The 112445-nt window shown below is 31.4% G+C and carries 104 protein-coding genes and 1 other RNA gene; 62 read left to right on the top strand and 43 right to left on the bottom strand.

What is annotated here, in order from left to right:
- Positions 1-294: 294 nt before the first annotated feature.
- Positions 295-579, top strand: a complete 285-nt coding sequence (locus Q0998_RS12360; RefSeq protein WP_299670281.1) for a hypothetical protein — start codon at positions 295-297, stop codon at positions 577-579.
- A 14-nt stretch (positions 580-593) separates the two neighbouring features.
- On the opposite strand, the gene Q0998_RS12355 is transcribed toward Q0998_RS12360, so the two are convergent.
- Both Q0998_RS12355 and Q0998_RS12345 read right to left on the bottom strand, forming a co-directional pair.
- Positions 594-791 carry a hypothetical protein gene (locus Q0998_RS12355; RefSeq protein ID WP_299670280.1) on the bottom strand — a complete coding sequence of 66 codons (198 nt, stop codon included), beginning with the start codon at positions 789-791 and terminating at the stop codon, positions 594-596.
- Between the two features lie 581 nt (positions 792-1372).
- Positions 1373-1636: a hypothetical protein gene (locus Q0998_RS12345; protein ID WP_299670279.1), complete on the bottom strand. Its 264-nt coding sequence runs from the start codon at positions 1634-1636 to the stop codon at positions 1373-1375.
- Positions 1637-1729: 93 nt separating this feature from the next.
- Between Q0998_RS12345 and Q0998_RS12340 the strand changes: the two genes are divergently transcribed.
- Complete coding sequence (locus Q0998_RS12340; RefSeq protein ID WP_299670278.1) at positions 1730-2122, top strand: hypothetical protein; 393 nt, start codon at positions 1730-1732, stop codon at positions 2120-2122.
- Between the two features lie 86 nt (positions 2123-2208).
- Positions 2209-2877, top strand: coding sequence for a methyltransferase (locus tag Q0998_RS12335; RefSeq protein ID WP_299670277.1), 669 nt, complete (start codon positions 2209-2211; stop codon positions 2875-2877).
- Between the two features lie 193 nt (positions 2878-3070).
- Here Q0998_RS12335 and Q0998_RS12330 read toward each other — a convergent pair whose 3' ends face one another.
- Positions 3071-4441, bottom strand: a complete 1371-nt coding sequence (locus Q0998_RS12330; RefSeq protein WP_299670276.1) for a saccharopine dehydrogenase family protein — start codon at positions 4439-4441, stop codon at positions 3071-3073.
- Positions 4442-4513: 72 nt separating this feature from the next.
- Here Q0998_RS12330 and Q0998_RS12325 point away from each other — a divergent pair, with 72 nt between their 5' ends.
- The 10 genes from Q0998_RS12325 (at position 4514) to Q0998_RS12280 (ending at position 12185) form a co-directional block, all read left to right on the top strand.
- Positions 4514-4894, top strand: coding sequence for a DUF423 domain-containing protein (locus Q0998_RS12325; protein WP_299670275.1), 381 nt, complete (start codon positions 4514-4516; stop codon positions 4892-4894).
- Between the two features lie 93 nt (positions 4895-4987).
- Complete coding sequence (gene pckA, locus Q0998_RS12320) at positions 4988-6598, top strand: phosphoenolpyruvate carboxykinase (ATP) (protein ID WP_299670274.1); 1611 nt, start codon at positions 4988-4990, stop codon at positions 6596-6598.
- A gap of 89 nt (positions 6599-6687) precedes the next feature.
- A complete protein-coding gene (locus tag Q0998_RS12315) occupies positions 6688-7914 on the top strand; it encodes an Nramp family divalent metal transporter (RefSeq protein WP_299670273.1) in 1227 nt (408 codons plus the stop codon).
- Between the two features lie 273 nt (positions 7915-8187).
- Positions 8188-8925: a 5-oxoprolinase subunit PxpA gene (pxpA, locus tag Q0998_RS12310; RefSeq protein ID WP_299670283.1), complete on the top strand. Its 738-nt coding sequence runs from the start codon at positions 8188-8190 to the stop codon at positions 8923-8925.
- Positions 8915-9646: a 5-oxoprolinase subunit PxpB gene (pxpB, locus tag Q0998_RS12305; protein ID WP_299670272.1), complete on the top strand. Its 732-nt coding sequence runs from the start codon at positions 8915-8917 to the stop codon at positions 9644-9646. Before pxpA ends, pxpB begins: the two co-directional genes overlap by 11 nt.
- Positions 9639-10493 carry a biotin-dependent carboxyltransferase family protein gene (locus Q0998_RS12300; protein WP_299670271.1) on the top strand — a complete coding sequence of 285 codons (855 nt, stop codon included), beginning with the start codon at positions 9639-9641 and terminating at the stop codon, positions 10491-10493. The genes pxpB and Q0998_RS12300 overlap by 8 nt, the downstream gene beginning before the upstream one ends.
- Positions 10494-10594: 101 nt before the next feature.
- Complete coding sequence (locus tag Q0998_RS12295; RefSeq protein WP_299670270.1) at positions 10595-10990, top strand: YtxH domain-containing protein; 396 nt, start codon at positions 10595-10597, stop codon at positions 10988-10990.
- A 10-nt stretch (positions 10991-11000) separates the two neighbouring features.
- A complete protein-coding gene (locus tag Q0998_RS12290) occupies positions 11001-11348 on the top strand; it encodes a hypothetical protein (RefSeq protein WP_299670269.1) in 348 nt (115 codons plus the stop codon).
- 8 nt (positions 11349-11356) lie between these two features.
- Positions 11357-11563: a DUF6327 family protein gene (locus tag Q0998_RS12285; protein ID WP_299670268.1), complete on the top strand. Its 207-nt coding sequence runs from the start codon at positions 11357-11359 to the stop codon at positions 11561-11563.
- 34 nt (positions 11564-11597) lie between these two features.
- Positions 11598-12185 (top strand): hypothetical protein, encoded by a 588-nt coding sequence (locus Q0998_RS12280; RefSeq protein WP_299670267.1) that lies wholly within the window; start codon positions 11598-11600, stop codon positions 12183-12185.
- 60 nt (positions 12186-12245) lie between these two features.
- On the opposite strand, the gene Q0998_RS12275 is transcribed toward Q0998_RS12280, so the two are convergent.
- Positions 12246-13277 (bottom strand): AraC family transcriptional regulator, encoded by a 1032-nt coding sequence (locus Q0998_RS12275; protein ID WP_299670266.1) that lies wholly within the window; start codon positions 13275-13277, stop codon positions 12246-12248.
- Between the two features lie 162 nt (positions 13278-13439).
- On the opposite strand from Q0998_RS12275, the gene Q0998_RS12270 reads away from it, so the two are divergent.
- The 3 genes from Q0998_RS12270 (at position 13440) to Q0998_RS12260 (ending at position 15202) form a co-directional block, all read left to right on the top strand.
- Entirely contained in the window at positions 13440-13874 is a 435-nt protein-coding gene (locus tag Q0998_RS12270; protein ID WP_299670265.1) for a hemerythrin domain-containing protein, read from the top strand.
- Between the two features lie 324 nt (positions 13875-14198).
- The gene (locus Q0998_RS12265; protein ID WP_299670264.1) at positions 14199-14648 is read left to right on the top strand and encodes a PA2169 family four-helix-bundle protein; all 450 of its coding nucleotides are present in this window, start codon (positions 14199-14201) and stop codon (positions 14646-14648) included.
- 392 nt (positions 14649-15040) lie between these two features.
- Entirely contained in the window at positions 15041-15202 is a 162-nt protein-coding gene (locus Q0998_RS12260; protein ID WP_299670263.1) for a DUF1328 family protein, read from the top strand.
- 58 nt (positions 15203-15260) lie between these two features.
- Here Q0998_RS12260 and Q0998_RS12255 read toward each other — a convergent pair whose 3' ends face one another.
- The 7 genes from Q0998_RS12255 to Q0998_RS12225 form a co-directional block, all read right to left on the bottom strand.
- A complete protein-coding gene (locus Q0998_RS12255) occupies positions 15261-16265 on the bottom strand; it encodes an App1 family protein (RefSeq protein ID WP_299670262.1) in 1005 nt (334 codons plus the stop codon).
- Between the two features lie 87 nt (positions 16266-16352).
- Positions 16353-18794, bottom strand: coding sequence for a sodium-translocating pyrophosphatase (locus Q0998_RS12250; RefSeq protein WP_299670261.1), 2442 nt, complete (start codon positions 18792-18794; stop codon positions 16353-16355).
- A gap of 119 nt (positions 18795-18913) precedes the next feature.
- Positions 18914-19441 (bottom strand): inorganic diphosphatase, encoded by a 528-nt coding sequence (locus Q0998_RS12245; RefSeq protein ID WP_299670260.1) that lies wholly within the window; start codon positions 19439-19441, stop codon positions 18914-18916.
- A 176-nt stretch (positions 19442-19617) separates the two neighbouring features.
- Positions 19618-20595 carry a pyruvate dehydrogenase complex E1 component subunit beta gene (locus Q0998_RS12240; protein WP_299670259.1) on the bottom strand — a complete coding sequence of 326 codons (978 nt, stop codon included), beginning with the start codon at positions 20593-20595 and terminating at the stop codon, positions 19618-19620.
- A 92-nt stretch (positions 20596-20687) separates the two neighbouring features.
- Complete coding sequence (locus tag Q0998_RS12235; protein ID WP_299670258.1) at positions 20688-22214, bottom strand: phosphoethanolamine transferase; 1527 nt, start codon at positions 22212-22214, stop codon at positions 20688-20690.
- Positions 22215-22277: 63 nt separating this feature from the next.
- Positions 22278-23801 (bottom strand): phosphoethanolamine transferase, encoded by a 1524-nt coding sequence (locus tag Q0998_RS12230; protein WP_299670257.1) that lies wholly within the window; start codon positions 23799-23801, stop codon positions 22278-22280.
- Complete coding sequence (locus Q0998_RS12225; RefSeq protein WP_299670256.1) at positions 23788-24789, bottom strand: acyltransferase family protein; 1002 nt, start codon at positions 24787-24789, stop codon at positions 23788-23790. Before Q0998_RS12225 ends, Q0998_RS12230 begins: the two co-directional genes overlap by 14 nt.
- A 193-nt stretch (positions 24790-24982) precedes the next feature.
- On the opposite strand from Q0998_RS12225, the gene Q0998_RS12220 reads away from it, so the two are divergent.
- The 5 genes from Q0998_RS12220 to Q0998_RS12200 all read left to right on the top strand — a co-directional run bounded on the left by Q0998_RS12220 (position 24983) and on the right by Q0998_RS12200 (position 30615).
- Positions 24983-25729, top strand: a complete 747-nt coding sequence (locus tag Q0998_RS12220; RefSeq protein ID WP_299670255.1) for an electron transfer flavoprotein subunit beta/FixA family protein — start codon at positions 24983-24985, stop codon at positions 25727-25729.
- 138 nt (positions 25730-25867) lie between these two features.
- Positions 25868-26824 (top strand): electron transfer flavoprotein subunit alpha/FixB family protein, encoded by a 957-nt coding sequence (locus Q0998_RS12215; RefSeq protein WP_299670254.1) that lies wholly within the window; start codon positions 25868-25870, stop codon positions 26822-26824.
- A 378-nt stretch (positions 26825-27202) separates the two neighbouring features.
- A complete protein-coding gene (locus Q0998_RS12210) occupies positions 27203-27817 on the top strand; it encodes a bifunctional nuclease family protein (protein WP_299670253.1) in 615 nt (204 codons plus the stop codon).
- 13 nt (positions 27818-27830) lie between these two features.
- Positions 27831-29588 (top strand): nucleoside transporter C-terminal domain-containing protein, encoded by a 1758-nt coding sequence (locus tag Q0998_RS12205; protein WP_299670252.1) that lies wholly within the window; start codon positions 27831-27833, stop codon positions 29586-29588.
- Positions 29589-29790: 202 nt separating this feature from the next.
- Positions 29791-30615: a thymidylate synthase gene (locus Q0998_RS12200; protein ID WP_299670251.1), complete on the top strand. Its 825-nt coding sequence runs from the start codon at positions 29791-29793 to the stop codon at positions 30613-30615.
- Positions 30616-30682: 67 nt separating this feature from the next.
- Here the strand turns inward: Q0998_RS12200 and Q0998_RS12195 are convergent, their stop codons facing one another.
- Positions 30683-30979, bottom strand: coding sequence for an isoamylase early set domain-containing protein (locus tag Q0998_RS12195; RefSeq protein WP_299670250.1), 297 nt, complete (start codon positions 30977-30979; stop codon positions 30683-30685).
- A gap of 299 nt (positions 30980-31278) precedes the next feature.
- On the opposite strand from Q0998_RS12195, the gene Q0998_RS12190 reads away from it, so the two are divergent.
- On the top strand, positions 31279-31767 hold the full coding sequence (locus tag Q0998_RS12190; protein ID WP_299670249.1) for a dihydrofolate reductase: 489 nt from the start codon (positions 31279-31281) through the stop codon (positions 31765-31767).
- A gap of 176 nt (positions 31768-31943) precedes the next feature.
- Here the strand turns inward: Q0998_RS12190 and Q0998_RS12185 are convergent, their stop codons facing one another.
- On the bottom strand, positions 31944-32378 hold the full coding sequence (locus Q0998_RS12185; RefSeq protein WP_299670248.1) for a DUF6146 family protein: 435 nt from the start codon (positions 32376-32378) through the stop codon (positions 31944-31946).
- A gap of 101 nt (positions 32379-32479) precedes the next feature.
- Here Q0998_RS12185 and Q0998_RS12180 point away from each other — a divergent pair, with 101 nt between their 5' ends.
- Genes Q0998_RS12180 through Q0998_RS12165 form a run of 4 tightly spaced genes read left to right on the top strand, consistent with a single transcriptional unit; the run spans position 32480 to position 36085 of the window.
- A complete protein-coding gene (locus Q0998_RS12180) occupies positions 32480-33826 on the top strand; it encodes a M24 family metallopeptidase (RefSeq protein ID WP_299670247.1) in 1347 nt (448 codons plus the stop codon).
- Positions 33827-34387 (top strand): DNA-3-methyladenine glycosylase I, encoded by a 561-nt coding sequence (locus tag Q0998_RS12175; protein ID WP_299670246.1) that lies wholly within the window; start codon positions 33827-33829, stop codon positions 34385-34387.
- Positions 34384-35145, top strand: a complete 762-nt coding sequence (locus Q0998_RS12170; protein ID WP_299670245.1) for a hypothetical protein — start codon at positions 34384-34386, stop codon at positions 35143-35145. The genes Q0998_RS12175 and Q0998_RS12170 overlap by 4 nt, the downstream gene beginning before the upstream one ends.
- A 19-nt stretch (positions 35146-35164) precedes the next feature.
- A complete protein-coding gene (locus Q0998_RS12165; protein WP_299670244.1) occupies positions 35165-36085 on the top strand; it encodes an ion channel in 921 nt (306 codons plus the stop codon).
- Here Q0998_RS12165 and Q0998_RS12160 read toward each other — a convergent pair.
- Positions 36082-36288 carry a hypothetical protein gene (locus Q0998_RS12160; RefSeq protein WP_299670243.1) on the bottom strand — a complete coding sequence of 69 codons (207 nt, stop codon included), beginning with the start codon at positions 36286-36288 and terminating at the stop codon, positions 36082-36084. The genes Q0998_RS12165 and Q0998_RS12160 overlap by 4 nt on opposite strands.
- Positions 36289-36436: 148 nt before the next feature.
- On the opposite strand from Q0998_RS12160, the gene Q0998_RS12155 reads away from it, so the two are divergent.
- The 3 genes from Q0998_RS12155 (at position 36437) to fabD (ending at position 39250) form a co-directional block, all read left to right on the top strand.
- Entirely contained in the window at positions 36437-36823 is a 387-nt protein-coding gene (locus Q0998_RS12155) for a nucleoside triphosphate pyrophosphohydrolase family protein (RefSeq protein ID WP_299670242.1), read from the top strand.
- 1027 nt (positions 36824-37850) lie between these two features.
- Complete coding sequence (locus Q0998_RS12150; protein ID WP_299670241.1) at positions 37851-38129, top strand: hypothetical protein; 279 nt, start codon at positions 37851-37853, stop codon at positions 38127-38129.
- Between the two features lie 233 nt (positions 38130-38362).
- Positions 38363-39250 carry an ACP S-malonyltransferase gene (gene fabD / locus Q0998_RS12145; protein ID WP_299670240.1) on the top strand — a complete coding sequence of 296 codons (888 nt, stop codon included), beginning with the start codon at positions 38363-38365 and terminating at the stop codon, positions 39248-39250.
- A 113-nt stretch (positions 39251-39363) separates the two neighbouring features.
- Here the strand turns inward: fabD and Q0998_RS12140 are convergent, their stop codons facing one another.
- The 3 genes from Q0998_RS12140 to Q0998_RS12130 form a co-directional block, all read right to left on the bottom strand.
- Positions 39364-42198 carry a pitrilysin family protein gene (locus Q0998_RS12140; protein ID WP_299670239.1) on the bottom strand — a complete coding sequence of 945 codons (2835 nt, stop codon included), beginning with the start codon at positions 42196-42198 and terminating at the stop codon, positions 39364-39366.
- Between the two features lie 128 nt (positions 42199-42326).
- Positions 42327-43337, bottom strand: coding sequence for a UDP-glucose 4-epimerase GalE (gene galE, locus Q0998_RS12135; protein ID WP_299670238.1), 1011 nt, complete (start codon positions 43335-43337; stop codon positions 42327-42329).
- Between the two features lie 127 nt (positions 43338-43464).
- Positions 43465-44628 carry a DegT/DnrJ/EryC1/StrS aminotransferase family protein gene (locus tag Q0998_RS12130; RefSeq protein WP_299670237.1) on the bottom strand — a complete coding sequence of 388 codons (1164 nt, stop codon included), beginning with the start codon at positions 44626-44628 and terminating at the stop codon, positions 43465-43467.
- Positions 44629-44703: 75 nt separating this feature from the next.
- Between Q0998_RS12130 and Q0998_RS12125 the strand changes: the two genes are divergently transcribed.
- Positions 44704-47088, top strand: a complete 2385-nt coding sequence (locus Q0998_RS12125) for a penicillin acylase family protein (RefSeq protein ID WP_299670236.1) — start codon at positions 44704-44706, stop codon at positions 47086-47088.
- 134 nt (positions 47089-47222) lie between these two features.
- The gene (locus Q0998_RS12120; protein ID WP_299670235.1) at positions 47223-47822 is read left to right on the top strand and encodes an alkylphosphonate utilization protein; all 600 of its coding nucleotides are present in this window, start codon (positions 47223-47225) and stop codon (positions 47820-47822) included.
- Positions 47823-48043: 221 nt separating this feature from the next.
- Here the strand turns inward: Q0998_RS12120 and Q0998_RS12115 are convergent, their stop codons facing one another.
- Positions 48044-49144 (bottom strand): DUF4407 domain-containing protein, encoded by a 1101-nt coding sequence (locus Q0998_RS12115; RefSeq protein ID WP_299670234.1) that lies wholly within the window; start codon positions 49142-49144, stop codon positions 48044-48046.
- Positions 49145-49312: 168 nt separating this feature from the next.
- Here Q0998_RS12115 and Q0998_RS12110 point away from each other — a divergent pair, with 168 nt between their 5' ends.
- A complete protein-coding gene (locus Q0998_RS12110) occupies positions 49313-49528 on the top strand; it encodes a hypothetical protein (protein WP_299670233.1) in 216 nt (71 codons plus the stop codon).
- Positions 49529-50039: 511 nt separating this feature from the next.
- Here the strand turns inward: Q0998_RS12110 and Q0998_RS12105 are convergent.
- Together Q0998_RS12105 and Q0998_RS12100 are read right to left on the bottom strand one after the other, a co-directional pair.
- Positions 50040-51227 carry a pyridoxal phosphate-dependent aminotransferase gene (locus Q0998_RS12105; protein ID WP_299670232.1) on the bottom strand — a complete coding sequence of 396 codons (1188 nt, stop codon included), beginning with the start codon at positions 51225-51227 and terminating at the stop codon, positions 50040-50042.
- 23 nt (positions 51228-51250) lie between these two features.
- Positions 51251-52342, bottom strand: coding sequence for an acyl-CoA desaturase (locus tag Q0998_RS12100; protein WP_299670231.1), 1092 nt, complete (start codon positions 52340-52342; stop codon positions 51251-51253).
- A 125-nt stretch (positions 52343-52467) separates the two neighbouring features.
- Between Q0998_RS12100 and rsmG the strand changes: the two genes are divergently transcribed.
- Positions 52468-53097 carry a 16S rRNA (guanine(527)-N(7))-methyltransferase RsmG gene (gene rsmG / locus Q0998_RS12095; protein WP_299670230.1) on the top strand — a complete coding sequence of 210 codons (630 nt, stop codon included), beginning with the start codon at positions 52468-52470 and terminating at the stop codon, positions 53095-53097.
- A 113-nt stretch (positions 53098-53210) separates the two neighbouring features.
- On the opposite strand, the gene Q0998_RS12090 is transcribed toward rsmG, so the two are convergent.
- The 4 genes from Q0998_RS12090 to lysS all read right to left on the bottom strand — a co-directional run bounded on the left by Q0998_RS12090 (position 53211) and on the right by lysS (position 58722).
- Entirely contained in the window at positions 53211-54194 is a 984-nt protein-coding gene (locus Q0998_RS12090; RefSeq protein ID WP_299670229.1) for a hypothetical protein, read from the bottom strand.
- Positions 54195-54359: 165 nt separating this feature from the next.
- Positions 54360-55814, bottom strand: coding sequence for a sialate O-acetylesterase (locus tag Q0998_RS12085; RefSeq protein WP_299670228.1), 1455 nt, complete (start codon positions 55812-55814; stop codon positions 54360-54362).
- Between the two features lie 144 nt (positions 55815-55958).
- A complete protein-coding gene (locus Q0998_RS12080; RefSeq protein WP_299670227.1) occupies positions 55959-56876 on the bottom strand; it encodes a glutaminase in 918 nt (305 codons plus the stop codon).
- 148 nt (positions 56877-57024) lie between these two features.
- Entirely contained in the window at positions 57025-58722 is a 1698-nt protein-coding gene (gene lysS / locus Q0998_RS12075) for a lysine--tRNA ligase (RefSeq protein ID WP_299670226.1), read from the bottom strand.
- Positions 58723-58754: 32 nt separating this feature from the next.
- On the opposite strand from lysS, the gene Q0998_RS12070 reads away from it, so the two are divergent.
- Together Q0998_RS12070 and Q0998_RS12065 are read left to right on the top strand one after the other, a co-directional pair.
- Positions 58755-59006 (top strand): hypothetical protein, encoded by a 252-nt coding sequence (locus Q0998_RS12070; protein ID WP_299670225.1) that lies wholly within the window; start codon positions 58755-58757, stop codon positions 59004-59006.
- Positions 59007-59213: 207 nt separating this feature from the next.
- A complete protein-coding gene (locus Q0998_RS12065; RefSeq protein WP_299670224.1) occupies positions 59214-59468 on the top strand; it encodes a hypothetical protein in 255 nt (84 codons plus the stop codon).
- A gap of 3 nt (positions 59469-59471) precedes the next feature.
- Here the strand turns inward: Q0998_RS12065 and Q0998_RS12060 are convergent, their stop codons facing one another.
- A complete protein-coding gene (locus tag Q0998_RS12060; RefSeq protein WP_299670223.1) occupies positions 59472-59975 on the bottom strand; it encodes a DUF456 domain-containing protein in 504 nt (167 codons plus the stop codon).
- Between the two features lie 158 nt (positions 59976-60133).
- Here Q0998_RS12060 and Q0998_RS12055 point away from each other — a divergent pair, with 158 nt between their 5' ends.
- From Q0998_RS12055 to Q0998_RS12040, 4 genes are all read left to right on the top strand, one after another.
- Positions 60134-60496 (top strand): BlaI/MecI/CopY family transcriptional regulator, encoded by a 363-nt coding sequence (locus Q0998_RS12055; RefSeq protein ID WP_299670222.1) that lies wholly within the window; start codon positions 60134-60136, stop codon positions 60494-60496.
- Between the two features lie 416 nt (positions 60497-60912).
- Positions 60913-62457 (top strand): M56 family metallopeptidase, encoded by a 1545-nt coding sequence (locus Q0998_RS12050; RefSeq protein ID WP_299670221.1) that lies wholly within the window; start codon positions 60913-60915, stop codon positions 62455-62457.
- A 9-nt stretch (positions 62458-62466) separates the two neighbouring features.
- Positions 62467-63720, top strand: coding sequence for a hypothetical protein (locus Q0998_RS12045; RefSeq protein ID WP_299670220.1), 1254 nt, complete (start codon positions 62467-62469; stop codon positions 63718-63720).
- A gap of 42 nt (positions 63721-63762) precedes the next feature.
- The gene (locus tag Q0998_RS12040; RefSeq protein ID WP_299670219.1) at positions 63763-64239 is read left to right on the top strand and encodes a hypothetical protein; all 477 of its coding nucleotides are present in this window, start codon (positions 63763-63765) and stop codon (positions 64237-64239) included.
- 68 nt (positions 64240-64307) lie between these two features.
- Here the strand turns inward: Q0998_RS12040 and obgE are convergent, their stop codons facing one another.
- The 4 genes from obgE to secDF form a co-directional block, all read right to left on the bottom strand.
- Positions 64308-65297 carry a GTPase ObgE gene (obgE, locus tag Q0998_RS12035; RefSeq protein WP_299670218.1) on the bottom strand — a complete coding sequence of 330 codons (990 nt, stop codon included), beginning with the start codon at positions 65295-65297 and terminating at the stop codon, positions 64308-64310.
- A gap of 66 nt (positions 65298-65363) precedes the next feature.
- Positions 65364-66482: an adenylate kinase gene (locus tag Q0998_RS12030; RefSeq protein ID WP_299670217.1), complete on the bottom strand. Its 1119-nt coding sequence runs from the start codon at positions 66480-66482 to the stop codon at positions 65364-65366.
- A complete protein-coding gene (locus tag Q0998_RS12025) occupies positions 66482-66937 on the bottom strand; it encodes an ORF6N domain-containing protein (RefSeq protein WP_299670282.1) in 456 nt (151 codons plus the stop codon). Before Q0998_RS12025 ends, Q0998_RS12030 begins: the two co-directional genes overlap by 1 nt.
- A gap of 152 nt (positions 66938-67089) precedes the next feature.
- On the bottom strand, positions 67090-70089 hold the full coding sequence (gene secDF, locus Q0998_RS12020; RefSeq protein WP_299670216.1) for a protein translocase subunit SecDF: 3000 nt from the start codon (positions 70087-70089) through the stop codon (positions 67090-67092).
- A 202-nt stretch (positions 70090-70291) separates the two neighbouring features.
- Between secDF and Q0998_RS12015 the strand changes: the two genes are divergently transcribed.
- Positions 70292-71968, top strand: a complete 1677-nt coding sequence (locus Q0998_RS12015; RefSeq protein WP_299670215.1) for a formate--tetrahydrofolate ligase — start codon at positions 70292-70294, stop codon at positions 71966-71968.
- A 51-nt stretch (positions 71969-72019) separates the two neighbouring features.
- Here Q0998_RS12015 and recQ read toward each other — a convergent pair whose 3' ends face one another.
- The 5 genes from recQ to Q0998_RS11990 all read right to left on the bottom strand — a co-directional run bounded on the left by recQ (position 72020) and on the right by Q0998_RS11990 (position 79582).
- Complete coding sequence (recQ, locus tag Q0998_RS12010) at positions 72020-74131, bottom strand: DNA helicase RecQ (RefSeq protein ID WP_299670214.1); 2112 nt, start codon at positions 74129-74131, stop codon at positions 72020-72022.
- 138 nt (positions 74132-74269) lie between these two features.
- Entirely contained in the window at positions 74270-75196 is a 927-nt protein-coding gene (mdh, locus tag Q0998_RS12005; protein WP_299670213.1) for a malate dehydrogenase, read from the bottom strand.
- A gap of 128 nt (positions 75197-75324) precedes the next feature.
- A complete protein-coding gene (locus tag Q0998_RS12000) occupies positions 75325-76362 on the bottom strand; it encodes a DUF6588 family protein (protein ID WP_299670212.1) in 1038 nt (345 codons plus the stop codon).
- A 192-nt stretch (positions 76363-76554) separates the two neighbouring features.
- Positions 76555-78492, bottom strand: a complete 1938-nt coding sequence (gene gyrB, locus Q0998_RS11995; RefSeq protein ID WP_299670211.1) for a DNA topoisomerase (ATP-hydrolyzing) subunit B — start codon at positions 78490-78492, stop codon at positions 76555-76557.
- A 328-nt stretch (positions 78493-78820) separates the two neighbouring features.
- Positions 78821-79582: a hypothetical protein gene (locus Q0998_RS11990; protein WP_299670210.1), complete on the bottom strand. Its 762-nt coding sequence runs from the start codon at positions 79580-79582 to the stop codon at positions 78821-78823.
- Positions 79583-79962: 380 nt separating this feature from the next.
- Between Q0998_RS11990 and Q0998_RS11985 the strand changes: the two genes are divergently transcribed.
- The 14 genes from Q0998_RS11985 to trpA all read left to right on the top strand — a co-directional run bounded on the left by Q0998_RS11985 (position 79963) and on the right by trpA (position 93857).
- A complete protein-coding gene (locus Q0998_RS11985) occupies positions 79963-80229 on the top strand; it encodes a hypothetical protein (RefSeq protein ID WP_299670209.1) in 267 nt (88 codons plus the stop codon).
- A gap of 1 nt (position 80230) precedes the next feature.
- Complete coding sequence (locus Q0998_RS11980) at positions 80231-81631, top strand: amidase family protein (protein WP_299670208.1); 1401 nt, start codon at positions 80231-80233, stop codon at positions 81629-81631.
- Positions 81631-84969 carry a bifunctional amidotransferase subunit GatB/aspartate--tRNA ligase AspS gene (gatB/aspS, locus tag Q0998_RS11975; RefSeq protein ID WP_299670207.1) on the top strand — a complete coding sequence of 1113 codons (3339 nt, stop codon included), beginning with the start codon at positions 81631-81633 and terminating at the stop codon, positions 84967-84969. Before Q0998_RS11980 ends, gatB/aspS begins: the two co-directional genes overlap by 1 nt.
- A 134-nt stretch (positions 84970-85103) precedes the next feature.
- On the top strand, positions 85104-85343 hold the full coding sequence (locus tag Q0998_RS11970) for a hypothetical protein (RefSeq protein WP_299670206.1): 240 nt from the start codon (positions 85104-85106) through the stop codon (positions 85341-85343).
- Positions 85343-85627, top strand: a complete 285-nt coding sequence (locus tag Q0998_RS11965; protein ID WP_299670205.1) for a type II toxin-antitoxin system YafQ family toxin — start codon at positions 85343-85345, stop codon at positions 85625-85627. The genes Q0998_RS11970 and Q0998_RS11965 overlap by 1 nt, the downstream gene beginning before the upstream one ends.
- 333 nt (positions 85628-85960) lie before the next feature.
- Positions 85961-87403, top strand: coding sequence for an anthranilate synthase component I family protein (locus Q0998_RS11960; RefSeq protein WP_299670204.1), 1443 nt, complete (start codon positions 85961-85963; stop codon positions 87401-87403).
- A 264-nt stretch (positions 87404-87667) separates the two neighbouring features.
- On the top strand, positions 87668-88279 hold the full coding sequence (locus tag Q0998_RS11955) for an aminodeoxychorismate/anthranilate synthase component II (protein WP_299670203.1): 612 nt from the start codon (positions 87668-87670) through the stop codon (positions 88277-88279).
- A gap of 77 nt (positions 88280-88356) precedes the next feature.
- Positions 88357-89346, top strand: coding sequence for an anthranilate phosphoribosyltransferase (trpD, locus tag Q0998_RS11950; RefSeq protein ID WP_299670202.1), 990 nt, complete (start codon positions 88357-88359; stop codon positions 89344-89346).
- Between the two features lie 56 nt (positions 89347-89402).
- On the top strand, positions 89403-89579 hold the full coding sequence (locus Q0998_RS11945; protein ID WP_299670201.1) for a hypothetical protein: 177 nt from the start codon (positions 89403-89405) through the stop codon (positions 89577-89579).
- 120 nt (positions 89580-89699) lie between these two features.
- Positions 89700-90488, top strand: a complete 789-nt coding sequence (gene trpC / locus Q0998_RS11940; protein ID WP_299670200.1) for an indole-3-glycerol phosphate synthase TrpC — start codon at positions 89700-89702, stop codon at positions 90486-90488.
- 55 nt (positions 90489-90543) lie between these two features.
- Positions 90544-91080 carry a DNA-deoxyinosine glycosylase gene (locus tag Q0998_RS11935; protein ID WP_299670199.1) on the top strand — a complete coding sequence of 179 codons (537 nt, stop codon included), beginning with the start codon at positions 90544-90546 and terminating at the stop codon, positions 91078-91080.
- Complete coding sequence (locus tag Q0998_RS11930) at positions 91077-91790, top strand: phosphoribosylanthranilate isomerase (RefSeq protein ID WP_299670198.1); 714 nt, start codon at positions 91077-91079, stop codon at positions 91788-91790. Before Q0998_RS11935 ends, Q0998_RS11930 begins: the two co-directional genes overlap by 4 nt.
- A gap of 20 nt (positions 91791-91810) precedes the next feature.
- Positions 91811-92995, top strand: coding sequence for a tryptophan synthase subunit beta (gene trpB, locus Q0998_RS11925; RefSeq protein WP_299670197.1), 1185 nt, complete (start codon positions 91811-91813; stop codon positions 92993-92995).
- Between the two features lie 94 nt (positions 92996-93089).
- Positions 93090-93857 carry a tryptophan synthase subunit alpha gene (trpA, locus tag Q0998_RS11920; protein ID WP_299670196.1) on the top strand — a complete coding sequence of 256 codons (768 nt, stop codon included), beginning with the start codon at positions 93090-93092 and terminating at the stop codon, positions 93855-93857.
- 50 nt (positions 93858-93907) lie between these two features.
- Here trpA and Q0998_RS11915 read toward each other — a convergent pair whose 3' ends face one another.
- From Q0998_RS11915 to Q0998_RS11890, 6 genes are all read right to left on the bottom strand, one after another.
- Positions 93908-94351 (bottom strand): FKBP-type peptidyl-prolyl cis-trans isomerase, encoded by a 444-nt coding sequence (locus Q0998_RS11915; protein ID WP_299670195.1) that lies wholly within the window; start codon positions 94349-94351, stop codon positions 93908-93910.
- Positions 94352-94394: 43 nt separating this feature from the next.
- Entirely contained in the window at positions 94395-96008 is a 1614-nt protein-coding gene (locus Q0998_RS11910; protein ID WP_299670194.1) for an amidohydrolase, read from the bottom strand.
- An 8-nt stretch (positions 96009-96016) separates the two neighbouring features.
- Positions 96017-96379: a MauE/DoxX family redox-associated membrane protein gene (locus tag Q0998_RS11905; RefSeq protein ID WP_299670193.1), complete on the bottom strand. Its 363-nt coding sequence runs from the start codon at positions 96377-96379 to the stop codon at positions 96017-96019.
- A gap of 5 nt (positions 96380-96384) precedes the next feature.
- Entirely contained in the window at positions 96385-97815 is a 1431-nt protein-coding gene (locus tag Q0998_RS11900) for a M20/M25/M40 family metallo-hydrolase (protein ID WP_299670192.1), read from the bottom strand.
- Between the two features lie 98 nt (positions 97816-97913).
- Complete coding sequence (locus Q0998_RS11895; protein WP_299670191.1) at positions 97914-99677, bottom strand: TonB-dependent receptor; 1764 nt, start codon at positions 99675-99677, stop codon at positions 97914-97916.
- Positions 99677-102715, bottom strand: coding sequence for a tetratricopeptide repeat protein (locus Q0998_RS11890; protein ID WP_299670190.1), 3039 nt, complete (start codon positions 102713-102715; stop codon positions 99677-99679). Before Q0998_RS11890 ends, Q0998_RS11895 begins: the two co-directional genes overlap by 1 nt.
- 160 nt (positions 102716-102875) lie before the next feature.
- Here Q0998_RS11890 and Q0998_RS11885 point away from each other — a divergent pair, with 160 nt between their 5' ends.
- The 3 genes from Q0998_RS11885 to Q0998_RS11875 are packed head-to-tail and all read left to right on the top strand — an operon-like array spanning position 102876 to position 105245.
- On the top strand, positions 102876-103562 hold the full coding sequence (locus Q0998_RS11885) for an ATP-binding cassette domain-containing protein (protein ID WP_299670189.1): 687 nt from the start codon (positions 102876-102878) through the stop codon (positions 103560-103562).
- On the top strand, positions 103562-104440 hold the full coding sequence (locus tag Q0998_RS11880) for a glycosyltransferase family A protein (RefSeq protein ID WP_299670188.1): 879 nt from the start codon (positions 103562-103564) through the stop codon (positions 104438-104440). Before Q0998_RS11885 ends, Q0998_RS11880 begins: the two co-directional genes overlap by 1 nt.
- Positions 104433-105245 (top strand): 2OG-Fe(II) oxygenase, encoded by an 813-nt coding sequence (locus tag Q0998_RS11875; protein ID WP_299670187.1) that lies wholly within the window; start codon positions 104433-104435, stop codon positions 105243-105245. The genes Q0998_RS11880 and Q0998_RS11875 overlap by 8 nt, the downstream gene beginning before the upstream one ends.
- Here Q0998_RS11875 and Q0998_RS11870 read toward each other — a convergent pair whose 3' ends face one another.
- Together Q0998_RS11870 and ssrA are read right to left on the bottom strand one after the other, a co-directional pair.
- Positions 105246-106331 (bottom strand): glycosyltransferase, encoded by a 1086-nt coding sequence (locus tag Q0998_RS11870; RefSeq protein ID WP_299670186.1) that lies wholly within the window; start codon positions 106329-106331, stop codon positions 105246-105248. It lies immediately after the preceding gene.
- A gap of 568 nt (positions 106332-106899) precedes the next feature.
- Positions 106900-107293, bottom strand: a transfer-messenger RNA (tmRNA) gene (ssrA, locus tag Q0998_RS11865).
- Positions 107294-107642: 349 nt separating this feature from the next.
- Between ssrA and Q0998_RS11860 the strand changes: the two genes are divergently transcribed.
- From Q0998_RS11860 to Q0998_RS11840, 5 genes are all read left to right on the top strand, one after another.
- Positions 107643-107855, top strand: coding sequence for a DUF2945 domain-containing protein (locus tag Q0998_RS11860; protein ID WP_299670185.1), 213 nt, complete (start codon positions 107643-107645; stop codon positions 107853-107855).
- A gap of 52 nt (positions 107856-107907) precedes the next feature.
- Entirely contained in the window at positions 107908-109113 is a 1206-nt protein-coding gene (locus tag Q0998_RS11855; protein ID WP_299670184.1) for an NAD(P)-dependent oxidoreductase, read from the top strand.
- A gap of 72 nt (positions 109114-109185) precedes the next feature.
- Positions 109186-109410: a DUF3820 family protein gene (locus Q0998_RS11850; RefSeq protein ID WP_299670183.1), complete on the top strand. Its 225-nt coding sequence runs from the start codon at positions 109186-109188 to the stop codon at positions 109408-109410.
- Between the two features lie 62 nt (positions 109411-109472).
- On the top strand, positions 109473-110684 hold the full coding sequence (locus Q0998_RS11845) for a mechanosensitive ion channel family protein (protein ID WP_299670182.1): 1212 nt from the start codon (positions 109473-109475) through the stop codon (positions 110682-110684).
- A gap of 125 nt (positions 110685-110809) precedes the next feature.
- Positions 110810-111181, top strand: a complete 372-nt coding sequence (locus tag Q0998_RS11840; RefSeq protein WP_299670181.1) for a DUF1801 domain-containing protein — start codon at positions 110810-110812, stop codon at positions 111179-111181.
- Between the two features lie 65 nt (positions 111182-111246).
- On the opposite strand, the gene Q0998_RS11835 is transcribed toward Q0998_RS11840, so the two are convergent.
- On the bottom strand, positions 111247-112200 hold the full coding sequence (locus Q0998_RS11835) for a transglutaminase domain-containing protein (RefSeq protein WP_299670180.1): 954 nt from the start codon (positions 112198-112200) through the stop codon (positions 111247-111249).
- Between the last annotated feature and the right edge of the window lie 245 nt (positions 112201-112445).

Below are 112445 nucleotides of genomic sequence, written 5' to 3'. Positions count from 1 at the left end.
AAAAATGCTATGAAAAAGTCTTAAAAAAAGACTTCTCGAAAAAGAAATTTAAAGATAATGAAAAGGAAAACAAAAAAAGAAGGCAAAAGAAGTTGAACTTTAATTGAATACCTATGAAAACTTTTGAAATTTAGCCCCACAAACCTGGGCGTAGCTATCACAAACCACATTTTTTTATTTTGAACAGGGCTGAACGTTAAGAAATAGTCCAGTGGACTATTTTAGTGAAAGAGCCAGCTAGCGCAAGGCAATAGTGGAAAACCATTTACAGCTCCAGTCAGAAATTCTTTTGTAGTGTCTACAGAGACTCACAAACAAAAAGAAGCGCTCTTCTATTTATCTTTTATGCTGTTAGAAACAAAATGCTATCGTTTCTATTTAAGCGGTATGGTAGAATCATTTATCTATATCGCAGATGTAAAATATGTATTAGAAAAGTACAGCAGATATTTTGGAGCAGATGATTTTAAAACCAAACGAACAGCACTTAAAAAAGTAGAGTTCTTGGAGGTTAATTTACAAAGTAGGCTCAACGCCATTCAAGAATTAAAAAGCATTTTAATGCGGGATCTCAGATAAAAAAAACAGCGCCATTATTTTTTGCGCTGTTTTTTAAAAGAGTTGAAAAGGAGTTTCATCAGTACTGAAACAAGAAAACTGACTACAGCGCCAAGCACCGCTGGTACAATCGTTGTGATCACATCTTCTGCACCAATGTGAACCACAGAAGAAAATACCGTGCCACCCACAACACCAGCAGTTAAATCCTGATTTTGGAAGTGCTGAGGCATCTTAGTTGCTTTTCACGTAACTTTATGGAGTATTTAAAAAAAGAGCGTACCAGTTGTAGTCATCTATTCCGAGATTACCTAAAATAGCATTTTATGAGGCATAAAAGTGTAAGATGATGGCACTTTTAAGTACGGATAAAGCATAGATAGAGTATCATGATCACCAAAAGAGCTTGTATTTACCCAAAAGATATTCAACTCATTACAGGGCGGAGTGAACGCTATGGTCGTAAGTTATTACAGGATATTCGTGAGTTCTTAGGGAAAGGAATCCTACCAGTTTGTTACTATTGATGAGTTTTCGGAGTATTCTGGAATTCAGATAGATATCGTAAATAAGTATATAATAGATTAAATAAAAAGGGGTGAATTAGGTGTCAGTATTATTTTTATGTCTGGAAACGTAAGTAAATAGAGGCTCTTTTGCGAACGTGTTAGTTCCTTCCTTTCTGCAAATTTTTAAATGAGAATAGCACGTACATAGAAAATTACTTATCTATTTTGTACGTACTATTCAAGCCCCAATCAGCTGTGTGTAAGCTCTTAGGTTCTCTTAAGTGAATCTTCCCCCAAAATTCATCTTAAGATTTTTCATTTAATATTTTTTGTTTATGTAATTTATGCAATGCTAATTTTTGTTTTCTATTTTTGGCAGCTTGCCAAATAGCTGCTTCTATATCTAAATTTTGTCTTATTCCTTGAAAAATCATTCGAACATATTGTGCGTTATGATGTTCTCCGTTTCTATTTAGAATAGATTTGTTCTTTAAAATTCTTAAAACATCTTCTGAGTAACGACCCTGAAAAATCATTTTCAACTCCTTTTGCTCTAATTCTGTAATCATAGTAATTGACTTTGCTAGTATGATAATTGTTGCTATCTTGTTACTGTTTTGTGAATTACAATTTATGTAAATAAATTTACAAATCAAAACAAAATGGAAAATAAATTTACAAACATAAAGGACCGAGTTGTGGAGATTGCAGAAAAGCAAGATATAAGCAAGGAGGACTTCTTTAAAAGTATAGGAATGACTTCTGCTAGTTTTAGAGGGAAAGCGAAAGAATCTCCTTTAAATTCAAATGCAATTGTAAATATAATTACGAAATACCCAACCGTTGATTTGTATTGGTTGCTAAATGGTTCTACTGATAATATGCCTACGGAAGCTAAAAATCTAGTAAGTGAGCCAAATTATGAATATGAAAGACAATCTATAGCATGTAAAGAAAAAGATAAGCTAATAATGGTTTTACAAGAACAAATTGTAGATTTGAAATCTGATAAAGAAGACTTAAAAAAGCTATTGGGCCTTCGCAATGATGTTTAAATAAAATACATACCTAAAGAATTAAAGTTATTAGTACGCTACCATTCCAATTTAAAGAATTTACAATCCATCAAGACAAAACCGCCATGAAGGTTGGTACAGACGGAGTTCTGTTAGGCGCTTGGTGCAATACAGCAAACTATCCCGATGCAATTTTAGATATTGGTGCTGGTACGGGTGTTATTTCTCTAATGTTGGCTCAACGTTCTGATGCTATGACCATAGACGCTGTTGAAGTTGATGAAAGTGCATACGAACAAACAGTAGAAAACTTTGAGCAATCAGATTGGGCAGACAGATTGTATGGTTACCATTCAACTTTTCAAGAATTTGCTGATGAAATGGCAGAAGAAGAAGAAACATATGATTTAATAATATCAAATCCGCCGTTTTATTCAGACAATTTTGAGACTGAAAATACCGCAAGAAATCAGGCACGGTTTACCTCTTCTTTATCATTTGATGAATTATTTATTGGTGTTTCTAAAGTCTTATCAGAAAACGGAGTATTTTCGGTAATTATTCCCTTTAAAGAGAAAGTCGATTTTATTGCTTTAGCGAAAAATAACAAGCTGTATTTAAATAGGTTTTGTAAAGTTCAGGGCAATCCTACATCAGAAATAAAGAGAATTTTACTAGAGTTCTCTTTCCACAAAACTAAAATTTTAGAAGAAGATTTAATCATAGAAACCACACGTCATCAATATACTAAAGACTATATCAATTTGACAAAAGATTTTTATTTGAAGATGTGAGGTGTATAAAATTTTACCACAAAGTTTGCAAAGAATTTTCGCCAATAGCGCAAAGGTATTTTATATTGCTTTGAGCAACTCTGTAAATAATGAACTACAAAGATTTGCAAAAAAAATTATGACAGTGGGCACAAATTTTTTGCAACTTTCTCTGCGAATTTCTGTGTAAAAGTGTTTCTCTGCGAAATAACAATTACCCAATCACATTATTAGGATTATACCCTAAATATGGTGTTTTCTTTTCTGTAAATTTAATTCCATAAGCTTCTAACTCTTTTAAAATGGGTTCGTAGACCTCTTTTGTAATTGGCAATTGAACTCCAGGAGTTTTAATTTCACCTTTTAGAATTTTTAGGGCTGCAATTGCAACGGGCAAACCAACTGTTTTCGCCATCGCCGTGTAGGTTTGGTTTTCACCAATAACAACTAAACTACTTTCAATTTGTTGTTTTTTGCCATTTATTTCATATCCGAAGAGGTGTTGCATGACAATCATATCTTTATCATCTTCTTTTAAAGTCCAAGAATCTTCTAAAATTTGTTGTAGCATTTGAGCAGGAGTTGCGTTTTTTAAATGAATTTTTTTCTTAGAACTAAAAAGATCTAGTTCTAATAATTTTTCCCACATTACATCATCTTGATCTATTTTTAAGTAAGAACGCAGCTTCAATTCTACAGAATCTGAAGGAGAATAGGCCAAAAAAAGATTGACAAAATTTCGATACGTCATGTTTTCTGAATCTTCTATCTTGTAAGAATCATCTGTCATTCCTAACTGAACAAAAATATTCCAAGCTCTAGAAAAACCTACTTTTCTAATGGTTCCTCTATACATGGTTGGTATGTTTTCTAAACCATAAACATTTCTATATTTTAGAGAATCTCTATTGGCATAGGCCTCAAAGTTTCCACTTCCATTTATTTTTAAAAACTCTGTTCTCCTAAATAATTTATGATAGGGAATGTATTTGTAAGTACCTTCTTGAATAAACTTTGCAGCACCACCTTGACCCGCTAAGACAACATTTCTAGGGTTCCAAGTAAATTTATAGTTCCATAAATTGGTATCACTCTCAGGAGCTACCAAACCACCAGTAAAAGATTCAAAAAGCAAAAGTTTCGCGCCGTCGTCCTTAATTCGGTCAATGACTTTCATGGCGCTCATATGGTCTAAACCTGGATCTACACCAATCTCATTCATAAAAACCAACCCTTTTTTTACAGCAGCTTTATTTAAATCTTTCATTTCTTTAGAAATATAAGAGGCAGTTACCATGTGCTTTCCAAAGGAAATACAATCTTTTGCAACTTCTATATGGAATCGTGCAGGCAACATAGAAATAACAATGTCGGCTTTTTTAATTGCTATTTCTCGTTGGTTTTTATCAAAAACATCGATAACAATTGCCAAAGCATTTTTATGATTCCCAATTATTTTATCAGCATTTTTTGTAGAAATATCACCAACAGTTATAAAGAGATTCTCTTTGTCTGACTGGTCTAATAAATATTTTATTAAAGCAGAACTTGATTTTCCAGCACCAATAATTAGTATGTTTTTCATAGGATAAATGATGTATTTTTGTAGAGAACTAAGATACTCTATTTGTTTAAAATTTAACAAAAACCATTAAAAATGTTTAAAAATTTAATAATAACCTGTTTTTTAGGAATGTTAGCCATTATTTTAGGGGCTTTTGGTGCTCATGCTTTGAAAGAAACCTTAACAACAACTCAGTTATTGAGTTTCGAAACTGCCATTCGTTATCAAATGTACCATGTTATTGTGTTGTTATTTGTGAATACGTATAGTGGTTTTAGTTCCAAACAGCAACATACAATTAGTTGGTTGTTTTTTACAGGAATCTTCTTCTTCTCTGGTTCTATTTATGCAATTCAATTAACCAAAATAACGGCAAAATCTATTTGGTTTATTACACCGCTCGGAGGTTTGTTATTTGTAGCAGGTTGGATTTTTATGATTGCATATTTACTAAAGAAAAAGGGAAATAAATAAGATAATCATAAAAAAATAGGATTTAACTTCTGTGTAAAAAAATATTGTTTAATTTTGTGGTGTAATAATAGAAACACAACTAAAATTATAGAAATGATACAACTAAATACGAAATCGATTTCGTTAAAAAATTTAGGAATCAAAAATGCTACAATTCGCTATCAATTATCTTCTAGTGAATTACATGCTGAAACTTTAGCGAAAAAGCAAGGCGTAGAGTCTTCTTTAGGAGCAATTGCTGTAAATACAGGAGAGTTTACAGGGCGTTCTCCCAAAGACAGGTTTATTGTAAAAGATGAAATCACTAAAGATGAAGTTTGGTGGAGTGATATCAACTTACCATTCGATTCAGATAAATTTGATTCCCTTTATAATAAGGTTATAGATTACCTTTCAGAAAAAGAGATTTTTGTGAGAGATTCTTATGCGTGTGCAGATGAAAATTACAAGTTAAATATTAGAGTGGTTAATGAATACTCTTGGAGTAATATGTTTGCCTATAACATGTTTTTACGTCCTACAGAAGAAGAATTAAAAGATTTTTCTCCTGAATGGACGGTTATTAATGCACCAGGTTTTATGGCAAATCCTGAAGTAGACGGAACACGTCAACACAACTTTGCCATTTTAAACTTTACAAGAAAAATTGCTTTAATTGGTGGAACTGGTTATACGGGTGAAATTAAAAAAGGAATTTTTTCTGCATTAAATTTTATACTTCCAGTTTATAAAAATACATTGCCAATGCATTGTTCTGCAAATGTTGGTAAAAGTGGCGATACCGCTATTTTCTTCGGGCTTTCTGGAACTGGGAAAACCACACTTTCTACAGATCCTGACCGAAGTCTTATTGGAGATGATGAACATGGTTGGACTGAAGAGAATACCATTTTTAATTTTGAAGGTGGTTGTTATGCAAAAGTAATTAATTTATCTCAAGAACAAGAACCAGAAATTTTTGCAGCCATAAAAAAAGGAGCAATTTTAGAAAATGTTGTACTAGATGATCACGGAGTGGTCAATTTTGCAGACACATCTATTACTCAAAATACAAGAGTTAGTTACCCAATTTATCACATAGATAATATTCAAGAACCCTCTATAGGTAAGCACCCAAAAAATATTTTCTTTTTAACAGCAGATGCTTTTGGTGTGTTGCCTCCAATTTCTAAGCTAACACCTAGTCAAGCTGCATATCACTTTATATCTGGCTATACTGCAAAAGTGGCAGGAACAGAAGCAGGGGTTACAGAGCCAACACCTAGTTTTTCAGCTTGTTTTGGTGCACCTTTTATGCCTTTGCATCCAACTAGATATGCAGAAATGCTAAGTAATAAAATGCAAGAAGCGGGTGTAAATGTGTGGTTGGTAAATACAGGTTGGTCTGGTGGCCAATATGGTGTTGGTAGAAGAATGCCTCTTAAATATACAAGAGCAATGATTTCTGCTGTACTAAACGGAGATTTAGCAGACTATACTTATGAAAACTATCATATTCATTCTGTTTTTGGAGTTGCGCAGCCTAGATCTTGTCCTGGAGTGCCAACAGAATTATTAAGTCCGAGAGCAACTTGGAACAATGACGAAGCTTACTATAAAACTGCATTTAAATTATCAAATGCATTTAGAATGAACTTCAAGCAATTCGAAGAATTTGCATCTGAAGAAATCCGTAGAGGAGGCCCTCAACGTTATACCTTTTAGAATTTATTTTCTATTTTATCTCAAGAAAGCACTCTATTTTAGAGTGTTTTTTTATTTTTAGAAGTATATTTAATTAACAATATCATTTTATGATTAAAAATTGGTTTAAAAATATTGGTCCAGGAACTTTGGTTGCAGCAGCTTTTATTGGCCCAGGTACTGTAACACTATGTACGTTGGCTGGAGTAAATTTTGGTTTTAACTTGCTGTGGGCAATGCTACTTTCTATTATTGCCACCATTGTTTTACAAGAAATGGCTGCAAGATTAGGAATAATTTCTCAAAAAGGACTTTCAGAAGTCATCAGAGAACAAATAAAAATTCCTTTCTTAAAACATTTTGTGACACTTTTAATTTTGTCAGCAATTGTTGTTGGAAACGCTTCTTACGAGGCAGGAAATATTACTGGAGGTATTTTAGGCTTAGAAAGTATTTTTGGAAAATCTACATTTTCAATTGGAACTATTTCAATAAATATGATGAGTTTTTTAGTTGGACTCATTGCATTTGCCTTATTATATATTGGTAATTACAAGTTTCTAGAAAAAGCGTTGGTGTCATTGGTTCTTTTAATGAGTACCTCTTTTATGGTAACAGCAATTGTAACAAAACCAGATATTTTAAAAATCTTAGAAGGTCTTTTTATTCCGAAAGTTCCAGAAAAAAGTATTTTAACAATCATTGGGTTAATAGGAACTACTGTGGTGCCTTACAACTTGTTTCTACATGCTTCTTTGGTAAGAGAACGTTGGAAAAAACCTTCAGATTTATCTTCGGCGAGAAAAGATACTATAATTTCAATAATTTTAGGAGGTTTGGTCTCTATGGCAATTATTATTTCTGCAGCAGCCATAGATGTAAAGGATATTAAAAATGCTGCTGATTTGGCAATTGGTTTGGCACCATTGTATGGCGATTTTGCAAAATATTTTAGGGCTTTGGGTTTGTTTGCTGCAGGAATAACATCTGCAATTACAGCACCTTTAGCGGCTGCTTATGTAGCAAAAGGTTGTTTAGGGTGGAGTGGAGGTTTAAAATCTCGAAAATTTAGAAGTGTTTGGATGATTATTTTAGTTTTAGGAGTTGTATTTTCTTCCATAGGAATAAAACCAATTGAAATTATAAAATTTGCACAAGTTGCAAACGGACTGTTATTGCCAATAATAGCAATACTATTGTTGTGGATAGTAAATAAAAAGGCTGTTTTAGGAAAGTTCGTAAACTCTAAAACTCAGAATATTTTAGGTTTTGTCATTTTAGCAATTGCCCTATTTTTAGGAATAAAAGGTATTTTAAAAGTCTTTAATTTTATATAGCCCTTATCAAGGTTTTTTTCAAAAATTAAGACAAGGTTCTTTAAATGATTAAATTGATAAATAATTAATTATAACTACCTGTTGTGCATTTTGATAAATTCTGTCAATTCGAGTGAATTTCACGATTGAAATAAGTGAAATTTGTATCGAGAATAAGAATTTTCATTTCTAAACTAGTTCTCGATACGATTTTTTTTATCAAAAATCACTCGAACTGACATTTTGGAATACATTTAACTCAAAATGCACAACGGGTTATAACTTTAAAAAGTGATGCATATCATTGATATTAATTGTGATGTTGGCGAAGGAATAAATAACGAGCATTTATTAATGCCCTATATTTCTTCTTGTAATATTGCTTGTGGAGGTCATTTTGGAAATGCTGAAACCATTACTAAAACCATTGAAATAGCCATTAAAAACAATGTTTTAATTGGCGCACACCCTTCTTTTCCAGACAAAGAAAACTTTGGAAGAAAAGTAATTGATATTTCTGATAAAGATTTGAAAGAAAGTATTAAAAACCAACTAGAGTTGTTTTTAGACCAGTTGGCAAACTTTAACCAAAAAATGCATCATATAAAACCACATGGCGCTTTGTATAACTTAATTGCTGTTGATAAAAGTACAGCAAACTTGTTTATTGAAATTACAAAGAAATATTTAAGAAATTGTTTTTTGTATGTTCCTTATAATTCAGCAGTTGAAAAAATTGCCATTCAAAATAATATTAAAATAAATTATGAAGCGTTTGCTGATAGAAATTATAATGAAAATTTAATGTTGGTTTCTAGAGCTAAAGAAATTGCCTTGATTACAAACTCAGAGGAAGTTTTTAAACATGTTTTTTTAATGATTAAAAACCAGAAAGTGAAAACTATTTCTGGTGCAGAGAAATTTATAAAAGCAGATACTTTTTGTTTACATGGAGATACTGAAAATGCAATTGAAATCGCAAAAGGTTTGTCAGAAAGATTAAAAAAAGAAGGCATTAGAATTGGAATTTAAACTTACATACAAACCCTTTGGAAATAAAGCTATTTTAATAGAATGGAAACCTATAATTAATGAAGAAATTCTTAACGACATTATTTTATTTAAAGAGAAAATAAAAATTGAAAAAACTCAGTTGTTTTCTGATATCATAATAGGGTACAATTCTTTAACGTTAACATATGTAGCAGTAATTACAAACTTTTCTCATAAAGTTGAAGAACTAAAATCAATTTATAACAAGGAGAGTTTTGTTATAAGTCAAGAAAATTTCATTTGGGAAATTCCTGTTTGTTATGATTTAGCATTTGGAATTGATTTAAAAGAAATTTCTAAAGTATTAAATTTATCTACTGATAAAATTATTAAACTACATTCAGAAAGAATATATACGGTTTTCTTTATCGGTTTTTTACCAGGCTTTTTATATTTAGGAGGTTTGCATTCTAATTTGTATTTCGACAGAAAACCAAACCCGAGATTAAAAGTGGTAAAGGGTGCTGTTGCAATTGGTGGAAAACAGACAGGTATTTATCCCTCAAACTCTGCTGGCGGTTGGAATATTATTGGAAAAACACCCATTCATTTTTTTGATGTAAAAAAAGCAAATCCGTGTTTTGCAAAAGCTGGAGACAAAATAACATTTAAACCCATTTCTTTGGATGAATTTTATCAGCTAGAAAAACAACTGGAAAAAGATAATTACATAATTCCTAAAACGCTTTTTAATGATTAAGGTTTTAAAAGCGGGTTTTTATTCCTCCATTCAAGATAGAGGTAGAGTTGGTTTTGCTTCAAATGGAGTTCCTGTTTCTGGGGTTATGGACGCATTTTCTGCAGATCTTGCCAACAGTATTTTAAACAATTCTCTAAAAGATGCTGTTTTAGAAATTACTTTTGGAGGTTGTGAATTACAATTCTTAACAGCAACAAATATCTGTATTTCTGGTGGTGATTTTTCTCCTACAATTAATAAAAAACCAATAAAATTGAATGCAAATATAAAAGTAGAAGAAGGGGCTATTTTGTCCTTTGGAAAAATTCATTTTGGAGTAAGATGTTATTTGGCTGTCCAGAAAGGCTTTCAAACTGAAAAAATACTGAATAGTAGAAGTTTTTATCAGAATATTACAAAAAATACACGTATACAGAAAGGAGATTTACTTCCTTTGGATAAAAATATTTCTACAAAGGAAAGCGCTACCTCTTCATTAAAACCTATAAAATCATATTTTGAAAACTCTGAATTAGAATGTTATAAAGGACCTGAGTTTGAACTGCTAAATCATCAGCAAAGAAATATCTTGTTGACAAAAAATTTCACTATTTCGAATAATAATAGAATGGGATATCGTTTGAATGAAATTATCAGTAATTCCCTTTCATCAATTTTAACATCCGCAGTTTTAGTAGGAACCGTTCAATTAACACCATCAGGAAAATTAATTGTATTAATGCGAGACTGCCAGGTTACTGGTGGCTATCCTCGTATTTTACAACTTTCAGAGAAATCAATTAATAGACTTTCTCAAAAAAAAATGAGTCAAAACATCTATTTTACTCTTAAAAACTGTTTGAGTTAATAATTAACTTTATAGAGTTAAGTGTTCATTCTATAATGTGCGTATCTTTGCAATGTATTCATCAATACAATAGAAAAGTATAATTTTAAAAAAAATATATAATGAAAAATTTATCAGGAGTATTATTAGGAACGTTAGTAGGTGCAGCAGTAGGCGTTTTGTTTGCACCAGACAAAGGAGAAGAAACTAGAAGAAAATTAAGAAATGAAGCATTATCAGCAAAAGATAAAATTGCTGAAACTGCATCTGAATTATCTGAAAAAGTAAGTGCAACAGCTACTGACTTAAAAAATAAAGTAAGCAATACATATAGCGACAAAAAAGAAACTTTTGACGCTCAATTAGAAAATGTAATGTCTAATGTTAGTTATAAAGCTGAAGATGTAATTTCAACTTTAGAGCAAAAACTAAGGGATTTAAAAGACAAAAATAAAAAGTTGCAAAAAGATATGACTGGAGCACCTAAAAATGTGAAACCAACAATAGAAACCATATAATATAAAATTTATGAGTGTTTTTGAATCGGTAGATAGTTCTTCAGAAGATGGTGTAGAAAAAGGGAAAGATTTTATTAATAAATCTTATGTTTACTATAAATTAAAAACGTTTCATACACTTACACTTTCATTAAGTATTTTAGTTAAATTAATACTTATAGGGGGCTTGCTAACTATTGGAGTGCTATTTTTCTCAATAGCTTTGGCAATAACATTAGGAGATTATTTAAATAGTGTACCATTAGGATACCTTTTAGTTGGTGTGGTTTTCTTTTTTATAGGATTTATTATCTTCCTTGTAAGAAAAAGCATTGATGAACAGATTATTTCTAAAGTAGGCTCAAAATTTTTAAAATAATTGAAATAATGAACGTAAAATCTTATAAATCATTTATAGAAATAGAAAATGACTTAAAAATGTTAAGTCTAGAAAAACAAATTGCTTTTGAAGAATTAAAAGTTGTAAAGAATAATTTTGAAAACCAACTCAAACCTTTAAGTCTACTCGCTAGTTTTGCAAAATTTGCAGGTAAGTATAGCTTATTAGTTCTTGTAAAAAGAATATTTAAATAACAATCACCAAAACTTTAAAATTTAAACTCAAATTATGAAAAAATTAGTTATTACAATGATGGCTGCAACTTTATTAATTAGTTGTGATATTGATCAAACAAAAAAAACCAAATTACCAGGTATAGATATTGATGTAGATGCATCTGCAGGACAGTTACCATCTTTTGATGTAGATTGGGCAGAAGTAAACGTTGGTACAACAACAAAGACTGTAAAAGTTCCAAAAGTAGTAATTGTAATGGAAGAAGTTGAGGTAGAAGTGCCTTATATTGATGTAGATATGCCAGATGATGATGGTACTATGGAAAAAGAAGAACAAACTTTAATGGTTGAAGCTGAAGTTTCTGGTAAAGAACATGGTTTAGAAATTAAAGAAATTAGAGCTATGAATAATAACTTAATTGTAATTTCTGAATTAGAAGAGAGAACATTGTCTTTAGGAGATAAAAAATTAAGAGTTTCAGACCAAATTACTTTAAATGCTCCAGATTTAAATGTGAAGCATTATATTGTAGGTGAAAGACCAGATAGAGTATTTAATACAAGATATAAGTATTTTAAAACTATTGGAGACTTAAACAACAAATTAGGAACAGATTATAAAGTGATTTATTCTAAATAATTTTTATAAGTGGTTGGTTGATGAATGAGCCTCAATGTGAAAGCATTGAGGCTTTTTTTGTTATTCATCTAAAACCACCAATAATTTTTTCTTAAAATGATTGGGTGTAATACCATACTTTTCTCTAAAAATTTTAGAAAAGTAGCTTCTACTGCTAAAACCGATGCTGTATACTATTTGAGAGATATTTAGATCTGTATTTCTAATCATATCTCTTGCAGATTCTAATCGAACATGTCTTATATATTCTGTAACGGTTCTGTTATACAAAAACTTAAAACCATCTTGTAGCTTTGCTTGAGTTAAGCCAGAATCTACAGAAAGTTCTTCTAAAGAATAATCTTTTTCTGGGTTTTTTAGAATAATATTACCGAACTTTCTAACAGTTTTTAGTTCTGTTTTTGCGAGAGAAGTTGGCAATGGTACACCCGCTAAAAGCCTGTTGTGCTGTTGTATGTGAAAAGAGAGAATTTCATAAACAGTAGCCTCAATTTTTAAGATTCGTAACATGCCATTTCCTTTTATTTTCTTTAATTTTGTGATTAAATCTGCCATTTTTAAATTTAAGGTACCAAAATTAGCAAATCTATTTTCATGATCTGTATCTACAAAAACTTCATATAATTTTTTATTTAAGCTAGAAACATTCGTAGTTCTTTTTTGTAAAAAAAGTTTTCTAATAATTTCAATCATATTAATGCTTACTTTTTTATTCTTTGGAAAATGGAAGTAATCATATCCACCTGTTTTATTGGTAAATATCAAAGATTGAAACTGTTCTATAGTTCTTTCATCATTATTAATGCCAAACCGATGTTTTAAAGAACCCTCTGAAGGATATATAAAACGAATAGGATTAAATTCTGGAACTGCTTTAATTTTAAAAATAAAATCTTTGTGCAATGTAATATCAAAGTCGAGTAAATTTACACCCCAATCAAAGGGAATAAAACGCAATTTTCCAGAACCGAATTCATTTTCAATATATAGGGTGCTTTCGTTCCAGTTATGAGAAATGTTGCCTCCAATCTTTTCCTGTACTTGTTCTAATAAATCTTTATGGCTATCAGCAATAATTTCAATTGTAATCATAGTTTTTTTTTAAAATTTAGGTACTCATAAAATTATGAAGTCTATAAAGATACTATAAAAATTAAGTAAACGACTTCTCATATAAATTAAAAATTACACTAAATGAGGTCAAATCTTATTTAATATGATTCTAGCTTTGCGGTAAATAAAAAATAGTATACCATGAATATCTACGAAGAAATTAGAAAAGACCACGATAAACAAAGAGATTTATTAAAGAAATTAATTAAAACTTCTGGCGACACAAAAAAAAGAGATTCTATCTTTAAAGCTTTAAAAGATGAATTAAAAATTCACGCAGATGCAGAAGAAAGACATTTTTACAAGCCTTTGATCTCTAACGATATGATGCAGGAAAAAGCAAGACACGGCATCGCAGAGCATCATGAGATAGATGAATTGATTGAAAGTTTAGAAGAAACAACTTATGATTCTTCTGCCTGGTTAAAAACAGCAAAAAAGCTGAAAGAAACGGTTGAACACCATTTAGAAGATGAAGAACATCAGTTTTTTCAGTTGTCTGGTAAAGTGTTTTCTGATGAAGAGAAAAAAAAATTAGCCAAAGATTATAGAAAACACATGAAAGAAAACTTGTAAAATTATCTCTCGCAAATATTACGTACATCCAAAAAAAAGAAATTCTTATGAAAGTAGATTTATAAAAAAAATAGTTTTTTAGAAACTGGAGTATTAGATAAAATAAAATTTATGAGTGCTTCTAAAACTGTAATGTTTTCGCTGATTAAAAACTATCATCTTAACATTTAACATTTGAATATTGATTTGAGTTAAAATGCAAATCTTTTGAATCAATTATAAAATACTGCCTAAGGTATATTTAGATTTTAATAAGATAAAGCTTAAGATGTATAACATTTGACATCTAAAAAGGAAACAAATGTTCATGAAAACTTAAAGAATATGAATACTGACAGAGAAGAAGTAGGAGAAAAGCTAAACGCTCTTTTAGAAAAAACCTACGATGCAGAAAAAGGATTCAAGAAAGCTGCAGAAAATATCGAAAATGAATCCTTAAAAAATTACTTCAGTAAAAAAGCGGAAGAACGACATGCTTTTGGAGAAGAATTGAAAAAAGAAATTAGAGCTTTTCATCAAGATGTGGATAAAGGTGGTAGTGTTTCAGGAACTGCACACAGAGCTTGGATGGATATTAAATCGTTGTTTTCTTTAGATGATGAAGAATCTATGTTAGAGGAAGCAGTTAGAGGAGAAAAAGCATCCGTAAAGGAATATAAAGCAGTAATTAATGAAACGAATCTACCTCCAAGCACAAAAAATATATTGGAATCTCAAAAGAATAGAATTGAAAACGGTCTTTATAACACAAAGTCTTTAGAAGAGTCGTTTTAATCTATAAGAATTCCTCGAGTGGCTAGCCTCGGGGTTTCCGATGTCTCGAATGTTCTGGAATCGTTCCCGTGAACCTGCTTGCGGCAATCAGGAACGGGAATCTAAATACAATCCCAAATGTTTTAGGGACGGTTTTTGACCTTATTTCAGGCCAAAGCTTGTGCCTGGATTGACTGGGTATAAAACCAGCGAAATACCTTTAATGACCTCATATTTGAAAAAAAGATGCTTGGAAAAAGCATCTTTTTTTCTGAATAATGATTTCTTATTGGATTATTTGAGTTAAGAATGAATTTATTAGCGTTAATTGATGCTATATTTTGAATGTAAATTTGTCATGAAAGAATAGGCATATCGATCTATTTAATTATTAACTATAAAACTTTGAAATTATGTTACGTTGGACAATCACATTTGTAATTATCGCATTAATAGCTGCCGTTTTAGGATTTGGTGGGATAGCTGGTGCAGCTGCAGGAATTGCTAAAATTATATTTTTTGTATTTTTAGTATTGTTTGTATTATCACTTATTAAAGGAGGATTTAAAAAGTAAATTGATATAGCTTTGAAAAAGAAAAAAACTGTTTGTAATTCATTGCAAACAGTTTTTTTTACGCGATAAATCCGTTTTCTTTCGCATGCGCGATTGCCTCTTTACTAGCGTTTACGATTAAAAATTTTGTATCAGAATAATCTTTTATCAACGTTTCAATTCTTTCCATCTTTTTAGAATGTAGCACACTTCTTAAATAGATTGCTTTGATTCTATTTGGATACTTTTTAGTAATTTCCATATAAATATCTGCATCATATTCTCCTGCATCTCCAATTAATATAAAAGATAGGTCTTGATAGGTTTTTAAGATATTAATAATTTCTTTTTGTTTTTGAGGTTTTTCATCAAGCGATTTTTTCTTCAAAATAGTATTAAAGCTTCTCAACAAAATAGCTCCTTTAGGAAACTTATTTTCTTTTAGGAATAATTCTAAGTATCTATATAAATTCCAAGGACTATGGCTAACATAATAAAGCGGATTTGCATTTTTTCCTGATTTTCCTAAATGCAATAAACTATAAAAATCTGAAGAACCTACTAAAGCTTTCCTTTTAAAAGGTGACACAAAAAATGTATTTAATAAAACTCTCCATTTTAATTTAGAAATAACTCCCGTATGAAGAATGGTGTCATCAATATCACTTATAATTCCAAAATCTGAATTTTCTGAAGGAATTAAGAGCTCTCCTGGGAATCTATTCCCATTGTTAATTTTTCTAGATACATTCGCATTGGAGAAAGAGATTTCAAAATTTAGCCAACCTTCACTATTTGTTAAGGTATGTAAGTTTTCAATCTTTTCATCAACAATAAAATATCCATCATTGTCAGTAACAGTTTCTATTTTGAAGTTGTTTGGAAGGGTAATTGTTAATGCCGTATTTTTAATTTCATCACTCTCAAAACGTTTCCAAGAATTTATAAGTAAGCCTAAAATATTTTTACGTTCTAAATTGATATTTTCATCTTCTAAAGCTCTTCCTCTGGTGTAAAAATGATTGTTTGTTCCATAGCTTTGGAATACAATAATTTGTAAAGAATCTTTCTTGAAAAAAGGCATATTTTTTTATTTTCAAGATACAAAAAAACAAAAAAAAAGCTACAAAATATTGCAGCTTTTTTAATAAGATATAAAAGTTAAAAATAATTATTGTTTACTTTCAGCAATCACTTTTACTTTATTAGTAGTTTTATCTTTACCAACATTTACAGAAACTACCTTTCCAGATTTATTTGCTTGTTTTTCAATTTCAGCAATGGTTCCTTCAAATTTTTCAACATTTGTTGAAATTACTTCTCCGTTTAGCATTGTAGAAGTCACAATAGTAGCCATTGCTACATCTCCAGTAGTTTGTTTGATGTCAATTCTTACTTCCGTTTCTGTATTTTCAGCCTGATTCGTTTCAGCAGAATGACCTCCTAAAATAGGTGCAATTACCAATCCAATTAAACATGTTAACTTAATTAAGATGTTCATGGAAGGTCCAGAAGTATCTTTAAAAGGATCACCAACTGTATCTCCTGTGATTGCAGCTTCATGCGCATCAGAACCTTTGTGCGTCATTTCACCATTAATCATAACACCTGCTTCAAAAGATTTTTTAGCGTTGTCCCAAGCTCCACCTGCATTATTTTGGAAAATTGCCCATAAAACACCACTTACTGTTACACCAGCCATATAACCACCTAACATTTCAGCAATCATTAAATTGTCCATTCCAAATAACATAGGAACAAAAGCAATTATTAATGGGAAACCGATAGTTAATACCCCTGGCAACATCATTTCTTTTAAGGATGCTTCCGTAGAAATTGCTACACATTTATCGTATTCTGGTTTTCCTGTTCCTTCCATAATTCCAGGAATTTCTTTAAACTGGCGTCTCACCTCGTACACCATTTCCATAGCAGCTTTACCAACAGCATTCATCGCCAAAGCAGAGAATACAACGGGTACCATTCCACCCACAAATAACATGGCTAAAACGGGAGCTTTAAAAATATTAATTCCGTCAATTCCTGTAAAGGTTACATACGCAGCAAAAAGTGCTAATGAAGTTAATGCTGCAGAAGCAATTGCAAATCCTTTACCTGTTGCCGCAGTTGTATTACCAACAGAATCTAATATATCTGTACGTTCTCTTACGATTGGTTCTTGTTCACTCATTTCTGCAATTCCACCTGCATTATCTGCAATTGGTCCAAAAGCGTCAATTGCTAATTGCATTGCTGTTGTTGCCATCATTGCTGATGCTGCCATTGCAACACCATAAAATCCTGCGAACGCATAAGAAGACCAGATCGCAGCAGCAAATAAAATTACCGTTGGAAAAGTAGAAATCATCCCGGTAGCTAAACCAGCAATAATATTAGTTCCTGCTCCTGTAGCTGATTTTTGTACAATGTTTAAAATTGGTTTTTTACCTAAACCTGTATAATATTCTGTTACCGAAGAAATGACTGCACCTACTACTAAACCAACTAAAGCTGCACAAAACACTCTTAATGAAGAGATCTCTTTTAACACATTACCATCAGATTCAAAGAAATTCATTTGCATAGTTTCTGGCAACATCCAAGTACATAAAAAGTAACAAGTAATTGCAACTAAAGCAATAGAAAACCAGTTTCCTTTGTTCAAAGCTCCCATTACTTGAGATTCTTTAGCATCGTTAGATTTAATACTAACTAGCATTGTTCCTAACATAGAAATAATAATTCCAACCCCAGCAATAGACATTGGTAATAAGATTGGACCTATTTTACCAAAACCTTTAAATATATCAATATTGTTTACGTCTATAATATAGTTTCCTAAAACCATTGCTGCTAAAACTGTTGCCACATACGAACCAAATAAATCGGCGCCCATTCCAGCAACATCTCCAACATTATCTCCAACATTATCTGCAATTGTAGCAGGATTACGTGGATCATCTTCTGGGATACCCGCTTCTACTTTACCAACTAAATCTGCTCCTACATCTGCCGCTTTGGTATAAATACCACCACCAACACGTGCAAATAAAGCAATGGACTCTGCTCCTAAAGAAAAACCTGCAAGCGTTTCTAATATTTTAGTCATATCCGTTGTGTTTGTCCAACCGTCTGGCATAAAAATCGAAAAGAAAATAATAAAAAAGATGGTTAAACCTAGCACAGCTAAACCAGCAACACCTAATCCCATTACAGTTCCACCTCCAAAAGATACTTTTAAGGCTTGTGGTAAACTAGTTTTAGCAGCTTGTGTTGTTCTTACATTGGTTTTAGTTGCAATTTTCATTCCCATATTTCCTGCTAAAGCAGAAAAAATAGCTCCAAAAATAAAAGCAACCACAATTAAGATACTTGTAGATGCTACAACTTGAGAAACAATTGCCAATAAAATACTAGATACAACAACAAATATGGCTAGTAATTTATATTCGGCTTTTAAAAATGCTAGAGCTCCTTCATAAATGTGGCTAGAAATTTCTGCCATTTTACCATCGCCTGCGTCTTGTTTTAACACCCAAGACCTTTTTATCCACATATAAGCTAAACCTATTAAGGCTGCTACAATTGGCATATAAATCATCATTGACTCCATATATTATTTTTAATTTGATTAGTTTAAAACGGGCGTAAAAGTAAGAAAATCAATGTGAAATAAAAAACCTCTTAAAAATTTAATTTTAAGAGGTTTGTAATTTATAGGTAGTTTAATTTTTATATTTTGAAATTATCAGTCTTTTTGTAGTCGCTTTTTTCGTATCTCTCAACACAATCAACATAAATATTTAATGCTTCTTTTGCGTCTCCCCAGCCACCAACATCTACTTTTTTCTTTTCTAGATCTTTATACACTTGAAAAAAATGTTCAATTTCTTTTAGTCTATGCGGATTTAAATCAGAAATATCATTTTTATTGTTCCATATGGGATCTGAAATAGGGACACAAATAATTTTTTCATCGGGTCCTTTTTCGTCTGTCATATGAAAAACACCAATGGGTTTTACTTCAATAACACACATAGGAAAAGTGGGTTCGTGTCCTAAAACTAAAACATCTAATGGATCATCATCTAAAGCAAGTGTTTCTGGAACAAAACCGTAATCTGCAGGATACATCATAGAAGAGAATAACATTCTATCGAAACGAATTTTATGCAAATCAAAATCATATTCATACTTATTTCTACTCCCTTTTGGGATCTCTATTAAAACGTCGAAAGTTTTCTTTTCTTTAGGACTCATAAGTCTTCTTTATTTTTCTATTTATTTTAGTGCAAAAATAGGAATTTTATGAAGGTTTTCAATAAAAAAGGAAGGGTATTTACGCAATGCTTTTCGAAAAAATTTGAAACTATAAGATACTAAAAATCCCCTTTTCAATAAATGAAGAGGGGATTTTTTTAAGTTGATAAAATTTTTTATAAATACATTACTTCTTTTACTGCTTTTACAACATCCTTAGAATTAGGAATCCATTTTTCAAATAAAACTGGCGAGTAAGGTGCAGGAGTGTCTGCCGTTGTAATTCTCTTAATTGGCGCATCTAAATAATCAAATGCTTCCTCTTGTATTCTGTAAGTAATTTCTGAAGCAACACTTGCAAAAGGCCAAGCTTCTTCTAAAACTACCAATCTGTTGGTTTTCTTTACGGAAGTTAAAATCGCAGCGTGATCCATAGGACGTACTGTTCTTAAATCTATAATTTCAATTGAAATTCCTTCTTTAGCCAACTCATCTGCAGCTTTATAAGCTTCTTTTATTATTTTTCCGAAAGAAACAACGGTTACATCTGTTCCTTCTCTTTTGATGTCTGCAACGCCAATAGGAATGATATATTCTCCTTCAGGAATTTCCATCTTATCACCATACATTTGTTCAGATTCCATAAAAATAACAGGATCATCATCTCTAATTGCTGCCTTTAATAGCCCTTTTGCGTCATAAGGATTCGAAGGTACAATTACTTTTAAACCAGGTGTATTTGCAAACCAATTCTCAAAAGCTTGCGAGTGTGTTGCACCTAATTGACCAGCAGAAGCTGTGGGGCCTCTAAAAACAATTGGACAGTTAAATTGGCCACCAGACATTTGTCTAATTTTTGCTGCGTTATTAATAATTTGATCAATTCCTACCAAAGAGAAGTTAAAGGTCATGTACTCTACAATAGGTCTGTTCCCATTCATGGCAGAACCAATTGCTATACCAGCAAAACCAAGTTCAGCAATAGGAGTGTCAATCACTCTTCTTTCACCAAACTCATCTAACATTCCCTTACTGGCTTTGTAAGCACCATTATACTCGGCAACTTCTTCTCCCATTAAATAAATGCTTTCATCTCTGCGCATTTCTTCACTCATTGCTTCGCAAATTGCCTCTCTGAATTGAACTGTTTTCATCTACTATTGATTGTTATTAATTTCGATTAGCAAAAGTAAGGAAATTATGAATAAAAAAAATGCTAAAAATAGAAATAAATAGGGGTTGTTTTTTATTCAATTTCTGCACTTCTACTAAAAATACTTTCTTTGGTTTGGTATTTAAAACCTTCAATTTTTGCAATATCTAAAATAGAATGAAACAAGAAATTACTTGAGATAGAATCATTCTCTATTGCTTGTAAACGCTTTATCTTTAACTCATTTTTTATACCAAAATGATCTGAATACCAGATGAGCATTGCAGGGTTTTGTGATGTTTTATGAGCTATACCATGAAACCATTTACCTTCTTCACCTAAAGTTTCTCCGTGGTCTGAAACATAAATTAAAAGCGTATTTTTATTTTCTTTCTTTATGTTATTGATAAGACTATTTAAAAAGAAGTCAAAATAAACAATGGTATTATCGTAAGAGTTTATAAGTTGTGCTGTTGAAGAAGAACCAAGATGTTTACTTGCTACTATTGGAGTATATTTTTTAAATGCATCACCATATCTACTGTTGTAATACCAATGACTCCCAATCATATGAAAGGTTGTTATTGAATTTTTTATAAATGGTTTGTTAGGCTGGTAATGCTTTAATAATGAGATGTCTTTTTCTTTTTTAAAGCTGAAGGCAGAATGAAATTTATCAATAATAATAACAGAATCGTTTGTGTTCACAATGCTCTTATAGCTTTTTTCTAAAGATTGATTTCCTACCCATTTTGTATGAAAATTAGCTTTTTTTAAGATACTATATAAGCTTGTTAATGCCTTTTCATTTGTATCTGAAATAGATTTGTCTGTTAATAATTGTGGAACACTAGTTGACGTATAAGTCAAAGGTGTATAGAGGTTTTTAAAACTGATTAAATTTTTCTGCTGAGATAGTAATGGAGTTGTATTTCTATGGTAACCATTTAAATATAAGTGATCTGCTCTAAGAGATTCTCCCAATACTAAAATTATTTCTAAACCATTTTCATTAGAAATAACATTTTCCTTTACCTCTTTTAACCGTAGATTTGGTTTTTGTAAATATTTTTGAAAACCAAAAACCACACTGTATGGAATTCTTCTTTTTAAAGTATCAGAACGTTTGTTTTCAATGACAAAAAAACATCCTATTGCTATAACTGCTAAAATACTTAAAGGAGATTTTAAAGTATTGTTTTCTAAAGTATGAAATTTTTTAATACAGAAAATAGCAGTGAGCAATGATGCTAATAAGTAGGTTATAAAAGGAACATTCATAATATCTACAGCAATGTCTGGTTTGGTTTCTAAAATAGCTTGAATTAAGCCTGTGTTTACAGAAATATTTTGCGAATATTCCCAAAAAGAAAAACCAGAAAATAGCACAAAGAAGATTGGAAATAAAATCGAAAAAGCTCTTTTGAAAAGACTCAAAAAATAAATAAAGCCAAAAAAAGTGAATTGTAATATAAAAAAATGACCAACGTAAATAAAGTAAGCCTTTGCAGTGCCAAGCGGAATGTGAATATAAGAAGCAATACTTATAAAAACAGCGATACACAAATTAATAAGTAAGTGAAATCGAATTTCGTGTTTGTATGTTTTAAAGATTTTCATTTGTGTTTTTTCTTGTTTTTTCAAAAATAATTCAGCTTAAATATTTTTTAAATGTTAGACGGTTTAATTATTCTTTTTTTGAGAAAAAATACTTTTTTCAATTTTATAGTTAAAATCTTTAATTTTTGAAACATCCAAAATACTGTGAAACAAAAAATCTGTCGAAAGAGTATCATGTTGTCTAGAAAGTAAGTTTTTTATACTAATGGGGTTTTTCTTTTTGAACTTTTCTGAATACCATACAAGCATTGCTGGATTTTCTGACGCTTTATTTCTTTGGGCATGAAACCATTGCCCTTCCTCTCCTAAAGTTTCGCCATGATCAGATAAATATATGAGTATTGTTTCTTGTTGTGATTTTTTTAATTTATTAATTAATTTGTTAAGAAAGAAGTCTAAATAAAGTATTGTATTGTCATAAGAATTTATTAGTTCTTCTTTTGATGCTGAACCTACATATTTGCTAGTCACCATTGGATTAAATATTTTAAAACGATCATCAAAACGACTGTTGTAATACCAATGACTTCCTATCATATGAAGTGTCGATATTTTATTTTTAGTAGAAAAATTTTGTAATTTAAATGTATCTAATAAAACTAAATCTTTTTCTTTTTTAAAACTCAAAACAGAATGAAATTTATCTACTATTAAAATTTTCTCATTTGTTTTTACAAGACCTTCATAGCTTTTTTCCAAAGATTGGTTTCCAATCCATTCAGTATAGAAACCAGTTTTTTTTAAAATACTATATAGACTATAAACCTCATTTTTTCTATGATCTAAAATAGATTTATCTGATAAAATTTGTGGGACACTTATGGCTGTGTATGTTAAAGGTGTATATATATTCTTAAAACTTAAAACATTATTCTGTTTCTTAAGAAGTGGAGTTGTATTTCTTCTGTATCCATTTATAGATAAATGATCTGCTCTTACAGATTCTCCAAGCACAAAAACAATATGTAAACTGTCTTTTTTTGTACTTATATTCTTAGGTACTTCTCTTAGTTTCAAATTAGGTTTTTCTAAATAGTCTTTGACTCCAATAAATGCACTATACGGTAGTTTTCTAGTTAAAATTCCAAAGCGGTAACGATCTGCTAAAAAATACACAGCAATGGCAATAATTGATAAAATAAATAGTGGAGATTTTAAAGTATTTATTTTTAATTTTCTATGTTTTTGAATAATAAAAATAATGCACAACAAATTAAAAAATAAAAAAATAACAAACTGTAAACTGACAACATCTATAGCAATATCGATGTTAGACTCTAAAATTGCTTGTATCATTCCAGAATTAATGGAGATGTCTTGTGTATAAACCCAAAAAGAAATTGCTGATAGCACAAAAAATATAATAGGAAAAATGACCAGAAAAATTCTTTTTGATATGCTTAAAATATATAAAAAACCAAAAACAGAAAATTGCAGAATTAAAAAATGTATGGCGTATATAAAAAGTGACTTTGAATCATCAAGAGGTATGTGTACATATGATGCAAAACTAATAAAAATTGCAAATAAGATACTTAGAAGCAAATGAAATTTTATTTCTGCCTTAAAAAATTTAATTCTTTCCATTGAAAATAGGAGCATATTTATTAACAAGTAAGATTATAGGATACATTATTATTAATTGAAATAGGACTAAAACTATTTTTTCAAATTCATTAAAGTCAAATATTTCAATGCCTATTAAAAAAAATAACACCGCTTTAATAAAGGTAATAGACCTTATTTGTAATGCTAAAATCGGAATCGTATTTCTTCCTAGAAATGATAAAAAAGAAAATCTATTAAACTTTTTAAAGAGTAAAATCCAAAATAAAATACCACAAAAAGAATTCAATAAAAAAAAGAATTCATTACCATATATAGATCGATACATATCAACTTTTTGAAAGGCTAAAAATGATAAAATTAGATGAAATATAAATACTAAAAATAGTATCAAATATTCTTTCTGATGATTTTTTTGAAGAAGTTTTTTTTTACCATAAAATCCCAATGCATAAAAAGAAAGTGCAACTAAAGAAACATCAAAACTCCAAAAAAAACATGTATTAAAATACTTTGGCAACATAAAACCTATTAAAATACTAATTAATAATACTACGATTTTTATCAAAGTGTTTCTAAATTTTAGCAAAAAATAAAATATTAAAAATGTAAGGAATAAACAGGGTAAAAACCACATAGGAATTCCCCAATTCATATATTCTGTATCTCCTTGAGAGAAAAATATTCCAATAAAATTCTTTACTGGTGATAAATCTAATAAACTAGACTCACCAAACTTACGACCAATAAAATACCAAAAGATAAAAAGCAAAAGACTCCATAAGAAATACGGAACTAAAATTTGTTTTGCTCTTTTTCTTATAATATTGAATCCAGTTTTTTTAGGGTGAAACATACCCGCAAGCATAAAAAACAGCGGCATATGGAAGCTATATATATAATTTTCAATTGCAGGAAAGTTATGACCATAAACCACTAAGATAATCCCGAAGCCTTTAACTTGATCTATCCAGCTTATTCTTTTATTATCTAAAGGTTTATTTTTCAACAGAATTTAATTACTGATTTCGATAGTTTTATTATCGTAAAAATACTCATTTAAATATAAAAGAAATGCGTAAGCAAAACCACAATCGATTTCTAAAACTGTTAAATAAAATAAAAATTTACTATGCATGCATAGTAAATTTAAAAAAAAGACGTAATTTCGTAACCAAGAAAACACGATAAAATTAGAATTTATGAAAATATTAGTTTGTATTAGTCATGTTCCTGATACCACTTCAAAAATTAATTTTACAAATAATGATGCTGAGTTTGATAAAAATGGAGTGCAGTTTGTAATCAATCCTTATGATGAATTTTGCTTAACCAGAGCAATGTGGTTTAAAGAAAAGCAAGGTGCTTCTGTAACAGTTGTAAATGTAGGTGGAGCAGAAACAGAACCAACACTTAGAAAAGCGTTGGCAATTGGTGCAGACGATGCTATTCGAATAAATGTAGCTGCAACAGATGGCTTTTTAGTAGCGAAAGAATTGGCAGAAGTTGTAAAAAACGGAAGTTATGATTTGGTTTTAGCAGGAAAAGAATCTGCAGACTATAATGGTCAAATGGTACCAGGAATGCTAGCTTCACTAGTAGGTTTTAATTTTGTGAATGGTTGTGTTGAGATGGAAGTTGACGGAACAAACGTAACTGCCAAAAGAGAAATAGACGGAGGTAATGAAACATTATCTACAAGTCTACCTTTGGTAGTGGGAGGTCAGAAAGGAATTGTAGAAGAAAAAGATTTACGTATTCCTAATATGAGAGGAATTATGATGGCGCGTAAAAAACCGTTACAAGTTATAGAAGCCTTAGGTGCGAACCCAACAACATCCATTGAGTCTTTTGAAAAACCAGCACCAAAAGGAGCTGTTAAATTAGTAGATGCAGATAATTTAGACGAGTTGATTAACTTGTTACACAACGAAGCAAAAGTTATTTAATTTTTATAAAAATTAAATGATGTTGAACTCGTTTCAGTATCAAAAGCCTATTTAAATAATTATAAATAATTATAAATAAGTGTAGTTGAGTTTTTCAATAAAACAATTTCACAGTTACACAATTAAACAATATACATTATGTCAGTTTTAGTTTTTGCCGATGCAACAGACGGAAAATTTAAGAAAACTTCTTTTGAAGTAGTTTCTTACGGAAAAAAAGTAGCGGAACAGTTAGGAACAAATGTGGTAGCGCTTACAATAAATGCAACAGATGCTTCAGAACTATATACTTATGGCGCAGAAAAAGTACTAACAGTTACAAACGATAGCTTATCAACTTTTAACGCAAAAGAATACGCATCTGTTATAGAACAAGCTGCAAAAAAGGAAAATGCAACCGTAGTTGTTGTAGATTCAAGTATAGATGGTTTGTATGTAGCACCCTTAGTTGCAGTAAGTTTAGAAGCTGGTTATGCTTCAAATACAATAGCTGCGCCAACAAATACAGCTCCATTTACTGTAAAAAGAAAAGCATTTTCTAACAAAGCTTTTTCAAATACTGTAATTTCTACAGAGCATAAAGTAATAGGTTTGGCTAAGAATTCTTTCGGAATTCATGAAAACCCAGTTGCAGGAACATCAGAAAGTTTTGATGCGCAAATTGCAGATTCTGGTGTAAAGTCAGAAAGTATAGAAAGAGTTACAGGAAAAGTAACCATTGCAGATGCAGATACAGTAGTTTCTGCAGGTAGAGGTTTAAAAGGACCAGAAAATTGGGGAATGATAGAAGAATTGGCAGACGTTTTAAACGCGGCAACAGCTTGTTCTAAACCCGTGTCAGATTTAGGTTGGCGTCCTCACGCAGAGCATGTGGGACAGACGGGAAAACCAGTAGCTTCTAATTTATACATCGCTATCGGAATTTCTGGCGCCATTCAGCATTTAGCAGGAATTAATGCTTCTAAAGTAAAAGTTGTCATCAACACAGATCCAGAAGCGCCATTTTTTAAAGCGGCAGATTACGGAGTTGTAGGAGATGCTTTTGAGGTGGTTCCTAAATTAATAGAAAAATTAAAAGCCTTTAAGGCGGCTTAGTATTTTTCGGGCTTGCCTAAATTATTTTAACATAGAATTCTAAGAAACCTATCAACATTCATATTTTGATAGGTTTTATTATTTGCAAAAGACAGCATCTATAAATAATTTTATCAGGCTTTGAGTTTATCTTGAGCGAAGTCGAAAGGCACTCACTTTTTTATTTGCTTAGAAAAAGCAAATAAAAAGAGCTCAAACATTCACTTGTCTTTTAGCGTGGTTGAAAGACTTTAATCCTTCACGTGGGCTTTCGTTCACCGAAAAAAGTAAATTCAGAAAAAATAACCGTTTTCACCATATAATTTTTAGTAAATTGTGCCCTCGAAATTTAGCTTTATCGAATCTATAAAAGCTATTTTTATTTTTGCAGAAAGATATATGAGTTTAATAAAACTAACTATAAAAGGAATTTCTTACAGCCAAACACAAAGTGGTGCTTATGCATTAGTCTTAAGCGAAATGGAAGGAAGCAGAACATTGCCAATAATTATAGGTGCCTTTGAAGCGCAATCTATCGCCATCGCTTTAGAAAAAGAAATTAGACCTCCAAGACCTTTAACGCACGATTTGTTTAAAACACTTTCAGATCGTTTTTCAATAGAAATTAAAGAAGTGATCATTCATAAATTGGTAGATGGTGTTTTCTTTTCTAGCTTAATTTGCGAAAGAGATGGGGTCGAAGAAACCATAGATACCAGAACTTCAGATGCCATTGCCATTGCGGTTCGTTTTCAAGCACCCATATACACTTATGAAAACATTCTAGACAAAGCGGGTGTTTTTCTTAAAATTGAAGATGAATTGGGGTTAAATGATCCTGAAGAAATGCAAGAAATTTCTTTAGATACAGATAACTTATTAGAAGTTGGTGAAGATTCTTCATATTCAAAATTGTCTATTTCAGAGCTTAATGACGAATTAGAAAAAGCAGTCTCTAATGAAAACTATGAACTAGCTGCAAAAATTAGAGACGAAATAAGCAAACGCTCTTAAAATATACTTATTTATGAAAAATTTATTTTTAATTGCATTTTGTTTTATTTCTGTAACTTTTTTTGGGCAAGATTTAGAACAAGATTGGGTATTTAACGCTGTGCAAAAATCGAATAGTAAAACAGCTATTGATATTACAGAGGGCGATACTTTTTCTTTAAAAGATGGGAAGTTTCATTATACCATTTCAGCAGAAAACACAAAAGCATCTGGTCGTTATATCCGTCAGAACAATCTTTTAATTTTTAATTTTACAGCTCCAAAAGATACTGTAAGATATTACAACATTATTTCATTTGACAATACAAATTTAGAGTTGTCTGAAGGAGATATAGCCTATAAGTTTTCTTCACCAGAATATGCGACAACAGTATTAGCAGACACAGCACCGAAGGAGAATATTGCGATTGTTGAAGTAAAAGAAGAAATAGTTTCTACACAAGAAAATGAAGAAATAATTGCTAGTCAGAGTTTTACCTTTACAAGTTTTTGGAGAGGAATTTTAGGAATGTTTGTGCTAATTGTTATTGCCTTTTTATTTAGTGCAAACAAAAAAGCAATAGATTGGAAAAAAGTAGCAATTGGTTTAGGGCTTCAATTAGTAATAGCAGTGGGTGTTTTAAAAATAGCAATTATTCAAAAAGCATTTGAATTAGTAGGAAAGCTTTTTATTGAAATTTTAGAATACACAAAAGCCGGAAGTAAATTCTTATTCGATGGTTTAATAGCAGATATGGATACCTTTGGGTACATTTTTGCCTTCCAAGTTTTACCCACTATTATTTTCTTCTCAGCATTAACATCCTTACTGTTTTATTTAGGCATAATTCAATGGATTGTAAAAATATTGGCAATTGGTTTGTCTAAGTTCTTAGGTATTTCAGGGATGGAGAGTTTGTCTGTAGCGGGAAATATTTTCTTAGGGCAAACAGAAGCACCTTTATTAATTAAAGCATATTTAGAAAAGATGAATAAATCTGAAATGCTACTAGTTATGATTGGTGGAATGGCCACCGTAGCTGGTGCCGTTTTAGCTGCTTACATTGGCTTTTTAGGAGGCGGAGACAAAGAATTAGAATTGGTTTTTGCAAAACATTTATTGGCAGCTTCTGTAATGGCAGCTCCTGGTGCCATTGTAATTTCTAAGATCTTGTATCCACAAACAGAAGAAGTAAATACAGATGTAACAGTTTCTCAAGAAAAAATTGGTTCTAATATTTTAGACGCTATTGCAAACGGAACTACAGAGGGTTTGCGTTTGGCAGTAAATGTAGGTGCCATGTTACTGGTTTTTGTTGCCGTTATTGCGATGATAAATGGCGGTTTGGGTTTTATAGGAGATATTAGCTCTTTAAATGATCTAATTGCAGCAAATACAGCTTATGATAAGCTTTCTTTAGAATTTGTTTTAGGCTATATTTTTGCGCCCTTAATGTGGTTAATTGGTGTGCCAACTGCAGATATGACTTTAATGGGACAATTGTTAGGAATTAAATTAGCAGCCAGTGAATTTATAGGTTATATACAACTAGCGGAATTAAAAAATGTAGCAAATGCAACCCACTTAACATACAATAAATCTGTTATTATGGCGACGTATATGTTGTGTGGTTTTGCGAACTTTGCTTCCATAGGAATTCAAATTGGTGGTATTGGTTCTCTGGCTCCAGGTCAGCGTAAAACCTTATCAGAATTTGGGATGAAAGCCTTAATTGGAGGAACCATTGCTTCTTTGATGTCTGCAACTATTGCAGGAATGATAATAGGGTAAAGAGCCCCATTGTCTTTCAGATATTTCCCCAAAGGGAAAAATTAGTGAATCATATTTTTGTCAAAAAAAGAATTTTAAGATAGTTAATAAACTATTAATAAATTTTTTAGTTGGTTTATAAATACGCAGTTTCATTCTTTAAATTTACACTTAATTAATAGATATAGTTTCTTCCCTTTGGGAAGACGGAAGATGGGCTTATATGAAACAATACCACGATTTAGTAAAACACGTTTTAGAAAACGGAAACGAAAAAGGAGATAGAACAGGAACAGGAACAAAAAGTGTTTTTGGATACCAAATGCGTTTTGATTTGAGTGAAGGGTTCCCAATGGTAACCACAAAGAAGTTGCATTTAAAATCTATTATTTATGAACTGCTTTGGTTTATAAAAGGAGATACAAATATTACATACTTACAAGAAAATGGTGTAAAAATTTGGAATTCTTGGGCAGACGAGAAAGGAGATTTAGGACCCGTTTATGGGCATCAATGGCGTAATTGGAACAGTGATGAAGTAGATCAATTGAAAGAAGTAATTTCAACCTTAAAAAGTAATCCTAATTCAAGAAGAATGTTGGTTTCTGCTTGGAATCCCTCGGTTTTACCAGATACTTCAAAAAGTTTTTCAGAAAATGTTTCTAAAGGGAAAGCGGCATTACCACCTTGCCACGCCTTTTTTCAGTTTTATGTTTCAGATGGAAAATTATCTTGTCAATTGTACCAAAGAAGTGCAGATATCTTTTTAGGAGTTCCTTTTAATATTGCCAGTTATGCATTATTTACAATGATGATTGCACAAGTTTGTGGCTATGAAGCAGGAGAATTTATTCACACTTTTGGCGATGCGCATATTTATAACAATCATGTAGCCCAATTAGAACTGCAATTGTCTAGAAATATTAGACCTTTGCCAAAGATGAAATTGAATACTTCTATTAAAAATATCGAAGATTTTACTTTTGAAGACTTTGAATTATTAGATTACAATCCTCATCCTCATATAAAAGGAAAAGTTGCCGTATAAAAACTGTATAGATAACAAGAGCTTTCAATGATTTGGAAGCTCTTAGCGTTTATACTTAAGTGTTTCTTTATAATTTTAGTACGCTGTTCTCTGCGCCAGCAAAATCACTCCAAACATAACCGTCTGCTTGCTCTTCGTTCACATAGGCTCCGTCAATTAGATATTTAAATTCGTAAGAATTATTAGTTTCTAAATCAACAGTTCCTTTAAAGGTGCCGTTTTTTAATTTTTTCAATGGAGTAGACGCAGCATTCCATTCGTTAAAAGATCCTACAACAGATATCTGATGAGCCTCTTTAGCAAGAACCGTAAAAGTTACTTTACATATGGGTTTGCTTTTTAAAAATTGTTTTTTAATTGCCATAATTTTTTCATTCAAAATTCAAGGTAAAAATAAAAAGAAGAAATATATAATAAGCAATATTTTAGAGTATTGGTAAAGAATTATCACTTTGGTATTTTGAACTACATTAATAGGGTTAATTATGAAATTATCTCCGTATAAATTACAATTTGTTTAAAATTAGAAAGTTTGCTTTTGCTTGATTTTCAGTATTTTTACTTCGAAATCGGTTTCGTATTTTATGTATTCTAATGAAAAAGACATAAAAAGTCCAAATTGGGCGTCATTTCTCTTATTTTTGTTGAAAATTGAGCTAATTTATGATTACAGTAATTGCTGCCATTGCAGAAAATAATGCTTTAGGAAAAAACAACGATTTGATTTGGCATTTGCCAGCAGATTTAAAACGATTTAAACAAGTAACCACAGGTCATTATATCTTAATGGGCAGAAATACTTTCGAATCTATAGGAAGAGCTTTACCAAACAGAACCACAATAATTATTACCAGAAATAAAAACTATTTTAAAGACGGTTGTTTGATAGCAAATAGTTTAGAAGATGCCATTGACCTAGCAAAAGAGCAGCAGCAGATTTTTATTATTGGCGGTGCTCAAATCTATAGAGAAACAATGGAAAAAGGGATTGCAGATCAATTAGATATTACTTTAGTTCATAAAGAATTTGATGCGGATGTGTATTTTCCAGAAATAAATGCTAGCATTTGGAAAGAAGTAAAAAGAGAAGATTTTATAGCTGATGAAAAAAATGATTATGATTATAGCTTCGTTTCTTATCAGAAAATTTAATTGAAAAGAGTTTCTTGAGGTTTGGCCTCAAGTTTCCGTTGAAATTGTCATTCCCGTGAACTTGCCTACGGCAAGCAGGAACGGGAATCTAATTAAATAACTTCGGTTTGACATTTTTCATTAAAATAGAATCAGTTTTATAATTTGAACTTAAGGATAGTTAGATAAGTAATTATTTAATTAATCCGTCCTGTTCTAAAACCACCCCCTAAACTCATTCGATATTTTCTTTGTGCAAAAAGAAAGTAGTTGAAAAGCTTGTAGTTTACTTCGTAACCATAATCGATATTTGGTTGGTAGTCTATGATATTTTCATAAATATTTGGATTAAAATTCATAGGATTTTGTGCTCTTTGATTCCAGGAAATCACCCAAGCATTATTCCTTGCTTCCATATAACTTTGGCTATAAAAACCTTCTGGTTGTGCAATACTCGCTAAGTATGCCGTAAAACCAATATCAATGATTATAATTTCATATTCTAGACTGTCATTTGCAATAACTACAGGTGCTTCTTTTTCTGTACGATCATTTTTAATAGGTGAAGCACCACAAGACCAAAGAAGTACACCAACAGTTACTGTAAAAAATAGTATTTTTAAATGTTTCATAATCAAGTAATTTGATATGAGTAAAGTTGCAAAAATTATTCCAAAATAGATAGGTTTTTAATTCTTTTAACATTATTTTTAAATCGTTAAACCAAGATCGTATGCGTAAGAAAATAGCATTAATTTTAATAGGATGTCTTTATTTTTCTTGTCAGAAGACCCAAGAAACTAAAAATGAATACAGCATTGTAAAAGAAAAAGAAAGAGCAACTCTCAAAGATGAAATTTTAGAAGATAGGTTTACAAATTTATTGCCACAACTAATGGACGATTCTGACATTGATATGTGGCTCTTAATTTCAAGAGAATATAATGAAGACCCAATTTTAAAAACAATGTTGCCCGCAACTTGGCTAAATGCAAGGAGAAGAACAATCATCGTTTTCTTTAGAAATCAAAATAAAAACACTCTAGAAAGATTGGCCGTTGCTCGATATGATATTGGAAAAAGCATACAATCTGCTTGGAACAAAGAGAAAGTACCCAACCAATGGAAAGCGTTGGCTGAAATTATCAAAGAAAGAAATCCAAAAAAAATAGGCATAAATACTTCTAAACATTTTGCTTTGGCAGATGGTTTGGTAAAGACAGATTATGATGAGTTGGTAGAAAATCTTCCAGAAGCCTACCAAAACAAATTAGTTTCTGCAGAGAAATTAGGAATTGGTTGGATAGAAACTAGAACTGAAATGGAGCTAAAACTGTTCAGTAAATTGGTAAAAACTACACATGATATTATTGATGAAGCTTTTTCATCTAAAGTAATAGAGCCAGGAAAAACAACTACGGAAGATGTAGTTTGGTTTATGCGCCAAAAAGTAACAGATTTGGGTTTGGAAACCTGGTTTCATCCAACGGTAGATGTTCAAAGAGATCATGAAGCATTAAAATCTCATATTGCATCTTTTTCGAAAGGGAAAGAAGAAAAAATCATACAGAAAGGAGATTTACTACATTGCGATTTTGGCATTACGTATATTGGTTTAAATACAGATTGTCAACAACATGCTTATGTTTTAAAAGAAGATGAAAATGCCGTTCCTGAATTCTTGCAGGAAGCATTCAAGAAAGGAAATAGAGTGCAAGACATTCTTACCAGCAATATGAAAGTTGGTAAAACGGGGAACGAAATTTTAAAAGCTTCCTTAGATCAAGGAAGAGAAGAAGGTCTAATTCCATCAATTTATACACATCCTTTAGGAAAATACGGTCACAGTGCAGGAACCACCATTGGGATGTGGGATTCTCAAAACGGAGTTCCTTTTAACGGAGATTATCCGCTGCATAAAAATACCGCCTATGCCATCGAATTAAATACAACAGTTGCCATTAAAGAGTGGAACAAAGACATTAGAATTATGTTAGAAGAAGCGGGTTTTATTGGTGATAATACTTTTAAATATGTAAACGAAAGACAAACTGAAATAAAAGCGATTAAAACAAAATAAATGAAAAATAGATGTTTTTGGGTTTCAGAGAGTCAATTATATATAGATTATCATGACAACGAGTGGGGAGCACCTGTTTATGACGATGCAACACTTTTTGAGTTTTTAGTTTTAGAAACTTTTCAAGCAGGTTTAAGTTGGATCACTATTTTAAATAAAAGAGAAAACTTTAGAAAAGCTTTTGATCATTTCGATTACAAAAAAATAGCAAAATATCCAGAAAGTAAGTATGAATCTTTACTGCAAGATGCTGGGATTATAAGAAATAAATTAAAAATAAGAAGTGCCATTTCAAATGCACAACTTTTTATAGAAATTCAGAAAGAATTTGGCTCATTTTCGAAGTTTATTTGGTCTTATGTAGATGAAAAACCAATTGTAAACAGATTTCATAAAAGAGAAGAAGTTCCTGCAACCACTTTATTGTCAGATACAATATCTAAAGATTTAAAAAAACGAGGTTTTAAGTTTGTGGGCTCTACAGTAATGTATGCGTATATGCAAGCTGTGGGTATGGTAAATGATCATACAACAGATTGTTTTAAATATCCTGTGGAATGAAAATACTCCAAGTACCAGCACAAGATTTAAAAAGGATTTTTTATATTTTTAGCAGACGAATCGGCATTTTTGTCATCTTTGTTTTTATTCTTTTTTTTGATAGTACTTATTTTGCTACGCATTTTACAAATTCTCAAGTGCCTATAAACATCATTATGGGTATTGGTTTTTTTGTGATGTATTTCAGAGCAAATAAGAGAACCAAAGAATTAATGATCTATGCCGTTATTGTAGGTTTTGGTGGCGAATATTTATTTTCGAGAGGTTTAGATATGTACACCTACAGACTAGAAAATGTTCCTCTCTACGTGCCTTTTGGTCACGCAGCTTTGTATGGACGCATATTTATGTTTAGCAAAGCACCTATTGTTAGAAAACATCACAAAGCTGTGGAAGAATTTTTTGCAGTAATTATAACGCTATTTGCAACGGTATATTTAGTGTTTTTTACAGATGTTTTTGGTTTTGTAATGACTATTTGCGTCTTTCTATTATTGTGGAAAAGACCCAAAGACAGGTTGTTCTTTTTATCAATGTATATTTTAGTTGCTATTTTAGAAATAGGCGGAACTGCTTTTGGTGCTTGGAAATGGCCAAATTTTGCATTTGAGGTTTTTGAATTTTTACCCAGTAACAATCCGCCAAGTGGTATTAGCTTGTTTTATTTTTTGTTAGATATTTGTTGTTTTCTAATGTATACACTGCATCACAAAATAGCTTGGAAACGCTTAAAAAATATCAGAAGAATTCAGAAATAAATATGTAAAAAACACAAAAATGTCTAGAAAAGTAAAAGATCCAGGTTTTGGTTATAGTTCTAAGCAAAATGCACAAGACATCATTAATGATGACGGTTCGAGCAATGTAATACATACCAATAGAAAAAGAAGTGCTGGTGATTTATTCACTTTTTTCGTCGATATTTCTTGGACAAAATTCTTCTTTTTAATTGTATTGGTATACACATTTTTAAATATATTATTCGGGCTGTTATACGTTTCAATAGGAATAGAACAAATTACAAAACCCAAAGGAACTTTTTTAGAAAACTTTTTAAATGGTTTCTTTTTTAGTGCGCAAACTTTAACGACAGTTGGTTACGGTGGCATTGCACCAAAAGGAATTGCTGCTAATTTTATTGCAGCTTTTGAAGCGATGATTGGTTTGCTAAGCTTTTCTTTTATTACAGGTTTACTTTATGGACGTTTCTCGAAGCCAAAAGCAAATATTAAATTTAGCGATAATATTATTTTAAGAGCATTTAAAAAAGAACGAGCCATTATGTTTCGTTTAATGAATAGAAGAAAAACGGTAATGATTGAGCCAGAAGTTACAGTAACATTATCAATCACAGAAAAAGATAAAAAAGGAGAATTTAAAAGAGAATTCTATACCTTAGATTTAGAGCGAAAAAAAATAATGTATTTACCAACCGTTTGGACGGTTGTACATCCAATAAATGATAAAAGTCCGTTGTTTAAATATTCAAACAAAGAAATAAAACAGTTAGATGCTTTTCTATATATACTTATAAATTTTCATGAGGAATCTTTCGCTCAAAAAGTATATCAAATTTATTCGTATGATTTCGATAAGCTAGAAGTAGATGTTAAATACGTTTCATCGGTAAGTTTTGATGATGAGGGTTTTACTGTTCTAGATCATGAAAAACTGAGTGAAGTAGAAAAAATGAATTAATTCCCTGTAAAATAGCGAATCGTCATAAAAATAATGATTGTTAAGCCACCATAAATCAATACTTTTTTACCAGCATTTTTATAATAACGTTCGTGGTTTTTTATGTCTTTTTTATAGCTATAAATCATTAGAGCTAGAAAAGCTAAAATAAAAAAAATCATAAAAACAATTCTACCTGTTGTAAAATATGCGCTTAAAAACATAGTTTCTTATTCTTTATAAGTTCTTAATTAATTGATGATAAAAGCTATTTAATTTCTAAAGAGATGCAGTATCTTGCTTTTTGAATAATTATATAAAATTTATACTGCAAAATTACAAATTAAATAACGGCTATTAATTAAAATACAAATGAAAAACAAAATAAAATCAGTAACTGAATTTCACACCGCTTTTAAATTAAATATGAACCAAAAACCCATTGCTAATATTGGTAATGATAGAAAAAAGCTTCGTTTTGAATTGATGAAAGAAGAAAATGAAGAATACTTTGAAGCAGCTCAAAATAATGATTTGGTAGAGGTTGCAGATGCCTTAGGAGATATGCTATACATTTTATGCGGAACTATTATTGAACATGGTATGCAAGATAAAATAGAAGAAGTTTTCAATGAAATTCAACGAAGTAATATGAGTAAATTAAGTGAAGACGGCAAGCCAATTTACAGAGAAGATGGTAAGGTTTTAAAAGGGCCGAATTATTTTAAACCAAATATTGCAGCCATTTTAGAAAAGTAAAATTTTATTTTTGTCACATTCAGAGACAATTTTTCTACCGCAGCTTCGGTGTACCTACAAATACAATTGAATAAGTATAATTTTGTTAAATTAAAAAACAATAAACTCGCAACATTTTTTCCTAATTATATAGGGAAATTAGGCGATCTGTGTTTAGAGCGATGTGAAATGAAATTATAAAATAAACTTTAGCGTGGGTTCAAATTCAATCATTAGATAACTAGTAAGTAAAAAAGCGGAGCAAAAAGCATATTATACATTTTTGAACAATAACAAAATCAATGAACTTTCAGGGCGTATGGGAAATTTGTTTGAGGGTTGTCATTTCTTATCTATACAGAATACCTGTGGAGTAAATTTGAGTTCTTATAAGAGAAGGCGCATTGAAAATAATGGATTGGGGTCTTCCGATAGGTCAAATACTGGTCATTGTTTCAAAATACATCTTGGATTGGTATTGAATGTTGAGGGCTTAAACCTTTTAGGGTTTTCGCATTTCAAAATCTTTCATAAGTCAGAAGATATGCTAGATAGAATTCAAACAAATTACAAATAACAGACCCTAAAAGAAAAGAAATTCTACAAATTGATTGAGTAGCCAAACAAGTAAAAGTATATTAAAAGAGATAGCAACAGTAATGTTCATAGGGGATAGGTAGGGGTGAATTTATGAACAGTTCGTTATGGTTCCTGATGAAAAATTCCATTTGCCTGTACGTTCAAGAACTATAAGAAACTTAAACAATGGAAATAGTATATACAAAGAAATCGATTCTGTACCTATAGTAGGTATTTATACGATTGATTTTTAAAACCAATAAAAGACAAGCAGAAGTAGCATTACGATTCAAAACATGCGAGATAAGGTGTCGCACCAGTTTAGAAAGAATGGATATTCTTCAACTATTCCTTTAACTTTCTATTAGTCAAGGTAACAAGTAAAGCATTAAGAGCTATTAATTGGAAGTTATTGACACTCTAAAGATCGTAAAATTACGAAGAAGCTTTGCTAATGGTAAAGTGGAAGATGGCATATCGAATAGCTGCTCAGAATTTTGAAAAGCAAGGTTTTGGAATTGAAGAAACAAAATTGGAAAATGTTTGGGCAATCCGCAAGTTGGTTATTATGCAAATGACAGCATTATTAAAAATTATACAAATGAATATAGACTATGCGGATTCTGAGGGACGGAAACTGATAGAAGAGCTTTTTGATAAAGAACAAATAGAAGTTTTAGAAATGATGAACAGTAAATTACAAGGAAAAGTAGTAAACTCCCAAACCATCATACCCCTTACCGAATAAAGTGAAAAGCTTGGATTGTTGGACGCATTGATAGGTGGAAAGAGTTTGATTCACAAGAACCGCCTAGTGTGATAGTTTTGAAATGAGCTTTGGACAGATTATCATATATAATAGAAGGAACGAAACTAATAAAAGATATATTACATCATGGCTTGACGACAGGCAGGTAGCTTCAAATAAATTTGATTATTTTTGCCGACAATTAAATAAATAATTACACAAATACAGATACAATGAAAGCATATATTTTTCCAGGTCAAGGAGCACAATTTACAGGAATGGGATTGGATTTATACGAAAAGTATCCTTTGGCGCAAGAATACTTTGAAAAAGCAAACGATATTTTAGGGTTTTCAATCACAGATATTATGTTTGAAGGAACGGCAGAGCAGTTAAAGGAAACAAAAGTAACGCAACCTGCAATTTTTTTACATTCGGTAATTTTAGCGAAGGTTTTAGGTGATTCTTTTCAACCAGAAATGGTTGCAGGACATTCTTTAGGGGAATTATCGGCTTTGGTTGCAAATGGAGTTTTATCTTTTGAAGACGGATTGCAATTGGTTTCTAAGCGTGCTCTGGCCATGCAAAAAGCTTGTGAAGCTCAAAAATCTACAATGGCCGCAATTATTGGTTTGGAAGATGCTTTGGTAGAAGAAGTTTGCGCTCGAATAGAAAGTGGAGTAGTAGTGGCTGCAAATTATAATTGTCCAGGACAATTGGTAATTTCTGGAGATATAGAAGCTGTTGAAAAAGCTTGTGAAATATTAAAAGAAAAAGGAGCTAAAATGGCTGTGATGTTGCCCGTTGGTGGTGCATTTCACTCACCATTAATGGAACCTGCTAGAGAAGAGTTAGCGGCGGCAATAGAAGCTACCATTTTTAACGAACCGATTTGCCCTGTTTATCAAAATGTGGCAGCGATAGCAATTACTGATGCAGAAACAATTAAAGGAAACTTAATTGCACAATTAACTGCACCAGTAAAATGGAGCCAATCTATAACACAAATGATTGCTGATGGTGGCACTGAATTTATTGAAGTGGGCCCAGGGAAAGTACTACAAGGTTTGATGCGTAAAATAGATAGAAGCGTTGCTACTAGTGGAGCCGTAATTTCTTAAATAAACTTCGACAAAAAAATCCCAATTTCAAATGTGAAATTGGGATTTTCAATTACTATTATTAGACTATTTACAATCGTGTCTTGATTCTTAATTCTAGAAGCAAAGCCATTTTAATTCTTTATCTGTTTCTGTCTTTTATTTAATAAAATAGGTTCACCGTAGCCTAGTTCTTTCATTCTTTCTAACTGTGTTTCTGCATCACCAACCACCAACCAAATCATTTTATTAGGATTTACATATGTATTTGCCAACTCCTTAATTTGTTCTTTCGTCATATTATTCACGATGCTTTCTCTGTCTTTTATATAATTTGGTTTAAAACCATAATTACTAATATTAGATAGCATTCTTAATTTTGCGCCAGCAGTTTCAAACGCTCTTGTGTTACTTTTAATTAAAAAGCTCTTTGTGGTTTCTAAATCTTTGTCAGAAAATGTAGTTGGGTACTCTTCTAATATTTTTTTTACCAATTGAGCAGATTCTAAAGTAACATTAGATCTTACGCCACTAGAAATGGTAAAAGCACCTTTTGCTTTTGTACCAGAAAAACCAGAACGAATTCCATAGGTATATCCTTTTCCTTCACGTAATTCTTGTGTTAGACGAGAAGCGAATCCACCACCACCAAGAATATAATTCATTACAGAAGCGGCATAAAAATCTTTATCTGTTGCAGCCAAAGCTGGTGCACCAAATTGTAAAACAGATTGTTTTGCATTTGGTATGTCATAAAAATAAACTACAGGCTTTGTTGGTGCTTCGGGTGTTTTGTATTCAGGAATTATGACTTCTTTACCTTCCCAATTTGTATTTAAATCAGCTAAAGATGCCACTACTTTTTCTTCAGAAATATCACCCACCACTAATAATTTAGCAACTGATGGCGAAATATAATTATTGTAAAAAGATTTTACATCATCAACCGAAATTGATGCTACAGAAGAAATTGTTCCTAAAGTATTTTTAGAACGTATATTATCTTTCCCGTAAATTAATTCATTGTACGTATTTCTTGCCACAGAATTTGGGCTTGCTTGTTGTTGACGTAAATTAGCGATTGTTGCCTTTTTTAGTAAGTCGAATTCTTTTTTATCGAATCTTGGTTCTAATAGCATTTCTTGTGCTAAAGCTAAGGTTTTGTCGTAGTTTTTAGTTAAGGTTGTTCCGCTAACGGTAATACTTTCTTTATCTGAATAAACGTAAATAGATGCGCCTAGTTCTTGGATAGCTTCTTCTAATTCTTTAACGGTTTTATTTTTTGTGCCTTTATTTAATAAATCTGCAGTTAAATTTGCAACTCCTAATTTATCCATAGATTCTAATAATTGTCCACCTTCAATGGTTAGGTTAAAACGAACCAAAGGAACTTCATCACTTTTTATTCCGAAGATTTTAAGGCCGTTTTCTAAACTATTTTCATATACTTTAGGAACTGCTAATGAAGGTGTTTCGCCATAAGGAGGTTCTATACTTCTGTCGAAAGAAGAAGGTGTTTTTTCATATTTAGCCGCGATTTTTGGATCAAAATTTTCTTCTGCTCCCACTATAATTTTTTCTTCAACAACGTCAGCTAATTCAGAACCTTTTAAAGCCAGTTCAGCAGCATTTTTAGGAACAAAACTGGTGGCAACATAATTGTTGTTTTTGATGTATTTATTATAAACACGCATTACATCTGCTGTGGTTACTGCTAAAGTTCTTTTAATATCTTCTTTTACATAACCAGGATTTCCTGTATAGGTATTGTAAGAAGCCAAACCAGTTCCTTTTCCTAAAACACTAGACAAACTTCTGTAAAACTGTGTTTCTTGACCTGCTTTGATTCTATTTAAATTTTTTTCAGAAATTCCTTCTGCTTCAAATTTTGCAAATCCTTTTTCAATTCCTTCTTTTACTGCATCTAATTTTTTATCATTAAATGCTCTTACAGATAGTTGTGCTTCTCCTGCCAATTCAGAATTTCTACTAAACATACTTGTTCTAGAGGTTAGTTTTAAATCGTCTATTAAAACTTGATTTAAAGGAGCAGATTTTCCATCTGTTAAATATTGAGTTAACACATCTAAAGCGTACGAATCTGGGTGATAAGCTGCCACTGTTGGCCAAACCATAGTTAGCTGGGGTACTCTTGCAAAATTATCTTCGTAATATAAAAACTTTGTTTCTTCAACAATTCCAGGTCTTTTCTCTAATTCTGGAATTTCTTCACCTCTAGGAATTTCATCAAAGTATTTATGAACCCATTTTGTAGCTTGTTCAATGTCTAGATCTCCAGATAAAACTAAGGTTGAATTGTTAGGAACATACCATTTTTTGAAAAAAGTTTTTACATCTTCTAATGTTGCGTTTTGTAAATCTTCTAAAGAACCGATTACTTGCCAATTATATGGATGGTCTTTTGGATATAAATTCTTGCCAATAACATATTGGTTATGACCATAAGGTCTGTTATCAACACTTTGTCTTTTTTCATTTTTAACCACTTGTTTTTCTTTTGCTAAAACAGGATCTGTAACAGTGTTAATAAACCAACCTAATTTATCAGCTTCTGCCCAAATCATTTTCTCTAAAGCATCTTTTGGTACTGTTTGCAGGTAATTTGTTCTATCTCTAGAAGTAGAACCATTTGCGCCAGATGCACCAATTCTTGCACTCATTTTGTCTAAACCACCTTTTCCTAAGTTTTCAGATTCTAAGAATAATAAATGTTCGAATAAATGTGCAAAACCTGTTCTGCCTTCAATTTCTCTCGCAGAACCAACATGTACCATTAATTCTACAGCAACTACAGGATCTGATTTGTCAACATGAAAAACCACATCTAAACCATTGTCTAGTTCTATTTTTTTATAATTGATACTTAACTCTGGTGATTTTTCTTCTGAGGATTTTTTGCAAGCTATAAAAGAAGCTATTGCAAACAAAATAATAAAGTATTTTTTCATAATTGGTTAATTTTTGAATTTCAAATTTACTAAACTGAACTAGTTTCTAAGGTTGATGCATTGTTAAATAAACTAAAAAAGTCTCAAATTTATAATTTGAGACTTCTGTACACTACGAATTGTAGATGCTATTTTTGTTGCAACTGCCATTTCCAAGCAGCAGCTAAAGCTTCATCTAAGCTTTTTTCTGTTTTCCAATTTAGTTCTTTATTGGCAATTGTGGTATCTGCATAGGCGGCAGTAATATCACCTTCTCGTCTGCCAACAATTTTATAATTTAATGATTTTCCAGATGCTTTTTCAAATGCTTTTATAACTTCTAAAACAGAAGTTCCAGTTCCTGTGCCTACATTAAAAAATTCAAAATTTTGTTTGTTATTTTTATGTATAAGTCTTTTTAAAGCTGCAATATGCGCTTTTGCCAAATCAACAACGTGTATATAATCTCTTACAGCAGTTCCGTCAGAAGTTGGATAATCATCCCCAAAAACAGACAATTCTTTTCTTATCCCAGCAGCAGTTTGGGTAACAAAGGGAATTAAATTTTGAGGAACTCCCAAAGGCAATTCGCCAATTTTAATACTCTTATGCGCACCAATTGGATTAAAATAACGCAATGCAATTGCATTTAAATTGTGCGCTTTACAGGTTTCTTGTATGATTTCTTCACCAATTTGTTTGGTGTTTCCATAGGTAGATTCTGCTTTTTTAACAGGGGCATTTTCTGTAATTGGCAATTCGTCTGCTTGCCCATAGACCGTACAAGAAGAAGAGAAAATAAAATGATCTAAATTCCGGTCTCTCATTGCTTGTAAAATGTAGACCAAACTTCCAATATTATTTTCGTAATAATCTAAAGGATTTTGTACGCTTTCACCCACAGCTTTAAAGGCGGCAAAATGAATGATACCATCTACCTTATTATTTTCAAAAAAGTTTGCAACATCCTTTTTTACTCTTAAATCGATGTTATAAAATACGGGTTTAGTACCAGTAATTTCTGTAATGCTATCTAAAACCTCTATAGTTGTGTTAGACAAGTCATCAATAATAATAACTTCGTAACCTTCGTTTTGTAGCTCTACAACTGTATGAGAACCAATAAAACCTAAACCACCTGTGACTAATATTTTTTTCATATTGTTTGTTTTAGCGTGTCATTATGAGCCTGCATGATAGCAGACAGGGAAGTATGACGAAGTAATCTGTTTATTCAAATGGAACTGCAATATTGTTCCTCATCGCAATAACGTCATAACTAAAATTTTATTTTAAAAAATCTAAAATCGTTTTTGTAATAAACTCCAATTGATCGTTATCTAATTCGGTATGCATTGGTAACGAAATTACTGTTTTTATCAATTCATTGGTTACTGGGAAATCACTTTCTTTGTAACGCGTATCTTTATATGCTTTCTGTGCGTGCAAAGCAACAGGATAATAAATAGCATTTGGTATCTTCTGCTCTAATAAATAGGCATGGAGTTCATCTCGTTTTCCATTGGTTATTTGCAAAGTATATTGATGAAAAACATGGCAATCGCAAATGTCACAAATTTGACCACAATTATTGGTTGCATTCGATTTTGTAGTTGGCGTAGTAATCTTCGGATTATTTTTAAATGCATTGTTGTAAAAACGAGCTGCATTTCTCCGAGCATCACAATAGGTATTTAAGTTTGGTAATTTTGCTTGTAAAACGCCTGCTTGTATAGAATCTAATCTAGAATTTACACCCACAACATCATGGTAGTAACGTGTGTACATTCCGTGATTTACAATTCCTCGAATGGTATGCGCTAATGCATCATCATTTGTAAAAATAGCACCACCATCACCATAACAGCCTAAATTTTTAGAAGGAAAAAATGAGGTAGTTCCTACATTTCCAATGGTTCCTGCTTTCTTTTTTGTTCCGTCTTTAAAGGTATACGTTGCACCAATAGCTTGTGCGTTGTCTTCAATTACAAATAAATTATGCGCTACAGCAATTTCCATGAGAGCATCCATATTTGCTACTTGTCCAAATAAATGAACAGGTACAATGGCTTTTGTTTTTGGAGTAATGGCTTTTTTTAAAGCTTCAATATCAATATTAAAAGTATCTGGTTCTACATCCACTAAAACTGGTGTTAGTTTTAACAAAGCAATTACTTCTACGGTTGCGGCAAATGTAAAATCTGCTGTAATAACTTCATCGCCTTGTTCTAAACCCAAACCCATCATTGCAATTTGCAATGCATCTGTACCATTTGCGCAAGGAATTACGTGTTTTACGGTTAAATATTTTTCTAAATCTGCTTGAAATTCATGAACCAAAGGTCCGTTAATATATGCAGAAGTATCTAGAACTTGTTCAATAGAATTGTTTACAGATTCTTTAATTTTTGCATATTGACCTTGAAGGTCTACCATTTGAATTTTTTTCATGAAAAATGTGATTTTATAAAGGTATCAAAAATACAATATAATTCTATTATCTTTGAATGAATCAAATAGATTTCCATGAAAATTATTAAAAAAATCCTCTTATTTTTAGTCCTTATTCTAATTTTAATCTTTATTGGTGGTTGGCTGTACACAAAAACGTTATACCCAACTTACAAAGGTGAAATAGAAATTAAAAATACTTCTAAAAATGTTACCATTTACTTTGATGAAATAGGGGTTCCTCATATCAATGCGGAAAATCAAAAAGATGCCTATATCGCTTTAGGATACGTGCATGCGCAAGATAGGTTGTGGCAAATGGAATTGATTCGAAGAATCGCAGCAGGGAGATTGTCTGAAATTTTTGGAGAAAAATTAATTCGGACAGACAAATTATTTTCTGGTTTAGGCATTGAAGAAGCTTCTGCAAAAACGATTCAGAATTTAGATAAAAACTCAGCTTCTTATAGTATGGCAATGGCTTATTTAGACGGGGTTAATCAATACATAGAAGAAGGGAAAACACCTATAGAATTTACTTTGGTTGGTGTTGATAAAGAAACATATACACTCAAAGATATGTATAATGTTTTTGGGTATATGGCTTTTAGCTTTGCAATTGCACATAAGACAGATCCGATGCTAAATGAAGTAAAAGAGAAATTAGGTACTGCTTATTTTAACGAATTGATAGGTGCTGAAACAGAAAACTTAACATTAATTGAAAATGAAAAAAATCCTGAGATTACAGGTGCTTTTTCTCAAGCAATGCATAGTTTGATAGATGTACTACCAATTTCGCCATTTATTGGAAGTAATTCTTGGGTTATTGGGGCTGATAAAACCAAAAACGGAAAAGTGATTTTTGCAAATGATCCTCATATTGGATATTCTCAGCCTTCAGTTTGGTATCAAGCGCACATAAAAACTCCAAATTACGAAATGTATGGTTTTCATTTGGCTTTGGTTCCTTTTCCATTATTAGGTCATAACAAAAATTATGCATACGGATTGACAATGTTTGAAAACGATGATATCGATTTTTATGTGGAAGAAAATAACCCTGAAAATAGCAATCAATATAGATTCAAAAATGAATATTTTGATTATACCTCTATTGAAAAACGTTTAAAAATAAAAGATATTAAAGACTCTTTGTATACAATTAAAGTAAGTAAACATGGACCTTTAATGAACGGGGTTGTAGAAGGTTTAGAAACAGAGAAGCCTATTGCAATGCAATGGATTTATACAAAATTAGACAATAAAATTTTAGATGTTGCTTATGAAATATCTCACGCAAAAAATTTAAATGATTTTAAAAAGGGAGCGAGTAAATTACATGCGCCAGGTTTGAATATGATGTATGGTGATGCAAAAAATAACATTGCGTGGTTTGCTTCAGGAAAATTATATAAATACCGAGATTCATTGTACACAAAAATATTTTTAGATGGCGCTTCAGGTAAAGATGAAATAGTAATATATTTAGATTTCCAAGAGAACCCGCAAGCAATAAACCCAACAATAAATTATGTGTATTCGGCGAATAATCAACCAGATTCTATTGCAAATATGTTGTACCCTGGTTATTATTTATCAGAGGACAGAGCTAGGAGAATTGTAGATTTGGTTGCGCCAAAAAATGATTGGACAAAAACAGATGTTACAGAAATGTTGATGGACGTGACTTCGCCAATTGCTCCTGAAATTGCTAAAAACCTATTAAACTCTATTAGTCAAAACGATTTATCTGCAAGTGAAAAAATTGCAATTACACACTTGGATAATTGGAAAGGAAATTACGATTTGAAGGAAGTTGGTCCGGTAATTTACAACAGAATGGTTTATGAATTTCAGAAAAATACATTTGCAGATGAAATGGGAAAAGGTTTTAATCAATTTGTAAACAAACCATTTATGGAGAAGGTTTTGCCAGTGCAAGCACAAAGAGCGCGTTCTGTTTGGTTTGATGACATTTCAACAAAAAATAAGGTAGAAACGAAACAAGAAATTATCACAAAATCATTTAGAAATGCTTTTTTGTTTTTAGAAAATCAATTAGGAGCAAATGTCGAAGACTGGAAATGGGAACGTGTAATTTCTGTTGAGCACAAACATGCAGTTGGTGAAATAGCAATGTTAAGAAGCTTTTTTAATGTAGGCCCTTTTGTAAATTCTGGTGGCGATCAAGTGATTAACAATCAGATTTATGATATTGATTCTACAGGTGTTTACAAAGTAAAAGCAGGGCCTTCCACCAGAAGAATTGTCGATTTCTCTGATGTAGAAAACAGTCTAGCAATTATACCAACAGGACAATCAGGTAGGGTTTTTAGTCCTTATTATAAAGATCAAGCTCAAAAATATGTAGACGGTGCGTTTGTAAAAATGAAATTGAATCCTGCAGAAATTAAAGTAAGTGAAAATATTTTAATTTTAAAAGCGGTAAAAGAATAATTCGAAAGCGTCATTTTTTGCTGTTAGCAAATAATTTCTCGCAATGACGCAGTTCTATTCTAATTTTATTGAATAAAAAGAAGCAAAGTGATTTAAAGATGTACTTTAGCCATCAATAATTTAAAAAAGTAATAATGAGTTTACAACAAGATTTAGAGGGCAGAAGTGGAAATAAATGCGAATTATGTACAGCAACAAATAATCTAGCTGTTTATGAAGTAAAACCTACCATTACTGTTGGTGGAAGTGGCGTTGATGGAAGTTTATTGGCTTGCGAAACTTGTATTACACAAATAGAAAATCCAGCGGAAACGGAAGCAAATCATTGGCGTTGTTTAAATGATGCTATGTGGAGTGAGCACAGAGCCGTAAAAGTAGTGTCTTGGAGAATGTTATCTCGTTTAAGAAATGAAGGTTGGCCAAAAGATTTGTTAGACATGATGTATTTAGAAGATGACGATTTGCGCTTCGCAAAAGAATCTGGAGATCATTTAGATGAAAGTGAAAAAATTATTCATAGAGATGCAAATGGTGCTATTTTACAAGCGGGTGACAATGTTGTATTGATCAAAGATTTAAAAGTAAAAGGTTCTAGTTTGGTTGCCAAACAAGGAACTGCTGTAAGAAGAATTTCTTTAGATCATGAAAATGCTAAATTTATAGAAGGTAAGGTTGGGCCTACTCAAATAGTAATTATTACAGATTACGTAAAGAAAATGGCTGATAAGGAGTAGTAGCCCCTTTTGTCTTTCAGACATTTTCCCCAAAGGGGAAAACTGAGTCACAAGAGTGTTTCCCTCCTTTGAAGGGATTAAGGTAGGCGTTACAGCATTTTCTTTCTATATTAAAATTATTCTCAAAAAAAAAATAATTGAAACTTCGACAAGCTCAGTTTGACATATAAAAAACAATTGATAGTATACATGTCAGTCTAGCCTGTCGAAGACTATTTTATTTACAACATTTTCTGTTGTTTCTTATAGAAGGAATCGGCTTGTAATTTCATTAAATCCCGTGCCATTTTTTGTTTGTAAGCATACATTTCTTCTTCAGTAGCAATACCTTCGTAGACTTTCTTACTGATTTCAATATCTGCCTGTAGCATTTTTTCTCTTTGCTGCACTTGTTGTTTTACCCAAGTTTTAACAGCGGTCTCTTCATCTTCTAATTTAAAATCATATTCACCTTTTGGTGCAATTAATTTTGCAAATATTGGCGAAGTTTCAATGGCTAAAAATAATAAGAAAATAAAGAAAGAAGGTAGCCAAGGCAATTTGCCTAAAGCATTTATTCTTGCCATTAAGCCATCAAAATTTGCAATAATTGGTTGTGTTTTAGTTTCTGTTAATTTTTGATTTTCTATAAGATTGGCAATTGCTAATTCTTTGTTCTTTACTTTTTCTGAATTTTCTTTCTTTAGCTGATTTAATGCGAGTAAAGCAACATCATGTTTTTCTCTTTTTTCTTTATAAACAGATCCTTTGCCCAATAATTTTGTTCCTTTTCTGCCTTCAGCTTCTGCAATGTAAGTTTCGTATAAAGTATTGGTTTCGGTTTCTTTTACATGAACTTCGTTTTTTAAATTTGAAATTTCTGAATTTATTTTTGCAATTTCTGGTGAAAATTGTTGTGCGATTTGCGTTTTATTATCTAGGGTCATTTGATTTTTCTCCGTTAACAAAACCTGATTGATTTCTTTCTCAAACAATTTTAATTCTAAAGGTTTTGAAATGACAATGGCAATAATTACTGCGAGTGCAATTCTTGGTGAGGCTTGTAAAAATTCTTTCCATTTAGAATCTTGTTTTTTGATGGTTGAGACGATAAACCTGTCTAAATTAAAAATCAATAATCCCCAAATAAGACCAAAGAAAATAGCTATAAATACATTGTCGAAAACGGTATAAAGTGCATAACTACCTGCTATTGTTGCCATAATTGCTGTAAAAAAAACGGTTGCACCAATACCAACATATTTGTTTTGTTCGCCATCAGAACATTTATTGATGATGTTTTTATCAACTCCTGAACAGGTAATAAAGAATTTTTTGAGCATAATTTCTTTTTTTAGGATAAAAAGACAACTTTTTTTGAATTTTTTTTCTGATTGTCGTAAACCATCAACGCTAGAAAAACAGATTTATTTTAATTTTCGGGGAGTTTTAGTCTGTAACAAAGTTTGTGAGATGTCGTCTACTTTATATAATCAATTAAACGAAACACCATGAAATATTTACAAACTGTACCTGTATTAGAAAGAGGAATTTTAACTTCATCTTATAAACAAGAAATTAGAAACAACATACAATTAGAGAAAACGAAGTCTATTTCTAGAATCAAATCTTTAATTACAAATCATCAAGGAAGAATAGAAAGTCAAACCGGAGTTATTTTAAGAGTTTCTCTTTTTGCGATTGCAATTATAATGTTTTCGTTTTAAGAATTAATTTTAAAGATATAAAAAGACCTCACAGGTTTTTAAAACCTGTGAGGTCTGGAAAATAGCATTATTAAATTAGTGAAACTCAATTTTTAAAAGTTGCGAAGCAATGAATTAAAAATTGCTAGCTGAACTAATCCCGCTTTTTTTTAGCGGGATCTAAGGGTTTTATTCCCCGACGCTGTGCGTCGAAATAAAAAATAAATTTCTACTTGATACCTCGTACCCTTGGGGCGAGGTTTTTCATTACATAAGTTGCCCGTTTAAATTAGATGTTAGCTTACAAACAAGGTTGCGTGAGCGATAGAAATGGCATCCTTTTTAAATTTTATTACATATGCCATCTGTTTTGAATCATAAGGTTGCCATATCAAGTAGGAAAGGCAAAATTCACAATGACGAATTTAAAAAGATATAATGAATAGCGCGGTTTTTGATTTTTCTCAAAAACATGCCAAAAAAAAAATCCACCTTAAAAAAGATGGATTTTATATATAAGTAGTTTGAGGTTTTAACTCAACGCTTTTTTAATTCTCTTAATAGCTTCTCTAATTTGTAATTCTGAAGCTGCGTAAGATAAACGAATACAATTGGGTGTTCCAAAAGCATCACCTGTAACCGTTGCAACATTTGCTTTTTCTAGTAAGAATAAAGAAAAATCACTCGCGTTTTCAATTTTTACTCCGTTAATTGTTTTTCCGAAGAAAGCAGAAATGTCTGGAAATACATAAAAAGCGCCTTCAGGAACATTTATTTTAAATCCGTCTATTTCTCTTAACAAATTAATGATGATATCTCTACGAGTTTTAAACTCGTCTACCATGTATTGTATTTTAGAAACGGGCGCTAAAACGGCCGTAATTGCTGCTCTTTGTGCAATACAATTTGTACCAGAAGTAACTTGACCTTGCATTTTTGTACATGCTTTCGCAATCCATTCTGGTGCACCGAGATAACCAACTCTCCAACCTGTCATCGCAAATGCTTTTGCCAAACCGTTTACGGTAATGGTTCTGTCGTACATACTTTCAATTGCGGCAAAACTAAAGGGTTTTGCATCATAATTGATATGTTCATAGATTTCATCTGATAAGATAAAAATCTTTGGATATTTTTCTAAAACTGCTGCCAATGCTCTGTATTCTGCTTCACTATAAATAGTTCCACTAGGATTGTTTGGCGAGTTAAAGAAAATCATTTTTGTTTTAGGCGTAATAGAAGCTTCTAATTGTGCTGGCGTGATTTTAAAATCATTCTCTATAGCAGATGGAATTTCTACATAGGTTGCTTCACTTAAAATAGCAATGGCAGCATAACTTACCCAATACGGCGCTGGCAATAAAACTTCATCACCAGGATTTAACAGTACTTGCGCAACATTCGCAATAGATTGTTTTGCACCCGTAGAAACCACAATTTGATTGGGTTTGTAGACCAAATCATTATCACGTTTAAACTTGGTACAAATCGCTTCTTTTAATGCTACATAGCCGTCTACTGGTGTGTATGAATTGTAATTTTGATTGATTGCTTCTATAGCAGCATCTTTGATAAAATCTGGTGTGTTAAAATCGGGTTCTCCCAAGCTTAAACCAATAATATCTTTTCCTTCTGCTCTTAATTCTCTTGCTTTAGCAGCCATTGCTAAAGTTTGAGATACAGGTAAACTGTTAATTCTGTCCGATAATGGGTGTGTCATTTTGCTGTTCGTTGTAGTTGTTGTTATGCCAATTCAGGATTTTTCCCTAAAACACCTAAATGTCTAAAATGCGCTACAACAGCTCTACTCATAGTTTTGTATTCGTTGTAAGGCAAGTTGAATTCAATAGCTGTTTCTTTTACAATTTTAGCTAATTTATTATAATGCACATGAGAAATATGAGGAAAAATATGATGTTCAACTTGATGATTTAAACCTCCTGTATAAAAGTTTACCAACCAATTGGTAGGTGCAAAGTTAGAGGTTGTGTATAATTGGTGGACTGCCCAAGTGTGTTCTAAATTACCATCTTTATCTGGAACTGGCATTTCTGTATTTGGTACAATGTGTGCCAACTGAAAAACCAAACTTAAAATCATACCTGCCGTGTAGTGCATTACAAAGAATCCAAGCAATACTTTCCACCAAGCAACGTCTAAAACTAGCAATGGCAACACAATCCAAAGTGCATAATAGATTACTTTAGAAACTACCAATTTGGTCCATTCTACTTTAGGATTCGGGAATTTACCGTAGGATAACTTACGTTTTAAATAATTGTGCATTTGCTTTATATCTGTAGTAATTGCCCAATTAATCGTTAATAAACCATATAGAAAAATCGAATAATATTTTTGAATTTTATGAATTTTTAACCACTCAGAATGCACAGAGAAACGAATAATTCTTCCAGCATCGATATCTTCATCATGATCTTTTACGTTGGTAAAAGTATGGTGTAAGACGTTGTGTTGCACTTTCCAGTTGTATACATTTCCGGCAAGAATATAAATACTACTTCCCATTAATTTATTTACCCATTTCTTACTAGAAAAAGATTCATGATTACTGTCATGCATTACATTCATACCAACACCAGCCATTCCAATTCCGGTAACTACCATTAAAAGAATCATTAGCCATTGTGGCATAGAGACCGTTAATACTAATATAAAAGGAACTAAAAATAAAGAAAACATGACAATTGCTTTTGTATACAATTTCCAGTTTCCTGTTCTTTTAATATTGTTTTCTTTAAAATAACTATTTACTCTTTTATTTAGAGTTCTAAAGAACTTTGCTTTGTCTACTCTTGAGAAATTTATTGTTTTCATTTAGTGTTTACATATTGATTTGGCAAAAATAATGCTTTTGAAATTGCTTTTTATGATAAACGTCAGTTTTTGTTAAGAATTGTTCCAATACAAATAACTATTTTTGCATTTCAAACCTTATATAAATGGATATTATTCAAAAATATTTTAAAGATTTATCAGCCACTCAAACCCAACAGTTTGCTAAACTTCAAGAACTGTACCAAGACTGGAATCTAAAAATAAATGTTGTTTCTAGAAAAGATATTGATGAATTGTATCTACGCCATGTATTACATTCTTTAGGAATTGCCAAAGTAATGCCTTTTAAACCCGGTTCTAAAATACTAGATGTTGGCACGGGTGGAGGTTTTCCTGGAATTCCGTTAGCGATTCTATTTCCTGAAACACAATTCCATTTGGTAGATTCTATCGGGAAAAAGATAAAAGTAGTAAATGAAGTTGCTGAAGGTTTGAGATTAGAAAATATAAAAACCACTCATGGTAGAGTAGAAGAGGTAAAAGATACCTACGATTTTATTGTAAGCAGAGCTGTAGCCGAGATGGAAACTTTTGTACGTTGGACAAAAGGGAGAATCAATAAAAAGCAAAACCACGATTTAAAAAACGGTATTCTCTATTTAAAAGGTGGCGATTTGTCTGAAGAATTAAAATTGTATACTTCTGCTACCATCTATGATTTAGCGGACTACTTTGAGGAGGATTTCTATAAAACCAAAAAAGTGGTGCATTTAGGAATGAAGTATAAAGGGTAAGGTTATTGTATTGGAGAAGTTGTGGTTTTTAATCACTAAAATTAGTAAATGAAACATAAGTCAAGAAAACCCCAGAGTTTTTTTTATAATGAAACTATAACTATCAATTTTGTCTACACTGTTTTTGTAGTTGTAATTTTATATTTTTGATTTGCAATTATAAATTTTTCAACCATTATTCGTAATAAGTACTGTCCATCCAATATTGTTTGATAAAGAGGTTCTTTATAATATGAATATATTTGATTGTTATTTATTAAATGATCCATGTGATATACAGAAAACATTTTTTTTCTAAAACTAATTATTTTTATTTTAAGTAATTTTTTATGGAAAAGTGTATTGATTTCTTCAAATCCTATTTCTGAATTGTTAAACCTAGAACCTTTAGTTCCTTCACCTGCTCTCGAAAAAGTAATATCCAATTTAGATTCATCATCAAATAACATAATTAATCTATCTCCTTTTGATAAGGTTATATCTTCATTACTGGAGTTAAAAGAAATATAAATATATCCATTTTGATTTACTAAAGTAAAACCCAAAAAATCATTTATAGATTTTGATTTGTCAAGATATAGTTTAAAATATTCAGTATTTTCATTTGCTAATTTTGTAACCTTAATTGTTTTACAGTTAGTAAATTCATCTTCTAAATAACTTACTTCTGTTTTATTTAATCTAAGTAGATTTTGTTCAAATATTTTTTGATAAAGTAAATTTGTATCCTTTATTTTTTTGATTTTTACAAGTTCCTGATTTAAACGTATAGAATTATTATTATTGATTAAATAAGAATTCACTTTCCCTCCAAACGGAAAGTTTATATGTAATGTTCCGCTTCCGTGAATTTCAGAACCTAAACTGAAGATAGTTTGGTTAGCTTTAAAATATTCTCCTGCTTTGATATAGACTTTGATCATTTTGAATTGATCAGATTCTGGAATAGGAATATCTAAAAGTTTTGTAAAACTGTTTTCGGTTAATCTTATTACTTGAGAATCAAAATTTTGATATTGATTAGATTTATCTTTAATTATTTTCTCGGTTTTTTGATATCCAATTAAGTTTCTTCTGAAAAATTTAAAGATTTTCATATGGGTTTTTATTATTGCCAATATACAAATATGTATCGTTTCATTTACTTATATTCAGCGTAAGCGAAGTTATATCTTTTAGTTTTAGAAATAAACCAAACTAAAACATAGAAGAAGTTATTTTTCCTCTTTACTTGATCCACAATAAAAACTGTTTTTCGATTTTTACTTTTCAGCTCTCGTAGCATCATTCCAGGTATCTGTTCTAAAAGAAGATGCAGGCAACAGCGCGCCATTATAAAGCGTGCCATTGATCCAGTTTTTCCAGGCATATCGAACCGCAATTGGGTTTGGTACTTTAGTACTTGTAACCAATACATTTTTTCGATTTACAATTTTAGCTACTGCTGGATAAAAAACTTTATCATCTCCGGCAATTTCAAATCCAGACAATCCGTCATAAGAATACAAGCCTTTCTTGTTGTTTTTAAACTTTAGTAAAATGCTGTTGTCTTTTATTTCTAAGGAAGTATAAACAGGAGAAGCATAACTTATAGAAGTGTAACCATAGGTTTTATGCAAGGCATTCAATAACAATCTGTCTGCAACTTCTTTCTTTTTTGGTGGATGAATAGATTCTTTATCTCCAATATCCATGGTAATTGCAATCCCTGAATTTGGAATTAGATCTAGACATTGTAGTTGAGCTTCGCGGATAAAAGCAGTATTCTCAACTTTTTGGAAAACCTCATTATTTCCATATAAATAAGGCGCAATTTGAACATAAAAAAAAGGAAAACCACCAATTTCCCAACGCTTACGCCAATCTTTTACCATGGCAGGAAAGAATTTTTTGTACTTTTCTGGTTGCATGCGATTAGATTCCCCTTGATACCAAAGCATTCCTTTGATGGTGTACGGAATTAAGGGATGTATCATTCCGTTAAACAATGCCGTGGGAATGCTATTTGTTCTTTTTTTGAGATCTCTATTTTCTAGATTCACTTTTTGATACGTGCTAATTGCCTCTTTACTCATCCAAGCTTCTACAGAGCTTCCGCCCCAAGAAGTGTGTATTAAACCTACAGGGCAATCTAAAATTTCTTGAAGTTGTTGACCGAAAAAATAGGCGATAGCACTAAATTCTGAAACATTCTTTGGAGAAGCTTGTTGCCAAGGTGTATATTTTTTAAGATCTTTTTGAGGTGTTTTTGATCCAACTCGGTTTACTGTAAAAAGGCGTAGATTAAAATTATTAGACCTTGCAATGGGTAAAGCGGTATCAAAGGTTGGTTGCCCACCATACCCCATCATAGATTGTTGCATATTTGATTGACCCGAGCACAACCACACTTCACCAAATAAAATATTCTCTAATGTAATACCTGAAGTTTTACTCGTAATTTCTATAGATTGCGCATTTTTACTATTGGTTGTGTTCACTTCAATACGCCAATTACCATTTTTGTCTGCTCTAATTTTAAAAGTTTTTTTTAACCATGAAGTGTTAATGGTAATTTTCTCTTCTGGATCTGCCCAACCCCAAAGTACAACTTCGGTATTGCGCTGTAAAACCATGTTCGATGAAACAATAGCAGGAAGTTTAATGGCTGCATCTATGGTTTCTATAAACATTAAAAAAAATACTATTCCTAAAAATTTAAACGTGATTTTTTTCATTTTATAAGCGTTTTATAAATGTTGATGAAGGCTTTATTTTGAGTGACTTAACTTAAAATAACGCTACAATATAAAAAAAAGAAATTACATGGTTGTAATTCCTTTTTATGCATCATTTTCTTATTTATAAATATACTGAAATCTTTAAAAAATAGAAGAAGCTGTTTTGGTGGTAAACTTTTCTAAAAACAACATTCCTTTGTAAGAATTTCCTTTTTTATTTAATTTCGGACTCCAAACGGCAATACAATATTTATCTGGGTGAATGGCAACAATACCACCACCAACACCACTTTTTCCTGGCAATCCTACGCGGAAGGCAAACTCGCCAGATTCGTCATAAAAGCCACAGGTAAGCATAATGGCATTCACTCTTTTTGCTTGCGCCATGGTTAAGATACGATCTCCTTTATGGTTTCTAAAGTTATCATCTGTTAAAAAAAGAAATATTTGTGAGAGTTCTTTACAACTCATTTCTAAGGAACAAATATGAAAGTAAAAATCTAATACTTCGTCTACATTGTTTTTAATATTGTCAAAAGACTTTATAAAATTACACAAAGCAACATTTCTAAAACCCGTTTTTTTCTCTGATTTCGCTACTTTCTCAGAATAATGTAAGGTAGTATTATTAGAAATATCTCTACAAAAACTTAAAAAATTTTCTTTCGGACTTTTAAGATGACTAATTAAAATATCACAAACTACAATGGCACCTGCATTTATAAAGGGGTTTCTTGGTTTTCCACAATCTGATTCTAATTGTAAAAGTGAGTTAAAAGGATTTCCAGAAGGTTCTACATCAATTCTTTCCCATAATTTTTCACCTTCTAATTTATATGCGAGTGTTAAGCATAAAATTTTAGAAATACTTTGAATTGAAAATTTATCTTTATAATTCCCAATTCCGAAAGATTTTGTATCAATGGTTGTAATGTTTATGCCAAAATTATCAGCAGAAATAGAACCCAATTCAGGGATATAATTAGCTACTTTACCAGTATCTTCTATTGATTTTAAATCTGAATATATTTCTTCAATAATTCTTTGGTAGTTTTCCATTTCTTATCAATTTTATAAGCGAAGTTAACTTTTTATAAAGAAAAAAGGAACTACATTGTTGTAATTCCTTTTTTGATATTTATGAGATTCCTCAATCGCTTAAAAAAAAGCTCATTTCGGAATGACAATCATTATTTTTATAACTATTTTACAAAGCTTCTACAAATAAACCATCGTCAGTTTTAGAAACTTTAGCTACTTCTTTCTTTGTTAAACCTTTCATGGTTTTGTCCCATTTTTTGTTCGACAAACCAGACTGTGCTTTTAATTCGTTTAAATCTATTTTTTCTGCTTTTGTAATAATGGTAAGTAAATCTTTCTCCTCAACAGTGAGTGCTACATCTGCAGCGATTCGCTGCTCTGGTCTCATTTGCGGAAAAAATAACACTTCTTGTATCGATTGATTGTTGGTTAAAAACATAATCAAACGATCCATTCCAATGCCCATTCCAGAGGTTGGTGGCATTCCGTATTCTAAAGCGCGTAAGAAATCTTCATCTATAAACTCCGTCGCTTCATCATCACCTTTTTTAGCTAATTTTAATTGATGTTCAAAACGCTCACGTTGATCTATAGGATCGTTTAGTTCAGAATACGCATTCGCAATTTCTTTACCACAAACCATCAATTCAAAACGCTCTGTCAATTCAGGATTCTCTCTGTGTTCTTTACAAAGCGGACTCATTTCTTTCGGGTAATCGGTAATAAAAGTTGGTTGAATGTAATTTCCTTCACATTTTTCACCAAAAATTTCATCAATTAATTTTCCTTTCCCCATGGTTTCATCAACCTCGATGTGCATCGATTTTGCGGCTGTTCTAATTTCATCTTCTGTTTTTCCAGTAATGTCAAAACCAGTAAAATGTTTAATAGCATCTGCCATAGTTACTCTTGCATACGGTGCTTTAAAGTCTATTATATGTTCACCAAAAGTAGCTTCCGAAGTTCCGTTTACAGCAATGGCACAATGTTCTAGTAACTGCTCGCAGAAATCCATCATCCAATTGTAATCTTTGTAAGAAACATAGATTTCCATCGCTGTAAATTCTGGATTATGCGTTCTGTCCATTCCTTCATTTCTAAAGTTTTTCGAGAATTCATACACACCATCAAAACCACCAACAATCAATCTTTTTAAATACAATTCGTTTGCAATTCTCATGTACAAAGGAATGTCTAAAGAATTGTGATGCGTTATAAAAGGTCTTGCGGCAGCGCCACCAGGAATGGGTTGCAAAACTGGTGTTTCTACTTCAAAATACCCAGCGTCATTAAAAAAAGAACGCATCGCATTAAACAACTTTGTACGTTTTATAAATACTTCTTTTACATGCGGATTCACCACCAAATCTGCATACCGTTGTCTATAACGCATTTCAGGATCGGTAAACGCATCATAGGTAACACCATCTTTCACTTTTGGAATGGGCAGTGGTTTCAATGCTTTAGAAAGCATTTTAAAATTTTTCACCATTACTGTCTTTTCACCAACTTGTGTCGTAAAAAGTGTTCCTTCAATACCTACAAAATCACCTAAGTCTAATAATTTCTTAAAGACGTTATTGTATAAAGATTTGTCTTCACCAGTACAAATTTCATCACGATTAAAATACAACTGTATTCTACCTTCACCATCTTGTAATTGTCCAAAAGAAGCTTTTCCTTGAATATTAATCACCATTAAACGACCCGCAATAATTACGGGTTTCCCTTCTTCGTAATTTTCCCTTATTTCCTTCGAATTAGAATTCACAGGATATAAATCTGCCGGATACGGATTAATACCTAATTCACGTAATTTTACGAGTTTTTCTCTACGTACAACTTCTTGTTCTGATAATTGCATTCTTTGTCTCTATTTTCTAGTAAATATTAAAGGTGGCAAAGATACAATCTTTAGAGAAGTTGGCAATTGCAGATTTCAATAAAATAACTATAAGTTATTGTGGAAATCATAAAACGTTGTATATTTGCCCGCTACTTTTTGTTGAAGTAGCATTTAGTTGTGTTGTTTGGCACTTTAGAAAAAGTGTCGTGGTTTTGTTAACCAATGGAAAGCTTCCCTTAAATGGGACGCTTTTTTTTTACCCCGAATTTATTTTAGGGGCTATCAAATTTATTTCAATATAATTTTTTGAAGCTAATTCCTGCTTTCAGCACTCGCTTTTTTTGCTGAAATAGCAAAAAAGAGCTCAAACAAATGCTTCAATCAGGGCTAAACCTGTTTGCCAGCTTTCAGTTTTAATCAGTAAAATTATGTTTTATAAAAAAGATTAGAACAAGATTTACTGCTTTGTTTCATTAAATTTTACGATATTTAGTCTAAATAACCATATTATGGATGATAAAATAAGAAAAAGATTAGATGTTATGAAGTCTGTTTTAGTAAAAATGGAAGATATTAAAAACACACAACAAAGTTTAGTGCAAAAAATTGGGCAAGTCGAAGTCTCGCTTTTTGACATCAAATCTGAAACGTTAGATGTTGAGCTAGCAAAAGTTATGAATAACGCAAGTAAATCTTTCGACATTATAAAAGATGCGATTGAAGCGTTTGAAATGAAGAGAAATAGAATTGAGAATGAAGCTTAATTTTTAACTAAAAAAGCCTTCCTTATATTCCCAAAACTTCATCACGAATAAAACCACAAAAACCACCGCAACAGAAAACTCAATTGTTGCAGAGGCTAGTAACCCTATAAAAGAACCAAAAGAAGCTTTTATAGCTCTTTTTTTGTCTTTGCTATTGTACATCAATTCACCTATAAATGCTCCCAGAAAAGCGCCAATTAAAATTCCAAACGGAATGGGAGTAAACAAACCAATAACTAAACCAATAGTAGTTCCATAAACACCATATTTACTACCGCCAAAGCGTTTTGTGCCAATGGCAGGAATCACATAATCTAGTATTAAAATAACAAGGGCAACTCCTAAAGTAATTCCTAGAAAAGTCCAATTCATAGGTATTATAGAAGTAAAATGTAGTACCAATAAGCCAACCCAACCTGTTAAAGTACCCGGTAAAACAGGCAAAACAGCACCAATTATTCCAAGAATAACGAGTAAGAAGCCAAGAATTAATAAGAAAATATCCATAGTTTTTTTAGGTTTCGACTCAGCTGAACCAGACAATTTAATTTATATCAAAGCAAAAATACAAAACCTTTATGAAATAAATTTATAACTAAAAAATTAGTTTAAACTAATTTTTTAGTTATATTTGTATTGTTAAACTAAAATATTAGTTGAAAATTATGAGCAAACAATTAACAAAAGCAGAAGAACAAATAATGCATGTTCTGTGGGGTTTACAAGAAGCTTCTGTAAAAGAAGTAATTGATCAATTACCTGCACCAAAACCTGCATATAATACGGTTTCTACAATTATTAGAATTTTAGAAACCAAAGAATTTGTAGGACATAAAGCAGTGGGCAGAGGTTTTTTATACCATCCCATGATAGAAAAAGAAACTTACAGCAATCAACGTTTACACAAATTGATGAATGGTTATTTTGATGGCTCTTTTAAAAGTATGGTTTCCTTTTTTGTAAAAGAAAATAAAATGGATGTTTCAGAATTGGAGTCAATTCTTAAGGAAGTGAATAAGAAAGAGTAGGCAGTATTCAGTTGGCAGTCTTCGGTAACTGTCAGTTCGAGACCCGAGAAAAAATTTTTATCAAGCGTTAGGAGTGATGTTAAATAAATGATTGTAAATGTCTGTTCGAGACCCGAGAAAAATTTTTATCAAGCGGTTGGAATGACGTAATGTCTCCTCGAGCATTACTGAAATGAAAATACATTTTCATTGAAAGTAGCTAGCGAAGCTATCGAGAGGTTTTAATGAGGTCTCGACTGCGCTCGACCAGACATATATTAATAATTTGTAAAACAGCAACTTACAAGCTACGTCAATGGTAGCGGAGTCGAGAACTATTAAGTATTTAATAATCAATAAATTAAACAAACACGTCAATGGTAGTGATTTTGACTTTTCGTCAAAATTGTATCGAGAACATTTAAAAACAAAACAATATGATCAATTATATAATTCAAGTCATCTTATTTCAAGTATTGTTCTTGGTGATTTATGATTTCTTTTTAAGCAAAGAAACGTTCTTTATAAAAAATAGAGGGTATTTGTTAAGTACACCCATTTTGTCTTTTCTGTTACCATTTGTTAAAATACCAACGTTCCAAGAAGCAGTTCCACAAGAAATAATGGTCTATTTACCAGAAATTATGTTATCACCAGAAAAAGTGATTCAAGAAACTTCTTGGTACCAATCCATCAATTATTTAGATGTGTTATTTGGTGTGGGTGTTATTGTATTTAGTGTGTTGTTTTTAGTAAAACTATTGCAGATTATCAATTTAATAAGATCTTATAAATTGATTCAAAAAGAAGACTACACTTTAGTTTTAATTCCAAATCAAACCAAAGCATTTTCATTTTTCAATTATATTTTTTTAGGGAAAGAAATTCCTGAATCTCAAAAAACACAAATCATTGCACATGAGTTGGTGCATAGCAAACAGAAACACTCTTTAGATTTATTATTCTTTGAATTTTTGAAGATAGTAATGTGGTTTAATCCGATGATTTTTATCTATCAGAAAAGAATCACATTGGTACATGAATATATTTCGGATGAAATTGCTACAAAATCTACTCCAAAAGAAAGCTACATCAATAACTTACTTTCCAACCTTTTTCAGGTTGAAAACATTGCATTTATCAACCAATTTTACAAACAAACTCTACTTAAAAAAAGAATTATGATGATGACAAAAAAACAATCTAAGAAAATGAATCAGTTAAAATATTTGGTTTTAATTCCAGTTTTAATGAGCATGCTTTTTTATACTTCTTGTTCAGAAACAGAGTTAAAAGATAATCTAGAAACAAAAAAAGAGTTATTTAAAATGTTTACACTTTCCTCAGATGGAGAATTAAATTCTTTTGAAAGTAAAAAAGAAACTTTTTTAGATGCTTTCTTAGGAGTAGAAGTTCCAAAAGAATTTAAAGAGATTTATTTTACCAGTTTAAAAAATCACGAAAAAGAGGAATTTGAAGAAATGAAAAAGCATTTTGAAAAAAATGATAATGATAACTATTACATGAAATTAAGGCTTTTTGAAATGCAAAATGGTAGAAAAGTAGTTGCAATGATTTTAAAAAACAACATACTTAAAGAAAGAGTAGAAACTGAAAGAGTAAAGTCTAGTGATAATTCAGTTAATTTTATGGTCATAGATAAAGCACCCACTTTTCCAGGCTGTGATTCTGGTGATAAAGGTTGTTTTTCAAAAATGATTCAAAAACATTTTATAAAATATTTTAATGCAGATTTACCAAATCAATTAGGTTTAGAATCTGGTAAAAAAAGAATTTTTATCGGGTTTAAGATAAATGAAAGTGGCGATATTACAGACATAAAAGCAAGAGCACCACATATAGATATAAAAAATGAAGTAATTAGAATAATGGAAACTTTACCAAAAATGATTCCAGGAGAAAATAATGGAAAAACAGTATCTGTGAGTTATAATATTCCATTTGCAATAATAGTTCAATAAGATAATTTTATGACAAAGAATATTTTAATACTATTTTTACTAATAGTTGTAAAAGTCGAAGCGCAAACTTCGACTTTTTCTACGATAGATAGTTTGTTCGAAAACGGAAGATACCAATTGGCATTGTCTCAGTTGAAGGCTATAAATCCGCCCACTTTTTTATCAAATTATAAAACAGCTTTAATTTATGAATCGATCGATAATTACAAACAAACCGCTTCTTATTTAGAACAAGCACTAATTTTTAAAGAAGATAAAAAAGCGAGTTTAAAGTTGGCAAAAGTCTATCAAAGACTAAACAAGTCAAATGAAGCTGTGCTTATTTATGAAAATTTATTAGCCAAAGATTCTATGAATTTAGTTTTAGCATACCAATTGGGAAAACTATATTTAAAAACAAAGAGCTATAAAAAATCCATATCAGCTTTTAAAAATTTAATAAAACATGATAGTACAAACGCCTATTATTCATATCAGTTGGCACTGGCGTATGCGTTTGTAAAAGACAGAGATAGAATGATAAACAGTTTTTTAGATGTTTATAAGAAAGATACAACACACCTGAAAGCAATTGCTCATTTAGCTTCTAGTTACAGTAAATTAAATGAAAAAGATTCTACAAACTTATTTATAGAAAAAGGTTTGCTGTTAGATAAGAATCACATCAATCTAAATAAGTTGAAAATTAATAATTTATACAGGGAAAAAAACTATGTGGAAACCATTCCGTTATTATTAAATTTAGACTCTATTGATACAAAAGAAACGTTTAGCATCTCTATGTTAGGAAGAGTGTATTACAGTTTAGATAGTTTAGAAAAATCTAAAAAGTATTTTAAAAAATTGTACAGAGTAGACAGAGCAAATTTTAAAGCACTCACATACCTTGGTCATATTGCTATGAAAGAAAAAGATTATAAAACGGCAGGTTTTAATTATACGATGGCAACTTTTATTGGAAAAGAAAAAAGAGACGAAGAATATTTTGGATTGGCAACCATGTTTTACGAAACTAAGAAACCAAAACAGGCATTACTAAACTTTGAAAAAGCCTACAAAGAAAACAGCATGAATTACAATGCGCTTTTTCAACTGGCAAAAATTTCTGATGCTTATTATAAGGATAAAAAAATAGCCTACAAACACTATGTAAAATACATGGATAATTTTCAGGAAAGAGATCAAGACGCCGATATTTTTATAAAAAGGAGAATTTCAGAAATAAAAAAAGAATTTTTTATGAAAGGAGAAAAGTTAGAATAATAAGTTCATTAAATTTTAGTAAATTCACGCAATTATACATTTATGTTTTTGCGTGTTTTTTTATTTTTATCAATCGTTCTTTTTTGCACTTCGTGTGATAAATTTTCATTTTCAAAAAACACAAAAAAAATAGCACTAGATACCATCGTAGATTTTAAGTCTGTAGATATTTCAGCTTCCTTTAAAAATTGTGATTCAATCATAGGAAAGCAAGAGAAATCGATTTGTTTTAGAAATACAATTCATAAAAAAATAGGAGCGGAGTTGCAGAAACATCAATTTACAATTAAAGATGCTGTCTCTGAAATTGTACATGTTGCTATCTTAATAGATTCAAAAGGGAAAATTAGTTTAGAATCAATTGAGTCGTCAAGAAATATTCAAGAACAAATACCAACGCTAGATAGTATTTTAAAGCTTTCTATCGATAATATTTTACCGATTTATCCTGCGACTAAAAGAGGAATTCCGGTTACTACAAAATATAAATTACCCATCCGAATTCATTTGAAAGAGTAATCTATACCGTTTTTCTTAACATCCAATCGAATTCAGATGTAAAACTTAGTAAAAAAATCAGCAAATTGCTAATTTAGCATTTTCCAAAGCTTGTCTTTCAATTCTTGTAAACCTGTTTCAGCAACAGAAGAAATAAATAGCGTTTCAACATCTTTAGGGAGCTCTGCTTTAATTTCTGCCTGTAACTCATCGTCTAACATATCTGTTTTAGAAATGGCTAACAAACGGTCTTTATCTAATAATTCAGGATTGTGTTTTTTTAATTCGTTCAGTAAAATTTCATATTCCTTGTTGATGTCATCACTGTCTGCAGGAACTAGAAATAAAAGTGTAGAATTTCGCTCAATATGACGTAAAAATCGATGTCCAAGACCTTTTCCTTCCGCAGCACCTTCTATAATTCCAGGAATGTCTGCAATTACAAATGTTTGATGATTTCTGTGTTCTACAATTCCTAAGTTTGGTTTTAGTGTTGTAAAAGCATAGTCTGCAATTTTTGGTTTTGCTGATGTTAAAACAGATAGTAATGTAGATTTACCTGCATTTGGAAATCCTACCAAACCAACATCTGCTAATAATTTTAATTCAATTCTATACCAACCTTCTATACCATCAATACCTGGCTGTGCATATCTTGGTGTCTGATTTGTAGAAGATTTAAAATTCCAGTTACCAAGACCACCTTTTCCTCCAGGTAATAAGATTACTTCTTTTCCGTTTTCGGTAATTTCATGTAAAATTTCATCAGTATCTGCATCTCTCACAATGGTTCCTAAAGGAACATCGATATAAATGTCTTTTGCATCATGGCCTGTACTTCTGCTTGCACTTCCTGCACCACCACCTTCTGCTCTAAAATGACGTTTAAATTTCAGGTGAAACAATGTCCACATATTTTTATCACCACGTAAAATAATGTGTCCACCACGTCCACCATCTCCACCATCAGGACCGCCTTTGGTAATGTATTTTTCTCTGTGTAAATGTACAGAGCCTTGACCTCCTTTTCCAGAAGAGGCATAAATTTTTATATAATCAACAAAGTTACCTTCTGTCATAAAAGTGTTTAAAGTTTAAAGTTTAAAGTTTCGGGTTTAATGCACCTCGAATCATAAACTTTTAATTTATAATGTATCAAATACGTTTGCAATACGTTGTGTAATCTCTTCTATAGAACCCACACCATTAATACCATAATATTTGTCTTGAGCATCAAAATAATCTTTTAAAATGGCAGTTTTTGTATTGTATTCATTAAAACGATTTCTAATTTTTGCTTCATCAGTATCGTCTGTTCTTCCACTTGTTTTTCCTCTTTCTAACAAACGAGTTACCAATGCATCTTCAGGAACTTCTAAAGCAATCATTCCGTTGATCTGTTCTCCTTTTTCTGCTAAAAAAGTATCTAAAGCTTTTGCCTGAGATTCGGTTCTAGGAAAACCATCAAAAATAAACCCATTCGCATCTTTATTTTTCTCCACTTCAGCTTTTAACATCTTAATGGTTACTTCGTCTGGCACCAAATCGCCTTCGTCCATATATTTTTTAGCCAATATTCCTAATTCGGTAGCATTTTTAATATTGAAACGAAACACATCTCCTGTAGAAATATGTACCAAATTGTACATGTTTTTTAAGAATTCTGCTTGCGTTCCTTTTCCAGCCCCAGGAGGACCAAATAATACGATGTTTTTCATTTTAGGTGTTGTTGATAGTTGATATATTGATGGATAATTTCTACCTAAACCATTGTAATCTAAGCCATAACCAACTATAAATTTATCGGCAATACTTTTTCCGATATAATCTATGGGTAATTCTTTTCTAAAAACATCTGGTTTAAAAAATAACGTGGCAACTTTTAGTTGTTTTACATTTTTATCTCTAAAGATATCATAAATCTCTTGAAGTGTTGCGCCTGTATCTATAATATCTTCTAATATAATTACAGTTCTGTTGGTTAAATCTTCATTAATACCAACTAATTGCTTTACTTTCTCTGTAGATGAAGTACCTTGATAAGAAGCTAGTTTTACAAAAGAAACTTCACAATTACCTTTAAATTCTCTAATAAAATCTGCAGCAAATAGAAAACAACCATTTAAAATTCCTACAAAAATAGGGATTTCATCTTTTGGTAAATCTGCCTTTACAGTAGCTGCTAAATATTTTACCGTTGCCTTAATTTCTTTTTCAGAAATAAAAGGTTTAAAATATAAATCTTGAAGTTTTATCAATTTCATTATTTGTAACCAATTCTTTTTGTTTCTTTTTCGTTTGTTGTTGGATCTAATAAATAACGCATAGCGGTAAAAACTTCTGCAAATTGGGCATCGTATTTAGATTCTAAACTTTCTATTTTATCTGATATTTCTTGATATTGCAAAGACATTTTTCTTAATACTACAAAAGTCCGCATAATTTCAATATTCACTTGTATCGCTTTCTTACTTCTTAAGATACCAGCTAACATAGCAACCCCTTGTTCTGTAAATGCATAGGGAAGTGTTCTTCTCATGCCAAAATTTGCGGTCACAATTTGTGACCGCAAATTTTCTACTTCCTCTTCTGATAATTGAAACATAAAATCTTCTGGGAAGCGATCTATGTTTCTCTTTACTGATTGATTCAGAACTTTTACCTCAACCTCATATAGTGCTGCTAAATGCATATCTAACATGACCCGAGCACCTCTAATGCTAAATATATTTTCTTGAATTACTTCTAATTTCCATAGCCCTTTTTCAGCAAAGATAATATCTAGATATTTAATAAAAAAACCGTTTTCTTATAAGTTACATGAAACATGTTCAGTACAAGAAAACGGTTTTTAATTATTTTAAATTAGAACTATTTGTTCTTTTCTTCTTTTTTAGAAGCATCGTACATAATTGGTGTTGCCACAAATAATGATGAATAGGTACCTACAATTACACCTACAATTAATGCGAACATAAATCCTTTAATAGAATCTCCTCCAAATAAGAAGATGGCTAACATTACTAATAATGTAGTTAAAGAGGTGTTGATTGTTCTTCCTAAGGTTGAACTTAATGCTTTGTCTACAACTTCGCTATATTTCCAATTGGTATGAATTCCAGCGAATTCTCTAATCCTATCAAAAATTACCACGGTATCATTCAAGGAATATCCTACCACCGTTAAAATGGCGGCTATAAATGATTGCCCAATTTCCATATCGAAAGGCATAAAATTGTACGTAATAGAGAATACACCCAATACAATTAATACATCATGGAAAACTGCAATTACAGCACCAATGGAGAAAGATATTTTTCTAAAACGTAATAAAATGTATAAGAAAACAACTAGTAAAGATCCTAAAACGGCATATAAAGCAGATGTTTTAATATCATCTGCAATAGTTGGTTCTACTTTCATATAACTCATTACCCCAGAACCTTCTTTCTCGAAACCTGGTTTAAATGTTTCATAACTGGTATCTCCTAAATATTCTTTTAATCCTGTGAATAAAGCACTTTGTACTTCTTCATCAACTTCTACACCTTCATCATCAATTTTATAAACGGTTGTTATTTTTAATTGATTGGCATCTCCATACGTTTTTACTTCTGGTGCAGTACCAAATGCATCTTTTAAAGTTTCAGCTACTTTGGTAGCATTCATGTCTTGATCAAAACGAACAACATAAGAACGTCCTCCTTTAAAATCAACTCCTTGTTTTAATCCTATTGAAAAAATAGAAATCAAACCACCAATGATAATGGCTCCAGAAATAACATAAGCAATTTTACGTTTCTTTAAAAACGCTACGTTGATGTTTTGGAACCAACCTTTAGAGATAGAAGTATTAAATGTTAATTTAGAACCTCTATTTACAGCACTATCAATTAATAATCGTGTGATAAATACAGCAGTAAATAATGATGTTGCTATACCAATCATTAAGGTTAATGCAAAACCTTTAATGGGTCCTGTACCAAAAATATATAAGATAATACCTGTTAATAAGGTGGTAATATTTGCATCTATAATTGCAGACAAGGCTCCTTTTACAGAGAACCCTTCTTCAACAGATTGCTTTAATCCTTTTTTCTTGAACAAACCTTCTTTAATTCTTTCGAAGATAATTACGTTTGCATCTACAGACATCCCTATTGTTAAGATAATACCAGCAATACCAGGTAACGTTAATACCGCATTAAAAGAGGCTAAAATTCCGAAGATAAATAAGATGTTTACCACCAATGCAATATCTGCATACAAACCAGCTTTCCCATAATAGAGCATCATCCAAAGTAATACTAAGATAATTGCCAAACCAAAAGAAAGGAAACTGGCATCAATTGCTTCTTGACCTAAAGAAGGGCCAACAACCTCAATTTGAATAATTCTTGCAGCAGCGGGTAATTTACCTGCTTTTAAAACCGTAGAAATATCTTCAGCTTCTTCAATCGTCATGGTTCCACCAGAAATAGAAGTTCTACCACCAGGAATTGCTTGGTTTACCGAAGGAGCAGTATATACATAGTCATCTAGAACTACGGCTACAAAACCACCTATATTATCACCTGTCATTTTTGCCCACTGTTTGGTTCCAGAGCTATTCATGGTCATGCTCACCTCAGGCTTATTCATTTGGTCAAAAACTTGACCAGCATCTAAAATTACATCACCTTCAATGGTTGGAGTATCGTTTCTGTTTGATTTTATTGCGTATAAACCGATTATTTCATCCGCTTCAAAATCATCACCAGCAGTTGTAGGTCTTGTAGGTGTATTTGATTTATAATCCCATAAGAATTTTACATATCTTAATTCGTTCGGTAATACATCTCTTATTTCTTTTTTAGCCAACAAGCTATTCACCATTGCAGTATCTATAACTCTAGCTTGTGCTACTAAAGAACTTACTTGGTTTTGAGATTGCGCTACGTTAGGATATAAATAGGTAAAAAGATTTTTCTGCACTTTTGTAGAATCTGCAGTTTCACCTAATAAATCGTCAATATCATCTTTTTCTGTTGAATCTTTTACTTGTGCAGTTTCTGTATCATCTTTTAATAATTCAGCAACTTTTTCATTTGCAGAAAAGAAAAAACCTTGTACTTCTGCATTTGTATATACTTCCCAGAATTGTAATTCAGCTTTACTGGTAATTAACTTTGTAACACGCTCGATATCTCTTGCACCTGGTAATTCAATTTGAATTCTACCCGAATTTCCAATTCTCTGAATGTTCGGAGAAGAAACACCAAATTTATCAATTCTACTTCTTAAAACTTCAAAAGCAGTACCAATAGAGCTATTAATTTCTTCCTGTAAAGTTTCTCTAACTGAAATGTTATTTTCATTAAAAGAAATTTTATCACTTAAAGCTTTTGTTCCAAATATAGCAGGATCACTTAATTTTGTATCTCCGGCAATGGTTTCAAACTCTTCAAGAAATAGATCTAAATAATTAGAATTACTACTTTTTTGTCTTTCATCTGCTGTTTCTAAGGCTTTGTTAAATGCTTCATTTTTAGAATCATTAGACAAGCTTTTTAAAACTTCTTTTACAGACACTTGTAAGATAGCGTTTACACCACCTTTTAAGTCAAGACCAAGATTCATTTCTTTGTCTCTAACATCATTGTACGTGTATTGCGCTACACCTAAATCAACAATTTCTTTGTTTGCAACACTGTCTAAATACTTTCTTTCGAGAGTAGCTTTCTGTCTTGCATCATTATCAACTGTATTTCTTTCAGCGTATACTTTAGCATCATCTTCTACTTTGTTCGCTAAAAACGTGAATGATAATTGATATAAACTCACTAATCCAAAAAGGATCGCGAATAATTTAATAAGTCCTTTGTTTTGCATCTTCGTTATTTTATGTCGACTTTCTTTTTTTAAAAACGAGCAAATATAGTATTTCAAAGCAGAGTAAGCAATTGTTTTATCACATTTATGAAGCAGTTTTGCTGATTTCTTTTACTTCCTTAATTTTAAATATTATGAACTATCAAAATTAACTATATTTATCCGATAAATTTGATAAAATAACACCAGCTAAATTAGAAATATGACATATCCGTCTGATATTGCAATTGCGCAGGCAAAAAAGTTGCAACATATAAAAGATATCGCTAAAAAGTTAAACGTACATGAAGATGATTTAGAAATGTACGGCAAGTACAAAGCAAAATTGCCTCTCTCTTTAATTGATGATCAAAAAGTAAGTAAAAATAATTTAGTTTTAGTTACAGCTTTAACACCAACTCCTGCAGGAGAAGGAAAAACAACCGTTTCTATTGGTTTAACTGAGGGACTGAATAAAATAGGAAAACAAGCAACCGTTGTTTTAAGAGAACCTTCTTTAGGACCTGTTTTTGGAATAAAAGGCGGAGCTGCGGGTGGGGGATATTCGCAAGTGGTACCAATGGAAGATATCAATTTGCATTTTACGGGCGATTTTAATGCTGTTGAAAAGGCGAATAATTTATTGTCTGCATTAATAGACAATAACATTCAAAGCAAAACCAATAATTTAAACATAGATTCCCGAACCATTCTTTGGAAACGTGTTATCGATATGAATGATCGTGCTTTAAGAGACATTACGATTGGTCTTGGAGGTACTGCCAATGGAGTGCCAAGACAAGATGGCTTTAACATTACACCAGCTTCTGAGGTAATGGCGATTCTTTGTATGGCATCCGATTTAGAGAATTTAAAAAAACGTTTAGGAGCTATTTTTATCGGGTTTACGTTTGATAGAAAACCAATTTTTGCGAGAGATTTAAAAGCAGAAAATGCGATGGCTATTTTGTTAAAGGATGCTATAAAACCTAATTTGGTGCAAACTTTAGAAGAGAATCCCGCAATTATTCATGGTGGACCTTTTGCAAATATTGCGCAAGGAACAAATACCATTATCGCTACAAAAATGGGACTTTCATTGTCTAATTATGTGGTTACAGAAGCTGGTTTTGGGGCAGACTTAGGAGCCGAAAAGTTTCTAAATATAAAATCTCAATTTGCGAATTTGAATCCGAAGTGTGTAGTTTTAGTAGCCACCATTCGAGCTTTACGTCATCATGGAGGCGCTTTAAAGGAAGACTACAATACACCAGACCTAGAGAAAGTTACAGAGGGTTTTAAAAACTTAGAAAAACATATAGAAAATATTAGAAAATTTAATATAGAACCTGTGGTGGCTATCAACTCTTTTGCTTCAGATTCTGAAGAAGAAGTAAATTTTGTAATTAAAAAATGTACAAGTTTAGGTGTAAACGCTGTCTTGTCTGAAGGTTGGACAAAAGGAGGCGAAGGAACAAAACAATTGGCAGAAGTAGTTGTAGATATTGTTGAAAACAAAGCCACAAAATACAAGCCTTTGTATGATTGGAAATCACCCATTAAAGAGAAAATAGAAATTATAGCCAAAGAAATTTATGGAGCAGCAAAGGTTGAATATAGTAAGCAAGCGCAATTAAATTTAAGAAGAATAGATAGACTCGGATTTAATGATTTTGCAGTTTGTATGGCAAAAACTCAAAAGTCTTTTTCAGATAATGATACTTTGATTGGAAGACCAGAAGGTTTTACTGTAACCGTTAGAGAAATTGAAATTGCATCTGGTGCACAATTTGTAATTCCTATTTTAGGAAAAATGATGCGAATGCCTGGGTTACCTTCAATTCCTGCTTCAGAAAATATGACGATTGATAATAACGGTGTTATTTCTGGACTATCATAATTCTAGACCTCACAGGTTTTTAAAACCTGTGAGGTCTTTAAAAGTATTATATTACTCGTTCTTTGTGATTAATGTAATGCTCATTCTTATTTGGCTATAAGAAACTTCTTCATTAAGTTTTTCGTAGATTGGTTTTAGTTCTATCTTTCGGTCTAATTCATAAAAAGCAATACGAACTTTAGCGATGGTTTCTGTTGTTACATATTGCTCTAAGTTTACTGCTTTTCCTTCAGCGTATAATTGAGATAAATGGGAAAAAATAGTGGTAATAGATAAATTTCTTTCTTCGGCAATTTCTGTTGGATGTAATCCGTCTTTATATAAGTTGAATGTTTTTACGGTTGTCGCAATTTTTCTTGGTTTTGCAACGCTTTTAAATTTTCGAATGATATTCATGAATTCTTCACCGTACTTTTCCATTTTGTTCATTCCAACTCCTGAAATTGTTAAAAATTCATTTTCAGTTGTCGGCAATTCACTTGCCATTAATTTTAATGTTTTATCATTGAAAATGATGTAAGCAGGCATTTTTTCTTCTTTAGAAATCGAGTATCTTAATTTTTTTAATTCTGTAAATAAGTCTTTATGTATTTCGCCTTCAGTTACAATTTTTGCTGTTTTTTGTATTTTCTTTTTGTCATCAATACTTATTGGTGTTGTTAATCGTATTTTCTTTTCTCCTTTTAAAACTTTCCAACCAACGGGTGTTATTTTTAAGGCAGAACTTTCTGCATACATGATTTCTATCAATCCTTGATTTGCCATTTGAATTACATAATCTCGCCAATTGAAAAAAGAAATATCTTTTCCTATTCCGTACGTTTTTAGGTTGAAATACTCTTTTTTATGAATATCTGCATTATTACTTCCTCTAAGTACATTAATCAACATGGTAATTCCGTCTTTTTCACCCATTCTTGCAATTCCAGAAAGTGCTTTTTGTGATAAAATAGTACCATCAAAATCCTCAGGTGGATTTTCACAAACATCACAATTGCCACAATTCTCAGTAAGATGTTCTCCAAAATAAGATAAAAGTATTTTTCTTCTACACGATTTAGCTTCTGCAAACTGAAGCATTCTGTTGAGTTTTTCTTTTTGCATTACTGTATTTGCGCCATCGTCTGCAAATTGACTATACAAAACAAAATCTCTCATATGATAATACAGAACGGTTTCTGATGGCAATCCATCTCTTCCTGCTCTTCCTATTTCTTGGTAATAACCTTCGAGGTTTTTTGGTAAATTATAATGTATTACAAAACGAACGTTGGATTTATCAATTCCCATTCCAAAAGCAATGGTGGCAACAATTATTTTCGTGTCGTCATTGATAAAATCAGTTTGTGTTTTTTCTCTTTCTTCATGATTCATTCCAGCATGATAAAAAGCTACAGAATAGCCACTTTTTTTTAGAAAGCCAGCAACTTCTTCTGTGTTTTTTCTGCTCAAACAATAAATAATGCCGCTTCCATTTTTTCTTCTTCCTAAAAAATTGATAATTTCTTGTAATTTTTTCTTTTTCGGAACTTGTCCTCGTACTTCAATACTTAAGTTTTTTCTATCAAAAGAAGAGATAAATAGTTTAGAGTTATGCAAACCTAATTGTGCTTCAATATCTTTTCTAGCAGATTTGTCTGCTGTAGCTGTTAGTGCCATAAAAGGTACGAATGGTAGCGAATTTCTAAACATTTTTAACTGTGTGTATTCAGGTCTAAAATCATGACCCCACATACTTACACAATGCGCTTCATCTATAGCAACTAATTTTATATTTAGTTGTTTTAACCAAGTATTGCTAACAGCAATTAATTTTTCTGGAGATAGATATAATAATTGTAAATTACCATTAATTGCTTTTGTAATTACTTCGTTTTCTTCTTGAACAGAAATTGAGCTGTTAAAAAAATCAGCTTTTATTCCGTTTGCTTTTAGCGCTTGTACCTGATCTTTCATCAATGAAATAAGAGGAGAAACAACAATGGTAATTCCATCAAAAATTAATGCAGGAATTTGAAAACACATAGATTTTCCGCCACCAGTGGGCATTAAAACAAAGCTGTCTTTGCCATCTATTGTTCTGTTGATAATTTCTTCCTGTAACGGACGAAAGTTATCATAACCGAATACATTTTTTAAAAGAGTATGTGTTTGTTTTTTCAAATTTTAAGCAATTAAGACACAAACATACATATTGAAATTCAGATTTATTGCTGTAAATTTAAAAAAAAATGTAACAAAAAACCCAACTCATTTCGAAGGAATGAGTTGGGTTTTAATATATCAATACATAAGGTTGTTCTATAATTCTAATAAATCGTTTGTTTTAGAAACACCTTCAGCAGATTCTTGCATGTGTGCTTTTTCAGCATCCGTTAAATTGATTTCAACAATACTTTCAATTCCGTTTTTGCCTAAGACCACAGGTACTCCAATACATAAATCATTCAAACCATATTCACCTTCTAATAAAGAAGAGCAAGGAAATATTTTTTTAGTATCACAAGCAATGGCTTGTACCATTCCAGAAACAGCAGCTCCGGGAGCATACCAAGCAGAGGTTCCTAATAAGCCAGTTAATGTAGCGCCACCCACTTTGGTGTCTTGCATTACTTGGTCTAATCTTTCTTTAGAAATAAATTCTGAAACGGGTACAGAGTTTCTAGTAGCTAATCTTGTTAAAGGGACCATTCCTTTATCAGAATGACCTCCAATAACCATTCCATCAATATCAGAAATAGGAGCTCCTAAAGCTTCCGCCAAACGGTATTTAAAACGAGCAGAATCTAACGCGCCACCCATTCCAATAATTTTATTTTTTGGGAGTCCAGTTGTTTTATGAACTAAATAGGTCATGGTGTCCATAGGATTAGAAACCACAATAATAATGGTATTTGGAGAGTGTTCTATTAAACTGGCAGCAACCATTTTAACAATTCCAGCATTGATTCCGATCAATTCTTCACGAGTCATTCCTGGTTTTCTAGGAATCCCAGAAGTAATGACACAAACATCAGAATTTGCAGTTTTAGAATAATCGCTTGTGCTTCCTGTAATTTTAGTATCAAAACCATTTAAAGAGGCAGTTTGCATTAAATCCATTGCTTTGCCCTCTGCATAACCTTCTTTAATGTCTAGCAAAACTACTTCAGCAGCAAAGTTTTTTATCGCAATATATTCTGCACAACTTGCACCAACCGCACCCGCACCAACAACTGTAACTTTCATATTTTTTATTTTTAATTTATTTTGAATAATTGGTGCTAAAATACGATTTTTAGACAATTTTTTAGTTAATTTAAAGCAAAAAAAAGACATCTACACGAGATGTCTTTTTTTTGTTATATTTTTTATTTTTACCTAATACTAATTGCTATTCCTAAACTAGCTGTATTGTATTCTTGTAAAGTGTAACTACCAAATACTTTAAAGAATCCTAAACTTAATCTAGCGCCAACTGTTGCCATCATTCCACTTGATTCAAAATCTAAGTTAGAAGGTATGTCTAAGGTTTCTCTTACAGTGTCATTAGGTGCAGGTAAACCAGTTTCATAGATACCTGTAAATGTTCCACTCATTTCATAAGTAGAGGTTCCGCTATTGTATCCAACTCCACCGTATAAATTTATAATTGGAAAATTTAAAGAAGCAATTGCTTGTGCAGTAAATGATCTTAAATTAAATTTAGACAATCCATTTCTAATTTCTAGATTTTCAGAAGTAACATCTCCAATACCATAATCAACATCCATAGTTGTATATGCTGCTAGAAGAGAAACGTGTAAAGGTGTTTTATCCATTGGTCCAAACCAATCTGTTATTTCCTTTTTAAGACCTAAACCTAACATATTTACTGAACCATCATTTTCACCAATATTTATTTTAGGAACTAATCTCACCATTGCTTCTAGTTTCCAAGGTAAACCAACATTTAACTGTACAATTGGTGCTGGAACCGCATTTCCTGGTAAGTCTTCTGTTGCACCTCCTGGAAAATCAAAATCAGCAGAAACAGCTTGTCCATTTACAGTTGTGTTAACTGTCATTTCTGTTGTATTTTTTGAACCAGCAAAAGTTGATGCTGTTGTACTTGAAGATGAGACAGATGCTAATCCTAAAGCTGAAATATTAAATAACTCTTTTTCAGTAGGAATAAATGCGCCACTTGCACCAATAGAAATATCAAAACCAAAAGGCTTGTGAACCTTGGCAGTATGATACCAACCGTTATTCATTGCATTGATAAAGCCTTCCATTCCTGGAGCAAAATAAGCTTGCATAAGTTTTTGGGAATCGGCTTTGTCAGCTAATAAAATAGCCTCAAAACCATCTTGTGCTTTTGTGTTAAAAGCGAAGGCGAATACACCTAAGAAAATTAAAATAGATTTTTTCATTTTAATAAAGTTTGATTAATAATGTTCAATAATTATTAGGGGTCTCGAAAGCGAAGATATAAAATTATGTTAAAAGATATATTAAGGTAAGGTGTTTTTACCAAAAAACAGGGGAAAACACCTAATTGTAGGTAACACAAAACCCCAACTTATTAGTTGAGGTTTTATAATTAAATTTAGTAAGAGATTGCATTACACATCAATATTCGCATATTTTGCGTTTTTCTCAATAAATTCTCTACGTGGTGGTACTTCGTCTCCCATTAGCATCGAGAAAACTCTGTCTGCTTCTGTTGGACTATCGATTACAACTTTACGTAAAGTTCTAAATTCAGGATTCATGGTGGTGTCCCAAAGCTGACCAGCATTCATCTCTCCAAGACCTTTGTAACGCTGTATTGTTACAGACCCACCCATTTGCTGTGCAATCAAATCACGTTGATTGTCATCCCAAGCATATTCCTTTTTTTGGCCTTTTTTTACGAGATATAAAGGTGGTGTTGCAATGTAAACATACCCTTGCTCTACCATTTCTCTCATATATCTAAAGAAAAACGTTAAGATTAAAGTGGCAATATGCGATCCATCTACATCGGCATCACACATAATAACTACTTTATGGTATCTTACTTTAGATAAATTTAAAGCTCTTGGGTCTTCTTCTGTTCCGATAGAAACTCCTAAAGCTGTAAACATGTTTTTGATTTCTTCATTTTCAAAAACTTTGTGTTGCATCGCTTTTTCAACATTTAAAATTTTCCCACGGAGTGGTAAAATGGCTTGAAAATTACGATCACGACCTTGTTTTGCGGTACCCCCTGCAGAATCTCCCTCAACTAAGAAAATTTCACATAGCGCAGGATCTGTTTCTGAACAATCTGATAACTTACCAGGCAAACCACCAATAGACATCACTGTTTTACGTTGTACCATTTCTCTGGCTTTACGTGCTGCGTGTCTTGCGGTAGCTGCTAAAATTACTTTTTGAACAATGATTTTTGCATCATTTGGGTTTTCTTCTAAATAATCAGTGAGCATTTCTGAAACTGCTTGCGATACTGCCGAAGTTACTTCTCTGTTTCCTAATTTGGTTTTCGTCTGTCCTTCAAATTGTGGTTCTGCAACTTTTACAGATATAATTGCTGTTAAGCCTTCTCTAAAATCATCACCAGCAATTTCAAACTTTACATTTTTTAATAAACCAGAATTATCGGCATACTTTTTTAACGTTCCTGTTAAACCACGTCTAAAGCCAGATAAATGGGTTCCTCCTTCATGCGTGTTGATATTGTTTACATAAGAATGTAAGTTTTCTGCATAAGACGTATTATACACCATCGCAACTTCAACAGGAATCCCATTTTTCTCCCCTTCCATAGAAATTACTTTTGCCGTTAACTGCTCACGTGTAGAATCTAAATATTTAATAAATTCTGGCAAACCTTCGTCACTATGAAAAACTTCAGAAATAAAATTACCTTCATCATCTGTATTGCGTTTATCTGTTAAGGTAATGGTAATTCCTTTATTCAAATAAGACAATTCACGCATACGAGTTGCCAACGTATCGTAATTGTATTCTGTAGTTTGAGTAAAAATAGATTTGTCTGGTGAAAAAGTAACAATGGTTCCAGTAAAATCTGTTTCTCCTATTGTTTTTACAGGATATAAGGTTTTTCCTTTAGCATATTCTTGTTGCCAAACTTTGCCTTCTTTATGCACTGTGGCTGTTAAGTGCTCTGAAAGTGCATTTACACAACTTACACCAACACCGTGCAAACCACCAGAAACTTTATAAGAATCTTTGTCGAATTTACCACCAGCACCAATTTTTGTCATGACAACCTGCAGTGCAGAAACGCCTTCTTTTTTATGAATTCCAACAGGAATTCCACGTCCGTTATCTTTAGTAGTTACTGAGTTGTCTTCATTAATTGTAACATCAATAGTGTCACAATAACCACCCATTGCTTCATCAATAGAATTATCTACAACTTCATATACTAAATGGTGTAAACCACGTATGCCAACGTCTCCAATATACATAGAAGGACGCATTCTTACATGCTCCATTCCTTCTAATGCCTGAATACTGGAAGCATCATAATTATTTTTCTTGTCTTCGCTCATCGTTTAAGTGAATTATAAATTTTAAGGTTGATAAAACTCGTCTTGAAAAACGAATTTATGAAACTCAAATTTACGATTTTTGAATCGTTTTTTAGCCGATTTGAGCAATTAACTTCTAGAATTATCAACATTTGTTAAAAACGTAGAAATGGCTTAAATCGCTTAAAAATGGCTTCAAAAATGATTTTCAATGGTTTATTTTTGCTTTGTAGATTTGAAAATTGAGTAGTTGCTTATATCTTTAATTTTAAACTTTATTAATCCTAAAAAATTAGTCATTTAAGAGAATATTTCCCTTAAAAAGCGAGTTCATTATATAAGTTAAAAACTAGTTTTTAAAATTCCAGTTCAGAAAAGGTAATGAACGTTTGCTATTTTTATTCCATAAACCAATTTGGATTCCCTTTAAATTGCCAGCATTATTTTGCAAACCAATTTGTAAGCCTTTAAATATGTTATTCTTATTTTCTATACCATTCCAAATTCCAATTTGTAATCCTATGAAATTTGTTGTGTTGTTAAAACCTGAAATTTGAACTCCTTGTCCATTTTTAATATCGGAGTTCATAGCGCTTAAAGATAATCCAGTCATTTTGTAAGCGCTAGATCCAAATAAACCTAATTGAATTCCAATATGTTCAAAAGATGAATTAGAAAAAGCAAAAGATATTCCGTTTACTTTTCTTAATGCTTGTATTCCAGAAGAAATACTAATACCGTTTACATTCGCATAGGTAATTGTACCAGTTGATAGGTTAATTCCATTGATGATCTCATTAGGAATATCTATTTCTTTATTACCAAAATTTTTTTGATAATCGGGAAATGAATATGTGTTGGAAGCAAATAATATAAACATTCCACTACCGAATGGCTCTAAGCGTAGTCCAAAAGTTTTAGATTTTTTTTCTAATATTTTAGACCTTAATCCAAGAGATAACCCAAAAATATTAACGTTTTCTTTTGTGTAAAATCCTATTGGAAAATTTATTTTTTGCTTCTGAATTTGACAAACAGATTCAACACTTATAAGTACAAAAATTACTAGAATTACCTTTTTAGATAGAAATATTTTTAAATAGGATTTCATAATTTATAAATTTAGCAATATTTAGAACCATTTCCAAGAGGATACTTTCGTTGATTATTAACGTTCATAATTAATTCGTAGTACATTTTATGATATCAACAGATAAATAGATTTTTTTTAAATATACTATAATGGTGATATAAAATCATAAAAAAGAAGTTTTTGTACCATTTATTCTATATATATTTGCTCGCATAGAATTTTCATATGATCATAAATAATAACAATCGTAATTTCAATACTCCTAATATATAGGACGGAAGGTTGTTGTTTAAAAATAGATAAAAGCCTTCCACATCGGAAGGCTTTTTTCATGTTCTGAACTTTCATGCTGAACTTGTTTCAGTATGTTTCAGAATCTTAATTTAAAAATTAAAGAAATGAGTAACATAATGACAGTAGACATTTTGTCGAGTATTAAAGGTGCAAAACCATCACAATCAGTGAATCAATTATTTGAGGTAATTCAAAATGCAAATCAGAATTCGAATACTGCAAATACTGTCAATACTAATGTGGTTTCTTTACATGATTTAAGAGAAGATGTTGTGATTGAAAGTTCGGCAATCGAAAAACAGATCATCAAAGAGAACTTCCCGAAAGAGAAAAACGGCTTTTTAGTGGTTGCTAAAGTGATAGAAGATTAATATGGAATCGCAGATAAAAAAGTTACATCAGCTATTGGTGTCGAAAGAAATATCTTGTACTGCTTTGGTGCAAGAAAAATTAGATTTATTAAAGCAAAATAAGTATCATACAGTCAATTCACTGTTAGAGGAAACAGCTTTAGAACTAGCTTCTAAAGTAGACTCTAAAATTGCAAACGGAGAAAAAATCGGGCTGTTAGAAGGCATTCCATTCGGAATTAAAGATGTCTATATGGTTCAAGGAACCTATACAACGGCAAGTTCCAATTTGTTGAAAAAATACAAATCACCATATACAGCAACTGCGATTCAAAAATTAGTAGATGCTGGTTCCATTCCGTTAGTAAAAGAAAATTGTGATAGTTTCGGACATGGCTCATCGTCAGAAAATACCATTTTTGGCGCTGTAAAAAATGCTATAAATCCAGCATTAGTTGGTGGAGGTTCTTCTGGAGGTTCTGCGGTAAATGTTGCCAAAGATTTTACCACTTTTTCTATTGGTGGCGATACTGGCGGTTCTATTCGTCAGCCAGCAGGTTATAATAAAGTATATGGTTTTAAACCAACGTATGGAAGAGTTTCTCGTTTCGGATTAATGGCGTATGCATCTTCTACAGATTGTGTGGGGCCGATTGCAAAATCAATTGAAGACATTAGAATTGTCTTAAATATCATGAGTGGAAAAGACGTAAAAGATCAAACAAGTTATGCTTCGGAAGAAATTTTAGAGGAGGAAATCTCAAATGCATCAGCAATAAAAACAGTTGGTTATTTTAAAAATTTTATTGAAAGTAAGGCAATTTCATCAACAATAAAAGAAGATTTTTTAGCAACCATCAAAAAAATAAAAGCCAAAGGAATTAAAGTTAAAGAACTCGATTTTTTTGATGCTGATATGTTAGTTTCTACCTATTATACGTTGGCAATGGCAGAAACAGCTTCTAATTTATCGCGTTTAGACGGCACAAATTACGGAGCAAGAATTGAAGGCGAGAATTTAAAAGACACCTATTCAATAACACGATCAGAAAATTTCTCTGAAGAGTCTAAACGAAGAATAGTTGGTGGAAACCAGGTTTTATCGCAAGGTTTTTCTGATGAAATTTATTTAAAAGCACAAAATTTAAGAGACCAAATTTCAGCAAGATTTACTGAAGATTTTCATCAGGTTGATATTATTTTATCACCTGTAACACCTGCAAATCCGCCTAAAATTGGCGAGAGTTTACAAGATCCTTTAGCCATGTATTTGTCAGACGCTTACACGGTTGGTTTTAGTTTGGGTGGTTTGCCCACGCTAACGATTCCTAAAGGAACTTCAACAGGATTACAAATCACAGCAGACCAAAAAAAAGACGCACAAGTGTTACAATTTGCGAACTTCTTAAACGATATTTTATAATGGAATTAGCGCAATTAAACGAGGCTTTAAAAGCACAGGATTTAGAATTAATTATCGGAATAGAAACCCATGTTCGTTTAAATACAAAGACAAAGTTATTTTGTGCTTGTCCGAATGAGGAAACAGAAATTCCAAACACGAATATTTGCTCGGTTTGTACAGGACAAATGGGCGTTTTGCCAGCGATTAATAAAGATGCAATTACAAAGGCAATTGTTTTTGGTAAGGCTGTTCGTTCTTCTTTTAAAAATGAGGTGATCTCGTGGGATCGTAAGCATTACGAGTATCCAGACAATCCTAAAAACATACAAATTACACAGTTTCATAATCCTGTAATTCCAGACGGACAAGTTTCTTGTTACCGAAATGACGGATCTCAATTTACGGTGAATTTAACACAAGTTCATATCGAAGAAGATGCGGCAAAATTAATGCACGAAAAGAAGATTTCGTTGGTAGATTTTAACAAAGCGGGTGTTCCGTTAATTGAAATTGTAACGGAACCTTGTATTAGAAATATTGAAGATGCTTCTATCTATGCACAATATATTCAACGAATTGTGCAAAATTTAGGAATCTCTGAAGCAAATTTAGAAAAAGGAGAATTCAAGTCGGATGTTTCTGTGTCACTTCGAAAAAAACATACCTATAATTTGAATCCTAGAACCGAAATCAAAAACCTGAATTCTTTCAAGTTTATGGTGGATGCTTTAAAGGAAGAAATTGAGAAACAACTTTCTTATTATACAGAACATAAAGAGTTTAGACCAGACCAAACGACGGTTTTATGGGATGCAGATTTAAAGCAAACTAAAACGATGCGTAAAAAGGAATTTGAAGCAGATTACCGTTTTATTTCTGAACCCGATTTGCCGTTTGTATCCATAAAAGAAGTTGTAGAATCTATAAAAATTGATGCCAGTACGTTGCCTTATGCGGTGGAGTCTGTATTAATTAAGGGGGATGTTTTACCACAAGATGCCAAGTTTTTTACTGCGGATGCGATTCGTTCTAAAACGTTTATGACAATCAACAATGCAATTCAAGATCCGTCTTTTGTTGCAAAAACATTGGTGAATAATATTGGTGCAGATGAATATGAAAACATTCATGATATTGACCATTTAATTGAAATTTTTCAATTATTTAAAGATGATAAAATCACGTCTGTTTTAGTTCAGAATGGAATAACTTCTTACTTAAAAGATAGAACTTTCGACTTTAAAAAATATTTTGAAGATAATACAATTTCCGAAGAAAAAATAACAGGAGCAATTGCAAAAGTACTTTCAGAAAACGAAGCAATTGCAAACGATATTAAAGCAGGAAACCAAGGAAAAGCAGGGGTTTTAGTTGGTAAAGTGATTTCAATTATCGGAAAAGGAGCATCAGGGAAAGTGGTTCGAAATGAAATTATTTCTCAAGTTCAAGGTTCAGAGTTAAAAGTTCAGAGTTCGGTTTCTAACGCTAAAAAATCAGGTGAGAAAGTTGAAAATCCTTCAGGAAATAACCAAGAGGAAGAATTACCAGAAATTCCGATCATAATTAAAGAGGAGTATAGAACGCATAAAATCTCTCAATTATCAGAAAATTCAATTAAAGAAAAAGTAACTTTATCTGGTTGGGTTTCTAGTGTTAGAGATCACGGAGAATTAATTTTTATCGATTTACGCGATTCCAGCAATCAAGTTTTTCAGGTTCGATTAAGTAGAGAATCTTTTCCTAATTTAGAGGATTTGGTAAAACTGAAACCAGAATCTGTAATAGCTGTAACTGGAATTGTAGTTCAAAGAAAAGAAGACGATTACAATGCAGGTTTAAGAACGGGTAAAATAGAATTAGAAACGTCTGATTTAGAAATTTTAAATCTTTCTAAAACCTTGCCTTTTGAAATTAAAAGAGCCACAAAATCGAATGAAGCCGTTCGTTTTCAATACAAATTTTTAGACCACAGAAATGATGATGTCCGCAGAGCCATTGTAAATCGTCATAAAGTCATCAAATTATTACGTGATATTTTAGACGAAGAAGAATTTTTAGAAATAGAAACCCCAATTTTAACTGCAGGAACAGACGAAGGCGCCAGAGAATTTATTGTGCCCACAAGAAAACAAACGGGTTCTTTTTACACCTTACCACAAGCGCCACAACAATTTAAGCAAATGTTAATGGTGGGTGGATTTGAAAAGTATTTTCAAATTGCACGTTGTTTTAGAGATGAAGATTCAAGAGGAGACAGACAACCAGAATTTACACAATTAGATATTGAAATGGCGTATGCAAGTATGCAGCAAATCATCGATTTAAACACCAAAATGTTTAATGAAGTGGTAAAGAAAATCTACGGTAAAAAATGGATTTTACATCCGTTTGAAGTCATAACTTATAAAGATGCGATGGATACCTATGGTTGCGACAGACCAGATTTACGCTACGGTTTGCGTATGCAAGACATCACCCAAATTGTAAAAGAAACCACTTTTCAGGTTTTTAGCAAACCCATTGATGAAGGTGGAATCGTAAAATGCATCAAGGTTTCTGCAAAAGAACAAGGAAACAAAAGAATGTCTAAAGGTCAGATTGAAAACCTGACAGCCATTGCACAACAAAATGGTTTAGGTGGTTTGGCGTATATTATTGTGAATGAAAACGATTTACAATCTCCAATAATTAAATTTTTAGGTGAAGAAATTGCGGCAAATATTATCAAAGTAACCAATGCTCAAATAGGAGATATTGTCTTTTTCTCTGCTGCAGATTATGCAACTGCCAACAAGGCATTAGACGCTGTTCGTCAAGAAATGGCGCGCATTTTAAAACTCATCAATCCGAAAGAATTAAGACCCGCTTGGGTGGTAGATTTCCCAATGTTTGAAAAAACAGACGAAGGCAAATGGACCTTTACGCACAATCCTTTTTCGATGCCAGCAGTGTATGATTTAGAAAAACATATAACTGGTAATGAAGATGAAATCGGAACCATTATCGCACAACAATACGATTTAATTTTAAACGGTTATGAAATTGGTGGAGGTTCCGTTCGTGCACACAAAGCAGAAATTTTAGAAGCAACCTATAAAAACATGGGTTATGACAAAGAAGGAATGCTAAAAAGTGTGGGAACCATGTACAAAGCGTTTCAATATGGAGCACCACCGCATGGAGGAATTGCTTGGGGAGTTGACAGATTAATGATGATTTTAGAAAAGAAAGCATCTATTAGAGAAGTAATGGCGTTTCCGAAAACAGGATCATCCGAAGATTTATTATTCAATGCACCTTCCATTTTATCAGATAAAAAGGTGGAGGAAATGAATGTGAAGATTATACGTAAGTAATCATATTTTTAACCGCAGAGAGCGCAAAGTTTTGCTTTTGTTGTTTTGCGTTTTTTTCTGCCCCTTTTCGATTAGTTTTAGTATCATTTGTATAACAGACTGTTATTTTGTATTTTTATTAAAATTATATTATCATGAAAACTCAAACAGCATTTAGAATCGATAAAACATTGTTAGAAATGATAAAAGAAAAAGCAAAAAGTTCTAACAGAAGTTTAAATAATTATATAGAGCATTTATTGTATAAAGATGTGGGAAATATTCCTAATAAAACTACAATTGATGCATTAGAAGAAGTAGAGAGTACTAAAGAATTAACATCAATTACAAACCTTAATGCTTATAAGGAAGCATTATTAAAATCTAAAAATTAGTGTATTTTTTAAAAGAGTCTACACAATTCAAAAAAGATTTAAAAAAGTTAGCTAAGAAAAGTAAATTCGATTTAGAACTAACTTTTCAAGTTTTAGAAATTTTGCAAATTAGTGGTGCAAAAGGTGTTCCTTTAGAAATGAAACCTCATAAGTTAAAAGGGAATTATAAAAATAATTGGGAATGTCATATAAAACCAGATTTATTAATCATTTGGTTTCAAATTGAAGAAGACTATACCATCAAATTGGTTAGGATTGGTTCACACTCAGAACTTTTTAAATAGAGGTTTAACTAAAAAGTGCGCAAAGCTTTATAGAAGAGCCTTTGCGACCTTTGTGAAAAAACTTGGTGAACTCTGCGGTTAAGTCCAAAATAATTCAAAATAAAGGTTGCTCAATTTAAAAATCTACCTTATTTTTGTTGAACAATGAAATTAAACACAAAAAATACTTGGTGGTGGAACTCTCTTAATTAATAAGTGAGAACTAAACCTATATTATAAATATAAAAAAAGGCTTATCTCACGATAAGCCTTTTTGCTTTTCCCATCCTAACCTTCCTGTTTCGACTGCGCTCAACACAAGCTCCAGGAAGAAATTAGAATAGAAACAGAATTATGAGTAAAAATAAACATTCAGCAGAGCCACAAGAGTTTTTCCCCTTTGGGGAAAGTAAAAGGGGATTCAAAACAATCCATAAAACAAAAATTGCAGACACGGTAACACCTGTAGGTTTGTACTTGCGTTTTAGAGATGCATTTGCAAACACACTTTTGTTAGAAAGTTCAGATTATCATAGAAAAGAAGGAAGCTTCTCTTTTATCGCAATTGAACCCATTGTTACCATGAAAGTAGATAATTACAAATTTTCTATTACTTATAAAGGGACTCGAATTGAGGAACAACCCATTAATAAAAATTTCTATCAATTATTCGATAAATTCACCAATTCAATAGCTTTAGATTGTCCTGCCGAATTAAAGTCATACAATGGTTTATACGGTTACACAACTTTTGATTCTGTTCAATATTTTGAGAATATTCAATTTAAAAATAAAAAAACACCTTCTGCAATTCCAGAAATGCAGTATAGTTTTTACCGATTTATCATTGCTATCAATCATTTTAATAACGAAATTACATTAATAGAGAATATCGAAGAAGGCACGGAAACTCGTATCAAAGAAGTTCAAACTATAATTGATGCACAAGCATTTAATACACAAAAGTTCGAAATTGTAGGCGAAGAAACTTCCAATACAACTGGAGAAGAGTTTATGGAATATGTAAGAAAAGCAAAGTCGCATTGTAAGCGTGGCGATGTTTTTCAATTGGTGTTGTCTCGCCAATTTCAGCAAAAATTTAAAGGAGATGAATTCAATGTATATAGAGCTCTACGTTCTATAAATCCGTCGCCCTATTTATTTTATTTCGATTACGGTTCGTTTAAATTAATGGGTTCTTCGCCAGAAGCGCAAATTAAGATTTCCGCAGGAAAAGCAACCATTAATCCAATTGCAGGAACTTTTAGAAGAACTGGAGATATTGTGCAGGATCGAGTTCTCGGTAAAAAATTATCCGAAGATAAAAAGGAAACTGCAGAACACGTAATGTTGGTAGATTTGGCGAGAAACGATTTAAGCAAACATGCAGATAATGTTACTGTTGAAGTTTTTAAAGAAGTGCAATATTTTAGCCACGTAATTCATTTGGTTTCTACAGTAAGAGGAAAAATTAAAGGAAATCCGATTGAAATTGTGGGCGATACGTTTCCTGCAGGAACCTTAAGTGGCGCACCAAAGTACAAAGCCATGGAATTAATTGACAAATATGAGAATCAAACCCGCGGATTTTACGGTGGCGCAGTGGGCATTATCGGTTTAGATGGTTCCGTGAATTTGGCGATTGCCATTCGTTCTTTTGTGAGTAAAAACAACGTTTTATATTCGCAGGCAGGTGCAGGAATCGTAATTCATTCCGATGAAAAAAAAGAATTACAAGAAGTAAATAATAAATTAGCAGCGTTAAAAAAAGCGTTGATTTTAGCGGAAGATATTTAAGATATCCTGCAAGGTTTCAAAAACCTTGTAGGTATATACTAAAAAAAGGAAAATAGAATAATTTTAATTTGGGCGTTTTAACGGGCTTTCATTACTCGCTTTTTTTGAGAAAAACAAAAAAGAGCTCAAACAGACCATTCAATCCCTAACGCAGATTGCTAGTTTACATACATCCTGCAAGGTTTTCAAAACCTTGTAGGTCTAAATGATAAAAACAAAAATACCTACAAGGTCTTTGAGACCTTGCAGGAGAAACAAATAAATATGAAAATATTAATTTTAGACAATTACGATTCGTTTACCTACAATCTGGTGCACATGGTAGAGAAAATTACAGGAAATTTGCCTGCAGTTTTTAGAAACGATGAAATCAGTATTGCAGATGTTGGAAACTACGATATGATTATGTTGTCTCCAGGACCAGGAATTCCAGAAGAAGCAGGCATTTTAAAAGAAGTCATAAAAACCTATGCAGGCATCAAACCAATATTCGGAGTGTGTTTAGGTTTGCAAGCCATTACAGAAGTTTTCGGCGGAAAAATCATCAATTTAGAAGATGTTTTTCACGGAGTTGCCACAGAAATGAGGGTAACAGATAAAAATGCAATTATTTTTAAGGATGTTCCAGAAACATTTTTAGCGGCAAGATATCATTCTTGGGCAGCAACAGATGAAGGTTTTCCAGAAGAAATACAAGTAACTGCAAGAGATGAAGATGGCTTAATTCAAGCCATTGAGCATAAAATGTTTCCAATTTCTGCGGTTCAATTTCATCCAGAATCTATTTTAACAGATGTTGGTGAGCAATTGGTGAGGAATTTTATCAACTCCTGCAAGGTTTCCAAAACATCCTGCAAGGTTTTCAAAACCTTGTAGGTATTTTAAATTATACCTACAAGGTCAAAAAAAGACCTTGCAGGAGAAAAAAGGATACTGAAATAAATTCAGCATACATGAAACAAATTTTAAACAGACTATATAATCACGAAAGACTATCAAAATCAGAAGCAAAACAGATCTTAATCGATATGGCTTCAGAGAAATATAATGATGCACATTTAGCATCTTTTATGACAGTTTTTATGATGCGTCCAATTACGGTAGATGAGCTTTCTGGTTTTAGAAACGCATTAAAAGAATTGGCTATAAAAGTAGATTTTTCTGATTATAACACGATCGATATTGTGGGAACTGGTGGTGATGGAAAAGATACATTCAACATCTCAACCTTAACTTCATTTATTGTGGCAGGAACAGGTCAGAAAGTTGCAAAACACGGGAATTATTCGGTGTCTTCGCAATCTGGTTCATCAGATATGTTAGAGAGTTTTGGATATCAATTTGCCAATGATGAAAACGTTTTGAAAGAACATTTAGAAAAAGCAAATATCTGTTTTTTACACGCTCCTAAATTTCATCCAGCAATGAAAGCTGTGAGTCCTACAAGAAAAGCATTGGCATTAAAAACGTTTTTTAATATGTTAGGTCCTTTGGTAAACCCGAGTTCACCAAAAAATCACCTACTAGGAACTTTTAATTTAGAAATTGCACGTTTGTATAATTATATTTTACAAGAAGAAAATATCAATTACGGAATTATTCATGCGTTAGATGGTTATGATGAAATTTCTTTAACAAGCGGATTTAAATTATTCACTAAAAACGGAGAACAAATTATAAATCCAGAAGATTTAGGACAGAAAAGAATTCAGCAATCAGAAATATTTGGAGGAAACTCTGTCGCAGATGCAGCAAAAATATTTCAATCTATTTTAGATGGAAAAGGAACAGATGCACAAAACAGTGTGGTGTTAACAAATGCTGCTTTTGCTTTAACAATTGTTGATGAAACAAAAAGTTTTGAAACTGCTTTTGAGGAAGCAAAAAGTTCATTATTTGGATTGAAAGCAAAACAAACATTAGAGAAATTAGTAAGTTTATAGAAATTAGAGACCTCACAGGTTTTAAAACCTGTGAGGTCTGGTAAGTCAAAAATAAAATGACAAAAAAGAAAAATAATATAATTCTAATTATTCCAGCCTTTCTTATGATGGGAGCGGCTGTAGGAATTCAAACAAAAAGTATTATTAAACATACAGTTGTAGGATTAATTGTTGGAGTTATAGTTTACTTTTTTTTGTTGTATAGAAATAAAAAGATAAATAGTAATAAATAATGTCTCCTCGAGCATTACTGAAATCAAAATATATTTTGATTGAAAGTAGCAAACGCAGTTTTCGAGAGGTTAAATTTAGGTCTCGACTGCGCTCGACCAGACATAAAGTTAAAAATAGTAATGACAATTTTAGATAAAATAATCGCATTTAAAAAGAAGGAAGTTGCCAAGATAAAAGCAGAAGTTCCTGTAAATAAATTAGTGGAAAGTCCGAGTTTTGGAAGAACCACTTTTTCATTAAAAAAATCTTTGTTAGAAGTGGGTTCCACAGGAATTATTGCAGAATATAAAAGACAATCTCCCTCCAAAGGAATTATCAATGACAAGGCAACCATTGCAGAAGTTACCAACGGATATTTAGATGCAAATGTAGCCGCACAATCAATTTTAACCGATACTTCATTTTTTGGAGGAACGATGGCAGATTTGATGGAAGCAAGAGTTATCAATCAGCAAAAACCAATCTTAAGAAAAGATTTTATTGTAGATGGATTTCAGATTGTAGAAGCAAAAGCAATTGGTGCAGATGTAATTTTATTAATTGCTTCTTGTTTGACATCCACAGAACTAAAAAATTACGGAAATTTAGCAACAGATTTAGGAATGGAAGTTTTGTATGAAGTGCATACCCAAGAAGATTTGGATAAAATTAATGATTTGGATAATAAGATTATCGGGATTAATAATAGAAATTTAAAAACGTTTGAAGTTGATTTAGAGCATTCTATTAAATTGGCAGATCAAATACCAGATTCTTGCTTAAAAATTTCAGAAAGTGGAATTTCTGATCCAAAAATTATTATTGGTTTAAAAGAATTTGGGTTTCATGGTTTTTTAATTGGAGAAAATTTTATGAAAGAAGAAAATCCTGGAGAAGCTTGTCAAGAATTTATGAGTCAGATTCGATAGCCCATCCTAACCTTCCCAAAGGGAAGGGACTCTTACTGTTGTGAAAATAAATATCTTGAAAAAAATAAATAAAAATAAAGAAAATGATTCTAGTTTGCTTCCCTTTGGGGAAACAGGGGCTTTATCTTTTGACCCAATTTTGCCACAAAATCCTAAAGTGTTTATTATAGGAACAATGCCTGGCAAACAATCTTTGAGGAAACAGCAATATTATGCAAATAATAGAAATTCGTTTTGGAAAATTATTTATGAACTTACTGATGAGGTTTTTAGCGAAAATTATGCAGAGAGAATTGATATGTTAACAAGAAATCATATTGGATTATGGGATATTTGTCAGTTTGGCAATAGAAAAACGAGTTTAGATTCTGATATTAAAAATGAAGTTCCGAATCCGATTAATGAAATTATAGAAATGTATTCATCAGTAAAACAAATTATTTTCAATGGAAAGAAAGCGGAGAAATTATATTTTAAATATTTTAGCGAAATCGAAGGAGTCGTTTATGAAACCGTTTTATCTACAAGTCCTGCAAATGCAAGGTTTTCATTTAGAGAAAAGTTAAATAATTGGAAAACAGCAATCCTATGAAGTTGAAAGTTTGCGGAATGAAATATGTGGAAAATATCCAACAAGTTGCAGCGTTGCAACCTGATTATTTAGGTTTTATTTTCTATGAAAAATCGAAAAGAAACTTTGAAGGTATTATTCCAGAATTGCCAAAATCAATCAAGAAAACAGGTGTTTTTGTAAATGAATATAAAGAGATTGTAATATCTTTAGTTGAAGAATATGGTTTGGATGCAATTCAGTTACACGGAGACGAATCTGTAGAATATGTTACAGATTTAAAAAATCAATTAGCAGAAAGACGTGCTTTGTTTAGTGAAGAGAATAAACAAATTAAAAAGAAGAAAAATCAACATAAAATTTCTAAAAACGAAATAGAAGTTATAAAAGTATTCGGAATTAAAGACGAATTCAATTTTGATATTTTAAAACCCTATTTAAACGTTGTAGATTATTTTTTATTCGATACCAGAGGAAAAGAAAGAGGAGGAAATGGTACAAAATTTGATTGGTCTGTTTTAGAAAAATACCCTTTTGAGAAACCATTTTTTTTAAGTGGAGGAATTGGTTTGAAAGATGTGGAGAACGTTTTGTCATTCTTGCGCAGGCAAGAATCTAAATATTGTTATGCTTTAGATGTAAATAGCCAGTTTGAAAGTAAACCAGGAGTTAAGAAAATAGAAGAATTAAAGAAATTTAAAAAAGACCTCACAGGTTTTCAAAACCTGTGAGGTCTGGAAAATTGATAAATATGAAAAGTAAGTTTCAACCCGATGAAAATGGATATTTTGGACAATATGGAGGTGCATTTATCCCAGAATTGCTATATCCAAATGTGAAGGAATTAGAAGATAATTATATTCAAATTATTGAATCTGAGGAATTTCAGACGGAATATAAGTCTTTGTTAAAAGATTATGTAGGTCGTCCAACACCTTTGTATTTAGCAAAAAGATTGTCAGAAAAATACGGAGCGCATATTTACTTAAAACGTGAAGATTTAAATCATACTGGTGCACACAAAGTAAATAATACGGTTGGTCAGATTTTAATTGCTCAAAAATTGGGCAAAACGAAGATCATTGCAGAAACAGGAGCAGGGCAACACGGAGTTGCAACAGCTACCGTTTGTGCGCTAATGGGACTGGAATGTACTGTCTTTATGGGTGAAAAAGATATTGTTCGTCAAGCGCCAAACGTTGCAAGAATGAAAATGTTAGGCGCAAAAGTGGTTCCTGCAACAAGCGGAAGTAAAACACTAAAAGATGCAACAAATGAAGCAATCAGATATTGGATTCAGCATCCAGATACATTTTATTTAATTGGTTCGGTTGTGGGGCCACATCCACATCCAGATATGGTGGCACGTTTGCAAGCAGTTATTTCTGAAGAAATGAAATGGCAATTAAAAGAAAAAACAGGTAAAGAAAACCCAGACACTATTATTGCTTGTGTTGGTGGAGGTTCTAATGCTGCGGGTGCTTTTTATCATTATATGGATGATGAAGAGGTAGAGTTAATTGCTGTGGAAGCTGCTGGTTTAGGTGTAAATTCTGGTGAGAGTGCGGCAACTTCTCAATTAGGAGAAGTTGGAATTATTCATGGAAGTAAAACCATTCTAATGCAAGATGAATACGGGCAAATTGAAGAGCCATATTCTATTTCTGCTGGATTAGATTATCCTGGAGTTGGTCCGTTACACGCTTTTTTATATGAAAGTGGCAGAGCTAAATTTATGAATGCGACAGATAAAGAAGCATTGGCTGCGGCTTATGAGTTGACTAAGATAGAAGGAATTATTCCTGCTTTAGAAACGGCGCATGCTTTGGCTGTTTTGCCAAAAATGGATTTGAAAAAAGACCAAGTTGTAGTCATAAATTTATCGGGTAGAGGAGATAAAGATTTGGATATTTATAGTAAATATTTAGAGGAATAAATTTTAAAGAATTGTCACCTTGAGCGCAGTCGAAAGGTTATGACAATTTGTACGAATAGTTCTCGACTGCGCTCGAACAGACATTATTAAGACTATGAATTCAATTCAAAAATTATTTCAAAAAAAAGATCAAAATCTTTTATCAATTTATTTTACTTGCGGTTTTCCAGAGTTGAATGACACTACAAAAGTTATTTCAGAACTAGAAAAACATGGCGTAGATTTTATTGAAGTTGGTTTGCCGTATTCAGATCCTTTGGCTGATGGTCCAACAATTCAAGAAAGTAGCCAGAAAGCTTTAGAAAATGGAATCAATTTAGATCTTATTTTCGATCAATTAATGACGATAAAAGCAACCAATAAAACCCCTTTGGTTTTAATGGGCTATTTGAATCAAATGCTAAAATATGGCGAAGATAAATTCTGTCAAAAAGTAGTAGATTGTGGAATTGATACTTTAATAATTCCTGACTTACCAATGGTAGAATTCGAGAATCATTACCAGCAATTATTTGATAAGTATGGATTGACAAACGTGTTTTTAATTACACCAAATACAGAAGAAGAACGAATTAGAAAAATAGATTCCTATACAAAAGCATTTATTTATGTGGTGGCATCATCATCAATTACGGGTGCAAAAGGAGAAATTTCGAATCAGCAAATTGATTATTTTGATAGAATTAAAGCTATGAATTTAAAAAGCAAATTGATTATTGGTTTTGGTATTTCTGATAAACAAACCTTTCATACTGCTTGTAAATATGCGAATGGAGCAATTATTGGTTCTGCTTTTATAAAAAATGTAGCTAAAAATGGCGTTGATAAAATTGATGCTTTTATAACTCCTATTATATCATAAAAAAGCGAAACTTTTATAAGTTTCGCTTTTTTATTTTATGAGAGGTAAATTTAGTTTACACGAATTAGTTTAATATCAAAAACTAGAACCGCTCCTCCAGGAATCCCAGATCGTCCATTAATACCGTAGCCTAAATCATAAGGCACAATTAGAATACCTTCTCCACCTTCTTTAAAAAGTTGTAATCCCTCTGTCCAACCTTTAATCACTTGATTAAGACCAGTAGTGTAACCACTTGAATTTTTATCAAAAACAGTACCATCTAAAAAATATCCTTTGTAGGCAACTGTTACATTAGAAGTGCTATTTGGTCTAGTTCCGTTTCCTGCTTCGTTTATAACATAGTATAAACCAGAAACTGTTCTTTTAGCATTCAAATTATTAGCTTCAATATATGTAATGATATCGGCTTCTGTTTGAGCCTCAACTTTTGAATCTTCAGAACAGGATATTAAAAGAATTGTAAATAGAAATAAAGTTAAATAGGATTTCATTTTTTATAATTTTTAATTTAATTGCGAATATATTTTGAAAAATTTAATAAACTTTCTCTCCATTTAAAAAAGTTGATATTACTTTTGTTTCTGGTATTTTACTTCCTTTAACTTGCATTATGTCTTGGTTTAAAATGATAAAATCTGCAAACTTACCAACTTCAATACTCCCTTTTTCTTCTTCTTCAAAGTTAGCATATGCAGCCCAAATGGTCATTCCCCTTAAAGTTTCTTCTCTAGTGAGTGCATTTTCCATTTGAAAACCTTCTTTTGGGTAATTTTCTAAATCTTTTCTGATAGTCGAGGCATAAAATGTTAGAAACGGGTTTACTTGTTCTACAGGAAAATCTGTTCCCAAAGCAATTTTTCCATATTTAGTTAATAAGTCTTTAAACGCATACGCACCTTTCATTCTTTGTGTACCAATTCTATCTTTTGCCCAATACATGTCTGAAGTAGCATGTGTAGGTTGAACTGACGGTAAAATATTATTAAAATTCTCGAAGTCTTCTTCAGAAATTATCTGTGCATGTTCAATTCGCCAGCGCCTATTTTTAGTATTTTGTAAAACTTCCTTATAGGTTTTTAACATCCAAGTATTTGCTGAATCTCCAATGGCGTGCGTGTTCATTTGATATGCTGAAGCGGCTATTTGTTTTGCGATTTCTTGGTATCTTTCTGGAGCATAGATCAAAGCTCCAAAATGATTTTCTCTATCTGAATAGGATTTGCGCATTGCAGCGCCTCTAGAGCCTAAAGCACCATCTCCATAGACTTTAAAAGAACGCACATTTAATTTTTCTGTCTTAATGATTCCTTTATTGATGTAATAATCTATTTGTGTTTGCTTGTCTCCAGAAACCATGGCATACACTCGCATTTTTAAAATTTTAGCTTGTTGCAGACTATCCATTAACTCAATGATATTCCGATCTAACCCAGCATCATCAACAGTTGTCAAACCGTAAGAAAAGGCTATGTTTTGAGCATCTAAAAGACCTTGAATGGCTGCTGTCTTCGAAGTTTTTGGGAGTTTGACAAAATCCATAGCAGCATCAATCAAAACACCCGTCATTTTTCCATCTTTTAAAATGATTTCACCACCAGAAACTTTGGTGTTTTCTGTAATTTCTGCTAAATCAATGGCAGCTTGATTTACTAATAAAGCGTGACCATCAACTCTGCCAATAGCTACAGGAATTGTTGGAAATAATACATCTAATTTTTCTTTTGTTGGAAACTCTTTTACTTCCCAATCATTTTGATCCCAACCACGTCCTGTAATAAATGAAGTGTTTTTTTCTTTTTGAAAATCGACTAATTTTTGTAAAACTTCATCATAACTTTTCGTGCCTTCCAGAGAAACCTTTTGCTGTTGCAAACCCATTCTGTAAAAATGACAATGTGCATCTATAAGCCCAGGAACAATAGTTTGGTTTTTAGCATCTATAACTGAATCAGATTCGTATTTTCCTTCAATCTCTTCATTTTTTCCAATGGCAACAAAAATTCCATCTTTTATGGCAAATGCTGTTGCTTTTTCAAAATTAGAATTTACAGTATAGGTGTTAGAATTCATCACTATTAAATCTACTTTTTCCTTACTACAGGAGGAAAATGTTAATAGAGGAATTAAGAATAAAAGTGTTTTTTTCATTTTTTGATTTATGAGTTTTTATACATAATATAAGCGCAATACATTAATAGAAATTGAAGTGGAATTCTTATGTAGGCTATTTTTTTAGAGCCAATTGCAGGTCTTACTTTTGTTGCGTCCCAAATATGAATAGGTAAAAAAAGAAGCATCAATATAAGAATACCCATTGCTGCATTTTTTACGGTTTCAGGAAAGAATAATCCGAATCCTACTATAAATTCTATAGCTCCAAAAATATAGTTGACTATTTTCTTAGGAAGAAAATCTGGTATAAAATTTTTAAAGAACTTCGGTTTTATCAAGTGCATAATTCCTGCAAAACAAAATAAAATTCCAAAAGTAATTCGTAAAATAAGTACAGCAGTTTCCATGTAAATTATAGTTTTACTAAGGTATTGTTGTATAAATATTTGTCCATTAAATACACAATACTTGCCATAGAGGCACTTCCTAATTCTAATTCGCGTTTGTTTACTTTATCAAAAGTATCTCTGCTTGTATGATGATAATCAAAATAACGCTGACTGTCTGGCCTGTAACCTACCAAAGTTACATTTTCTTCTTTTAAAGGTGAAATATCTGCACCACTTCCGCCTTTGTCTAAATCGTGCAAACCATAAGGAGATAATAACGTTTTCCAGCTTTGTAAAAGTTTTGTATTCACGCTATTTGCATCTATAGAAAAACCTCTTGGTGTATGACCACCAGCATCAGATTCCAAACCACCAATATGATTTTCTTTGTTTAGTTTTGCTAATTCAGCATATTTTTTTGCACCACGAGTTCCGTTTTCTTCATTCATAAAAAAAACGATTCTGATGGTGTTTTTTGGTTTGATGTTATTCTTTTTAAATAAATAGGCAACTTCTAAAGATTGTACAACTCCTGCACCATCATCATGTGCGCCTTCACCTAAATCCCAAGAATCTAAATGACCACCAACAACAAAAATATTTTGAGGTGTTTCGGTCCCTCTAATTTCGCCAACTACGTTAAATGAAGGTGCATCTGGTAACGTTTCACAACTTTGCTTAAAGTAGAATTTTAAATTTGGATTTTCTTTTAAATCTTCACTTAAAATATTTGCAGCGCTACTACTTATCGCAGCTGTAGGAATGTGTTGCTCTTGTGGTAAATCTCCATAACTCATGGTTCCCGTATGAGGGAAATCATCAACAGCATTGGTCATAGAACGCACAATTACGCCTTTTGCACCAAATTTACCACAAACTGCTGCGCCTTGTACTCTTTGATCTACACAGCCACCGTAAGCGCTAAAAGTATTGATTAAGGTATTGTCAAAAGGTCTGTTGAAAAATACAATTTTACCATTCATTTTTTCTCCTAAAGCTTCAGCTTCTGCTAAAGATGTAACCTCTAAGACTTCAGCTAAAATTCCTGAGTTTGGTGTGGCTACAGAAAAGCCTAAAGCACAAATGGGTACCTTCTTTTGAATGCTGTTTGTAGCATATGTTGCCACCTCTTTTTCTCCTCTTACCCAATGTGGCACCATTACATGTTGCAACCAAACGGAATCTAAACCCACTTCTTTCATTAATTTTTCTCCCCAAAGAACAGCTTTTGCTGCTTCGGGAGAACCTGAGAGTCTACCACCAATGTTTTGTGTTAAATCTCTTAACCATTCATAAGATTTACCATCGATTAAGGCACTATTGAATAGAGTTTTAATCTTTGTTGAATCAATTTTTTCTTCGGAAGAAAGTCCTTCTGATTCAATTTTTTCTGGTTTTGTATTGCAGGAAATTACGAGTGAAGAGAGTAAAATTAAGAGTAGTATTTTTTTCATGAATTGTAAGTTTAGTTTGGTATAAAATTACAAAAATGAAATGAGAAATTAGTTGATTTAAATTTTGAAGTTTTAAAATTTTCTAACTACTAGATTTATCAAAAATCGAACTTATAAGTGATTCCTCCTAAAATTTGAAAGCCTTGTGTGTCAAAATTTGCAAAACGCTGATAATCTGTATTTAAAATATTATTCAATCTTAAAAACGCAGAGAACTTGTCATTAAAATGGTAACCACTATCTAAATTAAGATCTATAAATGAGTTTAAAGTCTGAATGCCAGTTAAACTTGAAGGAAATGTAGCGTCGTATAAAGCATCTTTTCGCTCACTTACATAAAAAATATTGGTTGTTGCATACCATTTGTTCGCTTTGTATTTGGTTAATAAAGCACCTTGCAGGGTTGGTAAATTCCAGCTTTCTAAAGCGTTTGTAGTTGTATACTTATCAAACTGAATTTGTGATGCAAAGGTTATGTGCTTATCGTATTTATATTCCGCTTCAGCAAAAATTGAAGTTGTTTGCACATCATCATAAAAAATCCCAAAAGAATTTCCGTACTCATATCCTTTGATAGCTTCGCCATTAAAAACAGCAGATGTACCCTCTGATTTTGAATTATTCCTAAAAAATAAAGGTTTGTCCTCTTCTTTTTTAGTACTTGCTTTTATATGATAACTAAGAGCGCTTGTTAAATTTCCTTTGAACCCAATAAATAAATTTGAAGTTTCTGCAGTTTGAGTTATAAATAGGGTAGGGGAAACATACGGATTCTCTTCTGTAAATTGCTTGTATGTATTTGTATGTAAATTACCAGTTACGCCTGCATACGCATTGATGTATTTTTTTATAATAGGTGTTTCAACCAATACATCTGGGTATAACAGGAAGTTGGTTAGCTCATTTTCTAAATCAAATGAAACAAAAGTTTTGAACCCAGCTTTTAAAGAAAAACCAAGAGAATTCATTTGATATTCAGGATGTAGTCTGAGCGTTATTTGATTGTAATCGATTTCAGTAGCGTCATTATAACTATTTTTAAATGTTCCTTTTAAGAATTCAACTCCTGTGTTTACTGAAATTTCATTGAAGTCTTTATTTAGAAAATCTAATGGTAAATCTAGGTTCGCATCGAAATCTGCTAAAATTTCTGAACTTTTGTATTTGTCTGTAAAATAAGCAGCAGCGATGGTTCCGTTTTCGATATAAGAATCATGAAATTTAAAATCTCCTGCCAGTTTAAAATAGTTGTAATTTTGAGCTTCCGCTATAGTATTTACAACAGTTTCGCTAAAGTTTCTGTTTGAAGGCAAACCATACCAATTGTAATTATTTCTTTCTGAATCTAAACTTACTTTCCAATCAAAATACCTTGCTTCTTGTTTAAAAAAAGTAGCTGCGCTAAAATTCGAAAAATTACTATTCAAAATAGAATTTCTTACATTTTCTTCTGAAGCATTGTATTTTACATGCACACCAAACTCATTGTCAAACCGTGTGTTTTTATAGATAAATAACTCTGCAAAAGGACTGGTATAATTCCCAAAACCAGCAGCTATATAATTGTTGTAAATACGTTCTTTTATACCTACATCAATTCCTTTCACCACTCCTGTTTTAGGAATAAAAGTAGAGGCAACGGGCGCAGAAAAGATCGTATAATTTAATTTTTTCTTTGCACTTCTTTTGATCAGTTTAATCGTAGGATTGTTCTTTATCTTTTTAGCGTCTGCAATTTTAGGATTGTATTTTGTAACTACATTTACAATCTCTGTTTCTACAATTGTATCTTTCTTTTTTTCTTGTGCATTTGTAGAAAAAAATCCGATTAAAACGATGTAAATTAGAAAGCCTTTTTTCATTAGTTCTTTTTTTCTGGAGTTACTGAATTGTTTGTTTTGGCTTCGTTTTCTTTAATAGTATTCAATTCTATTTGTGCTTCTTTTACAATGTCGTCAAATTCTTTAAAGTTTTTTATCACATTTTCTAACACAAATGTTGCTTGATAAATATCATTTAAATCGTAATAATTTTTCCCCATTATGACATAACTTTTTACAGCCCAGTATTTATAAGCCGCATATGTAGCGATCAATTTTTGCACTATTTTATTAGAAGATTCATACTCTTTTTGTTGATTCTTAAAATAAGCATTGTAGTACAAAGCTTCTGCTTTTAACGCTCCGTTTGCAGTTTTTTCTATGGCAGTGTAATATGCTTCAGCAGTACTGATATCTTCATTTTTAATTGAAGATCTTGCAATAATAAGTTTCGCATCATTTTCTACCTGAGTGTCTAACTTGTCTTTCTGCAATATTTTTTTTGCATATACGATGGCAAGATCATAGGCTTCTGTTTCGTAATACCCTTTCATTAAATTACTCTGCGCAAATAAAATGTTTTCAGAAATGTAAGCAACTTGTTCTAATCTATCTAAAAGCGGAAGTGCATTGTTAAACTCGTTTTGTTCTAAATAAATTTGTGACAATTTGTTTAAAGATTCCTCAGTAAATTCAGAGGGATCTTGATCAATAATGACTTGGTAATTAGAAATTGCTTTTCTAAACTCTTTTGTTTTAAAAAATACATCAGCCAAATAGTAATTGGCCTTTAGTTTGTGAATTCCTTCAGGGAATTCTCTAATATATTTCTGAAGACTTTTTATAATTTCTTTTGAAGCGTTAGATTCTAAATATTTTTTCTCAGCCACAGCAAAAGTTGTATTGTCTATTTCTGAGTTGGTAATATTTACAAATTTTAAGGTAGAAATCCAATTTACATAATCCTCTAAATTGCCTTCATCGATATATACATTTCTAGCATTTGCTACAGCTTCTAAGGCATCTGGTGAATTAGGAAATCGAGCAGCAACTTCTTTGTATTTCATTAAAGATTGTTGATTTTTTCCATCGTTATAATACAACAAACCTTGTCTTAATAAGGCTCTTGATAAAAAGATGCTTTTAGGATGTTTTTCTAGCAACCGATCATACGCAAAATGCGCATTTTTAGGCTCTTTTAATTTGGTATAAGTGTTGGCAAGTTGATATAAGGCATCATCTTTTAAATTAGAAACTTCATAATCGTTAATTACTTTTTTTAATGATTGTATTTTGTCTTTATTACGATCTATAAAACCATAACTCATACCAATTTGATATGTTGCATAATCTGCACCCAAACCAAAATTATCTGTAACGTTTTTATAAGACTGAATGGCCTTTTTATAATTTGTAGTAGCAAAATAACTGTCTCCCAAACGAATAAATGCATCGTATTTTAAATCCTCTGAAATCGAGTCTAATTTTAAGAAATCCTTAAATGCTTCTCCAGCTTTTTCATATTCTTTTAACTTAAAATGGCTGTACCCAATATTATAATCTACCAATACAAAATCATCTTTTTTATGAGCTGTTAAAGACTTATTTAAAATGATGAATTTCGTTAAAGCATCTTTATAATCTTCTAACCTGTATTTGGTTTCAGCTTCCCAGTATTGAGCTCTTAATTTTACTTCTTTAGTTTCAGATTTTTTTCCTTTAGCCAAATAAGGCAAAGCTTCTGTGTAATTATTTTCATTAAATAATTGAATACCTCTATACAAAGAAACCTCTAAGCTTAACTGTATGTTTTCAAGAGATTTCTTTTCGGATAAGTATTTTAAAGCACCTTCATAATCTTGCTGATTCAAAAACGAAGAAACCACCAATTCATTTATTTCTTTATAAGCTTTCGATTTCGGATAGTTTTTTAAATACGCTTGCAAAACTTCAGAAACAGGCTCAAAAGGATTGCCCGCTTCATAACTTAATTTCGCATAATTTAATGCAGCATCTTCTTGAATGCTTTTATCAAAATCCATTTCAGAAGCAGATTTAAAAGCATTTAAAGCCTCTGCTTTTTTCTCTAAATTCATATAACATTCGCCTAAATGATAATAAGCATTTTGAGAAACTGTATTATTTTGATCAATAATTTTGTTGAAATTATTTACAGCATTTTCAAAATCGTTTTGCTTGTAATTGGCATATCCTAGTTGATAGAAATCGGTGTTGTTCCACTTGCCTTTTTTTCCTTTGTAAGCTTTTAGATACGGAATAGATGCCGCGTATTTTTCTAGATTGAAATAACTCTCACCAATAATTTTAGAAACGTCAGATTTTAGTTTTCTATCAATAGTTGGTAACAATTCTAAGCCAACTTCTATACAGCGCTCAAATTTACCCGACTTAAAACTAATGTCTAATAAATAGTAAGATATTTCTGCTTTGTAAGAAGCATTCTCTGCAATTTCTTTTAAAGTTGATTCTGCAACACCATAATCTTCTAACTTATAAGAAATAAAACCGTAGTAATATCTAGACTCATTACCATATTTACCATCATTAATTAAAGGCAAAAAACGTGCTTTTGCTAACTCTAAATTATTGGTAACAAGTAAACTGTAGCCCATTTTAAAGTTTAATTCTTTTTGGTTTTCTCTAGAAAGCTCATCAATAGCTACTTTTTGAAACCATTTTAAAGCATAAGCAGCTCTTTTATTACCAAAATAATAATTTGCTACGTTCAAAAAAGCTTCATTCTTTTTGTTACTATTGGGATGTTCTTCAACAAAAGCAAGCACTTTTTTATCTGCGTCTGTTTGATTCAATTTTATAGCACACATTGCTTCGTAATAACTAGCATCAGATTTTAAATTAGATCCAATAGCTGCAAATTCATTTACTTTTGCAAATGTTTTTTGAGCCGCCGCATACGCTTTTGTATTGTACAATTTTAACGCATTGTTAAATACCGTTACATCTGTTGCATCTGCAATTGTTTGTTGTGAAAAAATGCTGCTTCCAACTAATAAAATACACAAAGACAGCATCAGTTTCTTAAAAAAACGAAATTTCATATACTAATTTTTATACTCAAAAAGGATAACGAACAAATCTTTAATTTGTTGGATAGGGGAAGAAAAAAATACTACAATTTTAATCAAAAATAACAATTGTTGGCAATTCATAGTAAAAAATCAACAGAAACTTTTAAGTTTGTAGAAACTACTTTATATTATGGAAAATCTTGTGCTACAATTAGAAAATGCAGATATTTATCAAAGAGATAACTTGGTGCTTTCTAAAGTGAATTTAACGGTTAATAAAGGAGATTTCTACTATTTAATAGGGAAAACAGGAAGTGGGAAAAGTAGTTTAATGAAAACTTTATATGGTGATTTGCGATTGCAAAGAGGTACAGGAACTATTGTAGATTTCGATTTAAAACAATTAAAAGAAAAGCAAATTCCTTTTTTAAGAAGAAAAATAGGAATTGTTTTTCAAGATTTTAAGTTATTAAATGATAGAAATGTATTTGATAATTTAAAATTTGTTCTAAAAGCAACGGGTTGGAAAGACAAAGAACTCATTAAGAATAAAATTAATGAAGTGTTAGATAAAGTAGGAATGAAGTCTCAATATTATAAAAAAACTTTTGAACTATCTGGAGGCGAACAACAAAGAGTTGCAATTGCTAGAGCTTTATTAAACGATCCAGAATTAATTTTGGCAGATGAACCTACAGGGAATTTAGATCCTAAAACTTCAATGGAAGTAATGGAACTTTTGAATGAAATTCATAAAAGTGGAAAAACGATTTTAATGGCAACGCACGATTACCAACTGATTGTAAAGTTTAAGCAAAAAACATTGAAGTGTGAAGGCGGAGAACTGTTTGAAGTTGCGCAACAAGCTACTGTTTAATGCTTTCTGTTCTTATACCCACATATAATTACAATGCTTTTTTTTTGGTTGAAAAGATGCATCAACAATTAATCTTAGAAAAGATAGATTTTGAAATTATTTGTTTCGATGATGGCTCTAAATCTTTACTGAATACTAAAAATGAAGAGATCAATACCTTGTCTTTTGCTGTTTTTAAAAGTTTGGAAAATAATATTGGTAGAAGTGCTATTAGAAATTTACTGGCTAAAAAAGCAACTTACAAATGGTTGCTCTTTTTAGATGCAGATGTTATTCCTTCAGCATCTAATTTTATAAAAAAGTATGTGGCTTGTTTTCAACAAAATAACACTGTTTTTTGTGGCGGATTGTTATATGAAGATAAAAAAGAAAATTTCAACTTATTACGCTATAAATACGGAAAAAAACACGAAGAAGTTTCTTTAGAAAACAGGGAAAAGAATCCTGAAAAGTATTTTTTTACAGCAAATTTTTTAATTCATAAAGAGGTTTTTAACTCAGTTAAATTTGAAGAGAAATTAATGCAATATGGTAGAGAAGATTTATTATTTTCTTTAGGCTTGATTAAAAAAGGTTACAAAATAAAACACATAAATAATGAAGTTTTTCACCTAGGAATAGACAATAATGCATTGTTTGTTTCTAAGACTAAAAAAGCAATGGAGAATCTTGTTTTTTTAGAGAACCAGCAATTGATTGATGAAAAAGAAATTTCTTTATTAAATTTAGTGAAAAGAATAAAAACCATTAAAATGACCAAATTAGTTGGAAATTTGAACGCTACTTTTGAAAAATTAGCAATTAAAAAGTCTTCGGTTTTTTTCTTAAATTGTATGAAAGTTAGTTATGTGTGTTATTTAAAATCGGAACATGAATAGAAACGAAATTGCTAATTTAATTTACAATCAATTAGACAAAAATAAAGAAACGTTAACGGCGCAGTTTCTAAAATCTAAAGAGGCTATTGGTTATTTTTTTATAGATGATTTGTTGCCTAAAGATTTAGCTTTAGAAATTCACAATAAGTTTCCTTCATTAGAAAAAACGGTAAAAAGAAAAAGTTTACGAGAATACAAGTTTACTGCCTACCAAATGAATACGTACGATTCTTTATTAGAAGAAATAACCTACGCTTTTCAAGACAAAAAAGTAATTCAACTAATTTCTGAAATTTGTGATTTAGAAGAAATTTATGGTGATGAAAATCTATATGCTGGTGGTTTGTCTCTAATGAAAAAACACAATTTCTTGAATCCGCATTTAGATAACTCTCATGATAAAGACAGAGATAGGTGGCGTATTTTAAACTTACTTTACTATGTAACTCCAAATTGGCAACTCGAAAATGGTGGAAATTTAGAAATTTGGCCCAATGGATTAAAAGAACCACAAACCATTATTGAAAGTAAGTTTAATCGTTTGGTAGTGATGACGACGCATCAAAAATCTTGGCACTCTGTAAGTAAAGTTAAAAAAGATGCAACAAGGTGTTGTGTGTCTAATTATTACTTTTCTAACAAGCCTTTATTAGCTTCAGATAATTTTCGTGTAACAACTTTTAGAGGAAGGCCTTCAGAAAAAGTAAAAGATCTTTTTTTAAGAGTTGATAACGGTTTGCGTTCAAATTTGCGTAAAATATTTAAAAACGGTGTGAGAGAAAATCCACATCAATATAAAAAATAACTATTTTAAATTTTTAAAAATAGAAAGTAATTTTTCTTCTTGTTGCTCCCAAATTAATTTAGTTTTCGCGACTTTTAATTCCTTTGTAAAATCTTTTTCTAATAGCTGTTTAATCTGTGTCGCTAATTTTTTTGGAGCTCTATTTCTCACGATTTCACCAACATGATAATCTAAAACTACTTGTTTCATTTCTGGTAAATTAGAAACTAAAATTGGCACTTCTGCTTGTATGTAATCAAATATTTTATTTGGCAGTGCAAACCTGTAATTGAGCCCAAGATCTTCTTCTAAACTTATTCCTAAATCTGCAAGCGGTGTTATTTTGTGTAATTCATTCGGAAGCATTGTTCCTAAGAAAAAAACTGTATGATCTAGTTTTTTTTGAGCAACTTTTTCTTTTAAAACACTATACATATCACCATTTCCAATAATTATTAAAATATGGTTATTTAAGAAATCCATGGTTTCTATAAGTAATTCTAAACCGCGCCCAATGTTAATTGCTCCTTGGTATAATATTATTTTTTTGCCATTTGTTTCAAGCGAAAGTTCACCTTTTTGAATCTCTTTTTTAGAAGGGAGATTTAGAATAGTTTCAAAATTAACATTGTATGCAAGTTTATAAAATGTTGCAATACTGTTACAAACGGTATAGTTGTTTTTTATTTTTGGTACAATCCACTTTTCTAAATTAAGCCAGACTTTTTTTATATTAGGTCTGTTTACAAGTTCAGGAATTTCGGGAAAAAGTTCATGACTATCAAAAACAATTTTTTTATTCTGAATGCTACTAATTAAATAGTTTGGTAACAACGTGTCTAAATCATTAGCCAATAAAATATCTTTCTTTTTAAATAATAAATAGCAAAATAATCTAAAATTAAATTCCGCAAAAAATAAAAAACCTGTATTAAAAAATAGCTGAAATCTTTTTGTTTTGTATTTTCTTTCTAGTGGTTTGCTGTTTTTTAGCTTTCTACCAATTAGCAAAACATCAAAGCCATTGTTAAATAAAGAGTTGCAAACTTTTGCAACTCTTTGATCTGTAGATAAATCACTCGTAACAGAGATAATTATTTTTTTCAAACTAAATTAATTTACTGCAATATAGAAACAATCCAATAGAATTGAAAGTTAGCTGTAGTTTTAGATATTTGAAAAATAATTATTATTTCTTTTTTTTACTATATTTTTTATTAAATTAATAATTTTATGTAGTAAATTATATGAAAAATATAATTATATTTGAATAAATAGTTGTAGTACTATAAATAAAGCTAAAAAGAAAAATATTTAAATTATAGATTAAATTTTTATAGAGTATAACAAAAACCTTTCCTCCAATTAATATCTTACTTTATAAAGTAAGTCTATTTTTTACATGATACATTGCATCAAGTTTAATAATAATACAACAGTATTTATGAGTAAATGTCCTTCATGCAAATCTGGTTCAAAAAAAAGAATCTCTAAAAGTTTTGTTTTTAGAATATTTCCAAGAACAAAAATTTATAAATGTTATGAATGTAAAGTTAAGTATATAAAAACACCTTTTCTACCCTCAGCAATCATTATAAAAAGAGGAATTCATAAAGATTAACTTTTACTTATTGTAAAAGACAAAACCTCTAAACGAATTAGAGGTTTTATATTTTTGTGGAGACGCCGAGAATCGAACTCGGGTCCAAACAAGCAGCCAAAAAGCTTTCTACATATTTAGTTCTTACTTAATTTTCGATCTAAAGCTGATTAAGAACAATCCACTTTAAACTTATCTTCTTTAGTTTCAAAAACTTGCCAAAGTATCAAGTTTTCTATGTTTACTTTTACGATATCCAAAAGTGAAACGCCGTAAACCAAGGCTGTTCGTGGACATAAAGCTTGCACACCTAGTGTGCCGAGGCCAATCCTACTATAATTCGGATTATGCAGCTAAAGCGTAGTTATCTTCGCCGTTTAAAAAGGTGAAATTAGGTTTAACGAGTGTTATTTCATAACTCGATATGCTTACAAATTCACTGTCCTTGCTGTCAAAACCAGTCGTCCCCTATATTAATGAGATCGTAAATTTTAATTTACGTAATCGAATTTATGCTGAATTTATTTCAGCATTCAATCAAACTCACTTGTTTATTTCAATGAACACTAATTATTAAAGCAAAAATAATACCAATAAATTAGAGCCCTGTCTGCCGCAGGCAGGGCTTTTTTCTTCTGTCATTCCTGCGCAGGCAGGAATGACAGAAGAAAAAGGATATCGCCTCTCCCGAACCCTTGGGGCTTAACGCGGTCTGCAAAAGTACAAAAAGTTCTAAGTTTAGCAACAGTAAGTTTTAAAGAAAAATTAAGAAAAATGAACAAGGAGAATTATTATTTTTATACCTTAAAATTCAAACGATGATAAAAGAAGGCACAAACGTACAATGGCAATGGGGAAAAGGAACAGCAACAGGTAAAGTACAAGAAACCTACAAAGAAAAGATAAGCAAAACCATAAAAGGATCTGAGGTTACAAGAAACGGAGAAGAAGGTAATAAAGCACTCTATATAAAACAAGAAGATGGAGATTTTGTGCTAAAATTAGAAAGTGAAGTAGAAAGAGTTGATTAACTTTTTGTAAGTCTCTTCAAAATAAAATACCTTCGGGCAAATTTACAGAAATATGAAGTTTGGCATTATCAAAGAGCGTAAAAATCCACCAGATAGAAGAGTTGTTTTTTCACCAAAAAAGTTACAAGAATTTAAAGAAAAATTTCCAAAAGCAACGATAGTTGTAGAAAGCTCAGACATTCGAGTTTTTTCTGACAATCAATATAAAGAAGTGGGTATAGAGGTAACTAAGAACATGTCAGATTGTGATGTTCTTTTCGGTGTAAAAGAAGTGCCTATTGATGCTTTACTTCCCCATAAAAAATACTTTTTCTTTAGTCACACGATTAAAAAACAACCTTATAACAGAGGTTTATTAAATGCAATTTTAGATAAACATATAGAATTGTACGACCACGAAACAATTATTAAAGAAAACGGAGCACGTTTAATTGGTTTCGGGCGTTATGCAGGAATTGTTGGCGCTTACAATGGTTTTAGAGCAATTGGTTTAAAAAATGAGAGTTTCAGTTTACCCAAGGCAGCAACTTTAGACAGTCAAAAAGAATTAATTAAAGAGTTAAATAAAATAGAAGTACCAAACCTTAAAATTTTGTTATCTGGAAATGGCAAAGTTGCTTACGGCGCAAAAGAAATGCTAGATGCAATGAACATTGATAGAATTTCTGTTGAAGATTATTTATCTAAAAGTTTTGATACACCTGTTTACTGCTTGGTTGATGTTTTAGATTATAACAAACGTAAGGATGGAAAAGTGATCAATAATCAAGATTTTTACGAGAATCCGGAAGCTTATAAATCTGACTTTATGCGTTTTGCAAAAGTAACTGATTTTTTTATCGCGGGTCATTTTTACGGAAATGGTGCGCCTTATTTATATACAAGAGAAGATGCAAAATCAACAGACTTCAACATTAAATTCGTAGCAGATATTTCTTGTGATGTAGATGGGCCTGTGGCTTCAACATTAAGGGCTTCTACCATTGCAGAACCTATTTATGGTTATGACCCCAAAACGGCATCAGAGGTAGATTATAAAAATGAAAATGTAGTTGTAGTAATGGCTGTAGACAATTTACCCTGTGAACTTCCTAAAGATGCGAGTGAAGGTTTTGGCGAAATGTTCTTAGAAAATGTAATTCCTTCATTTTTTAATGACGATAAAGACGGCGTTTTAGAGCGTGCAAAAATGACAGAAAACGGAAAGCTTACAGAGCGATTTTTATATTTGCAAGATTATATAGATGGAAAAGAATAGTGTTCAGTTGGCAGTAAGCAGTTTTTCAGTTAGCAGTTTTCAAGAATATTTAAACTTTTTTCCTCTTAAATAATGACTCAAGATCAACAATTTCTAATCGATTTATCGAAAATGAGAATGCCTTTTGGAAAATATAAAGGCACATTCTTAATTGATTTACCAGAGCATTATATTGTTTGGTATCATAATAAAGGCTTTCCAAAAGGGAAACTTGGGCAACAGATGCTACTAGTTTATGAATTGCAATTAAATGGTCTAGAAGATATCATTAGAAAAATTAAACTCGATTACTCTTAAGAAGAAACAATAAATAAAAAAACAATTACATTTACTTTACCTATCAACAAACTATTCAAATTATGGTTTTAAAATACGTTTATTTCGGATTTGCTATTTTAGGCATTTTCTTTTTCTTCTTTTTATTGAAAAAATTCTTTAAGTGGTTGCAATCTAAATTAGATACCTTAGATAGAAATGTACTTTTTAAAAAGGCAGAAATTGTTAACTTTTTTAAATTTATAACACCAAGAAGAGAAAAACACATTTTAAAATTTGTTGTAAAAACATTAAGAATTGGTGTTAGTATTTTCTTTTTAATTATTTATTTACCTTTTCTTTTTAGCTTAATGCCAGGTACAGAAGAATATGCAAATAAAGCTTTAGAATATATTATGAAGCCAATTCATTATGTTTTAGCCAAATTTTTAGCTTTTATTCCTGGGTTTTTCTTTATTGTTGTAATTTTTTTCTTAACAAAATACCTTCTTCGTTTTTTAAAATATTTAACAGGTGAATTAGAAAGAGAAGCGGTTAGATTAGATGGTTTTCATGCAGATTGGGCTAAACCAACTTTTAATTTAATAAGAGTGGTTATTATTGCTTTTGCTGCAGTAATTTGTTTTCCTTACATTCCAGGTTCTCAATCAGATGCTTTTAAAGGAGTCTCTATCTTTTTTGGGGTGTTATTTTCTTTAGGTTCTACAGCAGCAATTTCTAATATTGTTGCAGGGGTTGTAATAACATATATGAGACCTTTTAAAGTAGGCGATCGAGTAGAGATAGGAAATACTGTGGGTGATGTTACCGAGAGAAGTTTATTAGTTACACGAGTTAAAACCATAAAAAATTTAGATGTAACTGTACCAAATTCTACAATTTTAGGAAACCATATTATAAATTTTAGTAAAAATGCAGCAGAAGAGGTGGGTGTTATTTTACATACTTCTGTGACCATTGGGTATGATGTTCCTAGTGGAGATGTGATTCAAGCTTTGGTAAAAGGGGCAAAGAATACACAAATGATCCTTGAAAAGCCAGTACCTTTTGTTTTGGTGAAAAGTTTAGATGATTTTTATATCAATTATGAAATTAATTGTCATACCAAAAATCCTGAAAAATCTGCCATAATTTATTCGTATTTACATGAAAGTATTAAGAACGAATTGCACAATGCAGGTATCGAAATATTGTCTCCACATTACAATGCTGTTAGAGATGGAAACGTGTTAACGGTTCCACCAGAAAATGTTCCTAAAGGATATGTAAAGCCTGGGTTTAAGATAGGGAACTGAACTCTTTTTTAAGAATTTTTTCAATAAGTATTATGGTGATAATTCCCAGAGTATAGGCAACTAAATAACCACCTATCGTAAATTTTGTAATAAATATTTCTAAAAGAAACCAACTTAGAATTTAAATGAAACCAGCTGAAGCTTACATATTAAAGCAACCAGAGCCTTTTAAATCTATTTTATTGCATTTGCAGATTCTAATTGAAACCAATTTTCCTGAAGTGGATTTGCAATTCAAATGGAAAATTCCTTTTTATTATTTACATGGCAAACCATTTTGTTATCTCAATCCATCAAAAAAGAAAGGCTATGTAGACGTTGCTTTTTGGGTTTCTGCACATTTAAAAAAATACAACGAGTTTTTAATTTCTGAAAATAGAAAAGTGGTAAAATCTTTAAGATACAGCGCTATTGAAGATATCAATGAAAAAGTATTATTAGCTGTGTTAAAAGAAGCACATTTGTTAAAGGACAAAGGTTTTTACAAAAGAAAATAACTTCATCTAGTCTCAGATTGAGCTCAATTGAAATGGAAAACTAGTTCCTAATCTTTTAAAGGAAACTATTCAGTTTTAAATTGAAGGGCAACGTCGTTATTTAAATAAAGATACAACTCAGAGTTTTTTTTTGGTTTGGGAATAGACAGTGTAGTAATTTCATTTTCTACACTTAAAATGGGTTTTAAAGCATACTTATTCTCCTTAAAATTATAAATTATTGAAGATTTTAAAGCTAAATTTTTAAATTGTAAGATGATGCTTTTATCTTTCTCTACTGAAATAATTCCTTTCTGTGGAGAAATCAACGTTGCTTTTGAAGCTAAAAATTCTTGTCCGTAAATTGGTTGATTGTAAAATTCTTTCAACGTAATTCTACCAAATCTTAACACCCAAATAGATTCTTCTGGAAAATGAGTTTTAAAAATTTTCTCTTTGGGAATCTTGTAAAAATAATTATTGTATTTTTTTACCCACTTTCCATTTTCTTCATAACCTGCTGCCCAAGTTGCATCTAAAAGCACCCATTTTTTATTAATTTTTACAGCATTCCAAACATGATTAGATGTCGTTGCTGGTTTTCCAATTTCACTAGGAACATTTCTAACAAAACCTTTTATAACAGCAGCTTCAATACCAAGTAAGTCGCAGATTTTCTTAAAAGATTGTGCATACTCTTCACAAACACCTTTCTTAGTTCTAAAAGCAATGTTTATAATTTGATCTTTCGCAGCTTGAATTTTTTGTAATTTTTCTACTTCAGTAGCATATCTAAAACTAATATTTCGCTGTTTTGGATTGTAATATTCTTTTAAATTGTACCGAATGTTTTTGGCCAGCCAAAAAAATGCAGCACGTACTTTTTCTTCATCTTCTGAAAAATCTTTATCAATTCTTGAAGCCAAATTTTCAACTTTAGAAAAACGAGGATATTTTAAAACTTTAGCATCAACATTTATAAAATCTTGCGAATTCATAGTAATTGAAAAACATAAAAATAAAACGAAGAAATATTTCATTGTAGAAAATGATTTGTAATTCTAGATAAACAATTATTGTGCCTTTTTATTGTTTTAAAAATAAAGACCCTTCAGGTTTTTAAAACCTAAAGGGTCTGAAAGTTTGTTTCTTTGATCTTTTGAAAGAATTTTTATTATTTTTCTACTTTTTGCATGACAAAAATTATAAATTATTGAGTTATACGTTTAGCTTCTGTTTTATTAATTTTTGATATACTGGCTTTTCTTCAACCATCCTACAAATC

It is taken from the genome of uncultured Polaribacter sp. (assembly GCF_947501385.1).
In the GTDB taxonomy this organism is placed as follows: domain Bacteria; phylum Bacteroidota; class Bacteroidia; order Flavobacteriales; family Flavobacteriaceae; genus Polaribacter.
This window is presented reverse-complemented; position numbering and strand designations above follow the sequence as displayed.

What these genes read in the sequence shown, in the direction of transcription:
- Q0998_RS12170 (WP_299670245.1), top strand. Translation starts at nt 34,384, where the DNA reads ATGAAAATACTCCAAGTACCAGCACAAGATTTAAAAAGGATTTTTTAT.
- Q0998_RS12315 (WP_299670273.1), top strand. Translation starts at nt 6,688, where the DNA reads ATGATTAAAAATTGGTTTAAAAATATTGGTCCAGGAACTTTGGTTGCA.
- secDF (WP_299670216.1), bottom strand. Translation starts at nt 70,089, where the DNA reads ATGCAAAACAAAGGACTTATTAAATTATTCGCGATCCTTTTTGGATTA.
- Q0998_RS12185 (WP_299670248.1), bottom strand. Translation starts at nt 32,378, where the DNA reads ATGAAACATTTAAAAATACTATTTTTTACAGTAACTGTTGGTGTACTT.
- Q0998_RS12050 (WP_299670221.1), top strand. Translation starts at nt 60,913, where the DNA reads ATGATCAATTATATAATTCAAGTCATCTTATTTCAAGTATTGTTCTTG.
- Q0998_RS12125 (WP_299670236.1), top strand. Translation starts at nt 44,704, where the DNA reads ATGAAAATTATTAAAAAAATCCTCTTATTTTTAGTCCTTATTCTAATT.
- Q0998_RS11955 (WP_299670203.1), top strand. Translation starts at nt 87,668, where the DNA reads ATGAAAATATTAATTTTAGACAATTACGATTCGTTTACCTACAATCTG.
- Q0998_RS12065 (WP_299670224.1), top strand. Translation starts at nt 59,214, where the DNA reads ATGGATGATAAAATAAGAAAAAGATTAGATGTTATGAAGTCTGTTTTA.
- Q0998_RS12345 (WP_299670279.1), bottom strand. Translation starts at nt 1,636, where the DNA reads ATGATTACAGAATTAGAGCAAAAGGAGTTGAAAATGATTTTTCAGGGT.
- Q0998_RS12300 (WP_299670271.1), top strand. Translation starts at nt 9,639, where the DNA reads ATGATTAAGGTTTTAAAAGCGGGTTTTTATTCCTCCATTCAAGATAGA.
- Q0998_RS12195 (WP_299670250.1), bottom strand. Translation starts at nt 30,979, where the DNA reads ATGGCAATTAAAAAACAATTTTTAAAAAGCAAACCCATATGTAAAGTA.
- Q0998_RS12060 (WP_299670223.1), bottom strand. Translation starts at nt 59,975, where the DNA reads ATGGATATTTTCTTATTAATTCTTGGCTTCTTACTCGTTATTCTTGGA.
- Q0998_RS11875 (WP_299670187.1), top strand. Translation starts at nt 104,433, where the DNA reads ATGAATAGAAACGAAATTGCTAATTTAATTTACAATCAATTAGACAAA.
- Q0998_RS11980 (WP_299670208.1), top strand. Translation starts at nt 80,231, where the DNA reads ATGGAATCGCAGATAAAAAAGTTACATCAGCTATTGGTGTCGAAAGAA.
- Q0998_RS12080 (WP_299670227.1), bottom strand. Translation starts at nt 56,876, where the DNA reads ATGGAAAACTACCAAAGAATTATTGAAGAAATATATTCAGATTTAAAA.
- Q0998_RS12180 (WP_299670247.1), top strand. Translation starts at nt 32,480, where the DNA reads ATGCGTAAGAAAATAGCATTAATTTTAATAGGATGTCTTTATTTTTCT.
- Q0998_RS12280 (WP_299670267.1), top strand. Translation starts at nt 11,598, where the DNA reads ATGAAAAAATTAGTTATTACAATGATGGCTGCAACTTTATTAATTAGT.
- galE (WP_299670238.1), bottom strand. Translation starts at nt 43,337, where the DNA reads ATGAAAAAAATATTAGTCACAGGTGGTTTAGGTTTTATTGGTTCTCAT.
- Q0998_RS12120 (WP_299670235.1), top strand. Translation starts at nt 47,223, where the DNA reads ATGAGTTTACAACAAGATTTAGAGGGCAGAAGTGGAAATAAATGCGAA.
- Q0998_RS12205 (WP_299670252.1), top strand. Translation starts at nt 27,831, where the DNA reads ATGAAAAATTTATTTTTAATTGCATTTTGTTTTATTTCTGTAACTTTT.
- lysS (WP_299670226.1), bottom strand. Translation starts at nt 58,722, where the DNA reads ATGCAATTATCAGAACAAGAAGTTGTACGTAGAGAAAAACTCGTAAAA.
- trpA (WP_299670196.1), top strand. Translation starts at nt 93,090, where the DNA reads ATGAATTCAATTCAAAAATTATTTCAAAAAAAAGATCAAAATCTTTTA.
- Q0998_RS12090 (WP_299670229.1), bottom strand. Translation starts at nt 54,194, where the DNA reads ATGAAAATCTTTAAATTTTTCAGAAGAAACTTAATTGGATATCAAAAA.
- Q0998_RS12270 (WP_299670265.1), top strand. Translation starts at nt 13,440, where the DNA reads ATGAATATCTACGAAGAAATTAGAAAAGACCACGATAAACAAAGAGAT.
- Q0998_RS12275 (WP_299670266.1), bottom strand. Translation starts at nt 13,277, where the DNA reads ATGATTACAATTGAAATTATTGCTGATAGCCATAAAGATTTATTAGAA.
- Q0998_RS12340 (WP_299670278.1), top strand. Translation starts at nt 1,730, where the DNA reads ATGGAAAATAAATTTACAAACATAAAGGACCGAGTTGTGGAGATTGCA.
- Q0998_RS11910 (WP_299670194.1), bottom strand. Translation starts at nt 96,008, where the DNA reads ATGAAAAAAACACTTTTATTCTTAATTCCTCTATTAACATTTTCCTCC.
- Q0998_RS12260 (WP_299670263.1), top strand. Translation starts at nt 15,041, where the DNA reads ATGTTACGTTGGACAATCACATTTGTAATTATCGCATTAATAGCTGCC.
- pxpA (WP_299670283.1), top strand. Translation starts at nt 8,188, where the DNA reads ATGCATATCATTGATATTAATTGTGATGTTGGCGAAGGAATAAATAAC.
- Q0998_RS11915 (WP_299670195.1), bottom strand. Translation starts at nt 94,351, where the DNA reads ATGAAATCCTATTTAACTTTATTTCTATTTACAATTCTTTTAATATCC.
- Q0998_RS11905 (WP_299670193.1), bottom strand. Translation starts at nt 96,379, where the DNA reads ATGGAAACTGCTGTACTTATTTTACGAATTACTTTTGGAATTTTATTT.
- Q0998_RS12000 (WP_299670212.1), bottom strand. Translation starts at nt 76,362, where the DNA reads ATGAAAAAATCTATTTTAATTTTCTTAGGTGTATTCGCCTTCGCTTTT.
- Q0998_RS12220 (WP_299670255.1), top strand. Translation starts at nt 24,983, where the DNA reads ATGAAAATATTAGTTTGTATTAGTCATGTTCCTGATACCACTTCAAAA.
- rsmG (WP_299670230.1), top strand. Translation starts at nt 52,468, where the DNA reads ATGGATATTATTCAAAAATATTTTAAAGATTTATCAGCCACTCAAACC.
- mdh (WP_299670213.1), bottom strand. Translation starts at nt 75,196, where the DNA reads ATGAAAGTTACAGTTGTTGGTGCGGGTGCGGTTGGTGCAAGTTGTGCA.
- Q0998_RS12325 (WP_299670275.1), top strand. Translation starts at nt 4,514, where the DNA reads ATGTTTAAAAATTTAATAATAACCTGTTTTTTAGGAATGTTAGCCATT.
- Q0998_RS12295 (WP_299670270.1), top strand. Translation starts at nt 10,595, where the DNA reads ATGAAAAATTTATCAGGAGTATTATTAGGAACGTTAGTAGGTGCAGCA.
- Q0998_RS12190 (WP_299670249.1), top strand. Translation starts at nt 31,279, where the DNA reads ATGATTACAGTAATTGCTGCCATTGCAGAAAATAATGCTTTAGGAAAA.
- Q0998_RS11845 (WP_299670182.1), top strand. Translation starts at nt 109,473, where the DNA reads ATGGTTTTAAAATACGTTTATTTCGGATTTGCTATTTTAGGCATTTTC.
- Q0998_RS12045 (WP_299670220.1), top strand. Translation starts at nt 62,467, where the DNA reads ATGACAAAGAATATTTTAATACTATTTTTACTAATAGTTGTAAAAGTC.
- Q0998_RS12245 (WP_299670260.1), bottom strand. Translation starts at nt 19,441, where the DNA reads ATGAGTCCTAAAGAAAAGAAAACTTTCGACGTTTTAATAGAGATCCCA.
- obgE (WP_299670218.1), bottom strand. Translation starts at nt 65,297, where the DNA reads ATGACAGAAGGTAACTTTGTTGATTATATAAAAATTTATGCCTCTTCT.
- Q0998_RS12140 (WP_299670239.1), bottom strand. Translation starts at nt 42,198, where the DNA reads ATGAAAAAATACTTTATTATTTTGTTTGCAATAGCTTCTTTTATAGCT.
- Q0998_RS12115 (WP_299670234.1), bottom strand. Translation starts at nt 49,144, where the DNA reads ATGCTCAAAAAATTCTTTATTACCTGTTCAGGAGTTGATAAAAACATC.
- Q0998_RS11840 (WP_299670181.1), top strand. Translation starts at nt 110,810, where the DNA reads ATGAAACCAGCTGAAGCTTACATATTAAAGCAACCAGAGCCTTTTAAA.
- Q0998_RS11900 (WP_299670192.1), bottom strand. Translation starts at nt 97,815, where the DNA reads ATGAAAAAAATACTACTCTTAATTTTACTCTCTTCACTCGTAATTTCC.
- Q0998_RS11960 (WP_299670204.1), top strand. Translation starts at nt 85,961, where the DNA reads ATGAGTAAAAATAAACATTCAGCAGAGCCACAAGAGTTTTTCCCCTTT.
- Q0998_RS12015 (WP_299670215.1), top strand. Translation starts at nt 70,292, where the DNA reads ATGACATATCCGTCTGATATTGCAATTGCGCAGGCAAAAAAGTTGCAA.
- Q0998_RS12085 (WP_299670228.1), bottom strand. Translation starts at nt 55,814, where the DNA reads ATGAAAAAAATCACGTTTAAATTTTTAGGAATAGTATTTTTTTTAATG.
- Q0998_RS12100 (WP_299670231.1), bottom strand. Translation starts at nt 52,342, where the DNA reads ATGAAAACAATAAATTTCTCAAGAGTAGACAAAGCAAAGTTCTTTAGA.
- Q0998_RS12165 (WP_299670244.1), top strand. Translation starts at nt 35,165, where the DNA reads ATGTCTAGAAAAGTAAAAGATCCAGGTTTTGGTTATAGTTCTAAGCAA.
- Q0998_RS11850 (WP_299670183.1), top strand. Translation starts at nt 109,186, where the DNA reads ATGACTCAAGATCAACAATTTCTAATCGATTTATCGAAAATGAGAATG.
- Q0998_RS12110 (WP_299670233.1), top strand. Translation starts at nt 49,313, where the DNA reads ATGAAATATTTACAAACTGTACCTGTATTAGAAAGAGGAATTTTAACT.
- Q0998_RS11990 (WP_299670210.1), bottom strand. Translation starts at nt 79,582, where the DNA reads ATGAAATCCTATTTAAAAATATTTCTATCTAAAAAGGTAATTCTAGTA.
- Q0998_RS12055 (WP_299670222.1), top strand. Translation starts at nt 60,134, where the DNA reads ATGAGCAAACAATTAACAAAAGCAGAAGAACAAATAATGCATGTTCTG.
- Q0998_RS12215 (WP_299670254.1), top strand. Translation starts at nt 25,868, where the DNA reads ATGTCAGTTTTAGTTTTTGCCGATGCAACAGACGGAAAATTTAAGAAA.
- Q0998_RS12150 (WP_299670241.1), top strand. Translation starts at nt 37,851, where the DNA reads ATGGCATATCGAATAGCTGCTCAGAATTTTGAAAAGCAAGGTTTTGGA.
- Q0998_RS11985 (WP_299670209.1), top strand. Translation starts at nt 79,963, where the DNA reads ATGAGTAACATAATGACAGTAGACATTTTGTCGAGTATTAAAGGTGCA.
- Q0998_RS12285 (WP_299670268.1), top strand. Translation starts at nt 11,357, where the DNA reads ATGAACGTAAAATCTTATAAATCATTTATAGAAATAGAAAATGACTTA.
- Q0998_RS11860 (WP_299670185.1), top strand. Translation starts at nt 107,643, where the DNA reads ATGATAAAAGAAGGCACAAACGTACAATGGCAATGGGGAAAAGGAACA.
- Q0998_RS11930 (WP_299670198.1), top strand. Translation starts at nt 91,077, where the DNA reads ATGAAGTTGAAAGTTTGCGGAATGAAATATGTGGAAAATATCCAACAA.
- Q0998_RS11945 (WP_299670201.1), top strand. Translation starts at nt 89,403, where the DNA reads ATGACAAAAAAGAAAAATAATATAATTCTAATTATTCCAGCCTTTCTT.
- Q0998_RS12130 (WP_299670237.1), bottom strand. Translation starts at nt 44,628, where the DNA reads ATGAAAAAAATTCAAATGGTAGACCTTCAAGGTCAATATGCAAAAATT.
- Q0998_RS12040 (WP_299670219.1), top strand. Translation starts at nt 63,763, where the DNA reads ATGTTTTTGCGTGTTTTTTTATTTTTATCAATCGTTCTTTTTTGCACT.
- trpC (WP_299670200.1), top strand. Translation starts at nt 89,700, where the DNA reads ATGACAATTTTAGATAAAATAATCGCATTTAAAAAGAAGGAAGTTGCC.
- Q0998_RS11880 (WP_299670188.1), top strand. Translation starts at nt 103,562, where the DNA reads ATGCTTTCTGTTCTTATACCCACATATAATTACAATGCTTTTTTTTTG.
- Q0998_RS12335 (WP_299670277.1), top strand. Translation starts at nt 2,209, where the DNA reads ATGAAGGTTGGTACAGACGGAGTTCTGTTAGGCGCTTGGTGCAATACA.
- trpD (WP_299670202.1), top strand. Translation starts at nt 88,357, where the DNA reads ATGAAACAAATTTTAAACAGACTATATAATCACGAAAGACTATCAAAA.
- Q0998_RS12160 (WP_299670243.1), bottom strand. Translation starts at nt 36,288, where the DNA reads ATGTTTTTAAGCGCATATTTTACAACAGGTAGAATTGTTTTTATGATT.
- Q0998_RS12290 (WP_299670269.1), top strand. Translation starts at nt 11,001, where the DNA reads ATGAGTGTTTTTGAATCGGTAGATAGTTCTTCAGAAGATGGTGTAGAA.
- Q0998_RS12230 (WP_299670257.1), bottom strand. Translation starts at nt 23,801, where the DNA reads ATGGAAAGAATTAAATTTTTTAAGGCAGAAATAAAATTTCATTTGCTT.
- Q0998_RS12030 (WP_299670217.1), bottom strand. Translation starts at nt 66,482, where the DNA reads ATGAAATTGATAAAACTTCAAGATTTATATTTTAAACCTTTTATTTCT.
- Q0998_RS11835 (WP_299670180.1), bottom strand. Translation starts at nt 112,200, where the DNA reads ATGAAATATTTCTTCGTTTTATTTTTATGTTTTTCAATTACTATGAAT.
- fabD (WP_299670240.1), top strand. Translation starts at nt 38,363, where the DNA reads ATGAAAGCATATATTTTTCCAGGTCAAGGAGCACAATTTACAGGAATG.
- trpB (WP_299670197.1), top strand. Translation starts at nt 91,811, where the DNA reads ATGAAAAGTAAGTTTCAACCCGATGAAAATGGATATTTTGGACAATAT.
- gatB/aspS (WP_299670207.1), top strand. Translation starts at nt 81,631, where the DNA reads ATGGAATTAGCGCAATTAAACGAGGCTTTAAAAGCACAGGATTTAGAA.
- gyrB (WP_299670211.1), bottom strand. Translation starts at nt 78,492, where the DNA reads ATGAGCGAAGACAAGAAAAATAATTATGATGCTTCCAGTATTCAGGCA.
- Q0998_RS12105 (WP_299670232.1), bottom strand. Translation starts at nt 51,227, where the DNA reads ATGACACACCCATTATCGGACAGAATTAACAGTTTACCTGTATCTCAA.
- Q0998_RS11895 (WP_299670191.1), bottom strand. Translation starts at nt 99,677, where the DNA reads ATGAAAAAAGGCTTTCTAATTTACATCGTTTTAATCGGATTTTTTTCT.
- Q0998_RS12250 (WP_299670261.1), bottom strand. Translation starts at nt 18,794, where the DNA reads ATGGAGTCAATGATGATTTATATGCCAATTGTAGCAGCCTTAATAGGT.
- Q0998_RS11885 (WP_299670189.1), top strand. Translation starts at nt 102,876, where the DNA reads ATGGAAAATCTTGTGCTACAATTAGAAAATGCAGATATTTATCAAAGA.
- Q0998_RS12255 (WP_299670262.1), bottom strand. Translation starts at nt 16,265, where the DNA reads ATGCCTTTTTTCAAGAAAGATTCTTTACAAATTATTGTATTCCAAAGC.
- Q0998_RS12235 (WP_299670258.1), bottom strand. Translation starts at nt 22,214, where the DNA reads ATGAAAATCTTTAAAACATACAAACACGAAATTCGATTTCACTTACTT.
- Q0998_RS12175 (WP_299670246.1), top strand. Translation starts at nt 33,827, where the DNA reads ATGAAAAATAGATGTTTTTGGGTTTCAGAGAGTCAATTATATATAGAT.
- Q0998_RS12355 (WP_299670280.1), bottom strand. Translation starts at nt 791, where the DNA reads ATGCCTCAGCACTTCCAAAATCAGGATTTAACTGCTGGTGTTGTGGGT.
- Q0998_RS12155 (WP_299670242.1), top strand. Translation starts at nt 36,437, where the DNA reads ATGAAAAACAAAATAAAATCAGTAACTGAATTTCACACCGCTTTTAAA.
- Q0998_RS12330 (WP_299670276.1), bottom strand. Translation starts at nt 4,441, where the DNA reads ATGAAAAACATACTAATTATTGGTGCTGGAAAATCAAGTTCTGCTTTA.
- Q0998_RS12200 (WP_299670251.1), top strand. Translation starts at nt 29,791, where the DNA reads ATGAAACAATACCACGATTTAGTAAAACACGTTTTAGAAAACGGAAAC.
- Q0998_RS12265 (WP_299670264.1), top strand. Translation starts at nt 14,199, where the DNA reads ATGAATACTGACAGAGAAGAAGTAGGAGAAAAGCTAAACGCTCTTTTA.
- Q0998_RS12240 (WP_299670259.1), bottom strand. Translation starts at nt 20,595, where the DNA reads ATGAAAACAGTTCAATTCAGAGAGGCAATTTGCGAAGCAATGAGTGAA.
- Q0998_RS11855 (WP_299670184.1), top strand. Translation starts at nt 107,908, where the DNA reads ATGAAGTTTGGCATTATCAAAGAGCGTAAAAATCCACCAGATAGAAGA.
- pckA (WP_299670274.1), top strand. Translation starts at nt 4,988, where the DNA reads ATGATACAACTAAATACGAAATCGATTTCGTTAAAAAATTTAGGAATC.
- Q0998_RS11970 (WP_299670206.1), top strand. Translation starts at nt 85,104, where the DNA reads ATGAAAACTCAAACAGCATTTAGAATCGATAAAACATTGTTAGAAATG.
- Q0998_RS11890 (WP_299670190.1), bottom strand. Translation starts at nt 102,715, where the DNA reads ATGAAATTTCGTTTTTTTAAGAAACTGATGCTGTCTTTGTGTATTTTA.
- Q0998_RS12210 (WP_299670253.1), top strand. Translation starts at nt 27,203, where the DNA reads ATGAGTTTAATAAAACTAACTATAAAAGGAATTTCTTACAGCCAAACA.